This is a genomic window from Celeribacter indicus (assembly GCF_000819565.1).
In the GTDB taxonomy this organism is placed as follows: Bacteria; Pseudomonadota; Alphaproteobacteria; order Rhodobacterales; family Rhodobacteraceae; genus Celeribacter; species Celeribacter indicus.
This window is the reverse complement of the sequence record NZ_CP004393.1, coordinates 1,822,785-1,931,677: the sequence shown is the minus strand read 5'-3', so window position 1 is coordinate 1,931,677 and position 108,893 is coordinate 1,822,785. Positions and strand designations below refer to the sequence as shown.

The window sequence follows — 108,893 nt, the reverse complement described above, 5'->3', positions numbered from 1 at the left end:
TGTCGAGCGATCAGAGCCACAGACGTCGCGGAGGGGGGAGGATCACCCCAGGATCGCTTCCCAAGCCCGGCACCGGCGTCGCAGCCGTCGTCTCGTCGCTGGTCGTAACGGTCGTAATTTCATGCGCTCCGACTGAAATCCCCGGACAGCAATGAGCCATCATGCAACAGCCTGCTGCCGCAGCATCACAGTCGGCGTCCATCTGAACGGTGAGAAAGCTGTGCTGGCCGCGCGGTTTGGCATGAGCCTGGTGAGTATGGGCTTCCGCTTGCGCCGCGTGATCATAGGATAATGGGGAGCCAAAGCTGGCAGGCGGCCAGATGAAGGCGAATGCCAGCGCCAGTACCGCTGCAGTTGCCATGTTCCAAATCAGCGCTGATTTTTTCATCAATGGTTATCCACCAGGGAAGACGCTGCCTCAGCAATTACAACCCGCTTCAAGTCAGCGCGTTCCTCTTGACGCTGCTTCTGACTATTGCCCGAGCGTCATGCCGCAGGGCGAGGCGAGAACCCGGCGTCCTCGAGCACGGACGCAACAGCAGATCGATCGACGCCCGATTCCACGGTCACCCGCTTCTGGGGCAAATCGACGTCGACCTTCGCCTGCGGATCGACCGAATGGATCGCCTTGGTGACGCTCCTGGCGCAGCCGCCGCACGTCATGTTGTCGATCTGGAACTGCATGGCACTCTCCTGAAGGGTTCTGCTTCCTAGGTTCCTACAAGATGGGGCTTCCACTTGGTGGAAGGTCAAGGGGCGATATCAGACGAAATCGGGGGTTGACCTTCCAGTGACTGGAAAGAGCAGAAGAGATCCAACAGCACTCGCCAATGGAGTTGACGATGAACGTCCACGAGATCGCTTCCAACCCGACACCAAGACACGCCACTGTCTCGTTACCGGTCATCGGGATGACCTGTGCTTCCTGCGTCGGGCGAGTCGAGAAGGCCTTGAACCGCGTTGAAGGCGTGGGAAAGGCGACGGTCAACCTCGCCACCGAGCGTGCCGATGTAACCTTGGTCCAGCCTGTCGATCGGGCCAGGCTGGTCCGGGCGATCGAAGACGCAGGCTACGAGGTTCCAGGTCGCGCGATCACGCTCGCCATCGATGGCATGACCTGCGCGTCCTGCGTGGCGCGCGTGGAAAAGGCGCTGCTCGCAGTTCCGGGCGTCGTATCCGCCACCGTGAACCTTGCGACCGAACGTGCTTCGCTTTCGACGTCCGGCACTGTCGCGGATCGCGATCTTGTCGCTGCAGTCGCCTCTGCGGGGTATGAGGCGCGGACGGTAAGTGGAAACGATGACGACGAGACGCAGGCGTCCCGCAAGCAGGCGGAGCAAGCTGCCTTGGGTCGCGACGTCGCCATCGCGGCCATCCTGACGCTGCCGGTGTTCGTGCTGGAGATGGGCTCGCACCTGATCCCGGCCGTCCATGAGCTCGTCATGACCACCATCGGCATGCGCGAAAGCTGGTACCTGCAGTTCGTTCTGACGACAGTGGTGCTGTTCTGGCCGGGCCTGCGGTTTTACCGGATCGGCCTGCCGGCGCTCATCAGGGGCGCCCCGGACATGAATTCGCTGGTCGCGGTCGGCACGCTGGCCGCCTGGACCTACTCGGTCGTCGCGACATTCGCGCCGCAGATTTTGCCCGCAGGAACGGTGAACGTCTACTTCGAGGCGGCTGCCGTCATTGTCACGCTGATCCTTCTCGGCCGCTATCTGGAGGCTCGGGCCAAGGGCAGGACCTCGGAAGCGATCAAGCGCCTTGTCGGTCTCCAGCCGAAGACGGCCCGCGTCCGCCGCGATGACAAGGTTGTCGAGGTGGCGCTTGGCGACGTCGTGACAGGCGACCTTGTCGATGTCCGACCCGGGGAGCGGATCGCCGTGGACGGCGAGGTCGTCGAGGGCGTGTCCTTCGTCGACGAAGCCATGATCACCGGAGAGCCGGTGCCGGTCGAGAAGCAGGCTGGCGCGACCGTGGTGGGTGGAACCGTCAACCAGACCGGCGCACTCACCTTCCGCGCAACCGCGGTCGGCGCCGACACCATGCTCGCGCAGATCATCCGTATGGTCGAGGAGGCTCAGGGCTCCAAGCTTCCCATCCAGGCGCTCGTTGATCGCGTGACGCTGTGGTTCGTGCCTGCCGTCATGGCGGCGGCCGCGCTCACTTTCCTTGTCTGGGCGATCTTCGGGCCGGAGCCTGCGACCACCTTCGCGCTCGTCAATGCCGTCGCCGTGCTGATCATCGCGTGCCCCTGCGCGATGGGACTCGCGACACCCACGTCGATCATGGTCGGAACCGGGCGCGGCGCGGAGATGGGCGTGCTGTTCCGCAAGGGCGAAGCGCTGCAGTCGCTCAAGGACGCCCGCGTCGTCGCGCTCGACAAGACCGGGACGCTAACCGAAGGCAAGCCCACCCTCACCGACCTTGAGACCACCGGCGGTCATGCCCGTAACGATGTTCTGGCACTGGTCGCCTCCGTCGAGGTGAAATCGGAGCATCCGATCGCGCGCGCCATCGTCGAAGCCGCCGAGGCAGACGGGCTGAAGCTGTCCGACTTGTCCCGGTTCGACAGCGTGACGGGCTATGGGGTCAGCGCTGATGTCGGCGGACGCCGCGTCGAGATCGGCGCCGATCGTTTCATGGAGAAGCTCGGGCTCGATGTCGGTGAATTCGCGACAATCGCCGCGCGACTGGCCGACGAGGGCAAGTCGCCGCTCTACGCCGCCGTCGACGGCGAGCTTGCCGCGATCATCGCCGTCGCCGATCCGATCAAGCCATCCACGCCGGAGGCCATCCGAGCCCTGCACGATCTCGGACTGAAGGTGGCGATGATTACTGGTGACAACCGGCGCACGGCGCAAGCCATCGCACGACAGCTCGGGATCGACGAGGTCGTGGCCGAGGTGCTGCCGGACGGCAAGGTGGAGGCCGTCAGGGCGCTGAAGCACCAACATGGTGGGCTTGCCTATGTCGGGGACGGCATCAACGACGCGCCCGCATTGGCCGAGGCGGATGTCGGCATTGCCATCGGCACCGGCACCGACATCGCCATCGAGGCCGCCGACGTGGTCCTGATGTCGGGCAGCCTCAAGGGCGTTCCGAATGCGATCGCGTTGTCAAAGGCGACGATCCGGAACATTCGGCAGAATCTGTTCTGGGCCTTCGCTTACAACACTGCGCTCATCCCGGTTGCAGCCGGGGCGCTCTATCCCGCCTTCGGGTGGCTCCTGTCGCCGGTCCTGGCGGCCGGTGCCATGGCGATGTCGAGTGTGTTCGTGTTGGGCAATGCGCTGAGACTGAAGCGCTTCCGGGCTCCGATGGCTGACGTCGGTCGATGATGAGGAACTGGGAAATGCTGCCGCATGGCACGGATTGGCTGTCTGCGATAGACAGGCAAGAACGTCGGAAACACATGACCCGCAGCGCTGCAGAGAACGTCTGAGAAACGGAGGAAGACATGCAACTGATACTTTCCCGAAGAGGCTTCGTGCTGGGCGCATGCGCTGCCTCGGTTGCCGGTGCTGTCCCCGCAATGGCCATCGCAGGGTCTGCGCTCCATGTCCTCAAGGATCTCAATTGCGGATGTTGCTCGGCCTGGGTCGAGATTGTGCGGGCCGACGGGTTCGATGTGACGGTCGAGGAGAGCATGGGGACGCTGCTCGCCCGCTACAAGCTCGACAACGGCATCCCGCAGGAAATGGCCTCGTGCCACACAGGCAGGATCGCGGGCTACATGATCGAAGGTCATGTTCCGCCCGCCGATATCCGGCCGCTGCTGGAGGAACGCCCGGACGCCATCGGTCTCGCCGTGCCCGGGATGCCCTACGGGTCGCCCGGCATGGGCCCGGAAAGCGAGCGCGAGGCGTACGAGGTGTTCCTGATCCGGCGCAGTGGGTCGACCGAAGTTTTCACAATCTATGCGGCTGCCTGATCCTGGTGCTGCTGTTTGGCGCGTGATCAGGGCCGAAGACACGTACGCGCCTGGTCGCGCATGACAGCGTGGTCGCTCAGCATCTCGCCAACGGCCGGGCCAAGCTGCAACGAAGCCAGTTCCTCGGCAGCCCTGGCCTGAAACTCCCAGCTATATTCGACGACGGGTGGGCAAGTCCCGAACTCGCCCGTCTCAGAACCGACCGTCGCACAGCCGCTCAGCAAGCTCGTTGCGATCGCGAGGGCGGCGAGCGGCGGCTTCCAGCATCCGGCGTTGGACATCATTGGCCTTCTCCCTAGGCTCAGGACCCATTGATTTGTCGGGCTTGTCGTGATTCACGGCTCCGCAAGGAGGCCGATATGACGAGCAACTTGTTCTGGTTGACGGAGGCGCAGATGGAGCGCCTTCGGCCCTTCTTCCCAAAGAGCCATGGGCGCCCTCGCGTTGATGATCGTCGTGTCCTGAGCGGCATTATCTTCATCAATCGCAACGGCTTGAGGTGGTGTGACGCGCCTTCGGAGTATGGGCCTCCAAAGACGCTCTACAACCGCTGGAAGCGATGGAGCGAGCTCGGTGTCTTTGCCAGGATCTTCGAGGGGCTGGCCGCGGAGGCCCCTGAGCCCGAGACCATCATGATCGATGCAACCTACCTGAAGGCGCATCGCACGGCATCCAGCCTGCGAGCAAAAAAGGGGGGCGCGGACGCCTCATCGGCCGAACGAAAGGCGGAATGAACACAAAGCTCCACGCGGTCACTGACGGCGAGGGCCGCCCCCTGCGCTTCTTCATGTCCGCGGGCCAAGTGAGCGACTATACCGGCGCACGGGCGATGCTGCGCGATCTCCCACCTGCGAAGTGGTTTCTCGGCGATCGCGGCTATGATGCCGATTGGCTCAGAGAAAGTCTGCAAGACAAGGGCTTGCGGGTCTGCATCCCGGGCCGAAAGGGACGGAAGACACCAGTCCGATACGATCGGCGACGCTACAAGCGCCGCAACCGGATCGAGATCATGTTCGGCAGACTGAAGGACTGGAGGCGCGTTGCAACCCGCTACGACAGGTGCCCGAAGGTTTTTCTCTCAGCCATCGCCCTCGCCGCAACCGTCCTTTTCTGGCTATGAGATGCTGTAACGGGGCCTGCGTCACGCACGACCGTTGCCACTTGTCAGATCAGCACCGCGCTGTCGCCATTCCCGTATTGAACCCAGATGGAGGATGACGGGATGAAGCTATTTATTGGATTGGATGTGTCGTTGGCGAAGACCGCAGTTTGTGTGGTCAGCGAGCATGGCCAGATCGTCAAAGAGGCGGAGACTGAAAGTGAACCGGAAGCTTTGGCGCATTGGTTGGACGAACTTGACGGCAGTATCGCAGCGATTGGCCTGGAGGCCGGGCCACTGTCGCAATGGCTGCACAGAGGGCTGACCGAAGCTGGACTGGAAGCGGTGCTCATGGAAACGCGCCAGGTGAAAGGAGCGTTGAAGGCGATGCCGATCAAGACGGATCGCCGCGATGCAGAAGGGATTGCACGCCTTCTTCATCTCGGCTGGTTCCGCCCGGTTCACTGTAAATCCGTCTCTGCTCAGGAAACCCGGGCAGTTCTCGGCGCTCGAAAGGCTATCCAGCAGAACATGATCGCTCTGGAAATGTCGGTGCGCGGATTGCTGCGGAACTTTGGCCTCAAGGTCGGTGCGATCTCCCGCGGCAAGTTCGAGACACGCATTCGGGAATTGGCAGATGGCAATCCGATGCTGGAAGCCGCGACTGAACCGATGCTGCGGGCCCGAGCGTCCCTACGACCAGGAACTGGCCGATCTCGAAAAGTGCGTGCGGCGGTTGGCCTGGGATGATCCGGTTTGCCAACGCCTTATGTCGATGCCAGGAATCGGTGTCGTCGTAGCACTGACATTTCGTGCTGCGGTCGATGATCCGGCCCGCTTTCGGTCTTCGAAAAGGGTCGGACCCTGGGTTGGTTTGACGCCTTCACGCAACCAGTCCGGTGAACGGGACGTGTCGGGTGGTATAACCAAAGCTGGCGATGTCAATCTGAGAAGGGCGTTGTGCCAGGCTGCAACTGTCATGATGAACCGTGGCCGATCGACTTGGCTGAGAACGTGGGGAGCCCAACTCGTGCAGCGGCGCGGACGCAAAGTTGCGATGGTCGCCCTCGCACGCCGCATCGCTGTCATACTGCATCGGATTTGGGTCGATGGCACAACCTTCCAATCAGATGCGGCGCCAAACCCTGCCTAACAGGATGACACCCCACCCGTTGCCTGCCTGATCGCAGGCCTTTGAGGTCCCGCAGGGACGTGGTTCCGATGATGCCGTGGTCAGGACTGTCGCTGGTTTTTGCCAAGCACGCCTATGAGATGGGCACATCGGAATTACATCGAACCAGCATCATGTTGGCAGCCATCGCGCTGACCACGAACCGAAGCATGTTCCCCAAGGATCTCAGCTATAGGCCGCGAAGGAAGCCAGGACCGGCACCAAGTATATCAAAGTAACCTCTACGGCGGGTCAATTGTTGTGCGCAAAACCGCTTGACTGGGACGCCCCCGTTACCGAAGTCCTGAGCCTAGTCTCAAGGCGTTCGGCGAGGCGGCCCGTGCGTTCGCCGGACCGCCGAAGCGCTAGCAGGAACAGGATCACGGCGAGCACGACGGCGCAGTAGCGTAGCGCCACCCGCATGCACGGGCTGGCGGCGAAACCGGTCAGGAGCGCAGCGATCATCGCTGTCCTCGTTTCCAGTCATCGAGGCGGGCGTAGATCGTGACCGCGATGCCGCCGAGGGCGACCGCGATGAACACCCAGCGCAGGGTGTCGAGATACGGGACGAGCGGCAGGATCGCGGTCTGGGTTTCGGTGAGCACCTGCTCCGCCACCTCGACTCCGGCTGCTCCGAGCGTCGCGACGCCCGCCGCGCCACCGCCCTTCATGGTCCGACTCTGCGCCAGGACTTCGCGCTGCGGCGGGGTCTCGGCGGCAAAGGGAACGGCACGCGCCGGGAACCGCTCGCCCCACTGCCGTGCCGGCCCGAGATCGACATGGATGAACTCCGAGCGCGGATAGAAGCCGAAGCCGAGGAACCCCACCTCGCGCGCTGCGGCCTCGAAGGCCACCGGGTCGTGGTTCGCCATGGCGATGTCGAAGGCGGCGCCGTCGAGGTGCTTCGATCGGGTCGCGCCGCCCACGGCGCGGTTGTGCTCGGGGCTGCGATAGGCCGAGCGGACGATCAGCGGCTTGCCCAGCCGGTCACGCAGCGCCTGCAGCTTGTCGAGCGCGGGCTCGTTGATGAGCAGCTTGCCGGTGCCCCGGCAGGCGATCTCGGCGGGGGAGAAGTTGGGCCAGCGCCAGGTGCTCTCCGGTACGTCACGCCAGTGGCGGTGGAAGGTCGTGGTCATGGGGTCCTCCGAAACGAGTTTCCGGCCCCTCGCAGGGCTCTGTGCGTTCGCCGCTCGGGAATGTCCACTGGACCTTCCCGTCTGCCTGACAGACAGACCGCGGCTCACCCCGCCACCAGGGCTGGTCACGGTTAGGCTAACGGGGTGGTGAGCGGCTACGGGCTGCCGCCGAAGATCTTGAGCTTGATGGCGATGCCGGCGAGCAGCGCGAGCATGACGGCGGTGGTGATCATGCGGACGGCGGTCTGCATCGCGGTGCGGCGCACCAGCCGGATGCAGTCGACGAGCGAGCGCAGATCGCGGATGTCGAGCGCGGCCTCGTCGCCGTCGAGACCGACATCGGCGAGCGCGCGCTTGGCGCCTCACCGGCACGCGCCTCCTGCGTGAATGGCAGTGGCGCGTGAATTTAGAGAAGGTATTGGCATGAAGGTTCTTGGATTTCGCGGCGACCCGAAGGCCCCCCGCTACGCAGTCGTGTCGGAAGTGGGCGGCGCCTACACGCTGGAGAACGCGGCCAGCGACAACAAGCTGTCCGTCCCTGCCTCGATCGGGGAGGACGCCGATGCCGAGCGGCTGGACTGGCTGTACCGCGAAGTTCTGGCGATCTTCGATGCCCATCCCGGCATCGCAAAAGTGATGATCAAGCAGAACGAATACACGCAGAGCGATACCAAGGCGAAGCGGAAGTCGGCTCATGCCGATGCCGCCGTCGTGCTCGCCTGTGCGCATCGTGGGATCCCTGTCGAGCTGAAGATCTACTCATCCATGCCCACGACGAGCAAGGAGACGAAGCAGCACGCTGACACCCGGGTCGGAAAGACCGACAAATACTGGGACAACAAGATGGCCGACGCCGTGAATGCGGCATGGTGGGGGCTGCGCCGGCCATGAACCAGCTTGTCCTTGTCACCCTCACGCCCGGCATGACCCTCTACAAGTACCGGTTGGTCAGCAAGATCGGCGCAGGCAGCTTCGGAGAGGTCTGGCTGGCGCATGATCTTGCCGTGCAGCGAGAGTACGCGGTCAAGATCCTCCAGCCAGGGGTGTCCGTGGACGAGCGGCTGCGTGAGGCCCAGATCGGCAACCGGCTCGAGCACAACAACCTCGTGTACGTCCACCAGGCCGATGTCGTGCCGGTGTCGGGGGAGCATGCCGTCATCCTCGCCATGGACTACCAGCCGAACGGCTCGGTCGAGACCCTGGCAAATCCGGCGGGCTATCTGCCGCTTCCCGCCGTCCTGCGGATCGCACGAGATATCCTGCAGGGGCTGGAGTATCTCCATGCGCGCAGCTTCTATCACAACGACATCAAGCCGGGGAACATTCTGCTGGGGTCTCAGCAGCAGGCCATGCTGTCGGACTACGGGATTACGGGCGTTTCATCGAACGGTGCCCCGGTAGCGGCCCCGAACGCCTACGTTCTCCACCGTGCACCGGAAGTCCTTACGACGGGCAACATCGGCGTCAGTTCGGACATCTTCCAGGTCGGCATGACCCTCGCACGGTTGCTTATTCACATGGACCATCTGCGGGCAGTTCGCGCCAGCATCGGCACGGCGCAGTACGAACAGGACATAGCGTCTGGGAAGCTGCTTCAGGCGAAGGACTTCGGGTGCCACATCCCAGCAGCAGTTCGTCGCGTCATCCTGAAGGCTGTCCATCCTGATCCGGTCCAGCGGTACACCAGCGCTCTCGAGATGCGGCGAGCGCTTGAAAAGCTGAACTACCCCGGGCACTGGACAGTCGACGCCGCCGGCAGCGAAGTCGGCATATGCAGGACCCACGAGTTCTCGCACTCGGTCTCGCCGGTAGCAGGCGGGAAGTTCGACGTGACCTGCAGCAAGCGCAATGTGGTCTCAGGCAATAATCAGCGCGTCACCCAGTTCTGCAAGCGTGGTGTCACCCAAAAGCAGGCGGAAAAGGTCGTCGCGGACTTCAAGCAATTCGTGGTGACCGGCAAATGACTTTCATCGCCGCTGAGAAACACCAATCCCAGGTCCCGGCACTTCAGCTGCTGGTCGCGCTCGGGTTCACGCCGCTCTCGCAGGAGGAGGCCCTCCGCCTCCGTGGCGGGCGCCTCCGTAACGTCGTGCTGGACGATGTTCTTGCCGAGCAGCTGATGCGCATCAACCGCTTTACCCATCGGGGTCGCGAGTATTCCTTCGCCTTAGAGCGCAGCATCGAGAACCCGCGGATCATCATAGTCACGGACCGCGATGATCTCGACAAGCAGATCAAAGATACCTTCAAGTCCTGTGATCTCGAGCCGATCCGCGCGACGAGCGGGGCTCACCTTCTAGAGCTCGTCCAAAACAAGGCTCCGCTGGTCACCACGATCATCAACAAGTTCGATACGGCGTTGAAGAACAGCAAGCTGGCGGACGAAGATCCGAACATCTTCGTGCTGGTGGACGAGAGCCACAGGACTCAGACGGGGCGCTACGGCGGCCACAGCCAATTCGCCGCCAAGATGCGCCGCCTCCTTCCAAAGGCCTGCTACCTCGGCTTCACCGGTACGCCTCTGCTGAAGAAGGAGAAGAACACGCTGTCGACCTTCGGGCGGTTCATCCACCGCTACGCTATTGACGAGGCGGTCGCCGACGGTGCCGTCGTGCCGCTGCTCTACGAGGGACGGCTCGTTGAGCAGCAGGTCTCGGGCGCAGTTATCGACCGTTGGTTCGACAAGATCAGCGAGGGGCTGACCGAGAACCAGAAGCGTGATCTAAAGCGGAAGTTCTCTCGGATGGACGCCTTGGCCAAGACCGATCAGGCCATTCGAGCCAAGGCGTTCGACATCTCCGAGCACTTTCGCCAGCACTGGCAGGGTACTGGGTTCAAGGCGCAGCTCATCGCCCCGTCGAAAGCGGCGGCCGTCCGCTTCAAGGAGGTCCTCGACGAGATCGGCCACGTGTCGAGTGCGATCGTCATCTCGCCGCCGGACGATAACGAGGGCAACGAGGAGGTCGACCAGGAATCCAAGGACCTCGTGCGGAAATTTTGGTTGTCAATGATGGCGCGGTACAAGACCGAGGAAGAGTACAACCGCCAGATCATCGACGCCTTCAAGGGCTCCGGCGATCCAGAAATCCTGATCATCGTCTCCAAGCTGCTCACCGGCTTCGACGCGCCCCGTAACACGGTCCTTTACGTCTGCAAGTCCCTGAAGGAACATAACCTCCTGCAGGCGATTGCGCGCGTAAACCGCCTCTACGAGGACGGTGGCACGGAGAAGCAGTTCGGCTTCATCATCGACTACGAAGGGTTGCTAGGCGAGCTCGACAGCGCCCTGTGAACCGCTCCGGGTTTGCCGGAGGCTGTTTGGTTTAAGTTATGCGGCTATGGTCTTAGTTACCAGAGCTGCGTAGAAGTTTGCCTCTGCTTCCGCTGGTGGGATGTTCCCGATGGGCTCGAGGAGGCGGCGATTGTTGAACCAGTCGACCCATTCCAGAGTGGCGTATTCCACGGCGTCCAGACTGCGCCACGGGCCACGGCGGTGGATGACCTCCGCCTTGAAGAGACCATTGATTGTCTCGGCCAAAGCGTTGTCATAGCTGTCACCGACGCTGCCGACCGAGGGTTCGATTCCTGCCTCGGCCAAGCGTTCGGTGTATTTTATCGCCAGGTATTGCGATCCGCGGTCTGAGTGATGGATCAGTCCCACACCAGGCTGCCGCTGATGAACAGCCTGTTCCAAAGCGTCGAGAACGAAGCCTGTGTGAGCCGTGCGGCTGACGCGCCACCCAACGATCCGGCGCGCGAACGTGTCGATCACGAATGCCACATAAACGAACCCTTGCCAGGTGGCGACATAGGTGAAATCGCTGACCCAGAGCATGTTCGGTGCCGGCACCCGGAATTGCCGGTTTACCTTGTCCATCGGGCACGGCTGCTTCTTGTCAGGGATCGTCGTTTTATGCGGCTTGCCCCGGATGACGCCCTGCAGGCCCAAATCCTTCATCAACCGGGCTATCGTGCATCGGGCCACATCAAATCCTTCCCGCCGCATCTGGCGCCAGACTTTGCGCACGCCATAGACCTTGTAATTCTCATCGAACACGCGCTCGATCTCGGGGCGAAGCTCGTCGTCGCGCTTGAACCGATCCGAGCGCAGATCAGGGTCGGCCCGTTTGGCCAGATGATCGTAGTATGTGGACGGGGCAATCGGCAGGTGCTTGCAGATCGGCTCGACCCCGAGCTCTCCACGATAATCGTCGATAAAGGCGATCATGACTTCGGTCGGCGGTCGAGCTCCGCCATCGCAAAATACGCCGACGCCTTCCGCAGGATCTCATTCGCCTGCTTGAGTTCGCGGTTCTCGCGCTCCAGCGCCTTCATCTTCTCGGCCATCTCGGTACTGACCCCAGCACGGTCGCCACGATCAATCTCTGCCTTTTTGACCCAGTCATTCAGCGTGTTCGTCGAACAGCCTATCTTCGCCGAGATCGATACGATCGCTTGCCAGCGGCTCTCATGCTGACCGGCGTTGTCCAAAACCATACGAACCGCTCGCTCGCGCACTTCAGGGGAATATTTGTTCGTTGTCTTGCTCATGATGCTCCATCCTACTCAAGAGTTGGAGCCTCCGGCAAACCCGGAGCGGTTCATTCTGCACGAGTTGCCAGTTCGTGTGGGTGCCGCGCTGGAAGCCGATGCCGATGCAGTTCACCACGGCGGACAACGTCAAGGTCGTGGCCAGCGCCGTGGTCGATCCGTAGAGGCCGAAGAAGCCCATACCGGTCGCCTGCAGCGTCACCAGCGAGAGCCGGTTCACGTAGGTGAAGCCGCCCAGCCCATCCGCATTGCCGCGCCAGCAGACCCAGCCGGCCGAACGCTCCTCCGCCGCTGCATCGGCGGTGGCGGCGCTGGTCACGCGCCAGCGGCGCATTGAGGTCGAAAGGTTGGTGGTGGCGAGTGTCGGCGTGGACACGGTGCCGACGGCGGTGCGCGGCATGCCGTTGGTGTTGACGGTCGTACCGGTGGACGGCGCCCAGGTCGCGATGCGGTTCACCCCGAAATGCGGCTGCAGCGGAAAGAACCGCCCCGAGGGGCGCTGGACGTCGAGCCATCCAGCCCCCGCGCGGTCGCGCGCATAAATAGCCAGCTTGCCGGTCGGCGGCGGTGCGGGCACGGCATCGAGCGCCGGGAGCACCAGAGGTTCGGGCATCTCGACCCGGCCGCTGGTGCGGTCGATCCGGATCGCCTCGTAGAAGGCCGAGCCGTCCGGGCTGACCTTGAAGCTGAAATCGTCGCTGCCAAGAAGGCCGATCAGTGCGCGGGCCGACCAGTTGGTCTTGAAAGCGAAACTCGCATCGTTGGCGGCCGCGGCCTTGTTGACCGTCGCCTCGATCCCGGCGCCCGCGTTGTTCAGGAGCACCGCGGGGGTGTTGACCGACAGCCGGTTGTAGCTGTCGGCCGTCGCCCCGCCGAGGCCCAGAAGCTGGGCGGTCAGGTTCGCCTGGGGCATGCCGACCTGGGTCACGGCATTGGCGAAGGTTACAGTCGGCGTGTTGATCACCGTGGTGCCGTTCGCGCCCGAGGTCACGGGGCCGATGTTGACGACCGTGGTCGACCCCGACGCGCCGCCGGTGCCGAGGTTCACGGTCTTGGTAAGGCCGGTGGTCGTCGCCCCGGTGCCCATGCCGTAGGTCGCCGTTCCCGTGGCCGTGCCGATGGTCGCAGTCGCTCCCGAGACCGTGACGGTACCGGAGGCCGTCAGTGTGCCCGAGAAGGTCTTGTTGCCGTTGAAGGTCTGGGTCCCCGCCAGGATCGCCAGTTCCGAGGAGGTGTTGGGCAGCGTGTAGCTGCGGGTCGTGCCGGTGCTGATCCCGGACAGCGAGAAGACCGCCTTCTTTGTGGGATCGGCATCGTTGATCAGGCTGAAGACGGCGTCCGAGATGTCGCTTGGCTCGCCGACGACCTCCCAGGCAGCGCCAGTCCAGACGAGCAGCACGGCCTCGTCCTCGACCCATGTCCGCCAGCCAGTACGCGGTGGCAGGCGCAACCAGGCGCCGTCGGTCCAGAGGGCGATGTTCAGATCCCACCCCGCCCAGTCGCCCGTCGCGCCCGAGCCGACAACGTAGCGGTCGCCATCGGCAGGGCTGACTGGCGGCGTGGTCAGGTCCCGGTCGAGGACGGAGAGCTGGACAAGCCCGTCGAGGATCCGCAGCGCCTCGTTGTGGGTGACATGCTTCTGGGCCTGCGCCGCCAGGATGTATGGCAGCAGGAGATAGGTCGTGGCGTCGGACATGGGGTGGCCTTCAGAACGTGAGCGTGACTGTCTTGGGTGCGCCCCGCCCGACGAGGGCAGAGAGCTGGAAGAGACGAATGTCGAGCGTGTCGCCCGGACCGAGCACCGCGCCCCAGTCGGCGGTCTGGGCGGCGGCGGTGTAGATCGCGCTGGCGGTGGCCGCGCTCAGCACCCGCTTCACCGTGGCGCCGTCGAGGATCTCGACCTCGTAGGCTTCGAGTTCCTCGGCCAGCGGCACCTCGAGCCCGCCCCAGCTGTCGGCGGCGAGTGCGCGGGATCGGCGCGTCCAGCGGATGGTCAGGTCCCCGGCCGTGCGCGGTTCGCGCCAAGGCTGCTCGACATGGGCGACGGAGAACGGCCGCAGCCCCACGCCCGCGGGCGTGAAGGTCTGGGCGACGTAGGTCTCGTCGTTGACCGGGCGGTTTGCCGGGCCAATGCGCCAGTTCCATGGAATGCCGAGCTCGGCCTCGGCGATCGGCAGCGATGTCAACGCTGCGTCGAGTACCACGACCCGCGCACCAGAAGGCGCCGGATTGCCCATGGCGCCCTCGGTGCCGCGCTGGCCGCGCAGGAGTCGGGTCAGGCGATACCGGCCAGGGGCGATCAGTTCGGCCGCGCCCGCCTGCACGACCTCCCAGACGCCGGGCGCGCTCTCGATGGCGATGGCATTGGCGCCGCCGAACAGGGTCAAATCGGTGACGCTTTCCAGCGTGCCGGTCAGCAGATCGACCACCAGCGCGTTGCCGAGATCGAAGCGCGAGGTGGGTCCGGCGTAGAAGTCCGAGACCAGCGTGCCGATCCGGGCGCGTGTGCCAAACGTGGTTAGCAGGTCGAAGCCGTCCGTCGATGGGCTTCGATAAACCGCGATCTCGCCGGGCCAAGGCACCGCATGCGCCGCCGCGAAGGGCCGATGCGCGGCCTGATCATCGGTCAGCTGCGGCAGATCGAGCAGGACCGCCTCGGGCGTGCCGAAGACGACGGCCTGCGACAGCGCCGAGGGTCGCGGCGCGCCGGGCGGCAGGTCGTAGGCCTCCCGATCCTGGCGGACGGCCTCGGTGCCGCGCGCGTCGGCGTCGGCAATCGAGATGAGCCGAAGCGGGATGGACCGGCCGTCATGGGCGAGCATGACGACATCGGCCGGGTCGAGCGCCAGCCGCGAGGGCGGAAGACGGAACGCCGCCGTCTCGCGACCGGTCCAAGCTTCCATCAGCGCGCGGCGGCAACGGCGCTCCGCTTCCTCGGGCGGCACCGCCATCGGGAAGCTCTCGGAGGCGATGCGCGTCGTGTCGACGGTGATGCGCCTGGCCTCGACCTGAGCCGCTTCGTAATCCTCGTCGGCGCGGGCGACCTGCCACTTCAGGGCCTGTGGCAGCTCGGTCTCCTGGCCGCGTGTCAGTTCCAGCACGTCGCCCTCGCGCGCGGCGACCAGATCATCGGGCTCCAGGGTGGCGACGGAGGCCCGGCCGCGCATGATGAAGCGGATCACGCCCTCGGTCTCGACGGCATCGAAGCCGAAGTGGCGCGCCAGCGTGGTGATCGAGGCCCGAGGGCTTTCCAGCGCGCCAATGGCATAGCCCTCGACCGCGCCCCAGAGGCCGGTGACGTCGATGCGATCCTCGGGCAGATCGGCGCGCAGGCAGAGGTGCCGCACGAGGGCCGCCAGCGACACCGCGCCAAGGCGGCCGGTCAGCCAATGGCCGAGCCGCCAGTTCGGTCCGTCGGTCCAGACGTCGGTCAGTTCAGGGAAGAACGGATACGGCCGCGCGTCCCAGGTCCATGCCACGCATTCCGGCACATCGACCATCCGGCCGCCGTAGACCGAGGACACCGGGTTGTTCGCGGCCTCGCCCCAGAACAGGTAGGTCGCCTCGAGATAGGCGCGCTGGATGGTGTCGTCGCGCCAGCCCCGCGAGAAATACGGCGTGAAGCTCTCCGACGACTTCGGGTCGAAGAAGACATTGGGCTGGTTCGTGCCCCGGTCGATGGCCGGGCAGCCGAGTTCGGTGAAGCGGATGGGTTTCGATTGCGGCACCCACGCCGTCGGCGTGCCGCTCTCTACCCCGCCCGGGCGATTGTAATGCGGGTTCGACCACCAGCTGCGCAGATCCTTGTAGCGGAAGACCCACGGCTTGCCGGCGGCGCCATCGGTGATCGGCGTGCGCACTTGCGCCGACCGATCCGCCGCCGATGCGTAGAACCAGTCGAAGCCTTCGCTACCCGCGATGTTCTCCTGCAGATAGGCCCGGTCGTAGATCGCGGGCCAGCCTTCGGCCGCATCCGCATGCCCGAAGCCGTCGCGCCAGTCGGAGAGCGGCATGTAATTGTCGATGCCGACGAAATCGATGTTGGCGTCCGACCAGAGCGGGTCGAGGTGGAAATAGACATCGCCGCTGCCGTCGCCCGGATGATGGCCGAAGTATTCCGACCAGTCGGCCGCATAGCCGATCTCCGTGCCCGCCCCGAGAATGGCGCGCACGTCGGCGGCGAGCGCCTTGAACGCGGTAACAGCGGGATAGCTGCTGGCGCCCGAGCGGATGGTGGTCAGGCCGCGCATTTCAGAGCCGATCAGGAAAGCGTCGACCCCGCCTGCCACCGCGCAGAGATGGGCGTAATGCAGCATCATGCGGCGCAGGCCCCAGTCGCCGGACGGGCCCGTCCAGGAGACGGTCTCGCCTGAGATCGCGAAGTCGGAGGGGCTGACGCTGCCGAAGAAGGCCGCGACCTGGCTGGCGGCAGTAGCCGTCTTGTCTACGCTCCCGGCATAGCCTGCCGCGGGCGAACAGGTGATCCGGCCGCGCCAGGGGAATGTGGGCTGGCCGGTCTCGGCGGCATTGTCGGAATACGGGTTCGGCAGCGTGTTGCCGGGCGGCACATCCATCAGGATGAACGGATAGAAGGTCACACGCAGCCCACGCGCTTTCATCTCCCGGATCGCCTGTACCACGGCAAAATCAGCGGGCGTGCCGCCATAGACAGGGCGGTCTTCAGCGTCGCGGCTGACGAGGATGGCATTGGCGCGGCTGACGCCATTGACCGACCAGCCGACCGGCGCCGTGGATTTCGCCGTGACCTCGACGCCCGGGCGCAGCTTGCAGGAACCCGCGCGCAGGTCGTCGCCGAACCAGGCGACGACGAGGCTGACGCTCTCGACGGCCGGCGCCATGGCCTGCAGGCGGTCGAGCGCGACCACCATGTCGGCGGTGTCGGGTAGCGCGTTCAAGTTTTCGGCCTGCGTCGCGCCGCCGGAGGATTTGCGGATGGCCTGGGTGGCATAGGTGAACTCGCCCGAGGCCGGGATCAGGGTGACAGCGCGGGTCAGCCCCTCGGCTGTGTCGGGGTCGGCGAGCGGTCGGAACACCTCGAAGGACAGCTGCGGCAGGCGGTTGCCGTAGCTCGACAGCGGCAGTTCCTCGAAAACGACATAGGCCGTGCTGCGATAGGCCGGAGTGTTGGCCGCGCCCATCTTCGCCGCGATGAACGGATCGGCCGCCTGCGCCTCGTCGCCGGGATACCAGCGCCAGGTGACGCCCGAGAGGCCCATCGGCTTTCCGTCGGCCCAGATGCGCCCGATCCCGGTGATCGGCCCCTCGCAGAGCGCCACGGCGAAGGAGGCATAGTAGAGATACTCGGTCGTCTTGACCTTGCCGCCTCCACCGCCCTTGCCGCCGCCCTGCGTGGTGGTCTTCGTCTCCTCGCGGAAATCGGTGGCCCAGATGATGTTCCCGCCGATCCGCATTCGGCCGTAGAGGCGCGGGATCACCGCCCCCTCGGTCGAGGACGTGATGCGCAAGCTGTCGAGCCGCGCGCCTTCGATCCGTTGGGTCGGTGCGAGCGAGGACACGATCCAGCTGTCGACGACCGAGCCGATGGTGGAACCGATGAAGCCGCCGATGGTCGCCGCGCTGACGCCGAGGATCGCGCCACCGATCGAGCCGCCGATGGCGGCACCGGCGGCGCCGAGAATGAGGGTGGCCATGTCGGGATCTCAGCTTTGCGGGAAGATGAAAGCGAAGGCGATGCGCCGTCGCCAGGCTTGGGTCAGCGGCTCCTCAATCACGCCAAGCCGCTCATAGGCATGGAGGAATCTGTCGGGGCCGGTCAGGATCCCGACATGCTTGGCGATGGCGCGGGGCATCATCCGGAAGAGGACCAGTGCACCGGGAGTGGCATCGGCCGGGGCGATCTCGGGCATCATGCGGCGCGCGCCTTCTGCCAGCACTTCGTTCGGGCCCGTCTCGCCCCAGTCGCGGCAGTAGGGCGGCATCGGAAACGGCTCGGGACCCACCACTTCGCGCCAGACGCCGCGGGCAAGACCAAGGCAGTCGCAGCCGACGCCCTTGAGGCTTGCCTGGTCGTGATACGGCGTGCCGAGCCAGGACCGCGCGATGGCAATGACGCGGGTGGGATCGGCGGAGGTCACAGCACACCTCCCTCGTGCCCGCCGTCCTTGGTGGCGTAGCGCAGCACCGTGTCCTGGCCGGGGATATGCGGGAAGCCGCGGAAGTTGGCGGTATTGCCGAACTTCGCGCCGCAGGTCTCCAGCCGCTTGTCGCAGCCCGCACGGATGGTGAAGGCGTCGCCCTCGCTGATGGCCCGCACTGGTGCCTCGAGCAGGGTCAGCACAGCGATGCCGTCCGTAAGGTCATGGCCCAGCACCTCGGTGCGCCGCCCAGCGTTCGCGCCGGAGGTCCATTCGATTGTGCCGAAGGTGAACCAGCTCAGCTCGAAGCCGCCGAGACCGGAGGCGGTGAATGCGCGGTCACGCAGAAGGTCGACCACAGCACCTGCGCCCTTGTAGGCCGGGTCCTCCAGATCGACGCCGCAGCGCGCATCGCCGAGCGCCGCATCGCAACTCGCCTGGAAAGTCCGCCCGACCGTCTGGCCCAGCACATGGGCCAGCGAGCGCACCTCCGCGACGAAGGCAAGCCGCCCGCGCCGGATCTGACCGATGGCTCCGCGCCGCATCAGCACGCGCTGTCCGGTGTCGGCCCAGTTCACGCGCCAGACCTCGACCGCTGCATTGTCCCAGCGGCCGTCGAGGATGTCGGTCTCGGTGATGCGGTCGGAGGTCAGCACGCCTTCCGCGTCCTGCGCATCGACCGACAGGTCCGAGCCCGAGCGAACCTCGGACGCCGTCAGCCCGCTCTCGGGTTCGAAGTCCGTGCCATCGAAGCTGAGCGTGCGGTCGTGATCGGTGAAGCCGAAGGTGACGCCGTCGGCCCGGGCGATCCGCCAGCACCAGCCGAGCGTCGTCGTGCCCTCGTCGAGATGGGCCTGAAGCTCGGGCGAGAGGGATTTCATCGGCAGGTTCCTGTCATTCGGTCGTCGAGATCGAGGCACAGGCCACGCAAAACGTTAGACGACAACTATTGGTTGAGGCGGTAACCTGATCCCAAAACCAACTTGGAGGTCGGAATGGGACAGTCTTGGAAGGAAAGCGAATATGCGATCACTGACGCCGCTTATCAGGATGCGGTGGACCGAAAGCAGCGGGGGCTTCGGATTAGCCGGTCCGAAATCGTAGATCAGTGCAGGCGCGGACTGCCGGACCGAGATCCCGCTTCGATCGGGCCGCATCTCGGGAATCTTACGTCGGCGAGGCAAGAACTTGGATTGCCCGTGCTCGAGGAAGTCTCGCCGTTCGCAAATCGCCCGGAAAAGCTGATGAGTTTCCTGAAGGTGAAACATCGCCTGCGGTGATCACTTGTTGCCGCGGAACCCGCGCTCGATCCGGTCACGCAGGCCGATCAGGCCCAGCCCGAGGAACATCAGCCCAGCGGGCGAGGTGTCGCCTGAACCTGCGAGCAGCGCGACGAAGCGTGAGAGTTCCCCGAGCGGCCCGGTGGCGGGCAGTGCGAGCGAGGCAATGCCGGTGAGCATGGCGAAGCACCCCGCCCACCAGGTGAGCGAGGTCAGTCGGATGTAGCGCATAGGGATCAGGCCCTCCGGATCAGGGTGGAAAAGAAGGCGGCCAGCCGTGCGGCCCAGCTGATTGCCGGTTCAGGTGTGGCGGCAGGCACGGATGGTCTCGGTATCGGCACGCTTGCGGGATGCAGCAGCGCCAGCGCCTCGTTCTCGGTCAGACGCCGGATCGGTCGCGAGAAATCGACCTGGCCGTTGCGATCCACCGACCAGACGGGAATGGTGCCGGCGGGATAGCGGCCCTTGACGAAGAGAGCGCGCTCGGCCTCACGGCGCGGGCGGATCGCGGCGGGTTTGAGCCAGCCCATGAAGGCTGCCGCGGCTGCGGCCCGGTCGCCCGTGTTCAGGTGCCGGGTGAGCGCCGCCTTGGAGATGCCGCCGGTGTTGTAGTGAAACGAGACCAGCGCATCGAATTCGTGCGGCTCGAGCGGCACCTTCACGGCGCGCAGGACGGCGGCCTCGTAGCGCGCAAGATCGGCTCGGAAGACCCGGAACGCTTCTCGGATCCCGGCGTCCAGATCGGCGGGCATGCCGCGCGGCATGGTGTCGGGATCGGGTGCCCCGGCGGCAGCCGTGTGGCCGATGCCGAAGGTCCAGACCTGTTTCACATCACGGTAGGGTCCGGGCACGATGCCTTCGTGCCGGACGAGGGCCAATAGGCCGCGATCAGACATTTTCTTGGCAGTCATCTGCATGGAAATCACCCCAGAAGCGAGAGGATCAGGATCAGCGCGGCGATGGCGATGCCGACGCCCAGCCGGTGGCGGAAGGCCTGGCCAGGATCGGTCGGATCGCAGCGCAGGGAACGCGCGAGGCGGAGAAGGTCATGCATCGCCGTCGCCTTTCCCGGCGTGGCGCAGGCGGGCGAGCAGCACCTCGATGAAGGCGGGGCCGAAGACGCCGACCAGATAGGCGGCCGAACCCGCCGCGCCCCCGGCCGGGATCGCCTCGGGCGGCAGGCTGAGCCAAGACGTGATGACGGCCATGGAGAGGCTGCCCATCCCGGCCGCGATCAGACCGCCAAGCAGGATGTGGCGCAGCGCATCGCGCAGCCGCATCTTCGTCGTCAGCGCATTGGTCGCCCCCCCGAGCGCGCCCCAGGCGGCGAGGATCACCGCCGTGGAGGCGAGCAGTTCCTTCAGCGCCGCCGCCAGAAATCCGGTTTCGTCATTCATCGTCGGATCTCCAAGAGCGGGATGGAGGTGATCGAGCCCAGCCGTTCGAGGTCGAGCGTCACGTCGAGAGCGTCAGTGTCGAAGCGGACCGGGACGTCGAATTCGAAGCCAGCGGTGATCGTGACGCCAGCACCCGGCGCGGTGGTGAAGTTGATGACGCCGGTCGTGGTATCGACGGACCAGCCGGACCCTTGCGGCGCGCCATTCAGGGCGATGGTGACCGAGCCCGCGACCGGCTTGGCGATGGTCCGCATCCACGTCTGGCTGCCCGAGGCGTAGCGCTTCACCAGCTGGAAGGCGGTCGTCGTGCCGTCGCCGGTGCCGATCACCTGGTCTGTCGGGGTCGGTGCTCCCGAAGGCGGGCAAGACTTGTAATCGCCCCAGTCCTTGAACCGGAAGCCATGGAGCCGGCCGTTCCGCGCCTCGAAGAAGGCGACCACCGCCGCCAGATCGTCGGCCCGGCGGATGCCGAAGGCCACATCGTAGCGGCGGCGCGAATTGGCCCAACTGGCGTTGCGCTCCTCGTCGCCCGAGGCGAGCTCGACGATCTGGGTGCGCCGTTCCGGCCCGCCGCGCGCGCCGCGGCTGATGTTGTCCGGGAACCGGACCTCATGGAACGCCATCACATGCCCCTCCGCCCGAGCGAAACCGCCCGGGCGATATCCGCCGCGACCTGCGTGCGGGATTGTCGGAAACTCTCGGCGTCCCGCGCCATGATCGTGACGTTGATCCCGCCGCCAGCGCCGTAGCTCTGCGCTTCGCGGCGCGAGAGCACCCGTTCGCCGCGCTGCAGGATTGCCGGAACCTCGTCGTGCCGAAGCCCCACCGCGCCGCCAGAATGCATCCGGGGCGCGGCGGCGAATGCCATGGCTGGGACCATGCGCGAGGGGCCGGACGAGCCGACCATGCCGCCCGCGTGCAGAATGTTGGCGAAGATCCCGCCCGCGCCACCGAGCGCGCCCGAGAGCGCGTTGGCGATGGGACCGAGAATGAACCGCCGCGCCGCCAGTTTCGCCAGATCGGCGATGAGCGAAGTCACCAGATCGCGGAAGTTCAGCTTGCCGGTCTTCACGAACTCCCCGACCGCGTCCTCGGCCGACTGAAACGCGCTGACGAGGCTCTGGCCGATATCTCCGCCGATCTCCCGCGCCCGGCTGGCATAGTCCGAGAGCGCTGCCGTCACGGCCTGCCAGCCGGTCAGGGCACGCTCGGCCCCTTCGCCAGCGGCGGTTCCGGCATTGCGGGCAGCACCTCCGGCGCCATTGGCAGCGGCTGCAGTGTCGTCGAGCCCGGCCGCCAGCGCATCGGCGGAGGTCGCGGCGTCCGTCAGCGCGGTCTCGGCCTCCGTGCCGGACCCGGTCACGGCATCCTTCAGCGCCTGCCAGGCAGCAAGCGGCCGGGTCGCGGCATCGGTCAGCATGCCCGCGGCCTCGCGATAGGCATCGGCGCGGGAACGCGCGTCTTCCGCCATCGCGCCGAGACCGAGATCGGGCGGAGTGATGTAGGTCCGAGAAAGCGCCGCCGAGAACGCATCGGCCGCCGCGGTGCCGGCCGCCGTCGCGGCCCCCTCGAACGGGTTGTCGATCCGGCTCAGGTCCACCGCGTCGAGCGTGCCGATCCGCACGCCGCCTTCGCCGGTCGCCCATTCGGGCAGCAGGGCCAGCGCGGCGTTCAGGGTCTCGATGAAGCTGTTGATGCGGGTGACCACGCCGTTCAGCATCGCCTCGACCCCGCCGATCAGCCCGTTTGCGGCCTGGTAGGCGAAATCGCCGATGGCGCCCGGCAGGCCGCCCCAGATCGCCACCGCGCCATCATAGGCCCCCTGGAAGATCGCGACAGTGCGGTCCCCAAAACCCACGACGCCCGCGACGGTGCCGTCAAGAGCCGAGAGCGCGGCGACCTTCAGCCCCTCCCATCCGGCGGCCATGCGGGCCAGCGCGGCGTCGAGCGCGAGCCCGATGCGCGACCAGACCTCGGAGGCCAGGTCGGAGAGCAGCCGGAAGGCTTCGCCGACCCCGCCCACGCGGGCCACGAATTGGGACAGCTGATATATGAGTTCGCCGACGCCGACGATCAGCGCACCGATGCCTGTGCGGATCAGAGCCCCGCGCAGGACGACGAGCGCGGTGGCGAACCCACGCACCGACAGCGCCGCAGCGGCCAGTCCGGCGACCCAGCGGCCCGCGAGGAAGGTCGTGAAGGTCACGGCATAGGTGGTCAGGCGGCCGATATTGTCGAAAAGGCCGCGAATGGCGATGCCGAGCGGCCCGGTGCGGCTGGCGATGGCCGCCATGGCATTGGCAACCGCTTCCAGCGCGGGGGCCGCAGCGACGGCGAGCTGGTTCGACAAACCGCGCCAGATCAGCCCGAGGCGCGAGACCGCGTCGTTCGTCCGCTCGATCTGGTCGGCATCCTGTTCGGAGACGACGACACCGAAGGCAAGTACGTCCTCGGTCGCCTGGCGCAGCGTCGCGGTGTCGATCCGCGACATGGCGATGGAGCCTTCCTCGCCGAAGAGCTGCCCTGCGACAGCCGCGCGTTCGGCGACAGGCACGAAGTTCTCGATGGCGGCGTTGATCGCGCCGACGCGCTGGTCCAGCGGCAGCGCGATCAGGTCGTTGGCCGAAAGGCCCAGCCGGTCGAGCGCGTCGGCTGCCGGTCCTGTCCCGGCCGCCGCCTGGCTGAGGCGGCGCGTCAGGTCTTTTGTGGCCTGTTCGATGCCGGACATGGATACGCCCGCCAGTTCGCCCGCGCGCTCCAGCGTCTGGATCGAGGCGACGGTGGTGCCGAGGGACTGCGCCAACTTCGCCTGCGCATCGACCGTCTGGAGGCCAGAGCGGATCATCGCCACCCCCGCGGCGACGGCCGCCGCCACAGCGGCGGCGGCGGCCACACGCACCCGGCGCGAGAAGGCCGCTAGCCGAGCGTTCGCCGCGTCCATCTCCCGGCTGAGCCGTCCGAAGCCGCGCGATCCGGCCTCGCCGACACCTTCCAGCTCGGCGCGCACCTGTCGTCCGCCGACCGCCGCGAGGCGGACGGACACACGCTTTTCAGCCATCGGGACGTTCCATCTGTTCGTTGAGTTTCGCGACCATCACCGCTTCGATGACGGGCAGCAGTTCGGCCATGGCGAGCGGCGGCACGCCGAGCGCGTCACCGAGCGCCAGCGCCGCCGACATGTCCCAGCCGATCACCGCTCCCGGCAGCGCCCGCAGCTGGCCGCCGAGGCGGCCGACCAGATCCCAGACCTGCCAGCCCTCCGGAGTTTCTGGACGGTTCAGCCGCGCCGGGCAGTCCGGGCAGGCTTGCGCGCAGGCGTCGCAGTATCGGTCGCCCCCGCCGAAGGACCACTCGGCGAGAGCGCGGAGGCGTTTTTTTTCCTGCTCCAGCAACAGGCCTTTGGAGACGTAGGTCAGCTGGAAGGCCTCGAAAATCGGCCAGACATCGAGCAGTGCGTCGATGGCCTCGGGGCTCGTCTCGATGGGATTGCCGTCCGCATCGCCGATGCCCTCCCAGGCGAGCACCGCCCGCCGCGCCAGCGCCTTGGCGAAGGCGACGGCGCGTTCCTCATCGGAGGCGTCCTCCGGCACGGCTTCCACGGCGGGATCGCTGCGGGTCGCCACCATCAGCGCGGTGGTCAGCGGGCGCAGCTGCACCCGGACGCCGGTGGCGAGGTCGTGCCAGCGCGGCGCATTCGTCAGGTCGAGCGTCAGCATCAATAAGTCTCCACATCGTTCACAAGGGTGGCAGTGCACATCCGGCCGAGCACGCTGTCGCGGGCGGCCTGCCAGTCGAAGGTGGCCTGCACCCCTTGCGGCCCGGAAATCTCGATGCGCGGGCGTGGCAGGTAGACGGCGTGCACGGTGAAGGTGAAGCTCTCGCCCGACGGCAGGACGTAGGCGAACTCGAGCTCGCAGGGATCGCCATTGATCGCCTGCGTCACCAACGTGCTGTCGGCGAAACGGACCTCGATGGAGCCCGTCAGCGCCGCGATGGACGGGTCCGCGCCATCGATGCGGCCGTCCGAACGGATCGTCTCGATGCGGTCGAGGTTGTTGGCATAGGTGATGTCGGCAGAGACCACATTGCCGAGCGCCGAGCCGTTCCGCGTGATCGACCCGTTGAAATGGCCGAAGCGCTTCAGTTCCAACGCGGCGGGTGTCCCGGCGCTGGTCGTTGTGCCCACCGTCTCACCCTGCGCCACCAGCCGGGCGGTCGCGGTCAGCAGGCCAGACCGCTGCATCTGCCAGGTGATCTGGTCGAGGACGCAGCCGGAATACATGGCGTAGCGCGGCACCTCGGGCATGCCGGTCTCGATGGAGAGGCTCGGCAGCGTCCAGGCCCCGGACTGGAACTCGTGCGTCCACGGACCAGTGCCGGTCGTGGTCGGCGCACCGAAGGCCGCCTTCAGCCAGAAACCGAAGGCCTCCGCGTCGAGCGGCACGACGACGTCGCCGTCGGCCGTCACCGCATCCTTGATCGGCGCCAGCGGATCGCGGCCGTAGCCCAACAGCTCCGAGTTCAGCAGCGGCTGCTCCGCCCCGAGCGTGGTGCTGGCAAAGGGCATCTTCGTGAAGCCGCCCACGGGCGGCGTGCCATAGGTCGTCTCGAACGCAAGCGCCATCTGCGCCCGCGCCCCCTGGGCTCGTGCCATGGTGATCTCCTGTTGTCGTTTGGGTCAGGCCAGCGGGTCGGCCGTGGAATAGTGCAGCACCACCGGGATCACGGCGGCCTTCAGGCTGGCCGCTCCCTCGACCGGCAGATCGACCGGCCTCGGCGCTTCCGCCTCGACCCAGTCGCAGAGCCCGCCCAGCGTCCGGTCGGCGGCGAGCGCCGCGCCGATGCTGGCGGTCAACGTGTCGAAGGCGGCGTCACGGGCGGCGCCCTGCACGACCGCCTCGATCTCGACCCGGTGCTGGTAGTGGTAGGCGAGCGGCGAGAGCGTCACCTCGGGCTCGCCCGGCTCGCCGTCGCGCAGGATCAGCAGGCCATTGGCTGGGACGCGCTCGGGCAACACCTCACCGCGCAGGGCGGTCGCGGGCAGCGTTGAGAGCCGCGCGTGCAGCGCGGTGAGGATGGTTTCGCGTTGGGTGGGCATCTTCCAACCGGATGAGGGATTCGTTTCAAATTCTGACAGTCATGCGCCGGATTTGCATTGCGGTGCCGTTCAGCCGCCTACGAATTCGGCGCCGTCAAATAGAGCGGGCCACCGTTATGGCTGATGAAAGGAGAGGCGGCCGCGAAGCGCTCCATTGCCTCACTGTAAGGAAACTGAAGGAGTGCCCCCGGAAAGCGCATCGCGAGGTCGGGTAAAGCGCGGGCAAGAACACCCTTACGGCGAAAGTCGGGTGCGATCCAAATCCAACCGATCATATGAGATACGTCCCGGTAGGGAGTTTCTGTATAGATCCCTGCGCCACCCAATGCACGGCCTTCATCATCTGAGAATATCGCACCAATTGCACCGGCGGGAACTTGATACCCCAATGGAGCCCAGTCAGCTTGATCGTATCCCATCTCACGTTTGAAGCGGCGTGCGATGCCGTAGAGTTTTTCGTGGAGAAAGTTTTGGTCAGATCTCTGAAAGATAATCAGTCCACTTGTGGGGTTCACTAAGCCAGCGAGTCTTGAATCAGGATTTGGGCGATCCGGTGAAGTGACTTCTTCGTGAACTTCGGCATGACGCACAATGTCTTCGGGATGATCCGGGACATACAAGTAACCGCAGTCAGGGCATTTTACAGGCACGATGGGTTCCATTATTGAACTCTTGTTGACCTGCACATCAGATATCGCAGGGTTAAGAACGCGCCCGTTGTGGCGCGGGCAACGCAAAATCTCAAGCTCGCGCATGAGAGCCATCAAGTCAGCTGCCCCTCTACCCAATTCGTCACGATCAGCCCCGGCACGCTGTCCAGCGCCCGGTCTGCATCCCGCGCGAGCTCGAGCCGCTTCGGCAGCTTCACCTGCGGCACCAGCAGGAAGATCGGCGCGGTGACCTTGCCGCGCCCGGTCTTTGATCGCGACACGACCGCTTGGCCTTTGGTGTTCAGCCGTCCTTCGGCCACCAGCAGGCTCGGGCCCGTCCGGCGATAGACGAAGCGCAGGCGCAACCTGCGTCGCCGTTCCCACTCGCCGGGGGTGATCCGGCCGCCGCGCAGGGACTTTCCCGCCGCAGGCAACGGGATCGCCAGCCAGAACCCGTTCTTCGAGCGGATCAGCGGCCCGGTATCGTGGGCGCCGACGATGACCGGCGCTTGCGACCAGACCAGCGCGGCAGCGTCGAGGCTCTCGCAAGACTTCGGAAACGTCTGGCTGCGGATCGTGTTGGCGAGCCGTGTGCCAAGCCCTGCGCCGGTGACCTGCAAGCGCCACGCGGCCTTCAGCCCGGTCCCGGCCTCGCGCATGGCGGCGGTCACGGCACGTTCTCCCGCCGCCACCTCGGCCTGCATCATCGCGACAATGTCGGGATCGATGTCGAGCTTCAGTTTCACGCAGGCCTCAGATCGACGGTCCAGACGAGCTGCTCGCGGTCGCGGACGGGCTCGCCCTGAATGAGGAAGGCATCGCCCTCGATCTCGATCCGGTCGCCGGGGCGCGGGTTCGCCACCTCGGCGACTCGCAGGTCGATCCGCGTGGTCTCGGACCAAAGACGCGCATCGCCGAAGTCGGTGACGGCATCCGCGCGCCGGGCGACGACGCGCACCATAACGGGCGCGCCGCCGTCAGCGATGTAGACCGCATCCCGGCCGATGTTCGGATCGGCAAATAGCGCGCCAACGGCGGCGGCGAAAGCGCTCATCAGAAGCTGCCGTTGAGCCGCACCCGACCGATGGTGTCTCCGGCCCCGCCCGCGACTGCCTCGATGGCGACGCCGATCAGCGTGTTCGAGGTGGCCACGTTGGTGGTGCGCTTGTTGGTGTCGTCCCAGTAGATCTTCGCGCCGGCCGTCCAGGACTGCGAGCCGATCTTGGTGATGTCGAAGATGCCGGTGAGCGCGGTCTCGACGCTCTCGCCGAGGGCGGCGGTGCCTGCGGCCACTCCGAAGATGGAACCGACGAGCAGGCCATCGCCGGAGGCGACGGCATATGGCGCGGTCAGGGTGATGGTGTTGCCGGGCTGGACGAAGTTTTTCATTATGGGGGTCCTCTCGGAAAAACGAAGGGCGGCCCGATTGGACCGCCCGTGTGTCAGGGTTCAGGATGGGTGCGCCTTACGCGCCCGGGTTCTTGTAGAGGCCGCGCCAGTCGATGGCCTTGGCGCCGAAGTCGAGGCGGCACTTAATCTCGACGCCGTCGACGTCAAAGCCGTTGCGCGTCTCGATATAGGCGCCCTGCTGCCCCTCGAGATAGGCGTACTCGATGGTGTCGATCTGGTTCGGGCTGGCCGCGAGATACCAAGCGGTGGCGCTGGCGGCATCGAGGCGCGGCTCGCTGATCGGCGAGAGCGTCCGGATCGACTGCGGCACCACGCTGGAGGTCGCGGCGGGGACGAGGTTCTGCGCGACCAGCTGCTCAGCCTTCAGTTCCAGCGCGGCGGGCACGATCAGGAAGGCAGGACGGATGTTCAGCACCGTCTTCTTGTCGAGCCCGGTCTGCAGCGCCATCGCGGCACGGGCCGCGCCCACCGCATCGACGGCCAGCGCCGCGCCGGTCCCGGCGAGGTTCTTGTGGTTGGCGTGGAACAGCGCCGTCCCGTCGGCCATCGCCGGGTTGGCGGTGATGATGCCCCAGACCACGTCCGACTCCAGCTGGGCGATCGAGTTGCCGTACATCGCCGGGATACGCGTGAAGGCGTCGAGATCGTCGTTGATCAGCACCTGGCGGGTGATCGCGACGACGCGGCCATAGGTCTTGACCTTGTAGCTCTCCTTGCTCTCGCCGAGCGAGCCGCGCTTGAACTCGCCGCTCTCGCCCACTTCCAGAAGCTGCGGCGCCTCGCCGAGCTGGACACGGTGCATCGACTTGAAGTCGGTAGCCAGCACCTGGCGGCAGAAGAGCGAGAAGGTCCGGGGATAGGCGTCATAGGCCTGCCGCAGGGTCTTGTTGGTGACCGCCGAGAGGATCTCGGGGAAGTCCGAGGTCGAGTGCAGCGCGCGCGTTGCCACCTCGTCGCGCGAGAGGCCGCGCGTGTTGACCCCGGAGTTACCGAGGCTTTCGCGGGCGAGTTCCAGCAGCGTCATGCCGCGATATTGGCGGGCCGCATCCTCCAGCGGGAACAGCGTGGGGCTGTAGCGGTGCAGGAGCGCGTTGGCGACCGCATCGCGACGGGTGATGCGCTCGTCGCGGCCGCCGAGGGGCACGGAGACATGCGGGAAGGTCCGGGTCTCGTCGGACTTCGCGGCGACCTGATCGAGGATCAGGCGGCGGGACTCGTCGACGCTGACGCCGCGTTTCACCAGATCCTCGGCGAAGCTGCGCTCGAGGTTCAGCCGCCCGGCCAGATCATAGATCGTGGAAACGCGGTCGCGCTCGGCCTCGCGGGCACGGGTCGCGATGGCTTCGGTATCCGGGGCCTCAGGCTTGGGGGCCTTGGGCTGGCTGCGCGTCTCGGCCGCGCCGGTCTTGTCGTCGGGCATTTTGATCTCCTCGGTCGCTGCCGTGTCGGGGGTGTCGTCGGCCGGGGCGGCCGGGGTCGTCTTGTCGGTCATGGGGGATGCTCCTTCGCTGGTTTCAGCGTCCCGGCGATGGAGGACGCAGTCGTGATGTTCGCCCTTGGCGCGGAAGCCCGCGGCGGGATCGGCGCCGACCGGCACGGCCGAGATCTCGAACGGGGTCCAGTCGACCGCCCGCCAAAGCTCTCGCCCGCCATCGGGTTTCGAGATGTCGAAGCGGTGGACCTGGTAGCCGATCGAGACCGCCCGGATGTGCCCGGCCTGGATGTCGCGCCAGATCGGCTCGACGTCGGCACGCTCGCTGATCCGCACCTGCGCGATGCCGCAACCGTTCTCGATCCGGGCCGAACCGGGCACGACCGAGCCGATGACGGCGTCGAGCGTGTCGATCTCATGGACCTTCAGGAAGGGCGCGCCCGCGTTCAGCCGTTCGAGCCGGACATGGGCGGGATCGAGGCTCAGCTCCTCGTCATAGGGTTCGCCGAAGAAGCTGGCGCGGCGAACGCGGGCGCCTGCCGACCAGATCACCTCGACGGTGCGCGCGTCGTTGTCGACGCTGTTTGGCGCAAGCTCCGCCGACCGGCGCAGGGCCGGCAGTTCGATCATTGTGTCCATGGGGTCAGTCCTGTTGGTCGGCCTGCGCCGGTGTGGTTTCCGGATCGGCGGGTGCTGTCGGGTCGCCCGCCTGCGCGCTGCCGGTCTTGGTAACGCGGCGCGGATCGCTGTCGAGCACGAGCCCGAGGTCGTCGAGCTTCGCGTTGGTCGCGGCGATTTCCGCCAGCACGGCGTCGGGGTTGCGGCCCTGCCGGGCGATGGCCTGTGCCAGCGTCATGGTGCCCGAACGGATCGCCAGAAGGTCCGCCATCGCATCCTTCTGCGGATCGACAGCCTCGAACTTCGGCGGCTGCCATTCGACCGGGACATCGGGTGTCGGGATTTGGCCCGCCGCCCAAGCGGCTTCCGTGAACCAGCGCCAGACCGGCGCGCAGAACATCGGGATGAATAGCTGCCACTGCAAGGCGTCGATCTGGCGGCGGAACTCCACGAGCCCCGCCCGGATCGAGGAGTAGTTGACCTGGGACAGGTCCCCGGTCAGCAACTCATAGGGCACCCGGAACCCGGCCGAGATCGTGTGCAGGCTCGCGCGCTTGTACTCGCCGTATCCGCCGGTGGCCGAGGGCTGGTTGAACCGGATGTCCTTGCCGCCGCGGGCATAGGCGATCAGGCCGGGCTCGAACTGCTCGACCCGGTTCCCGTCGGCATCGACCACCGAGGGCGCGATGCCCTGCTGCGCCTCGTCGTCGCCAAAGACGATGGCGGTGACGCAGGCCTCGGTCTTCTTTCGGACCAGTTCGGCCACTTCATAGTCGTCGAGGTCCCGCAAAGACCGGATCACCGGCGCGCCCCAGGGAACGCCGCGCGCCTGCGTGCGCTGCTTCTCGTAGACATGGGCGATCTCGCTCGCAGGGACCGGGCGGCTCTGCAGACCGTTCTGCAAGGCGCCATAGGCGTCGCCCGGATGCTCAGCGTGCAGCCAGTAGGCCCGACGCTTGCCGACCGGGTCGAACTCGATCCCCTGGACGAGGCGTCCCGCGCCAAGGACGCCGGATTTCGTGGCGTCGAGGAAGTCGGCCTCCAGCACCTGCAATTGCAGCGGCACCGGAAGGCCGTCGCTCGCACGCCGCAGGCGGCGGCGCACCAGCACCTCACCCGCCTCGACCATCTCGCGGCAGATCAGCGTCTGCAGACCGTAGAAGTCGAGCTGACCGTCGGCATCGCAGTCGGCTGTCCAGCGTTCGAACAGCGCATCGACCCTCCGGTCGAGCTTGTCGTCGCCGCTGGCGGCGCGCGGCATGATGCCTGCGCCGATGATGTTGTTCACCAGCACCGCCACGGCCTTGGCCGCATGCGGGTTGTTTCGCACCAGATCGCGCATCCGGTCGCGCAAGAGCGCTCCCGCGACGCCGATCTCGGTATCGGCGGAGGATCCCGGTGCCCGCCAGCCCTCCGTCCGCCTCCCGCGCGCGGCCCCGTCATAGCCCCGTGTGAGGGTATCGAAGGCCTTACGGGCCAGCACGCGCCTCGCGGCGGCCCGAGGGGCGACGGAGGCAATGGCCCAGTCGAACCAGTTGGCCGACATCATCGGTCTCCGCGCGAGAAGCCCGCGAGCCCGGCCACAGGCAGCGGCCGTGCGGTCCCAGCGATGGCGCGTTCGATGGTGCGGACGCGGGCCAGCAGGTCTTCGGCCGAGCCGTAGTCGACTGACTTGCCGTCATAGCTGACCCGGGTCGTGCCGCTGGCATAGGCCCGGCGCAGCGCCGAGAGCTCGGTTTCCGTCCAGTCGGTCATCTTCAAAACCATCCTTCCCGCCGCCCAAGCCAGTCGGAGCGGCGCTTGCCCTGTGGGGCCTGTCCGGGCCGGTGAATTTGACCGGCGGGATCGGTGTCACCGTAAGGCGCAGCCCCGAGCTGATCCTCGAGGTCACGCCATTTCTCGTCGGGCCAGCGGTCCGCGCCCGCGATCCAGGCGGCGGCGCGGGCATAGACCCTGCAATCCAGCGCCTCGTTGCGTTCACGGAGTTTCTGCCATTCGAGTTTCGCGAAGCCGCGCTTGGTGCGGACGGTCACCAGCTGTTCGGCCACGACCTGCTTCAGCCACTCGCTTTCGACCCATGTCGGCAGGTGGATCGTGCCGGGCGGAAAGGCCGCGCCCTCGGCGCGTTCTTCCTCGGTGGGGCGCGCCAGCCGCAGGAAGCGGTAGGTCTCGGCTTTGAAGGTTGAGACAGCCACGGTCCAGAGTCGAGCTCCGCGCCGCAGACGTTTGCCTCCCTCGGTCGCATCGACAAACGTCGGCCCCGCCACCGGGCTCGAGCGGTTGAACCCCTCAACGCCCTTCACGGGTGCGACCTGTGCGAAGCCTTGCGCCCGCGACCAGGAATAGACCGCCGGGGCCTCGTAGCCCGTATCGATGGCGAGCCGGGCGATGCGCAGATGCGCGCCGCGTTCATGTGGCCAAGACTTGTCCAGCAGCGCGGTCAGCTCCGACCATGCGTCATGCCGGTCCGGCCCGCCCTCGATCACGACGTGATCGACGAGCCAGCTTTCCAACCCGCGGCCCCAGGCCCAGACATCGACCTCGATCCGGTCCTTCTGCACATCGGCCCCGGCGGTCAGGAACAGCCCGCCGGCAGGCACCGTGCCCGGTTTCCAAGCCTCGCGCCGGTCGTAGAGCCGCTGCCAGTCGGGGGCTTCCCCGGTCTCGACCCAGGTCTCGCCCAGAGACGTATTAACGAAGGTCTTCATCGTCTCGTCCCCGCCGGAGCGGGCCGAGAGGAAGGCCCGCACCATCGCCTCCAGTCTGACCCAGGGCGAGTAGATCTCGTTCAGGTGGAAGCCCGCCACGCCCGCGAAGGGCTGCTCCGCCACCCAATGTCCTTTTGAGACGGCCGCCCAGCGGGTCTCGTCCCGCCAAGCCGCATCGCAATCGGCGCAGTGGTAGCGCGCCGTTTCGGGCCGGTGGTCGCCCTCGGGCCCCTTGCTCCAGCGCACCTGTGTCCAGGTCAGCAGCTGTTCCGCCCCGCAGTCCGGGCATGGCACCCAGAACCGGCGCTGGTCGCTTTCTTCGAAGGCTGCCTCAATCCGGCTGGTGCCCTTGTTCGTGGGCGTCGAGACCAGCACGATCTTGCGGTTCCAGAAAGTCACCGTGCGTTTCCGGGCGAGGTTGACCGGATCACCCTCGGCGCCCGCGCTGAACGGGTAGCGGTCCACCTCGTCGCAAAGCAGCAGGCGGATCGGGCGGCTGGCCAGACCCGAGGGTGCGTTCGCACCCACGATGGTCAGATGCCCGCCCGGAAAGCGCTTGTGCAGGATCTTGTTGTTGCCGTCGCGCGAGCGCGGATCGGCGATCTTGCCCTGCAAACAGGGCGTGTCGCGGGCCATCGGCGAGAAGCGGTCCTTCGACCAGGTTTCCGCGTCGCGCTCGGTCGGCATCACCACCATGATCGGCGCGGGATCCTGATCGATGTGATAGCCGCAGGCGTTGTTCAGCACCTCGGTCTTGCCGACCTGGGCGGAGGACATGATGACCACCGTCTCGGTCGAGGCGTCCGAGATCGCCTCCATGATCCCGCGCTGATATTCAGCCCGGCTCGTGCGCCATTGCCCGGGTTCGGCGCTGGCCTCAGAGCTCAGCCGTCGGTTCTGGTCCGCCCAATCGCTGATCGTCAGTTCCGGCGGCGGGCGCAGCACCTTCAGCGCCGTCTCCACCGTCCGCTTCAGGATCGGCGAGCCCGTCAATGTCAGCGATGGCTTCGAGTTGGACATCTGGCTGCGCGAGATCATCGAGCACCTCGCGGATGGTCATTCGGATCAGATTCCGGGTGTCTCCGACGGTTGATTGTTCAAAAACCTGCGGCGCCAGCCGGTCCGGCAGCGCGAGCAAGCGGGTGCGCAGAAGTGCCAGAACGGCGATCCAGGCGGCCTCGATCTCTTCTGCCGCGATCAGCGCGCCACGCTTTTCCTCGGCCTCCATCTCGGCAAGATCAGCCCGCGCCCGAATGAAGCGCGCCCGCTCGGCCGCGTAATCCGGCGCACCGGCCTGCGCCTTCGATGCCTGTTCGCGCAGGTAGCGGACATAGCCGCGCACCGAGCCGATCAGGTCATATTGGCCGCGCTCGGCCTTCGGGATCACACCCTCGCGGCTCAGCTGCTGGACCCGGCGCTCGGATAGATCGAGGAGCCGCGCGATCACGCCGATGGGTTGCGTGGCTGACGACATGAGATGATCCGCGCGCTCCGATTAAAGCCATGTAATTGCTGCGATTATACTGGATGGTGAGCCCCGGCAGAGCGAAGCTGATCCTACGAAAACGATGCACCCCACGGAGCCTGCCATGACCCTCGCCGAACGCTACAACCTTGAAGCCGCCCGCCTGCTTCCGCACATGGCCGCCGACCTTCAGGTCGATCCCGCCATCACTCGCGCGACCGAGATCGACGAGATCGTCTTCCGGCGCGGCGAGTTTCTGGGCGGCATGGCCTGCGCGATCCTCGCGATGATCGAGCAGAAGAACTGAGGGGGCAGGATGATGACCGACCGCCACCAACTCCGCGCCGAAAAGGCCCGCCGGAACCAAGAAGTCGCGCTGGCGGCCTTCATTGAAAAGAAGGCCGAGATCGACACGATGCTCGCCCGCCTGCAGAGGCTGAGTGATGACCACTTCGACGCCCTTCCCGACGAGATCAATTGGGGCCACGTCGGCACCCTCGAACACTACGCGAGCCTGTTGAAGCGCATCACCGACAGCGCGTTCGGCGAAGGCGAATTCGCAGACTGACCTCCGGAATCTCCGGACCTCTGCCGCGCGCGGGCGCGGCTTGGGGTCGTAGAAGGATCGCGACGGCCGCGACCCGAATACGGAGACGACCCCATGACCCAGCTTTCCGCCACCCAAGCCATCATCCTCAGCGCCGCCGCCCAGCGGCCCGAGCACATCGCCCTGCCGCTGCCCGAGAGCCTGCGGGGCGGCGCTGCCGCCAAGGTGGTCGGCGCGATGCTTGCGAAGGGTTTGCTCGAAGAGGTCGATGCGAACATGCGCGAGGGCGAACCTGTCTGGCGTCAGACCGGCGACGGCCATGGCACCACGTTGGTTGCCACCGACGCAGGCCTTGCCGCCATCGGCATCGAAGCGAACACCTCCGCCGCCCCCGAACCCGCGCCCAAGACGCGCACGCCGCGCGAGGGCACCAAGCAGGCCACTCTGATCGCCATGCTGCGCGCGCCGAACGGCGCGACCATCGAGGAGATCATGGCCGCGACGGGCTGGCAGTCGCATACGGTGCGCGGCGCGATGGCCGGGGCGCTGAAGAAGAAGCTCGGGCTCGAGGTGACCTCGGAGAAGGTTGAGGGGCGCGGGCGGGTGTACAAGCTCCCCGCCGCCTGACGCGCAGGACCCCGAGAAGTCGATGGCCGCCGTCCCGCCGGGGCGGCGGTCGATCATTTGGCGCTCCGCATCCGGATCGCCTCGAACACCCTACGGAGGGCGAAGGACCGCGCGATGCTGACCACGGTGAAGACCACGCCCATCTTCAGGTTCTGCGCCAGCGTCGTGTGCAACCCGAAGATCGGAAAGATCAGGATCTGCGTCACGACCGCGACGCCGTAGCCGACGATCACGTTGGCGACGGACTCGACCAGCGACATGAAGCGGGTCTGCTTCATGCCGCTGCCTCATTCATCGGCCAGCAGTTCAGCCGCGAGAGTTCGCAGCGCATGCGCTGCAACCAAGGGGACCACGCCGTTGCCACAGAGGCGAAGCCGGTCCACCCGGTGGGCCAGCCCATCAGCGCCTCGACGAACAGCGGGTTCAAGGTCCGGCGCGGCTCGGAGGTATCGCGCCCAGCCATCGGCGTCACCAGGACCTGGCGGCCAAGCAGGCCGTTCACGGGCGTATTCGCCAGCGTCGTCGCACCATCCTTGTGATCCCGCGCCGTCGGCGTCATCCACATCTGACTGGCATGAGTGAGGTCCGCCGTCCGGCGGTTGCCGGCGCTCGGCTTGTTTCCGTCCGTTGCCATCGGCGTCGGCCAATCCCGTGCCATCCGGTCCAGACCTTTCTCGTCGCGCCGCTCGCCGCCCCGGCTCCGAAAGCTGTCGGTCTGCGGTGTCGGCCAGAGCGCGGCCGTCGTCGCGAGGTTCATCCCGTGCTGCCCCGCTGCCTGCGATGGCGTGAGTTTCGTCTGCCGGTTCTCGTTCGCACTGGCCCTCGGCGTCGGCCACAAGCGCAGCAGTTCCGGCCGGTTCCCGCCACTCGACCGGGTCCCAGAGCAGGCGCGCGGGGTCGGCCAGCTCGTCGTCTTCGCGGATGGCGAGGATGAACAGACGCTCGCGCTTGTGGGGCGCGCCGACTTCCGCCGCCGTGAAGAGGCCTGCCGCAAGGCGGTAGCCCATGCCGACCAGTCCGCTGGCGACTTCGGGGAAGCCGAGGCGGAGATGATGGGCGACATTCTCGAGGAAGACGAAGGGCGGTTCGACCTCGCCGATGATGCGGGCGACATGCGGCCAGAGGTGGCGCGGGTCGTCCGCGCCCCGACGCTTGCCCGCGACGGAGAACGGCTGGCACGGATAGCCCGCAGTGACGATGTCCACCGCGCCGCGCCATGGGCGGCCGTCGAAACTGGCAACATCGTCCCAGACAGGCGCGTGATCCAGGGCCGCGTCTTCCATCCGCGCCACGAGAGTGGCTGCGGCGAAGGTTTCCCGTTCGACATGGCCCACAGTTTGATATCCGGACAAGGCGATGGTGAGCCCGAGATCAATGCCACCGGCACCGGAGCAGAGCGATAGGCCGAAGAGGCCTGCGGAAGGTAAAGCCAGGTCATCCATCCCTCAGCGGTCTTTGGTCTTGAGGTCGTCGTAGGGCGTTCCATCCCCGTCGAGGACGGCCTGCTTCCCGGTGAATTTCTGCCAGCGCTGGACGGCTACATCGACGTAAGCCGGGTTCAGTTCGATGCCGAGGCAGACGCGGCCCGTGGTCTCGGCTGCGATCAGCGTGGTGCCTGACCCCATGAAGGGCTCGTAGATCGCCTGACCCGGGCTCGAATTGTTGAGGATCGGCCGGCGCATGCATTCCACGGGCTTCTGGGTGCCGTGGACGGTCTTTTCGTCCTGGTCCTTGCCCGAGATGTGCCAGAGCGTCGTCTGCTTGCGGTCGCCCGCCCAATGGCCCTTGCCGGACTTTCGGACGGCATACCAGGCGGGCTCGTGCTGCCAGTGATAATCGCCCCGGCTCAGAACCAGCCGCTCCTTGGCCCAGATGATCTGGGACCGGATGGTGAAGCCAGCGACTTCGAGGCTTTCCGCCACGGTCGCCGCGTGCAGCGCGCCGTGCCAGACATAGGCGACATCGCCCGGGAACAGTGCCCAGGCATCACGCCAGTCGGCGCGGTCGTCGTTCAACACCTTGCCAGTGCGCTTGGTCTTGGCCGCCCCCACCTGGTTACGCCAGCCCGGGTCGTATTCCACTCCGTAGGGCGGATCGGTGACCATCAGCAACGGCTTCACAGGGCCGAGCAGCCGCTCGACATCCGTGGCGACCGTGCTGTCGCCGCAAAGGAGGCGGTGGTTTCCGAGAAGCCAGAGATCGCCGGGACGGCTGATCGGCTCCTCCGGTGTTTCCGGGATCTCGTCTTCGCCCTCCTGCGGACCGGTGCCCGCATCGAGGCTCGACATCAGCGCGTTCACCTCGTCTTCGGTGAAACCGGTCAGGCCAAGATCGAAATCCGCCTCCAGCAGGTCTGCCAGTTCGAGGTTCAAGAGGTCCTTGTCCCATTCGGCATTCTCGCCGGAACGGTTGTCCATGATCCGGAAGGCGCGGGCCTGGGACACGGTCAGCCCTTTGGCGACATGCACCGGCGCGGTCTTGAAGCCGAGCTTGCGCGCAGCCTCCAGCCGGGTGTGCCCGGCCAGAACGACCATCGCCTCGTCCACTACGATGGGCTGTCGCCAGCCGAACTCCTGGATCGAGGCCGCGACGGTGGCGATGGCCTGCTCGTTGCGCCGGGGGTTGCGCGCATAGGGAATGATCTGCTCGAGCGGCAGGTCGACGACGTCCATGGGGATGTCCTTGGGGAGCCGGGCGGCGAAATGGGGGCGTGAACCGAAATGCCACCGCAGGGCCGTTTCGGTTCAGGCATGGGGTGTCGGGCCGTCAGGCCCTTCGCTCGTTGCCGCGTGGGCCCAAGCGAAACGAAACGGCTATTTTCAGGGGCGTCACTGGAAAACCCTCGCGCTTCGCCCGCCCGCATAGGGTGGACGCCGGGAAGGACCCGCCGATTTCAGGGAAATGCGCATCGCGTCGGCCCTGCTGTTGCCGGTCCGCGCGAATGGAAACGGGGAGAGCCGTCTTCCGACGTACTCTCCCCATCATATCCTTCAGATAGCATGGATATGTTGCAGCTGTCGAAGACCAAAGTGTTGCAACACTTCATGCAGCCGCAGCATTCAGCCGCGCGGCGATCTTGGTGAGTGCGAGCTTGTGCTGCCGCCATGCGGTGCTGCGGTCGACGCCCAGCTCATGGGTGATCTGCTTCCACGGACGACGGGCAGCGCGCCACCAGATCAGGCGGCGTTCACTCTCGCCGAGCCAGAGCACCCAATCGAAGGTCTGTTCGAGCCGCGAGATCGCGGCGGCCGAGGGCCAGACCCGCATCGGTTCGGGCTCCATGGCGAGGATCTCGCGCTCGGTGCGGATGACCTGCGGCCAGGCGTTGAAATAGCCCTGCACCTTCACGGGTGGCAGCTTGCGCAGGGTTCGGAACGCCTCCTCGAAATGATCGGCTACGTCCTCGGCGGTCCAGATGTGCTCAGCCATGGCGCAGATCCTCGACCGGGCGCGGACCATAGAGCCGCGTGCCCAACTGTTCGACGAGTTCGCGCTCGGGCCAGGTCAGGCGCTGGTCATCCACGCTGACGGCCAGCACGCCCTGTTCGCGCCAGCCGTCGCGCTTCACCTCATCGGGCGACCGGCGCTGGCCGCCATAGCCCTTGGGATGGAACCTCATGCCGCACATCCACGGGCGTCGAGGGCCCAGAGCAGGATGGCGATGGCATCGGCCTCGTTGTCGTCTTCGGGGCTGAAACCCTTCGCGCGGGCCGCATCGATCATGGCCTGCTTGGGCGCGTTGCCCTTGCCGGTGGCGTGGCGCTTGATCGTGCCCACCGGCACGCCCTCGTAGGGGATGCCCCGCAGCTCGCCCCAGCTGGTGAGCGAGGCCATCAGCCCGCCATAGACATGGGCCGCGTCGGTTCCGGCATGGCGGCGGACCTCCTCGAACCAGATGGCTGCGATGGGCCCCGACAGTCGGTCCAGCTCGGTCAGCCAGTTGGTGAAGCGCAGATAGCGCATGCCACCGCCGTCATAGCGCCCGGGCCGGAAGCTGGCGGTGCCGCTGGTGATCAGCCCGTCGTGGCTGCGCAGCGCCCAACCGGTCGTGGTGCCGAGATCGAGCGCCAGGATGCAGCGCGGGTGTTCGTTGGATTGGGTCATGAGAGACCTCCTCTTCGCGTTTGTGAGCGAGGCGAGCGGGCTGGCCGGTGAAGGCTGCGGTCTCGCCAGGCCCCGAAGGGTGGTCTGGTCAGTTCATGGGCTGGGCAGCTGGGCCGCCCGGCAAATCCTTCAGAACCTTCAGAGGGGCGTCTTGAAGGATTTCCGCCCCTAAGTGGTTGTCCTGTATATGTAATATATAATCTTTCAATTATTCAATATTTCAATAGGTACCTGTCTCTCTCTTTGAGAACGCGCGTGCACGCGTATAGGGGAAAGGGGTCCTCTTGAAAGATTGAAGGATTTGAAGGATCCGGTTTTTCCTTTTCGTTTCGGCTGCTTGTCGGCATTTCGGCTTCAAGGGCCGTTTCAGGCGGATTGAAGGATCTCCGGTCACCCGCCCCACCGCGCCATCCGGTAGACCATGGCCTGCTTGGTCGAGGAGCCGCGCATGCCGGTGGTGATGTCGCCGCTCTCGATCAGCGTCAGCAAAATTTCGTCGCGGTCGCGCGATTTCAGCCATTGGGAGGCGCGGGTGATGTCGGATTTGGTGATCCCCTTGGGCCCGGCGGCGCGGACGATTTCCTTCAGACGCTTCAGATGCGCCTCGGTTTCGGTATCCGCCACATGGCGCTCGACCGCTTCCATGGTGCGCCGCGCGTAATGGCGCACGAAACCGATGGCCCAGTCCGCAGCGGTAATGTCGATCTCAGGGCGCACCGGATCGCGCCCGACAGCGACGATCAGCGCGAGCTTCAACGCATTCTCTCCGATGCGGGCGAGAATGGCGGTAAAGGCGGTGCCGGCCGCCGCCCGCAGCTCTTCGGTCAGGGCGTCGCTGAGACCGGCAAACCGGACGCGTGCCGCATCCGACATCGGCACGGTCATCGGATTCACGGCGGCGTTATGATCGGCGGTCTTGCCGGTCAGGTTGCCCTTCACGGCCCCGCCGCCTTTGGCGACCAGCTGGAGCGCCTGGATCAGCGCGGGCGGGGCTTGCCGGATGCCGACGGCGAGGTTCTCGTCCGGATAGTCTTCATCCTCGGCAGGATCAGAAAGCGCGCGAGCGAGCCATCGACCACGTTTGCCCCCTGCAGCGCGCCCCAGAAATGCAGCGGCGTCGTGGTGCCATAGACGCAAAGGCAGGGCTGGTTGATGTCGCGCCGCTCATTGGTGCCGTCGCGGTTCGCATATTCCGCCCCGAGGAAGATCCCGCCCGCTGCCGTGAAGAGTTCGGTCATGTTGTCGAGGATCTCGGTGATGTGGCGCGGGCTGCGCTTGCGGTCGGCAGCGGCCGACAGGAACATCCCGAATTCGTCGATCTGGAACAGGATCGCGGGCTGCCGATGAAGCGCAGTCAAGAGCCCGGCGCCGGAGGCGATCTTGTTGCCGCCGAGATGGTGGGCGAGACCCGCCTCGAAGAAGACCTCGTTGATGATCTCTCGGGCGTGGTTCTTGCCCGAGCCGCTGTCAGCAATCCCCACGACATAGAGGTTCGAGCGAAGGTTGCTGGTGGTGCGATACCGCCGCCCCATCAGCGCGCCGATGGCGCAGAGACTGGCCCCGAGCGACAGAAGCGGTTGCGGGCGGCGGGCGGTGGCCAGCATGTAGCCGGTCAGCTCGCCGACAAGACCGTCGGGGATGTCCAGGCTGAAGGTCGGCTTTTCCAGGTCGGCGACGGTGGGCGCGCTTCCCTCCAGCCGGGCCAGCAGATCGGCGGCCGGATGCGGGCCATCCGGATCGAGACTGCCATCGAGGCGCAAGGCGGCATCGGGCTGCCAGCCGCGTTCCATGGCGAGGTGATAAATGGTGCCCGCGCCGATCCGGTCGGGCTTGAAGCTCGCCCAGGCGCGGGCCGTGGTCGCGGGCACATCCTTGGCCGCCTGGGCCGACCAGGTGGCAAAGACCTCGCCGCCCTCATCACCAAGCGCACCTTTCAACGCCATGCCGATGCGCATCCAGCTGTCGTAATCGAGCTCGTCATTCGGCAGCCAGTCGAGTGCCGACCGGATGGCGGGCAATGTGCCGATCTGCCCGTGGTTGCGCAGGAGTGTGGCCAGTGCTGCAGAGCGCAGCCCGCGCTGACGCAAAGCCTCGGGCAGGATCGCATAGGCTTCCTCCAGAAAGGCCGCCGCCGCTTCCTCGGTGATTTCCGGAAGGTCGGTGATATCGAGATCGGCCAGCCCCTCGTCGGGCCAGACATAGGGCGCGCCGGTGTCGGGGTGATCGGCGTAGGCCAGAAACTGCTGCCCGAGGCAGAGCACCTCGAGAGGATGGCGCTTGATGCCCCGAAACGGTGCGGCCGTGCGATAGACCAGCATACGCTTCGGGGCGCGGCCGATGCGCAGCGCGGGCGTGTCGCCGAGGCGCGCCCGGGCCAGCGCCTCGATCTGCAATGCCAGTTCGGCGTCCGCCGCGATGTCGATATCGACCGCCGCTACCGCTCCACCGACGATGCCGATGCCGCAATCGGGCCAGGCAGCCCAGGTCGCGACTTCGACCTCCGTGGTCGGGCGTTCCGCATGGCGGTTCCATTCGGGGTAATCAGCCCAGCCGCCGCGCTGGAACCGGCCGGACTTCTTGGTGCCCGGGCCGATCGGCAGGATGGCATAGCCATTGGTGACGAGCCGCGCGCCGAAGCGCGCCATCCAGGACGTGTCGGCCATCAGAACGGCACCTCCGGCGCCATCGCATCGAGCCGGTTGCGATCCTTCGCCGCCAGCGCGCGCAGGTGGTCGCAATAGCCGGTGACGACCGCGTCGAGAAACCGGGCCCATTCCTCCTCGGACAGGGTCGCAAGGTCGGACTTGCCGATGCTCTCAAGATATTCGCCGCCCATCTGGCCGCCCGTGGCCATGGCCTCGGTCTCGTTCGGGGTCGGATCGATCATGCCCTTCCTCCCATGGCAGAGGTCCTGACAGGCACGGCTGCAGAGTCGCTTGCGGCTGGCGTCACGCCGCGGGTCGGTGCGGCGGAACCCCGGCTCGGACCAGCCAAAGCCGCGAGGTTCCCGGTGGCAGACGGCGCAGAGGCCGGGGTCGGATGGGCGCATGGGGCGAACCTGTAACCGGAGATCTCAAGATAGCGGCCCGAGGGACGGACCGAGATGTCGCTGGGGCGCGCAAGGCGGCTCGTCTGCGCGAGGGCCTCGGCCACGCTCAGCGGCACGGGGCAGCCGGGCGCGCGCTTGCGCCACCACTCGGCCGCCTTCTGGCGGGCATAGCCCTGATGCTCGAGGCAGACCCATTCGCTGTAGGTGGCAAGGCCGCTGCTATAGGTCACCTTGAGCGACGGACGGCCGCCCGCCTTGTCGTGGCGGCTGTAGGAAACGCCCGTGACCGGAAGCCATTGCTGTTTTGGCGAAAGCACCGGCAGGGTGGCGGCCGTGGGCGCGATCTTCACCTCGCGCGCCGGGAAGACATAGCCGCAATCCGGGCATTCCATAGCCGAGAGCGCGATGATACTGTCGCAATCCGGGCAGACCTTGGTCGGCGCCTCACCCCCGCCGCCATCACCGGGGCGCTTGGGCCGCACCAGGTCGATCGGGCCGTGGCGACGGACATTGCCGGCGAAGTCCAGCACCAGGCAGTTTTCCTTGCCCGGCGCGAGGCGGGTACCGCGCCCGACCATCTGTACATAGAGCCCGGCCGATTGCGTGGGACGCAGGAGCGCGATCAGATCGACCCCCGGCGCGTTGAAGCCGGTGGTCAGCACGCCCATCGAGGCCAGCGCCCGGATTTCGCCGCGCTTGAAGGCGGCAAGGATCGCATCGCGCTCGTCCTTCGGCGTGTCACCGAAGATCGTGCGGCAGCTGATGCCCTGGCGGCCGAATTCCTCGGCCACATGGCGCGCATGCTCGACGCCCGAGCAGAAGGCCAGCCAGGACTTCCGGTCGCGGCCATGCTCGATGATCTCGGTAACCGCCGCGCGGGTGATGGCGTCCTGGTCGACCGCCGCCGCCAGATCGCGGGCAATGAAATCGCCTGCGCGGGTGCCCACCTTCGAGACGTCGAGCCGGGTGGCGGGCTGTTTCGAGACCAGGGGGCTCAGATACCCCGCATCTATCAGCTCGCGGACCGGGGCCTCATAGGCGATGTCGGTGAAGAGCGCATTCTGCCCCTCGTGCAGCATCCCGCAATCGAGACGGAACGGCGTGGCGGTCAGCCCGATCACCTTGAGCGCCGGGTTGATCGCCTTCAGCGCGTCGAGGAAGCGCCGATACATCGTGCTCGACTTGCCGGGGATCAGATGCGCCTCGTCGATCAGCACCAGATCGGTATGGCCGATCTCACCCGCGCGGCGGTGGATCGACTGGATACCGGCGAAGAGGATCCGCGCCTGCGCCTCGCGCTTGCCGAGGCCCGCCGAATAGATGCCCGAGGGCGCATCGGGCCAGAGGCCGATCATCTCGGCATGGTTCTGGGCGATCAGCTCGCGGACATGGGTCACGATCAGGATGCGCTGATCGGGCCAGGCCTTCAGCACACTCTCGATGAAGGACGCCATGACCAGCGACTTGCCGCCCGCGGTCGGAATGACCACCAGCGGATTGCCGGTGTGAGTCTGGAAATAGCCGTAGATCGCGGTGATCGCGGCCTGTTGATAGGGGCGCAGGGTCAGCATGGCACGGCCTCCGGGGAACGGGCGTCGTTGGTCCAGGTCGAGCCATCGGCCATGCGGTAGGTGACGACATCGTCGCCCGCATCGATGACCTCGCCCGGGATGAGATCGGGGATGAAGAGATGGCGGCCACAGGCCGTGCGTTGCTCGGCAGGCGACAGCATCCGGTCGTGCCGGGCGCAGTGCCAACCACCCTCAACGGGCGTCGCATGCAGGCAGGACCGGCAGGTCACCGCAGCGCCACCGCCGTCATGGCAGGCCGCATGGTGATCGCAGAACCGGCATTCGAACCAGGCCGGGTCCTCGCTCATCCGCGCGGGCGGATGCTGGGCGAAGATGATGCGCCCGGCCTTTTCCAAGAGGCGCTCGGCCATGGCGCGGTCGGCCTCGATGCGCTCGACATGCAGCGCGTCGGTGTTCTTGCAGACCGCGACGTAGAGGGCGCGCGTGATGCCCGTCAGGTGCATGTAGATCTGCATCTGTGCGGCATGCTGAGGCTTGGCCAGAACAACGCCCTTGGCGGTCAACTCGTTGAAGCTTTTGACCGAGTGGGTCTTGAATTCCAGCACATGCCAGGTCTTGGGCGCCTCCAGGAGCCCGAGAGCCACGCCGTCGAGCGAGCCGCCGAAATGGCCGCCATGGGCTTCGACCCGGAACTGGCGGCCGGTCTCGGGATCGACTTCGAGCACGGTCGCCCCGGTGGCACGCAGGTTGCGCACGAGCCGGTCCTCTTCCAGCTGACCCGTCTCGAAAAGGCGCAGCAGGCGGCCGGAATGACGCGCAGGCGTGATCCAGCGGAAATCATACCAGAGCGCCCGGGTGCAGGATTTGCCGATGATCGACGCTCCGAGGTGATCGCGGAAACCATCGCCCTGGCGGGCCTCGTAATCGGCATAGATCGCCGTCAGCGTCGGCGTGGGGGCATCGGGAAGCTCTGCCATCACAGGCCCTCCCGTTCGGTGCGGGCCTGAGCCTCGGCCAGAATGCCATCCCAGGTCTCGGGGTCATGGCGTTCACGCAGGATGCCGATCAGCGCGTCCTTGAGCTTTTCGCGACGACGGCGGCCGGTGCCTTGGGCCAAGAGTTCCGCCCGCTCGCGGCAGAGGTGGCGCAGGGCCGTACGGGCCCGGTGGAACCAGTCCGGATCGATGGGCTTCTGGCCGCGCTGGCGGGCCAGATCGGCCGTCGCGATCTGCGTGCGGATCTTGGCGATGGCATCGTCGAGCTCGATCAGCCGCCGCTGGTTTTCAGGCAAGCCGGGGTTGTTCACGGCCACGGGGGCCGCGTTGGTCATGTCAGTCATGGGAATTTCCTCAGATGGGGTTGCGCGCTGCCCCGTTAGTCAGGGCGCAGGGCAGCGCGAAGGCTCAGCCCTTCTTGTTCCAGGGCGCGGAGGCCATTTTCGGCGGCAACGAAGAGCCGGCCGGATCGGGCGCGGGCTTTGCCGGGCGGGCGGCCGGGGTCGAACCACGCTCGGGCGGCAGGTAGGCAATCGCGTTGCTCTCGCCGTAGCCGTTCTTCGGCGGCCGGATCTTCACCTGGATCGTCATCGGGATCAGGTGCAGCTCCTCGCTGTCGCTGACGTGCATCCGGCCCGTGGCGTGGCAGATCGCCGAGAGCGTGCGCTGCGCGATTTCCACCGTGGTGGGGTTCGGGTTCACAAGGTTCAGCTGGTCGAAGATCTTCCGGCCCTTTTGCTCGCCCTCGAGGATGTCGAGCATCAGCCAGAGGAACTGGCCCATGCCGTTCTTGGTGACGCGCATCTCGCTCTCGACGATCTGGGCGCGATATTTGCCGGCGGGCAGCAGCTCGTAGGCGGTGGTGGGCTCGACGCTGGTGGCGTCGAAGGACGTGTCGAAACGTGCCATGGTCTTGTCCTTGTTCAGTTCATTGGGATTGGGGCATGGCCGCGAGGAACTCCGACCACATCAGCGGCAGGGTGTCCGGAAGGCCGTACCGGTTCTTGGCGAGGAAGGCGGGGCGCTCTTCGGTGTGCATGACGCGCGCACCGGACCCGAGCGCCCGAGTCACCTTCTTGTTGAAGCCGACGTCGGATTTCGCGACCGAGATCTGATAGTTGGCGAAAAGCACCACGTCCGAATGCTCCTGCAGCAGCGCCGAGGCGCGGGTCTGCAGCTTGATCACATAGCGGTCGTAGGGCTCGTGCTCGGGGCTGTCGAAACGCTTGATGTCGGTATGGGCGATCTGGATGACCACCATGCCTTTGCGGTCGCGCAGCGCGTTGAGCCTGTCGAGATATTCGCGCCAGATGGTCAGCGCCTCGGCATAGCCCTTGCCAAACCCCGGCGCCTCGATCGAGGCCCAGCCGTTGCGCTTGCAGGCCTCGGCCCAGATCAGCGGCTCCAGCCAGTCGACGCTGTCGACGACGACCGTGCCGAAATCGTGGTCCTCGTTCAGCAGCGCATCAAGCGCCTCGGCCACCTCCGCGTAGCTGGTCGCGAGCGGGAAATGCGGGACCTGCAGCTTGCCCAGGCCATCCTCGGTCATGAGGAAGACGGGCCGGTCGGCATCGGCCGCGAAGGTGGATTTTCCCACCCCGGCCACGCCGTGGATCAGGATGCGCGGCGGAGTCAGCACCGAGGTCGTGCGCAGGGACGCGAGCGAAATGGCCATCAGCGCACCTCCTCGTTCAGCACGAGGCGGAACTTGGGCTTGCCGGTGCGGACCGTGCGCGCGGGCTCGAAGCCCTTACGCCAGCTTTCCGGCAAAGCGCCGTATTTGCGCTCGGAGATCGAGAGCTTGGTCTCGATGAATTCCGCCGGGTCCTCGCCCGCCGAGGCGATGTTTTCGGCGATCTGCGCCAGCAACGCCTGATCCCAGTCGATGCGCTTGGGCAGTTCGGCGATCACGGTGACGCCGTCATCCTCGAACCGGATCGTGCCGGTGTCCTTGCCCGCCTCCTGGCGGGCGTCTTGGGCGCGGTCGGCGTATTTGAGCGAGATGGCGCCGTCGAGCCAGTCCGCGACCGACTTCGCCTGCGTCAGCTGCTCATCCGCCGCGCCTTTCAGCAGCGCAAGCTGATTGGCGGGCAGCGCCGCGATCTGGCCCACCGGCATGCGGTGGATATCGGCCAGGGTGATGTGGTTGGAGATCGTCATGTTCCGCCCCCTCACGCCGACATCGGACGATGGGGTTCGTGATCCACGCCGCGGATCTGTTCGGCCTCGAAGGCCTCGACATCCTCGAGCCGGTAGATCACCCGGCCGCCGAGCTTGATGAATTTCGGGCCTTCGCCCGTCCACCGCCAGCGCTCCAGCGTGCGGTGCGAAATGTTCCAGCGAGCCGCCAGCTCGATCTGGGAAAGGTGCCTGGTCGCCATGTGAACCTCCTTGGGATTTCTGCGAACACTTGCGGGTTCAACATGGCGGAGGGGGTGGGAGGCGCCGGGGAGGCGAAAGGGGTACGTTCGGGGAGGAATTGAATTCGTCAGAAAAATCCTCTATGTTTCTGACAAGGAAAGGCCTACGAGGACCGCTCAGATGACTGGTATTTCAGATAGAATCATGAAGCGCCTTCGTTCGAAGGGGCGCGGGAAGTGGGTTTGCACCCCCAAGGACTTCCTCGATCTCGGTAGCCGTGCGGCTATCGATCAGGCGTTGTCGCGCCTGGCAAAGAGTGGTGATCTGCGTCGTGTCGGCCGTGGGCTTTACGATCTTCCCCGCACCAGCGGCGTCCTGAAACGGCCCGCACCGGTCGATATGGACAAGGCGGTTGCAGCCCTCGCGCGGCGCGACAGTGTTCGAATCATGCCCGATGGCATCGCCGCAGCGAACCAGCTGGGCCTGACCAATGCTGTCCCCGCGAAGACGAGCTATGTGACGGATGGGGCGACACGAGACGTGAAAATCGGCAATCGGACCGTGCGGCTGCGGCATGCAGGTCCGAGTGTGATGGCATGGGCGGGAAAAACCTCCGCGCCAGTCGCGCAGGCGCTGCGCTGGCTCGGACCGCAAGCCGCGTTGGACACACGGGTTGCGACCACGCTCAAGCGCAAGCTGCCAGATGCCGTGAAAAAGGATCTCGTTCGTAACAGCGGTAGCCTGCCGAGCTGGGCAGCGCCCATCGCGCATAGCCTTGTCGACCCGCAGATCGCCACACCATGAGCGAGAGCTATACGCGGTTCCTCGCGCTTTCATCTCGCGACCAGAAGGACGTATTCGAGGCGGCTGCTGACCGCCTCGACACGCTTCCGAGCTATGTCGAGAAGGATTTCTGGGTCTGCTTCGTGCTGGACGCGCTCTACAAACGCTTGCCGGACGGCCACCCGCAACTCCTGTTCAAGGGCGGCACGGCGTTATCCAAGGCCTATGGGCTCATCCGCCGCTTTTCGGAGGACATCGATCTTGTCGTTTATCGGGATGGTCTCGGCTTCGCGGCCGAACGCGACCCGACGAACCCCGAAGGTATTTCGAACAAGAAGCGCAAGGCCCTATTCGATGACCTGAAGGACGCCTGCAGCTCCTATATTCGCGGTGATCTGGCAGAAGCGCTGAAGCCGCTGCTCGATGCGCGTTGCAGCATCGCGCCCGACGATGAGGACGGCGATCAGCAAACTCTGCTGATCGAGTACCCGACGCTCTATCCAAGCACCGAGATCTCCTACGTCCTGCCACGCGTGAAACTCGAAGCGGGCGCGCGCTCGGCGCTCGATCCCAACGAGACAGCCAGCGTGACGCCCTATATCGCAGAGGAACTGCCCGACGGATGGTCATTCGCAGTCGACAACGTCCATGTCATCGCCCCGCAGCGCACCTACCTGGAGAAACTTCTGATTTTGCACGGCGCGTTCTGCGGTAATCGTGACGAAGCACGTGTGCCTGCCGACAGCGACAGGATTTCCCGCCACTACTATGACGTCGCCATGATCACCGGCACGCAGATTGGGCGCGCCGCCCTGGCCGACGACGGGCTGCTTGCGGCCGTGCGCGAACACAACCTCATCGCTTTCAGGCAGGCATGGAAGAAATTCGAAGACGCCACGCCAGGCTCGATCTGCGTCGTACCGGCCGCCGAGTTGCGCGCGGCGATCGAGGAGGACTATGCCGCGATGCAGGGCATGATGCTCGGCGAGGCACCGCCTTTCGACTGGATCATGGAACAACTTCGGGTCGCCGAGGACGCAATCAATCGGCGTTAGGACTATCGGCCTCCAGAAGCTCCCTGATGCGCAGCCGACAGGATCCCCCCGTCGTCTCGATCAGATCGCGCCAATCGGGGTGGCCCTTGAAGATATCCCGCATGCGGCTTGAGACATCGTATTCGAGATCGGCAAACATGACTTCTGTGCTGACGCTCTCCTCGCCACCGTCCCATGCGTTGAAGAGGTACTCGACAATTTGCCGCCTCTTGTCGCCGCCAAACTTGAACTCCCGTTCGCCCACCCACAGATGACGGAACCCAGCGGCGTGGCGCACGGGGTCGCCTGCATGGGTCGCCGCGCCGGCTTTCAGCTGGGCGGCTAGATAGGTTGGCTCTATGACCAGCGCCGCACCGCCAGTTTCCAGATCCCCCAATGCAATGAACTGATGCCGGGACAGGTCCGCCTCTGCGAGACCACGGGTCGCCGAGGTGGACACCACCACCCTGAAATCTGCGGGCGGGCGCCCACCGAGGTAGTTGACGACCTGCTGCCAGGTCTCGCGATCCGTCAGCCGTCTCGCATACCAGATTGGGACACGGGCACCGCGCCCGGGCAGTCTGACGTCGCCCAACTCCCATAGATGGCCCGGAATGCGTTCTGCCGGACGGGCGGAGCGCGGCAAGTCAAGGCGAGATGTCAGCCGACCAAGGAACGCGTTGGCATCGAAGCGGAATACCTGAAGGCGTTCGCTGTCGACGGTTACCCATCCCGCTGCCGGGCTGAAATACCCGTAGGCGCGCTGCTCTGGCGACCATTCCAGATTTACTGGCTCGTCCTCATGGTCAACCAGAGAGGTGGCAACTGGAACCGGAGCGTCCGGCACCAAGAGACCAGCGCCGATCAAAGGAGTGGCGCTGGCCGCGTGATAGTCGTGAAGGACGGCCCCGGCGATGCGCGCGCTTTTCGTCTCTACGATGCTGACGAAAAGCCGGGCAGACCGTTCGTCAATCGTCGATGAGGATCGGGTCATCGACCACAACTCCCCACCGGCGCAGATACTTCTCGCCGATCAGCTGCTCCTCTTCCGTCTGATCCTTGAGATTGCAGCCATGCGGCATGGTGATGGTGAGGGGCAGCGTGCGACCACGCCGAGCCCCGGGCTTGGGCTGGAACTTGATCACGAGCTTCGCCTGCGTCGCCACCCAGCCGCCGGTGAGGGGGTTGTCGGGGCCAAGCCGAGCCTCCGCCATTGCCCAGATGTCGCGTTCCGCCTTGCTCATCGCCTCCAAGGTCACGCGCTCGCCAACGGCATCTATCGGCATCAGCCTGAGCTGCCGGACTTCCACCCGCTCGATCCCGTCCTCGATGTCAGTCGGGAAAGTATGGGGCGCAAGCAACACCGTAAGATCATAGCGCCGCATCGGCACCTTCTCGTCCCGGAATTCCACGCCGAGCAGGTCGCGGGCCAGATACTGCGCCATCTCCGCGCGGCTCTCCCGATCATTGGCAACGACTTCGATGACCCCGGAGGCGGGCTCATAGGTCATCGCGGCCTCGAAGACGGGCCGATAAGCGCGGCGCACCAATTCGCCCTCGTCGAAAGCGAACTGATCGTCTGGCAGGCCCTCGCGGTAAACCGTGATCTGGATCAGATCGCAGTCCTCACCTTCGAAGGTCGGACGGACGCGCTCGAAAATGTCGACATGAACATTCCGCGATGCAAACCTCTGGCACAGGGCCGCCTTGAACGCGTTGAGCGCGAGCTCGTCGCGGCGGAGGTTCAGGTTCGCTTCGCAGATGAAGCCGTCCCAGCTCCGCCCGCGGCGGCGCTCATCGGTGAAACGGACCTCTTCCGCATGGCGAAACCGGTTCAGATCGTTGATGAACAGCCACATGGCGCGGGCATGGCCATTTTCGAGCTCGTCGAGGACCTCCCGGTCATCGACAACACTGTAGAGCGCCGTATGACCCGCGACATCTGCCATGGCGCCTACGCGCTCACCATCGTTGATGACGCGGCCGCGCGCTTCGTCGTCCATCTGATCGACCGCCTGAAGCAGCGGCCGAACGACCTCCGGCTCAGGCGCATCCCAGTTGACGGGCGTCGGAAACTCGATCCCGGCCGCAGTGAAATAGTCGCGCAGCGACGCGAGCGGGGTATTGCGGATGAAGTTGGTCACCGACGCCATGTCTTACATCTCCTCAGCCCTTGATGTTGCGGGGGTCGTTGCCGTGCGAATCCGACTGCGCGATCCGTCCGTCACGATTGTGGATCTTCAGTTCGGTATCCGCATTGCGGCTGATTTCGCGCGCACGCTGGACGGCGTCCTGCTTGGTATCAAAGTGCCCGCTCGAGCGCGCCGCACCACCGCGGCGGACATCCCAGCCGCCTTCTGCATTCGGCACGACGTGATGCGTGCCCGGGTTCTTTCCAACAGCCATTCTGGCCTCCAGGTCTTGTTTCAACGGGAATCAAAGTTCGTTGTAGCGAACCTGCGCAGAAGATAGGGATTGCGCGTATGGCGTGTCAAGGACTAGAAGTTCGTAAAAACGAACCACCAACGAAAAGGGTATTGCCGTGCCAACACCACTAGGGGAGCGCGTTCGCGAGCAGAGGCGAAAGCGCGGATTGACCCTGGAGGGACTCGCCGAGCGGGTCGGCTCCAGCAAGAGCTACATGTGGGAAATAGAGAACAAGGAAGTCGTTCGTCCCTCGGCCGAGAAGCTGGCCATGATCGCCACCGCGCTCGACACCACAGTCGAGTACTTATTGGCCGGTGACGGTGAAAAAGAAGAGGAAAACGCCGAGGACATAGCTTTCTTCAGAAAATACAAGAAGATGGCGGCGCCGGAGAAAGAACGCCTGCGACGCATCCTGGATGCTTTGGACGACGATTGATGACGAGCGGAAAGCAGAAATCTCCCCAGCAAGAGGCAAACCGGCTCTCGATCATGCTCCGGCATGTTCTGGGCGAAGACCGCTTTCCGGTCGACGTCGAAGCCTTGGCGCGAGAAGTCTCCCGCAACAACGCGGACCCGATCGGGAAAATCGTGGGTGGCGAGCTCCCGGGTTTCGAGGGAATGCTCCGGCCGCACCGAAAGCGCCCGGAATGGCACATCGTCTATAACGACGACCCCCGGTATCGCGGCCGCGTTCGCTTCACCATCGCGCATGAGTTCGGTCACTACCAACTTCATCGCCCCATCCTGTCCGATCGGGATTACAAGAGCGGAACCCTCCAGCGCGATTGCGATTTTCAATGCAAACCGCTGCTGCCGAATGCCTGGCAGGAGGCAGAACGACAACGCGAGGAAGAGGCGGACACTTTCGCCTCCTACCTGCTGATGCCGCTCGATGACTACCGTGAGCAGGTGAACGGCGAAGAAATGACCGTCGACCTTCTGAACCACATCACTGATCGCTATGGCGTTTCGCTGCTGGCCGCCTGCCGGAAGTGGATCGATTTCACGGACCGGCGGGCCGTCATGATCGTCGCGCGTGACGGTTTCGCAAGGTGGGGGCGTGCCAGCAAGTCTGCTCTCAAGAGCGGGATCTTCGTGCGATCGGGCATGCAGATCCCTGACGATGCGCTGGCTGCCCTCGGCGCCGACGAGAGGGGATTTGTCTCGGACCGGCCGGTCCAGCGACCGGCTGGCGTCTGGAACTTCAGTCGCGGGTCCGAGCCAGTGCGGGAACTGGCATTGGTGTCCGAGTTTCTGGACTTGTCCCTGACCATCTTGCAGTTCGACGACGCCGTCTATGGTCGGGACTTCGAGGAGGAGCCGATCCTCGACAGCTACGACAAGTTCATGGACGGGTGGACGAGTTGATTCGGCGCATCCGCCCGACAGAAAGGTCGGCGTGGGGACATATCAGCTACGCAGATTTTCGCCACGGTGCGCAGCGACCGCATAAGTCCGTAATGAGCTGATTTACTTGATATTTTTCTGATTTCGTGACACATCTTGCCTATCACAACAGTCGCGAAAACCCGCCATGTCCATTCCCTCCGAAGACCCGGTTTCCGGGCCCAATCCTCTATGCCCTGAACGCATGTCCCCTGATGCCCGGCTTGCCGAGTTGGGCCGCATTCTCGCCGCGGGCGTCGTTCGCCTGAATGCCGGGAAGTCCAGTTCTTTATCGCCCGCCGACGGAGACAGTTCCGTGGACTACCCGCCCCGAAAGAGCGGTGGTCGTCGCAGGAAACGCATCCGCATCGGAGGAATTGATGAATCATCACAGTAAGATAACGCCGCCCAAGCCCGGGCAGGACGCGCGCCTGGACCAGAGCGTCCTGTCGCGCATCGCCGCGCTCAAGACCATGTCGGTGAAAGAGCTGAAGACCGAATGGGAACGGCTCCTCGGTAGCGCCGCGCCGAACAACAGCCGCGCCTTTCTCGAGGCCCGCATCGCCTATCGTCTCCAGGAACTGACCTATGGCGGCCCTGATCACGAGACCCGCCGCATGCTGGACCTGCTTGCCGATGAGGTCGAGGGCGTCTCCCGCCGCAAGAACCAGATCGCGGATCCCCGCAATCCGGTGGCTGGCACGCGGCTGATCCGGGAATGGAACGGGGTCGAGCACACCATCACCGTGCTGAAGGACGGTTTTGAGTGGCAGGGCCGCAAATACAAATCGCTCTCCGGCATCGCGCGGGAAATCACCGACGTGCGCTGGAACGGCTATCGCTTCTTCGGGCTGCAGGTCCGATCGCGGGAGATTTGATCATGGACATGAACATACGCCCCGGCCGCCGCCTGCGCTGCGCCATCTACACTCGCAAGTCGAGCGAGGAAGGGCTCGACATGGAGTTCAACAGCCTCGACGCCCAGCGGGAGGCCTGCGAGGCCTATATCGCCAGCCAGAAGTCCGAAGGCTGGGTTGCTACCCGCGACCGCTATGACGACGGAGGATTCTCGGGCGGCAATCTGGACCGGCCGGGGCTGAAGCAGCTGCTGGCCGACATCGACGACGGGCTGATCGACGTGGTCGTGGTCTACAAGATCGACCGGCTCAGCCGCGCCCTGATGGATTTCTCGAAGCTGGTCGAGGTGTTCGACCGCAACGGCGTCACCTTCGTCTCGGTCACGCAGTCCTTCAACACGACCACATCGATGGGGCGGCTGACGCTGAACATCCTGCTCAGCTTCGCCCAGTTCGAGCGCGAGGTCATCGGCGAACGCATCCGCGACAAGGTCGCCGCCTCGCGCAAGCGCGGGATCTGGATGGGCGGCTATGTGCCGCTCGGCTACGATGTGCAGGACCGCAAGCTGGTGATCAACGAGGCTGAGGCCGCCTCGGTGCGTCGGATCTTCGAGCGCTTCGTCGAACTCGGCTCGGCCACGATGCTGGCGAAGGAACTGCGGCGCGAGGAGTTTCGCAGCAAGCAGGGCACGCTGATCGACAAGGGCTACCTCTATCGGGTGCTCCGCAATCGCGTCTATCGTGGCGAGGCCGTCCACAAGGGCAAGGCCTATCCGGGCGAGCACGAGGCCATCGTCACCGACAAGGTCTGGGATCAGGTCGATGCGATCCTGCAGGGCAACCGCCACGCGCGGTCCAGCAACAGCCGCATGCAGACGCCCGCGCCGCTGAAGGGGCTGATCTTCACCGATACCGGCGCGGCCATGACCCCGACCGCGACCAAGAAACGCGGCAAGCTCTACCGCTATTACGTGTCGATGGACGTGATCAAGAACCGCACGACGGAGGACGAGAGCGGCGGCGAACTTGCGCCGACCCGCCTGCCTGCGGGCATGGTCGAGGACGCCATCGTCACCGAGGTGCGGCGCATCCTGCAGACGCCCGAGGTGGTCACGCAGGTGCTGGCGGCGCTGAAGCGCGATCAGGTGTCCGAGGCCGAGGCCATCGCGGCGCTGCATGATTTCAACACCCTCTGGGCGCAGCTGTTTCCGCTCGAACAGGCGCGGATCATCCAGCTTCTGGTCCGGCGCGTCACCGTCACCGCCGCCGGGCTCGAGGTCGACATCCGGCGCGAAGGCGTCGCAGGCGTCATCCGCGAGATGATCGCCCCACGCGACATGGAGGTCGCCGAATGACCCGAAGCAATGACACGATCCGCGTGCTGATCCCCCTGAAGCTGCGCAAGAAGAACGGGCGGCCCAAGATCATGCCGCCCACCGACTACAGCCCGAGCGAGGATCAGACGCAGGACCCGCACATCCTGCGCGCCATCGGCCGGGCATGGGGCTGGCGGCGGCGCATGGAGGCAGGCGAGTTCGCCACGATCCAGGAACTGGCTGAAGCCGTCGGTCTGGCCGAACGCCATGTCAGCCGCCAGCTGCGCCTCGCCTATCTGGCGCCGGAGGTGCTGAAGCGCCTGACCTGCGGCCGCGAGGCATCGGCGGTCAGCCTCTATGACCTGTGCTTTCTGGCGGGGGAGACATGGCAGGAGCAGGCTGAGCGGGCGTTTCACGATATTTCAGCGGAGCTTTGACTGGACAAATTGCATGGTCAACGTGATCGGCGCATCCTGATCCTGACTACCTTGCGCTGCCTACAAGAAATGAATTCCACCCGGAACGCGTTTGGCTTTTCGTCGTCTTTGCGAAGCAAGAAGGAAGGCGTGTCCCAGAAATCTTCAATGCTGAGCCCCCCTTTTTTCATGGCCTTCTTTGTGAGCGCCAAGTCGAGGCGGGCACGGGTGCGATGGTTTTGGAAAGTGAATATGTATTGGTCTGCCGCGTCTTGCAGATCGTCGAGGTCGTAAATGTCCAGCGTTTTTCCGCTGCGATCCTTTATGACTATTGGGCCACGCACGACAGGCGGGGACTTCAGGGTTTGACTACCATTATCGGCGCAAGGGTGCTTCGGCCAAGGCCAACCAAGATCATCAAAGAAAACCCGGCCGCCGTAACGGCTCTGGTAGTAAAACACCTTTTCCCCGCATACCGGACAATAGGCATTGGGGTTCACATAGGATTCAACGGTCCGGAAAAGAGCGTTAGACGGGGAGCTAGAAGATGTGGCAGCGCACCAGCCACCGTTTAGGTGGATTGGTTTCAGCACGCCATCAACGTGCCGAAAAACGATCGGCTCACCACAGGTCCAACAAGTTGCCAAAGCTAACCCAGAAATTCATCGCAATTTTCAAACGTTAATCTCGACATTCGATGGATGTCTACATTGTCGTCGACAAGGTAGCTGGCAGAGGTCAGTGAAAGCTCGCCTGAAAGGACGTCGCGGTCAGCGAGACATGCGCGTCCAGCGGCGGGTGCAGCTCGAACGCCTTCGGCTCGCGGGCGAAGTTCCACAGGCGGAACAGGGACCATTCCGAGCGCCGCTCCTCGGCCACGGCCAGCTCGTTGCGGCTGATATGAAAAGGCGTACGCTCCCAGCCATTCGTCGTCTTCACCTCAATCAGGCGCGGACGGCCATCCGGCGCGAAGCTGGCGATATCGTAGCCGGCACCATCGCCATCCTCCTCCGACACCCACCGGACCTTGCGCGCAAGATCGTCGCGGCCCGCTGATTTCAGGGAGGCTCGTTCGTGCGCCAGGACGCGCTCCTCACCGGCACGGCCAAGGCCGCGGTTTCGCTCGTCTCTCGCCGCGACATCGAATTTGCGGGCGATGTGCAGCATCTGCTCCAGCTCCTGCGGGGGCGGCTGGTTCGACAACGTGGGCGGCGGCCCGATCCAGATCGGCCGCGCCTCCGCGAGGCCGGTCGTCACTCTGGTACCTGAATGGCGGCCGAGCCATGCCGGGTTCAGCGCCAGCCAACGCGCCACGGCATCCACCAGCGTCATCTGGAAATTGAAGGCGGGCTTATAGCCCGGGATCCAGTCCTCACCCAGCCCCTTCAGCACGGCGCTGATGTTCTGGTGCTTGAACTCGACCGATCCCTCGGACCGATCATTCAACAGCGGCAGAAGCCCGCGCCGGTGCTCGACCTTGTTGTAGGGGCGACCACAGACGTCGTCGGCCAGCATCGCGAAGTAATCCGCGACGATCAGGTCGTTCTCTTGATCTGTCCAGGCCCCGTTTGACATCGAGCCAGGCTAAGGGCGGAAACTGCGTTTGTCATCAGAGACTTCGCGCAAGACTCCCAAGAAATACCAACCACCACGCCGCCCGTGTCGCGCCTCCGTCCGCTTTGAAACAAGCCGGAACCAGCGAAACACGGGCGCAACGCGATCCCGCCAGTTCCTTGAAATGCATGGAGGTTTTGAAAGCGTCTCGCCGAAAGCGAAGGGCGGGTGGAAAGAGACGGTGGGCGTTCAGAGACCGATCTCGCGCGGTTGGCCAGTCTCCGAAGGGCGGGTGGTCCTTGCAAACCCCTTTGGCACATAAAGAAAAAGGCCCCGCGAGGGACCTGTTTTCGGGTTTGCAATGTGCAAGTGGCGGGGCATGCGGGATAGCGATGAGAACTATGTCTACGCTATAGCCCTCTAACTAGACTTATGCGATCCAGATTGGCGAAACTTCCGTCACCATCAGGCTGCCGCCGCTTCCTCGACAGCCTCAATGAACTGGGCAAGACCGTTTGCGCGAAGGCAGGCGCGAGCGGTAGACGCATACGCTGCCCTAGGGCCAGCCGCCGCACTCAACTTCCCAATCAAGCGCTCAACTCGTTGATGATCTTGGAGTGTGCACGCTTCATATGTATCGGGACAGGCTAGGCGATACTCCTCGATCAAATCTGAGATCTCCCGCCATTTCTTTTTTCTAGCGGACACGAGGCGGGGGCTATCAAGATAGAGAAAATGAACTGTCGTTTCGACGCGCCTCTTTACAATCGCGTTGGTCGGGTCGACCGGGATGGGTAGGCCCTCCTCGTCGAAGGTCATCAGCTTTGGATCAGTCTTGCTAGCAGGATCTAGCAACAGAACCGTCTCGTTTGCCGTACTTCTCTGATCCCAAGTTGCTCTAATCGACCCAGCCGACAGTGGGAAATAATCCCACTTTCCTCTAGTGGTGCCATGACCATCAGTATGCGGAGAATTGGGATAGCTACCCGCGATCCGATAGTTCTTCCAGTCGAACGCTAGCCACGGGTAACCATCGTGAGCTGTGCGATCTTCATCCAGCGCCCTTAACTTTGGTCTAAAGTGATCGACATGCCAATCTGACACGGCATCCGGCGCCTCGGAGTACCAGCACTTATTATGCGACATCTGAAGAAGAGCATCTTTGACTTCGCCCCATATTGCTCCCTTACTGTCAATGTACGCCTTTCGCTTAGCCGTCGTGTCGAGCTGATCAAGAGCATCTTGCAAAGCAGCAACTTTTGCCAACCAACCCGCCGGAAGCTTTGTTTCATCTTGAAATACGTAGATCATGTACGCTGGCCCTTTGAGGCCATGATCTCAGCCAGGATCCTCTTTGCGACCTGATTACGTTGCGCGATCGTTTCCGGTGACAGTGCTGCACGGCCTTCTTGCTTCAACTCCTCTAGAGCCCGCAAAAACTGTTCATATTCCGGCTCCCGATCTTCCAAAACAAACCCTAATCTTCTAAGCCGTTCGCTCAGTTCCAGCAGCCGATGTTCTTGGGGAGTGGTACGTTGATCCAAGCGAAGAAGCTTGTTCCGCTCATCGAGTTCTTGCTGAGTATCCGGATCCAACGTGGTCGGAAGGCCAAATATCTGAGTCAGAATACTGGTAAAGCCGAGCCCCCGGGGATCAACTTCTGGCGGGGACACAATAACGCCGCCGGACTTGGAACGTGCCATCACTTGGACTTGGGACGCTTTCAGGCTACCAATCGTCAAAGGATCGTGAGTCGTCAGAATAATGTGACTCTCGCCGCGCTGCGCCACATCTTTTACTAGATGAAGATAATCCCATTTCCAATTTGGGTTAAGATGTGTGTCCGGTTCATCGAGTAGAAACAGACTTTCGTCTTGGCTCGTAAAGCGCATAAGTCCAAGAACGCTTAGAAGCTGCTTCTCGCCGTCGCTGATCTCATGAAAGGGAATTTCCCCTAGAACATCCTCCTTATTAACCCAAATGCGCACCTCGCGGATCAAATCGGAGATATCCAAGGTCTCAAGAAGTGCGAAGAATGTCCTCTCGTCCTCGAACGACCGGGCTACGTCGTTGAGCGTTTCTAGGTCTTTCAGAAAGATATATATCTGTTCTTCGTTACTCGGCTTTGCCCTGTAGTCGTCTTGCTCCCGAGCGCGATCAGCTATCGGCGCTAGTGCTTGGGCCCAAAGCTTATCAAGGAGTGTTCGAACCAGACCAGATGAATTCCAAAAAGTTTGATCGCTCGCCTTTGCGCGGGCAACTGACGAACGACTATCAGCCCAACGAGGCTTACGGAGAACAAGGAGGGCACTGTCGAATTCCGTGATGCCCATATGCTTTTTCAAGAATGTTTTCGCCGAGTCGGATCCAAAGGCGAAATAACTCAGCAATGCCAACTGCCCGTATGATGGTCGACAGTAAAATAGCCTACGAAGATCCAGATTTTGGATGTCTGCAGCTGTAGATCTAGGAGAGATTACCCTTTTGTAGTAGCGGAGTTGATGTTTATCAAATAGCAATTCCAAACGCCTGCTCGATCCAGAATAATAGCCGAAGACATTCGCGGGAAGGTAAGTTGACTTCTTCGCCTTAAAAGCAGATCGAGTTTTTGGTTTCCCGTCAACCGTAACAGAAAACGCACTTCCATCGGTCGAGTTATCGATCTCAATCCGGTGCCCGTGGCAGTTATATGCTAAAGCGTATGCGAATGATGTCTGCTCTCCAAGGTCCAAGTCACGAAATATAGTAACCAATGCCTCTATTACGTTCGACTTACCGGTGCCGTTTTCTCCAACGATGACGGTCGATAGCTCGCCTTCATCGAAGTTTATTTCGATGTCAATGAGGTTCTTAAATTGACCAATCTTCAGCCAATCAAGCCGCATCTTGGGCTACCAATTCGTCTTCGGTGCGCCCGATAGCTACGTCTCCCCGCCCCATCTCAGAACGCAACTGCTTATAGAACTCGTCGATCACCATTTCGCTTTTGCGCCAAAGCTCCTTCGCTGAAGCCGCGCCCCCCATGTCCACAAGGGTAAGTTTGAGATAGTCGGGTGCGACGTCTGCTCTCCTTTTCTCAGCCATAAGAGGTCCTCTTTTGGTCATGCGCGTTGTGGTCTCCGGCGCTAAGGCACGCCGATGGCGCGGTGAAGTCTTGGAGTTTTGAGCTTGTTTAATCCGCTCAAGCAGAATGTCCGCAGGCTCGTCGTTCGGTGAGGGTCGCGCGAGTTCGCCACGAAATGCTTTAGCCAGAATAGCCTTTTCAAGATGTTCCAATGCCTCAAGGGCCTCGTTCACCGTCTGTCGCAGAGCGTCGATCAAAGCAAATTCTCGGTCGATGAAGTCTGCAACTCTTTGAAAATCCCGAGCTGGGGGGATTGGGATAGGCAATCTGCGAAGAACTTTGCCGCTTATCTTGGGCATGTTTCCGGCAGTGCCGGTGGCGTGTTCACGGATATAGCGACGCGCGGTAGCGCCGTTGAGGTAGCGCCAAAGATATCGGCGCTGAGCCGGGTCGGTTACCCGCAAACGCATCATGAGATCTGGGTAGATATAGGTCAGTTCTGGGCCGTCAAAAATCGCAGCGGCACCCAGATGCTCAAGGGCATTTGCACGCTGAACCAAAAGATCACCGGGTTTCAACCAATATCGCGAGTCGTCGGTGGGTCGCTCATAAACGCGCTTCACTGCGGCCTCGTCGAGCCTGAGATATCCCGATGTCGTCGCGGTAAGTCGCAGAGCTAGAGGTCCAGCGGCGTCAGGGCCGGTTTTAGGAGACCAGCCGTTCGTAGGGCCTTCGTCCACGAGGTCGATCAATTGCATGTAATCCGGACTTCGTCCGCCGTGGCGGGGGTTTTCCTCGAACGCCCTTCTGAGAACAGCCTCCTTGTATTCATCACTCGCCGCGAGCGCGTCCCGAATGCTGGTCCGAGCTATCAGGGCCTTCTCTTGGGAGGCCTCAATCGCTGCTGCAATTCGACGCTGTTCATTCGTAGGGGGAAGGCTGACCCTCGTCTTCTGAAAAGTACCTTTCGTGACGTGCTTGAGACCAACACCGCCATGAGCTTGGCCGATAAGCTCGTCCAACGTTTCGTTGATTGCATGCTTGAAAAATATAGGGTCGATGAGATTTCGATCGAAGTCCATCCGAAAGATATGCTGATTCAACACGGCGGGACCGCCGTCCCACAAGTGGGCTCCGAACGACGTCCCTGGGGTTCCCGACCATGCAAACAAGAGGTCGCCATTGTTGACAGAGTGCCGGTCTTCAATAGATCCGTCGAAATAATTGAAAGCCGCAGTGGCCTTATTGAGATTCTGAATTCGTACGATGGGTAGCCCCGTCTCGGACCATTCCGACGGCTTGAAGGCGCGCCCATTTATGAGTTCGCAAATGTCGCCGATTGGCACGGTTGCCCAATGTTGTGGTAGCGACGCCATCAAACTTCACTTCCATCAGGAAATAGCTCGTCATTCAGGAGGTCAACCTGCTCAATGGCGACACGGAGTAGCTGTGAGATTCGGGCGGCAAGCTCCTCGGGTTCGGCTGCCGTATCAGGGTTTTCCTGATCGGTGTGTAGCCAAGCGATATCCAAGTTGTCGTCACGGGCGGCTATCTGCTTACGCGTGAAGCGCCGGAACCGCCCTTGTGCGCCGAGATCCTTGCGCGTACTTGTCCCGAGAGGGTCTGGACCAAAACATGCCTCGAACTCTGTGAAATGCGACGGTGCGAGCGGCTGCTTCTTGCTAAATGACGGCATGCCGGCGCGCATGTCGTAAATCCATGTTTCTTCGGTATTCCCGCGAGTTTTTTCTCCCCGCGAAAAGAACAGCACGTTTGTCATTACGCCTTGGGCATAGAAGATCCCGGTTGGAAGACGAACGATCGTGTGCAGGTTGCACTTGTCGAGTATGTCTTGGCGGACTTTTCTCCCGACGCCGTCTTCGAAGAGCACGTTGTCTGGCAAGACAACGGCCGCCCGCCCCCCCGGTTTGAGGGCAAGGTAGATGTGCTGTAGAAATGCGAGTTGCTTGTTAGCAGTGGGAAATGGAATGTCGCTGCGCTGTCGCCGAGCGCCGCCAGCGCGGGCACCAAAGGGTGGGTTAGCTAGAATGACGTCTGGCGCTGTCAATTCCGCAGAGTCGTCGGTCAATGCATCGCCCATAATCAGCCGCAGATCTAGGCCATGTAAAAATGCATTCATCAGGCAAATTCGGTATGTGCCCTTCTCGATCTCCATTCCCTCAAAACGAGGCGCTTGTTGTTTACGGGCATTTGGCTTGGTTTGTTCAAGGACGAAGTTGTTAGCAGATACAAGAAATCCGCCGCTTCCCGCCGCAGGATCTTGAATCAGCTCCCCGCTCTTAGGTTGAACAAGGCGAACAATAGAATCGATAAGCGCTCGGGGAGTGAAATACTGCCCGGCTCCAGATCGTGCATCTTGGGAATTCTTTGCGATCAGACCTTCGTAGATATCGCCCATCATGTCGGTCGAGATTGACCGCCAGTCGAGCTTATCTATCCCGTCAATGACGGCCCGAAGGTTCTCACTATGCGAAAACACAGTGGTCGGAAACGCATAGATTTTTCGGACGCGATCGTCCTCAGCGTGTCCACCGAGAAATGTCAGGACATCTCTATAATGGGTAAGAAGGTCACCCCCGGTGAAGTTCACGATATCATCCCAGCGGTATCCGTCTGGAATGAGTTTTTCAGTATCGTTTTCAGCGGCAATCTTTAGAAATAGAAGGTACGTTAGCTCAGAGATATACTCATGGTAACTAATGCCATCCCCCCTCAGGACGTGACACAAGTTCCAAATCTTCTGAACAATATCGTCGTGCAGCAAATGTGTCGCCCCTGAGGTGTTATCGAATTACTGCCGAGGATGCAGGTCTTCCGCGCCGCGCCGGGGCGGGGTTTCCTACACCACGATCATCTGCGCGGTCGCCAAGGCTCTGAAGCCGGAGCAGCGGGCGGGCCGGCAACTTCACAGTGAGTTCGAGCTTTCCACCAATCGCTTCGACGTAGCTTCGCAGCGTCGACAAATGCATGTCGGCCTGGCTCTCGATCTTCGAAACCGAAGGTTGTTTGATGTTGAGCGCAGTCGCAATGTCAGCCTGAGCCTTCCCAGCGATCTGGCGTAATTCCCGAAGGCCTTCGACTTCCTGCTTCAATTCCTGGTTCCACGCTTCAGCTGTGCTCTCCGTCACATATAGCCTCCAAGCTATATTGGGTCAATTGGAACAAGTAGAACAGGACAGATGCGTGCGAGGATGCTGCGGGAGTTTCACTCAGCGCGATGCGTATTCGCACATCCAAACGATCTAACTCAATCGAAAACTATAATGATCAGGATGGCGCGACTGCCGCCATTCGATCCCCGTATCCTGATCCGATCCATATGCCCGGCCTTCGCTTCGCTCTGGCCGGGCCGATTGCTTGGGGGCGCTGCCCCCTGGCGCGGCACAAGGGCGGCCGGGCGGTATCCCCAGCCTTCCGCGCGGATACATGCTGCGCATCTTCGTCATGACGTCGATCCGCTTGTGCAGGCCGGGTGATCCCCCTCCGCCCGTCCGCCCTTGCACCTTGCACCCCCCGGTCTCGCCGACGGGCAGGGTTGCAGCGCAGCGCTGCGCTCCAACCCAAGCCCATGAAAGGAAAGACCATGACGACGAAGACACAGACCCCAACCGTTCCCGAACATGGCGAAACGGTTTTCATCCCGCTCAACAAGCTCAAGAAGCACCCGCAGAACGCCCGGAAGACCCCGCACGGCGAGGCGTCCATCGAGGCGAAGGCGGCGAGCATCGCCGCCAAGGGCATCCTGCAAAATCTGGTAGTGGAGCCGGAACTTGACGCGGAAGGCGAGCCGACCGGCTGCTATCTGGTGAGCGTCGGAGAAGGCCGCAGGCTGGCGCAGTTGCTGCGCGCCAAGCGCAAGGAGATCAAGCGGACCGAGCCGGTCCGCTGCGTCATCGACACGGCGAACGATCCCGCCGAGATCAGCCTTGACGAGAACGTGACCCGCGAAGACCTGCACCCCGCCGACCAGTTCGAGCGCTTCCGCGAGCTTGCCGAAACGCGCGGATGGGGCGCTGAGGAAATCGCCGCCCGCTTCGGCGTCACCGCGCACGTGGTGAAACAGCGGCTTCGGCTCGGCGCGGTTAGCCCGAAGCTGATGCAGATTTACCGTGATGGTGATCTGACCTTGGATCAGTTGATGGCCTTCGCCATCACCGAGGACCATGCCCGGCAGGAACAGGTTTACGAAAACCTGTCCTACAACCGCGAGCCGTGGATTATCCGCCGCGACCTGACCGCCAGCAACGTAGCGGCAACCGACCGGCGCGCAATCCTTGTCGGGATGGAAGCCTATACGGAGGCAGGCGGCACCATCATCCGCGATTTGTTCACGGAGGATCGCGGTGGCTTCTATGAAGATGCCGCGTTGCTCGACCGGCTGGCCCTCGACAAGCTGGAAGGCATCGCGGCGCAGGTGCAGGAGGCCGAGGGATGGAAATGGGTTTCGGCCCATATCGACTGGCCCCATGCCCATGGCCTGCGCCGCACCTATCCGCAGCCGGTGGAGCTTTCGGAGGCAGACGAAACCGCCTACGACGCCGCGCAAGAGAAACTTGAACGCCTCTCGGCGGAATGGGAGGACGCGGACGTGGACCTGCCGCCGGAAGTGGATCAGCGCTTTGCGGAGCTTGAAGCCGAGATCGAGCGCATCGACGCCAAGCGTTATGCCTATGAGGCCGACGAGATCGCGCGCGGTGGCGTGTTCGTGGTTCTGAACCATGACGGGGAAGCCCGGATCGAGCGCGGGTTCATCCGCCCCGAGGACGAAGCCCCGGAGCCGGAGGACCCCGAAACGGAGGACGGCAGCACCGTTATCGACGGGGTGCGCGTCAATGCCGATGGCGAAGTCATGGACGGCGATGGTCTTCCAGCTTCCGGCCATGAGCCGGAGGACGAGGACGCGGAAGAAGACGGCAAGCCGCTGTCGGACTCGCTCATCCGCGACCTGACCGCGCATCGCACCCTTGCCCTGCGTCTCGCCCTTGGCGAGCAGCCGGACATGGCCCTGATCGCCGTCACCCATGCGCTTGCCGCGCAGACCTTCTATCGTGGCGGCGGGGACGCCCATTGCCTCGAAATCCGCCCGACGAGCGGCTATCTCGCCAGTCACGCGGACGGGATCGAGGACACGGCGGCGGCGAAGGCGTTGGAAGATCGCCATGCCGGATGGGCGGCGGACATGCCGCGCGACGTGGCGGAGCTTTGGGGCTTCATCGCCGGACTGGATCATGCCAGCGTCATGGCCCTGTTCGCCCATTGCGCTTCGCTGACCGTCAATGCCGTCAAGCAGCCGTGGGAGGCCCACAAGCGCCATGCCCTTGCCACCGCCGACAAGCTGGCGACGGCGGTGGCGCTCGACATGACGGCGCACTGGACGCCCACGGTTCGCGCCTATCTAGGGCGCGTCATCAAGGCGCAAATCCTCGCCGCCGTGCGCGATGCCCTTGGCGGTGCAGATCGCGGACAGGAAGAAGCCGGACATGGCGGAAGCCGCCGAGCAGCTTCTCGCCGGAACCGGCTGGCTGCCGCCCGTGCTACGCACCGAACGGCCCGCATGGCTGGCCGAAGAGCAGCCGGAAGCTTTCGCCATGGCTGAGGACATGCCGGGAGCCGAGAACACCGACGCCAAGGAGGACGAGGCTTTCCCCGTCGCGGCGGAATGAATGGCGGGCCGGGATCGCGCGAGCGGTCCCGGTCTTCCACCGAAAAAATCGCGGCCGCGCGGTTTCCCCGCGCGGCCGGATGACCTCGACGGATCGGAGCGATAACGGCACCATAAATATGTGCAGCGACAGTGTTGACGACTGCACGAAAGGCGGTGCCGCAAAGTCAAAGGAACAAGATCATGGTCGCCGTCATGTTCATGGGTGTTGCGTTGATCGCGCTTCTCTGCGTCCTCGCCTATACGCTCGCCATCTACGCACTGCCCTTTTTCGTCGGGCTGGCCGCCGCGCAATTCGCCTATCAGACCGGCTCGGGGCTGGTCGGCGCGGGGCTGGTCGGGCTGTTCTCGGCTGGCGTCGCCTTCGGCGTCCTGGCCGTGTTGTTCGAGACGATCCGCACACCCGTCATCCGCCTGATCGTGGCGCTTGTCTTCGCTGCGCCCGCCGCCGTCGCGGGCTATGCACTGGTCCATGGGATCACCAAGGAGGCGGTGCCGTCCGAAATCTGGCGGCAAATCTTCTGCATCGCCGGGGGCGGATGCGTCGGCATCGCGGCATGGATGCGGTTGGCGGTGGGCGTCGGCCAACCCGCCAGATAGACGGTCGCACCTTGCCAAATGATAGCATGACCCCTATATTGCCATCACAGATATCACTTGGCCGGAGACGCCATCAGATGCCCGCCGTCACCATTCGCAACCTCTCCGACGAGACCCATCGCGCCCTCAAGTTGCGCGCGGCCCATCACGGCCGCAGCACCGAGGCCGAAATGCGCGACATTCTGGAATCGGCGGTGCGTCCCGCCGAGCGCCTGCGCCTCGGCTCCGCCCTGTCGGCGTTGAGCCGCAAGGCCGGGCTGACCAATGCCGATTTTGAGGCGTTGGAACAGGCCCGCGACAAGACGCCCGCCACGCCGATGAGCTTTGAATGATCGTTCTGGATACGAATGTCGTCTCCGAGGCGATGAAGCCGGAACCGGACCCCGCCGTGCGCGACTGGCTGGACGAGCAGGCTGCCGAAACCCTTTACATCTCCAGCGTCACCGTCGCGGAACTCCTGTTCGGCATCGGCGCGCTGCCGAATGGACGGCGCAAGCAGAAGCTCGCTGCCACGCTCGACGGGCTGCTGCCCCTGTTCGAGGGCAGAATCCTCGCCTTCGATACCGACGCCGCCCGCCACTATGCCGACCTTGCCGTTGCGGCCCGCAAGGCGGGCAAGGGCTTTCCCACGCCGGACGGCTATATCGCCGCCATCGCAACCGCCCACGGTTTCACGATTGCGACCCGTGATGCCAGCGCCTTCGACGCGGCAGGCATTCCGGTCATCGACCCTTGGATGGCACAGCACTGAACGTCAGGATGCTTCGCGCTTTGAAAGGTATTGGGGGACGATGGCGTTGCCCTTCGGGCCGGGCTTTTGGCTGCGCCGGAACCACGCCCATGGCGCGTTTCCGCCATTCGGCTTCAATCCCTAACGCAAGCGGGCGGCGGCAGCCATTTCGCGGCAGGCCCACGCGGATAAACGGGAGCAATCCGGGGCGTCGATCCCGGTTACCACGGCAGGCGCATGAGATTGGGCTTTCCGTCCCCTTCAACTGGCGAGCAGATCGGTGCCGGGAGCCCCGGACCCGTCTGCTTGGCCGAGGCATGGCGCAACGCCCCGCAAGCGATCCGGCCACACCGAACATGGCAGCACCCGTGAGGGTCGGACGAGACCACACCCGCAGGTCCCCGCTGACGACAGGGCGAACTTACCGTGTTGGTCGGATCAAGGAGAACCGCAGCCAATGAACCCGCGCAGAGTCCCCGATCCCGACGCGGCGCAGGACGGCCACCATTGCCGTATTCCACACGATTTCCTGTTATGGGCGCTCCATCCGCGTCCTCGATCTGGCAAGGTCTGACCGCAGACCGGCTTCGCCTCGCTCGTCTTCCCGCAACACCCGTCGCCAGCTTTTTTCCGCCGCCTTCGGCTTTGCATCGCGAAGCAAAAATGCCGTCGCCGGCCGCCTTCCACGTTGTTTCAGCCCTGAAGGGTGCGGGGCCGATCGTCCCCGGTCTCACGACCGCCATCGAGGTCGCAATGGTGCGGCCCGACAGGAAAAGGAATACGACAATGGCAACCATCGGCACCTTCACCCAGAACGAGGACGGCGCGGGCTTCAGCGGCGCGGTCAAGACCCTGACCCTCAACGTCAAAGCCGTTAAACTCGTCCCGACCGAGGGCGACAGCGAGCGCGGCCCCGACTTCCGCATCTTCGCAGGCGCCACCGAGTTCGGCGCAGCCTGGAAGAAGATCGCCCGCGAGACGCAGCGCGAATACCTCTCCGTCAAGCTGGACGATCCGAGCTTCCCCGCACCGATCTACGCCAGCCTGGTCGAAGCCGAGGACGGGAGGTCCCACAACCTCATCTGGTCCCGCCGCAACGGCGACTGAGACCCAAGCCCGAGATCGCCCCGCTCATCTGAGCGGGGCTTCTTTTTGCTCATGGCCGCCGCCTCTCAAGGAACAAGGAGATCGGGACACACGGCTTTCCGCTTTTCAGGCTTTGCGTATCCCGATCAGATCTTTTCCCCCGGCCGTCGCTTCGCTTTGACCGGGCCGGTTGCTTGGGGGCGCTGCCCCCTGGCGCGGCACAAGGGCGGCCGGGCGGTATCCCCAGCCTTCCGCGCGGATACATGCTGCGCATCTTCGTCATGACGTCGATCCGCTTGTGCAGGCCGGGTGATCCCCCTCCGCCCGTCCGCCCTTGCACCTTGCACCCCCCGGTCTCGCCGACGGGCAGGGTTGCAGCGCAGCGCTGCGCTCCAACCCAAGCCTATGAAAGGAAAGACCATGAACACCATGACCCTGAACCATCACCAGCAGCCCGTTTCCAAGGGCTTCCATGTGGACATTTCGCGCGGCGAGACTATCGGCCGGGTTTCGTCCGAGTGGTTTTCGCGCCCGGATGATGAACGCTATTTGTCGCTGACCGAGCTTTATGACGCCGTGAAGGGGCGAGCGGATCGCGCCAAGGCCCGCACCGTGGAAAGCCGCGCCGTGCGCGTGGAAGCCAGCCGCGACGATGCGGAACGGCTGTCGCTTATCGTCCCCGGACAGGAGCAGCCTATCACCCCGACGCATTGGAGTTTCGGCCAGCTTTGCAGCCTTGTCGGCGCACCGGCCCGCTACCTGCGCGACCTTCCCGCGCCGCTGGCGGGCATCAATCTGCAACATGGCCTTGTCAGCCATCGCGTCGAATTGGTGAAGACGCTGGAAACCGAGGACGGGCGCGTTGAGCTTCGCGCCGTCACCGGTCCGGATTATGGCCGCATCTGGGATCACGAGCTTGTCGCCGCCGTCATGAAGATCGCGGGCAATGGCGTCGGCGATACCATGTGGAAGGTGCCGGGCGTTCTGGATTGGGCGACCATGACGCACAATCCATTCGTGGACGTGACCAAGGACACGACCACGCTTTACGCCAGTGACCGCGACGTGTTCCTGTTTCTGGTGGACGATACGCACCCCATTGAAGCCGGACGCCTGCCGAACGGCGACCCCGACCTTTATTTTCGGGGGTTCTATTGCTGGAACAGCGAAGTCGGATCGAAGACCCTCGGCATCGCTTCCTTCTATCTCCGGGCGGTCTGCATGAACCGCAACCTTTGGGGCGTGGAAGGGTTCGAGGAAATCAGCATCCGGCACAGCAAGTTCGCCGCGCAGCGTTTCGCCCATGAAGCTGCCCCGGCACTGACCAGCTTCGCCAACTCCAGCCCCGCGCCCTTCGTGGCAGGGATCAGGGCAGCGCGGGAGCGGATCGTTGCCCGCACCGATGACGACCGCGAAACCTTCCTGCGCAAGCGTGGGTTCAGCAAGGCGGAGACCGGCAAGATCATCGAAACCGTGTTGCAGGAGGAAGGCCGCCCGCCGGAAAGCATCTTCGATTTCGTGCAGGGCATGACGGCCCATGCCCGCAGCAAGGCCCATCAGGACAGCCGCCTTGAACTGGAGGCGAAGGCCAAGACCTTGCTAGAGAAGGCCGCCTAATCAGCAGAGCCGCGCAGCCGGAAACCCGGTTGCGCGGCTTTCCGCTTTTCAGGCTTTCATGGTTCCCAAATTTTCCGCCGATCCGGCGACGCGGATCGGCGTTGTGGCCATGCCCAGAAAACATGGCCACGCTCGCCGGGCTGCGCCCGGCTCGCAAAAGCACGCAAACACTGTTAAGAATAAAATAACTATAAGTGTTCTGGATATACGAACAACATTTCAGATCATACAGACTATTTCCCGCATAGGTGGAGTCCGAAACTCTTTATTCCGGGTGTCTTTCCAAGAACCCACGAGTAAGAGAGGGTGCGCCATGCTGAAAATCGATTGGCGGGCGCCGGCGGCCTACAAGCACACGCGAACGATCCCTGCCGCCGGTTTCGCCTGGGAATATCTGCGTCGCAACGACGATTACCGAGAGGATTTCCAGCTTCTCGTCCGTGCGAAACGCCCGGATGCAACCGAGTTGGAAGCCTTCGCCCGACGCTGGGGTTTGCGATTTCCCGCACGATCCCGACGCCGCGCCTGACCGCGACCCGCTGTTCTGGTCACCCCGGTTTCAGCCGCAAGCCGTCAAACTCGTGCCAACCGAACCGGATGAGACGACAAGCCAGCCGACCGTCGTTCTCGCCCATATCGACGGCCTCGACTTGCGCCGCGCCGCCGATGGCTGGCACGGCATCTGGCAGGCGGATGGCGTCGAGCACCAATTCTGGCTGTCCCAATCCGTGCCGGATGCGGCGGCGTTCTACGCCGTCGAACTGCCTCTGGACGACTTCATGGAGCTTCGCGCCCATGCGGCCCGGCGCTTCTGGCGATCCCTCAAAGGCCGAACACCTGGCCCTGACTTCCGCAGCTTGCCCGCCCAGCTCCGGCAATGGCATATCCTGTCCCTGCGCGCCCTCGACGCCCGGCTGCGCGGCGAGAGCTATCGCACCATTGCCGAAGTCCTGCTTGGCTTTCGGGGCACGAAGGAAGATTTCGAGAGCGATCCGAGCAAGAACAAGGCGCGTCGCCTCGTCGCCCACGGCATCAGGATGATGCGCGGCGGCTACCGGCTCCTGCTGCACTATCCCATCAAAGTTCAAACAAAGTAAGGTATCATGCCGTCAGCGCGATCTGCCATCAAAGTTCAAACAAAGTAAGGTATCATGCCGTCAGCGCGATCTGATCGGTAGCGGCAACAATTGCCGACCTTCACGCGATGCGCGGCAAATGGCTCCTTCGGGCCCTTAGTCACGGATGCTGCAGTAGGCACGAATGGCGGCTATGCGCGAGGTGGAAATACTGTGCCAGTCTCTATACACTCAAGAAGGATATCGAAAAATTTTTGAGCGACAGAATGAGGCTGGACGATGTGCCTCCGCCGTTGTGAAGGTTTCCAATGCGACAAACACCCTATGCAGCGCCTGACAGTTTTGATCCTCCCGCTGAGAACCGTCTCTATCCCAAGCTATTCGAAATTCATCGCGAGGTTCACGGGTTATCTCAGGACTTGGACAACCTCTCACGACTTCTTGAGATTCAGAGGCGGTTAATTGATGCGATTTCGGAGGCAGAAAGGGAAATTAGAGGAGCCAAGAGAGACAATGGGGATCCTCGGGAATGGCAATACGTCCGATACAATTTTCTGTGCCTTGGGGATTGCTTGGCGTTTCTCTACGTGGACAGGTTTGCATTGAAGCAGACCTTTTTCGATGTGGATACTGTGAACCCCAAGCAATCTGGTGGTTTCATCATAGACAAGGCCGGCGCCGCTGCAGAGGTATCTCTTTTGGAAACTGCTATCTCGCATAAGATTCCAGCCGTACTATGTGACATCACAAACGTGCTGCGCTACGGCGATATTTGCCTGTTGGGAGACAGTGATCCTGTTCCTATTGAGGTTAAATCATCCACGACGAAAGACAGCCGAAGCAAACGCCAAAAACAGAAGTTAAAATCTCTTTTTACATTTCTTGCGCTGGATCGCAGTGATGGTTTTCGAGGTCTTCCAGGTACAACTTTCAGGGCGGAGTTTGCAGTTCCTCCAAAATCATACTCTGGACAACTACAAGCGGCCATCCAACAAGCAAGCGGGGTTGGCTCCACGAGCTTTGAGGTTGATGGGTGCCTGAAGGTTGTCGTCATTATAGAGGATACCCCAGACTACGATGTGCTCTTCAGTGGCTTTGGTTCATCAAGGGTTCTGGTGAATGCTGTCAATCAGATCAAAACCAACAAGATTTGGGGTTGTTATTACCCGTATCCTTTAACTCTTTCAGAGCCCGCGCATTATGAAGGATTTGTTAAGGGGAAAATTCACATCTTCACATTTCTCGACATGGCGGCCTTTGAGGATAATTTGGCACTTGAGGGCACAAGGCTGTCCGTCGAGGCAGACGAAAATGACATTCAGTGCCAAATTCATTTTTCGAATTTGTTCGCGGACGACAAAGAAGCTTACTTCATTATTGGGGAGCATATGATGTGCCTGATCCGGTTTGCCAACGCCTTATGTCGATGCCAGGAATCGGTGTCGTCGTAGCACTGACATTTCGTGCTGCGGTCGATGATCCGGCCCGCTTTCGGTCTTCGAAAAGGGTCGGACCCTGGGTTGGTTTGACGCCTTCACGCAACCAGTCCGGTGAACGGGACGTGTCGGGTGGTATAACCAAAGCTGGCGCGTGGCCGATCGACTTGGCTGAGAACGTGGGGAGCCCAACTCGTGCAGCGGCGCGGACGCAAAGTTGCGATGGTCGCCCTCGCACGCCGCATCGCTGTCATACTGCATCGGATTTGGGTCGATGGCACAACCTTCCAATCAGATGCGGCGCCAAACCCTGCCTAACAGGATGACACCCCACCCGTTGCCTGCCTGATCGCAGGCCTTTGAGGTCCCGCAGGGACGTGGTTCCGATGATGCCGTGGTCAGGACTGTCGCTGGTTTTTGCCAAGCACGCCTATGAGATGGGCACATCGGAATTACATCGAACCAGCATCATGTTGGCAGCCATCGCGCTGACCACGAACCGAAGCATGTTCCCCAAGGATCTCAGCTATAGGCCGCGAAGGAAGCCAGGACCGGCACCAAGTATATCAAAGTAACCTCTACGGCGGGTCAATTGTTGTGCGCAAAACCGCTTGACTGGGACGCCCCCGTTACCGAAGTCCTGAGCCTAGTCTCAAGGCGTTCGGCGAGGCGGCCCGTGCGTTCGCCGGACCGCCGAAGCGCTAGCAGGAACAGGATCACGGCGAGCACGACGGCGCAGTAGCGTAGCGCCACCCGCATGCACGGGCTGGCGGCGAAACCGGTCAGGAGCGCAGCGATCATCGCTGTCCTCGTTTCCAGTCATCGAGGCGGGCGTAGATCGTGACCGCGATGCCGCCGAGGGCGACCGCGATGAACACCCAGCGCAGGGTGTCGAGATACGGGACGAGCGGCAGGATCGCGGTCTGGGTTTCGGTGAGCACCTGCTCCGCCACCTCGACTCCGGCTGCTCCGAGCGTCGCGACGCCCGCCGCGCCACCGCCCTTCATGGTCCGACTCTGCGCCAGGACTTCGCGCTGCGGCGGGGTCTCGGCGGCAAAGGGAACGGCACGCGCCGGGAACCGCTCGCCCCACTGCCGTGCCGGCCCGAGATCGACATGGATGAACTCCGAGCGCGGATAGAAGCCGAAGCCGAGGAACCCCACCTCGCGCGCTGCGGCCTCGAAGGCCACCGGGTCGTGGTTCGCCATGGCGATGTCGAAGGCGGCGCCGTCGAGGTGCTTCGATCGGGTCGCGCCGCCCACGGCGCGGTTGTGCTCGGGGCTGCGATAGGCCGAGCGGACGATCAGCGGCTTGCCCAGCCGGTCACGCAGCGCCTGCAGCTTGTCGAGCGCGGGCTCGTTGATGAGCAGCTTGCCGGTGCCCCGGCAGGCGATCTCGGCGGGGGAGAAGTTGGGCCAGCGCCAGGTGCTCTCCGGTACGTCACGCCAGTGGCGGTGGAAGGTCGTGGTCATGGGGTCCTCCGAAACGAGTTTCCGGCCCCTCGCAGGGCTCTGTGCGTTCGCCGCTCGGGAATGTCCACTGGACCTTCCCGTCTGCCTGACAGACAGACCGCGGCTCACCCCGCCACCAGGGCTGGTCACGGTTAGGCTAACGGGGTGGTGAGCGGCTACGGGCTGCCGCCGAAGATCTTGAGCTTGATGGCGATGCCGGCGAGCAGCGCGAGCATGACGGCGGTGGTGATCATGCGGACGGCGGTCTGCATCGCGGTGCGGCGCACCAGCCGGATGCAGTCGACGAGCGAGCGCAGATCGCGGATGTCGAGCGCGGCCTCGTCGCCGTCGAGACCGACATCGGCGAGCGCGCGCTTGGCGCCTCACCGGCACGCGCCTCCTGCGTGAATGGCAGTGGCGCGTGAATTTAGAGAAGGTATTGGCATGAAGGTTCTTGGATTTCGCGGCGACCCGAAGGCCCCCCGCTACGCAGTCGTGTCGGAAGTGGGCGGCGCCTACACGCTGGAGAACGCGGCCAGCGACAACAAGCTGTCCGTCCCTGCCTCGATCGGGGAGGACGCCGATGCCGAGCGGCTGGACTGGCTGTACCGCGAAGTTCTGGCGATCTTCGATGCCCATCCCGGCATCGCAAAAGTGATGATCAAGCAGAACGAATACACGCAGAGCGATACCAAGGCGAAGCGGAAGTCGGCTCATGCCGATGCCGCCGTCGTGCTCGCCTGTGCGCATCGTGGGATCCCTGTCGAGCTGAAGATCTACTCATCCATGCCCACGACGAGCAAGGAGACGAAGCAGCACGCTGACACCCGGGTCGGAAAGACCGACAAATACTGGGACAACAAGATGGCCGACGCCGTGAATGCGGCATGGTGGGGGCTGCGCCGGCCATGAACCAGCTTGTCCTTGTCACCCTCACGCCCGGCATGACCCTCTACAAGTACCGGTTGGTCAGCAAGATCGGCGCAGGCAGCTTCGGAGAGGTCTGGCTGGCGCATGATCTTGCCGTGCAGCGAGAGTACGCGGTCAAGATCCTCCAGCCAGGGGTGTCCGTGGACGAGCGGCTGCGTGAGGCCCAGATCGGCAACCGGCTCGAGCACAACAACCTCGTGTACGTCCACCAGGCCGATGTCGTGCCGGTGTCGGGGGAGCATGCCGTCATCCTCGCCATGGACTACCAGCCGAACGGCTCGGTCGAGACCCTGGCAAATCCGGCGGGCTATCTGCCGCTTCCCGCCGTCCTGCGGATCGCACGAGATATCCTGCAGGGGCTGGAGTATCTCCATGCGCGCAGCTTCTATCACAACGACATCAAGCCGGGGAACATTCTGCTGGGGTCTCAGCAGCAGGCCATGCTGTCGGACTACGGGATTACGGGCGTTTCATCGAACGGTGCCCCGGTAGCGGCCCCGAACGCCTACGTTCTCCACCGTGCACCGGAAGTCCTTACGACGGGCAACATCGGCGTCAGTTCGGACATCTTCCAGGTCGGCATGACCCTCGCACGGTTGCTTATTCACATGGACCATCTGCGGGCAGTTCGCGCCAGCATCGGCACGGCGCAGTACGAACAGGACATAGCGTCTGGGAAGCTGCTTCAGGCGAAGGACTTCGGGTGCCACATCCCAGCAGCAGTTCGTCGCGTCATCCTGAAGGCTGTCCATCCTGATCCGGTCCAGCGGTACACCAGCGCTCTCGAGATGCGGCGAGCGCTTGAAAAGCTGAACTACCCCGGGCACTGGACAGTCGACGCCGCCGGCAGCGAAGTCGGCATATGCAGGACCCACGAGTTCTCGCACTCGGTCTCGCCGGTAGCAGGCGGGAAGTTCGACGTGACCTGCAGCAAGCGCAATGTGGTCTCAGGCAATAATCAGCGCGTCACCCAGTTCTGCAAGCGTGGTGTCACCCAAAAGCAGGCGGAAAAGGTCGTCGCGGACTTCAAGCAATTCGTGGTGACCGGCAAATGACTTTCATCGCCGCTGAGAAACACCAATCCCAGGTCCCGGCACTTCAGCTGCTGGTCGCGCTCGGGTTCACGCCGCTCTCGCAGGAGGAGGCCCTCCGCCTCCGTGGCGGGCGCCTCCGTAACGTCGTGCTGGACGATGTTCTTGCCGAGCAGCTGATGCGCATCAACCGCTTTACCCATCGGGGTCGCGAGTATTCCTTCGCCTTAGAGCGCAGCATCGAGAACCCGCGGATCATCATAGTCACGGACCGCGATGATCTCGACAAGCAGATCAAAGATACCTTCAAGTCCTGTGATCTCGAGCCGATCCGCGCGACGAGCGGGGCTCACCTTCTAGAGCTCGTCCAAAACAAGGCTCCGCTGGTCACCACGATCATCAACAAGTTCGATACGGCGTTGAAGAACAGCAAGCTGGCGGACGAAGATCCGAACATCTTCGTGCTGGTGGACGAGAGCCACAGGACTCAGACGGGGCGCTACGGCGGCCACAGCCAATTCGCCGCCAAGATGCGCCGCCTCCTTCCAAAGGCCTGCTACCTCGGCTTCACCGGTACGCCTCTGCTGAAGAAGGAGAAGAACACGCTGTCGACCTTCGGGCGGTTCATCCACCGCTACGCTATTGACGAGGCGGTCGCCGACGGTGCCGTCGTGCCGCTGCTCTACGAGGGACGGCTCGTTGAGCAGCAGGTCTCGGGCGCAGTTATCGACCGTTGGTTCGACAAGATCAGCGAGGGGCTGACCGAGAACCAGAAGCGTGATCTAAAGCGGAAGTTCTCTCGGATGGACGCCTTGGCCAAGACCGATCAGGCCATTCGAGCCAAGGCGTTCGACATCTCCGAGCACTTTCGCCAGCACTGGCAGGGTACTGGGTTCAAGGCGCAGCTCATCGCCCCGTCGAAAGCGGCGGCCGTCCGCTTCAAGGAGGTCCTCGACGAGATCGGCCACGTGTCGAGTGCGATCGTCATCTCGCCGCCGGACGATAACGAGGGCAACGAGGAGGTCGACCAGGAATCCAAGGACCTCGTGCGGAAATTTTGGTTGTCAATGATGGCGCGGTACAAGACCGAGGAAGAGTACAACCGCCAGATCATCGACGCCTTCAAGGGCTCCGGCGATCCAGAAATCCTGATCATCGTCTCCAAGCTGCTCACCGGCTTCGACGCGCCCCGTAACACGGTCCTTTACGTCTGCAAGTCCCTGAAGGAACATAACCTCCTGCAGGCGATTGCGCGCGTAAACCGCCTCTACGAGGACGGTGGCACGGAGAAGCAGTTCGGCTTCATCATCGACTACGAAGGGTTGCTAGGCGAGCTCGACAGCGCCCTGTGAACCGCTCCGGGTTTGCCGGAGGCTGTTTGGTTTAAGTTATGCGGCTATGGTCTTAGTTACCAGAGCTGCGTAGAAGTTTGCCTCTGCTTCCGCTGGTGGGATGTTCCCGATGGGCTCGAGGAGGCGGCGATTGTTGAACCAGTCGACCCATTCCAGAGTGGCGTATTCCACGGCGTCCAGACTGCGCCACGGGCCACGGCGGTGGATGACCTCCGCCTTGAAGAGACCATTGATTGTCTCGGCCAAAGCGTTGTCATAGCTGTCACCGACGCTGCCGACCGAGGGTTCGATTCCTGCCTCGGCCAAGCGTTCGGTGTATTTTATCGCCAGGTATTGCGATCCGCGGTCTGAGTGATGGATCAGTCCCACACCAGGCTGCCGCTGATGAACAGCCTGTTCCAAAGCGTCGAGAACGAAGCCTGTGTGAGCCGTGCGGCTGACGCGCCACCCAACGATCCGGCGCGCGAACGTGTCGATCACGAATGCCACATAAACGAACCCTTGCCAGGTGGCGACATAGGTGAAATCGCTGACCCAGAGCATGTTCGGTGCCGGCACCCGGAATTGCCGGTTTACCTTGTCCATCGGGCACGGCTGCTTCTTGTCAGGGATCGTCGTTTTATGCGGCTTGCCCCGGATGACGCCCTGCAGGCCCAAATCCTTCATCAACCGGGCTATCGTGCATCGGGCCACATCAAATCCTTCCCGCCGCATCTGGCGCCAGACTTTGCGCACGCCATAGACCTTGTAATTCTCATCGAACACGCGCTCGATCTCGGGGCGAAGCTCGTCGTCGCGCTTGAACCGATCCGAGCGCAGATCAGGGTCGGCCCGTTTGGCCAGATGATCGTAGTATGTGGACGGGGCAATCGGCAGGTGCTTGCAGATCGGCTCGACCCCGAGCTCTCCACGATAATCGTCGATAAAGGCGATCATGACTTCGGTCGGCGGTCGAGCTCCGCCATCGCAAAATACGCCGACGCCTTCCGCAGGATCTCATTCGCCTGCTTGAGTTCGCGGTTCTCGCGCTCCAGCGCCTTCATCTTCTCGGCCATCTCGGTACTGACCCCAGCACGGTCGCCACGATCAATCTCTGCCTTTTTGACCCAGTCATTCAGCGTGTTCGTCGAACAGCCTATCTTCGCCGAGATCGATACGATCGCTTGCCAGCGGCTCTCATGCTGACCGGCGTTGTCCAAAACCATACGAACCGCTCGCTCGCGCACTTCAGGGGAATATTTGTTCGTTGTCTTGCTCATGATGCTCCATCCTACTCAAGAGTTGGAGCCTCCGGCAAACCCGGAGCGGTTCATTCTGCACGAGTTGCCAGTTCGTGTGGGTGCCGCGCTGGAAGCCGATGCCGATGCAGTTCACCACGGCGGACAACGTCAAGGTCGTGGCCAGCGCCGTGGTCGATCCGTAGAGGCCGAAGAAGCCCATACCGGTCGCCTGCAGCGTCACCAGCGAGAGCCGGTTCACGTAGGTGAAGCCGCCCAGCCCATCCGCATTGCCGCGCCAGCAGACCCAGCCGGCCGAACGCTCCTCCGCCGCTGCATCGGCGGTGGCGGCGCTGGTCACGCGCCAGCGGCGCATTGAGGTCGAAAGGTTGGTGGTGGCGAGTGTCGGCGTGGACACGGTGCCGACGGCGGTGCGCGGCATGCCGTTGGTGTTGACGGTCGTACCGGTGGACGGCGCCCAGGTCGCGATGCGGTTCACCCCGAAATGCGGCTGCAGCGGAAAGAACCGCCCCGAGGGGCGCTGGACGTCGAGCCATCCAGCCCCCGCGCGGTCGCGCGCATAAATAGCCAGCTTGCCGGTCGGCGGCGGTGCGGGCACGGCATCGAGCGCCGGGAGCACCAGAGGTTCGGGCATCTCGACCCGGCCGCTGGTGCGGTCGATCCGGATCGCCTCGTAGAAGGCCGAGCCGTCCGGGCTGACCTTGAAGCTGAAATCGTCGCTGCCAAGAAGGCCGATCAGTGCGCGGGCCGACCAGTTGGTCTTGAAAGCGAAACTCGCATCGTTGGCGGCCGCGGCCTTGTTGACCGTCGCCTCGATCCCGGCGCCCGCGTTGTTCAGGAGCACCGCGGGGGTGTTGACCGACAGCCGGTTGTAGCTGTCGGCCGTCGCCCCGCCGAGGCCCAGAAGCTGGGCGGTCAGGTTCGCCTGGGGCATGCCGACCTGGGTCACGGCATTGGCGAAGGTTACAGTCGGCGTGTTGATCACCGTGGTGCCGTTCGCGCCCGAGGTCACGGGGCCGATGTTGACGACCGTGGTCGACCCCGACGCGCCGCCGGTGCCGAGGTTCACGGTCTTGGTAAGGCCGGTGGTCGTCGCCCCGGTGCCCATGCCGTAGGTCGCCGTTCCCGTGGCCGTGCCGATGGTCGCAGTCGCTCCCGAGACCGTGACGGTACCGGAGGCCGTCAGTGTGCCCGAGAAGGTCTTGTTGCCGTTGAAGGTCTGGGTCCCCGCCAGGATCGCCAGTTCCGAGGAGGTGTTGGGCAGCGTGTAGCTGCGGGTCGTGCCGGTGCTGATCCCGGACAGCGAGAAGACCGCCTTCTTTGTGGGATCGGCATCGTTGATCAGGCTGAAGACGGCGTCCGAGATGTCGCTTGGCTCGCCGACGACCTCCCAGGCAGCGCCAGTCCAGACGAGCAGCACGGCCTCGTCCTCGACCCATGTCCGCCAGCCAGTACGCGGTGGCAGGCGCAACCAGGCGCCGTCGGTCCAGAGGGCGATGTTCAGATCCCACCCCGCCCAGTCGCCCGTCGCGCCCGAGCCGACAACGTAGCGGTCGCCATCGGCAGGGCTGACTGGCGGCGTGGTCAGGTCCCGGTCGAGGACGGAGAGCTGGACAAGCCCGTCGAGGATCCGCAGCGCCTCGTTGTGGGTGACATGCTTCTGGGCCTGCGCCGCCAGGATGTATGGCAGCAGGAGATAGGTCGTGGCGTCGGACATGGGGTGGCCTTCAGAACGTGAGCGTGACTGTCTTGGGTGCGCCCCGCCCGACGAGGGCAGAGAGCTGGAAGAGACGAATGTCGAGCGTGTCGCCCGGACCGAGCACCGCGCCCCAGTCGGCGGTCTGGGCGGCGGCGGTGTAGATCGCGCTGGCGGTGGCCGCGCTCAGCACCCGCTTCACCGTGGCGCCGTCGAGGATCTCGACCTCGTAGGCTTCGAGTTCCTCGGCCAGCGGCACCTCGAGCCCGCCCCAGCTGTCGGCGGCGAGTGCGCGGGATCGGCGCGTCCAGCGGATGGTCAGGTCCCCGGCCGTGCGCGGTTCGCGCCAAGGCTGCTCGACATGGGCGACGGAGAACGGCCGCAGCCCCACGCCCGCGGGCGTGAAGGTCTGGGCGACGTAGGTCTCGTCGTTGACCGGGCGGTTTGCCGGGCCAATGCGCCAGTTCCATGGAATGCCGAGCTCGGCCTCGGCGATCGGCAGCGATGTCAACGCTGCGTCGAGTACCACGACCCGCGCACCAGAAGGCGCCGGATTGCCCATGGCGCCCTCGGTGCCGCGCTGGCCGCGCAGGAGTCGGGTCAGGCGATACCGGCCAGGGGCGATCAGTTCGGCCGCGCCCGCCTGCACGACCTCCCAGACGCCGGGCGCGCTCTCGATGGCGATGGCATTGGCGCCGCCGAACAGGGTCAAATCGGTGACGCTTTCCAGCGTGCCGGTCAGCAGATCGACCACCAGCGCGTTGCCGAGATCGAAGCGCGAGGTGGGTCCGGCGTAGAAGTCCGAGACCAGCGTGCCGATCCGGGCGCGTGTGCCAAACGTGGTTAGCAGGTCGAAGCCGTCCGTCGATGGGCTTCGATAAACCGCGATCTCGCCGGGCCAAGGCACCGCATGCGCCGCCGCGAAGGGCCGATGCGCGGCCTGATCATCGGTCAGCTGCGGCAGATCGAGCAGGACCGCCTCGGGCGTGCCGAAGACGACGGCCTGCGACAGCGCCGAGGGTCGCGGCGCGCCGGGCGGCAGGTCGTAGGCCTCCCGATCCTGGCGGACGGCCTCGGTGCCGCGCGCGTCGGCGTCGGCAATCGAGATGAGCCGAAGCGGGATGGACCGGCCGTCATGGGCGAGCATGACGACATCGGCCGGGTCGAGCGCCAGCCGCGAGGGCGGAAGACGGAACGCCGCCGTCTCGCGACCGGTCCAAGCTTCCATCAGCGCGCGGCGGCAACGGCGCTCCGCTTCCTCGGGCGGCACCGCCATCGGGAAGCTCTCGGAGGCGATGCGCGTCGTGTCGACGGTGATGCGCCTGGCCTCGACCTGAGCCGCTTCGTAATCCTCGTCGGCGCGGGCGACCTGCCACTTCAGGGCCTGTGGCAGCTCGGTCTCCTGGCCGCGTGTCAGTTCCAGCACGTCGCCCTCGCGCGCGGCGACCAGATCATCGGGCTCCAGGGTGGCGACGGAGGCCCGGCCGCGCATGATGAAGCGGATCACGCCCTCGGTCTCGACGGCATCGAAGCCGAAGTGGCGCGCCAGCGTGGTGATCGAGGCCCGAGGGCTTTCCAGCGCGCCAATGGCATAGCCCTCGACCGCGCCCCAGAGGCCGGTGACGTCGATGCGATCCTCGGGCAGATCGGCGCGCAGGCAGAGGTGCCGCACGAGGGCCGCCAGCGACACCGCGCCAAGGCGGCCGGTCAGCCAATGGCCGAGCCGCCAGTTCGGTCCGTCGGTCCAGACGTCGGTCAGTTCAGGGAAGAACGGATACGGCCGCGCGTCCCAGGTCCATGCCACGCATTCCGGCACATCGACCATCCGGCCGCCGTAGACCGAGGACACCGGGTTGTTCGCGGCCTCGCCCCAGAACAGGTAGGTCGCCTCGAGATAGGCGCGCTGGATGGTGTCGTCGCGCCAGCCCCGCGAGAAATACGGCGTGAAGCTCTCCGACGACTTCGGGTCGAAGAAGACATTGGGCTGGTTCGTGCCCCGGTCGATGGCCGGGCAGCCGAGTTCGGTGAAGCGGATGGGTTTCGATTGCGGCACCCACGCCGTCGGCGTGCCGCTCTCTACCCCGCCCGGGCGATTGTAATGCGGGTTCGACCACCAGCTGCGCAGATCCTTGTAGCGGAAGACCCACGGCTTGCCGGCGGCGCCATCGGTGATCGGCGTGCGCACTTGCGCCGACCGATCCGCCGCCGATGCGTAGAACCAGTCGAAGCCTTCGCTACCCGCGATGTTCTCCTGCAGATAGGCCCGGTCGTAGATCGCGGGCCAGCCTTCGGCCGCATCCGCATGCCCGAAGCCGTCGCGCCAGTCGGAGAGCGGCATGTAATTGTCGATGCCGACGAAATCGATGTTGGCGTCCGACCAGAGCGGGTCGAGGTGGAAATAGACATCGCCGCTGCCGTCGCCCGGATGATGGCCGAAGTATTCCGACCAGTCGGCCGCATAGCCGATCTCCGTGCCCGCCCCGAGAATGGCGCGCACGTCGGCGGCGAGCGCCTTGAACGCGGTAACAGCGGGATAGCTGCTGGCGCCCGAGCGGATGGTGGTCAGGCCGCGCATTTCAGAGCCGATCAGGAAAGCGTCGACCCCGCCTGCCACCGCGCAGAGATGGGCGTAATGCAGCATCATGCGGCGCAGGCCCCAGTCGCCGGACGGGCCCGTCCAGGAGACGGTCTCGCCTGAGATCGCGAAGTCGGAGGGGCTGACGCTGCCGAAGAAGGCCGCGACCTGGCTGGCGGCAGTAGCCGTCTTGTCTACGCTCCCGGCATAGCCTGCCGCGGGCGAACAGGTGATCCGGCCGCGCCAGGGGAATGTGGGCTGGCCGGTCTCGGCGGCATTGTCGGAATACGGGTTCGGCAGCGTGTTGCCGGGCGGCACATCCATCAGGATGAACGGATAGAAGGTCACACGCAGCCCACGCGCTTTCATCTCCCGGATCGCCTGTACCACGGCAAAATCAGCGGGCGTGCCGCCATAGACAGGGCGGTCTTCAGCGTCGCGGCTGACGAGGATGGCATTGGCGCGGCTGACGCCATTGACCGACCAGCCGACCGGCGCCGTGGATTTCGCCGTGACCTCGACGCCCGGGCGCAGCTTGCAGGAACCCGCGCGCAGGTCGTCGCCGAACCAGGCGACGACGAGGCTGACGCTCTCGACGGCCGGCGCCATGGCCTGCAGGCGGTCGAGCGCGACCACCATGTCGGCGGTGTCGGGTAGCGCGTTCAAGTTTTCGGCCTGCGTCGCGCCGCCGGAGGATTTGCGGATGGCCTGGGTGGCATAGGTGAACTCGCCCGAGGCCGGGATCAGGGTGACAGCGCGGGTCAGCCCCTCGGCTGTGTCGGGGTCGGCGAGCGGTCGGAACACCTCGAAGGACAGCTGCGGCAGGCGGTTGCCGTAGCTCGACAGCGGCAGTTCCTCGAAAACGACATAGGCCGTGCTGCGATAGGCCGGAGTGTTGGCCGCGCCCATCTTCGCCGCGATGAACGGATCGGCCGCCTGCGCCTCGTCGCCGGGATACCAGCGCCAGGTGACGCCCGAGAGGCCCATCGGCTTTCCGTCGGCCCAGATGCGCCCGATCCCGGTGATCGGCCCCTCGCAGAGCGCCACGGCGAAGGAGGCATAGTAGAGATACTCGGTCGTCTTGACCTTGCCGCCTCCACCGCCCTTGCCGCCGCCCTGCGTGGTGGTCTTCGTCTCCTCGCGGAAATCGGTGGCCCAGATGATGTTCCCGCCGATCCGCATTCGGCCGTAGAGGCGCGGGATCACCGCCCCCTCGGTCGAGGACGTGATGCGCAAGCTGTCGAGCCGCGCGCCTTCGATCCGTTGGGTCGGTGCGAGCGAGGACACGATCCAGCTGTCGACGACCGAGCCGATGGTGGAACCGATGAAGCCGCCGATGGTCGCCGCGCTGACGCCGAGGATCGCGCCACCGATCGAGCCGCCGATGGCGGCACCGGCGGCGCCGAGAATGAGGGTGGCCATGTCGGGATCTCAGCTTTGCGGGAAGATGAAAGCGAAGGCGATGCGCCGTCGCCAGGCTTGGGTCAGCGGCTCCTCAATCACGCCAAGCCGCTCATAGGCATGGAGGAATCTGTCGGGGCCGGTCAGGATCCCGACATGCTTGGCGATGGCGCGGGGCATCATCCGGAAGAGGACCAGTGCACCGGGAGTGGCATCGGCCGGGGCGATCTCGGGCATCATGCGGCGCGCGCCTTCTGCCAGCACTTCGTTCGGGCCCGTCTCGCCCCAGTCGCGGCAGTAGGGCGGCATCGGAAACGGCTCGGGACCCACCACTTCGCGCCAGACGCCGCGGGCAAGACCAAGGCAGTCGCAGCCGACGCCCTTGAGGCTTGCCTGGTCGTGATACGGCGTGCCGAGCCAGGACCGCGCGATGGCAATGACGCGGGTGGGATCGGCGGAGGTCACAGCACACCTCCCTCGTGCCCGCCGTCCTTGGTGGCGTAGCGCAGCACCGTGTCCTGGCCGGGGATATGCGGGAAGCCGCGGAAGTTGGCGGTATTGCCGAACTTCGCGCCGCAGGTCTCCAGCCGCTTGTCGCAGCCCGCACGGATGGTGAAGGCGTCGCCCTCGCTGATGGCCCGCACTGGTGCCTCGAGCAGGGTCAGCACAGCGATGCCGTCCGTAAGGTCATGGCCCAGCACCTCGGTGCGCCGCCCAGCGTTCGCGCCGGAGGTCCATTCGATTGTGCCGAAGGTGAACCAGCTCAGCTCGAAGCCGCCGAGACCGGAGGCGGTGAATGCGCGGTCACGCAGAAGGTCGACCACAGCACCTGCGCCCTTGTAGGCCGGGTCCTCCAGATCGACGCCGCAGCGCGCATCGCCGAGCGCCGCATCGCAACTCGCCTGGAAAGTCCGCCCGACCGTCTGGCCCAGCACATGGGCCAGCGAGCGCACCTCCGCGACGAAGGCAAGCCGCCCGCGCCGGATCTGACCGATGGCTCCGCGCCGCATCAGCACGCGCTGTCCGGTGTCGGCCCAGTTCACGCGCCAGACCTCGACCGCTGCATTGTCCCAGCGGCCGTCGAGGATGTCGGTCTCGGTGATGCGGTCGGAGGTCAGCACGCCTTCCGCGTCCTGCGCATCGACCGACAGGTCCGAGCCCGAGCGAACCTCGGACGCCGTCAGCCCGCTCTCGGGTTCGAAGTCCGTGCCATCGAAGCTGAGCGTGCGGTCGTGATCGGTGAAGCCGAAGGTGACGCCGTCGGCCCGGGCGATCCGCCAGCACCAGCCGAGCGTCGTCGTGCCCTCGTCGAGATGGGCCTGAAGCTCGGGCGAGAGGGATTTCATCGGCAGGTTCCTGTCATTCGGTCGTCGAGATCGAGGCACAGGCCACGCAAAACGTTAGACGACAACTATTGGTTGAGGCGGTAACCTGATCCCAAAACCAACTTGGAGGTCGGAATGGGACAGTCTTGGAAGGAAAGCGAATATGCGATCACTGACGCCGCTTATCAGGATGCGGTGGACCGAAAGCAGCGGGGGCTTCGGATTAGCCGGTCCGAAATCGTAGATCAGTGCAGGCGCGGACTGCCGGACCGAGATCCCGCTTCGATCGGGCCGCATCTCGGGAATCTTACGTCGGCGAGGCAAGAACTTGGATTGCCCGTGCTCGAGGAAGTCTCGCCGTTCGCAAATCGCCCGGAAAAGCTGATGAGTTTCCTGAAGGTGAAACATCGCCTGCGGTGATCACTTGTTGCCGCGGAACCCGCGCTCGATCCGGTCACGCAGGCCGATCAGGCCCAGCCCGAGGAACATCAGCCCAGCGGGCGAGGTGTCGCCTGAACCTGCGAGCAGCGCGACGAAGCGTGAGAGTTCCCCGAGCGGCCCGGTGGCGGGCAGTGCGAGCGAGGCAATGCCGGTGAGCATGGCGAAGCACCCCGCCCACCAGGTGAGCGAGGTCAGTCGGATGTAGCGCATAGGGATCAGGCCCTCCGGATCAGGGTGGAAAAGAAGGCGGCCAGCCGTGCGGCCCAGCTGATTGCCGGTTCAGGTGTGGCGGCAGGCACGGATGGTCTCGGTATCGGCACGCTTGCGGGATGCAGCAGCGCCAGCGCCTCGTTCTCGGTCAGACGCCGGATCGGTCGCGAGAAATCGACCTGGCCGTTGCGATCCACCGACCAGACGGGAATGGTGCCGGCGGGATAGCGGCCCTTGACGAAGAGAGCGCGCTCGGCCTCACGGCGCGGGCGGATCGCGGCGGGTTTGAGCCAGCCCATGAAGGCTGCCGCGGCTGCGGCCCGGTCGCCCGTGTTCAGGTGCCGGGTGAGCGCCGCCTTGGAGATGCCGCCGGTGTTGTAGTGAAACGAGACCAGCGCATCGAATTCGTGCGGCTCGAGCGGCACCTTCACGGCGCGCAGGACGGCGGCCTCGTAGCGCGCAAGATCGGCTCGGAAGACCCGGAACGCTTCTCGGATCCCGGCGTCCAGATCGGCGGGCATGCCGCGCGGCATGGTGTCGGGATCGGGTGCCCCGGCGGCAGCCGTGTGGCCGATGCCGAAGGTCCAGACCTGTTTCACATCACGGTAGGGTCCGGGCACGATGCCTTCGTGCCGGACGAGGGCCAATAGGCCGCGATCAGACATTTTCTTGGCAGTCATCTGCATGGAAATCACCCCAGAAGCGAGAGGATCAGGATCAGCGCGGCGATGGCGATGCCGACGCCCAGCCGGTGGCGGAAGGCCTGGCCAGGATCGGTCGGATCGCAGCGCAGGGAACGCGCGAGGCGGAGAAGGTCATGCATCGCCGTCGCCTTTCCCGGCGTGGCGCAGGCGGGCGAGCAGCACCTCGATGAAGGCGGGGCCGAAGACGCCGACCAGATAGGCGGCCGAACCCGCCGCGCCCCCGGCCGGGATCGCCTCGGGCGGCAGGCTGAGCCAAGACGTGATGACGGCCATGGAGAGGCTGCCCATCCCGGCCGCGATCAGACCGCCAAGCAGGATGTGGCGCAGCGCATCGCGCAGCCGCATCTTCGTCGTCAGCGCATTGGTCGCCCCCCCGAGCGCGCCCCAGGCGGCGAGGATCACCGCCGTGGAGGCGAGCAGTTCCTTCAGCGCCGCCGCCAGAAATCCGGTTTCGTCATTCATCGTCGGATCTCCAAGAGCGGGATGGAGGTGATCGAGCCCAGCCGTTCGAGGTCGAGCGTCACGTCGAGAGCGTCAGTGTCGAAGCGGACCGGGACGTCGAATTCGAAGCCAGCGGTGATCGTGACGCCAGCACCCGGCGCGGTGGTGAAGTTGATGACGCCGGTCGTGGTATCGACGGACCAGCCGGACCCTTGCGGCGCGCCATTCAGGGCGATGGTGACCGAGCCCGCGACCGGCTTGGCGATGGTCCGCATCCACGTCTGGCTGCCCGAGGCGTAGCGCTTCACCAGCTGGAAGGCGGTCGTCGTGCCGTCGCCGGTGCCGATCACCTGGTCTGTCGGGGTCGGTGCTCCCGAAGGCGGGCAAGACTTGTAATCGCCCCAGTCCTTGAACCGGAAGCCATGGAGCCGGCCGTTCCGCGCCTCGAAGAAGGCGACCACCGCCGCCAGATCGTCGGCCCGGCGGATGCCGAAGGCCACATCGTAGCGGCGGCGCGAATTGGCCCAACTGGCGTTGCGCTCCTCGTCGCCCGAGGCGAGCTCGACGATCTGGGTGCGCCGTTCCGGCCCGCCGCGCGCGCCGCGGCTGATGTTGTCCGGGAACCGGACCTCATGGAACGCCATCACATGCCCCTCCGCCCGAGCGAAACCGCCCGGGCGATATCCGCCGCGACCTGCGTGCGGGATTGTCGGAAACTCTCGGCGTCCCGCGCCATGATCGTGACGTTGATCCCGCCGCCAGCGCCGTAGCTCTGCGCTTCGCGGCGCGAGAGCACCCGTTCGCCGCGCTGCAGGATTGCCGGAACCTCGTCGTGCCGAAGCCCCACCGCGCCGCCAGAATGCATCCGGGGCGCGGCGGCGAATGCCATGGCTGGGACCATGCGCGAGGGGCCGGACGAGCCGACCATGCCGCCCGCGTGCAGAATGTTGGCGAAGATCCCGCCCGCGCCACCGAGCGCGCCCGAGAGCGCGTTGGCGATGGGACCGAGAATGAACCGCCGCGCCGCCAGTTTCGCCAGATCGGCGATGAGCGAAGTCACCAGATCGCGGAAGTTCAGCTTGCCGGTCTTCACGAACTCCCCGACCGCGTCCTCGGCCGACTGAAACGCGCTGACGAGGCTCTGGCCGATATCTCCGCCGATCTCCCGCGCCCGGCTGGCATAGTCCGAGAGCGCTGCCGTCACGGCCTGCCAGCCGGTCAGGGCACGCTCGGCCCCTTCGCCAGCGGCGGTTCCGGCATTGCGGGCAGCACCTCCGGCGCCATTGGCAGCGGCTGCAGTGTCGTCGAGCCCGGCCGCCAGCGCATCGGCGGAGGTCGCGGCGTCCGTCAGCGCGGTCTCGGCCTCCGTGCCGGACCCGGTCACGGCATCCTTCAGCGCCTGCCAGGCAGCAAGCGGCCGGGTCGCGGCATCGGTCAGCATGCCCGCGGCCTCGCGATAGGCATCGGCGCGGGAACGCGCGTCTTCCGCCATCGCGCCGAGACCGAGATCGGGCGGAGTGATGTAGGTCCGAGAAAGCGCCGCCGAGAACGCATCGGCCGCCGCGGTGCCGGCCGCCGTCGCGGCCCCCTCGAACGGGTTGTCGATCCGGCTCAGGTCCACCGCGTCGAGCGTGCCGATCCGCACGCCGCCTTCGCCGGTCGCCCATTCGGGCAGCAGGGCCAGCGCGGCGTTCAGGGTCTCGATGAAGCTGTTGATGCGGGTGACCACGCCGTTCAGCATCGCCTCGACCCCGCCGATCAGCCCGTTTGCGGCCTGGTAGGCGAAATCGCCGATGGCGCCCGGCAGGCCGCCCCAGATCGCCACCGCGCCATCATAGGCCCCCTGGAAGATCGCGACAGTGCGGTCCCCAAAACCCACGACGCCCGCGACGGTGCCGTCAAGAGCCGAGAGCGCGGCGACCTTCAGCCCCTCCCATCCGGCGGCCATGCGGGCCAGCGCGGCGTCGAGCGCGAGCCCGATGCGCGACCAGACCTCGGAGGCCAGGTCGGAGAGCAGCCGGAAGGCTTCGCCGACCCCGCCCACGCGGGCCACGAATTGGGACAGCTGATATATGAGTTCGCCGACGCCGACGATCAGCGCACCGATGCCTGTGCGGATCAGAGCCCCGCGCAGGACGACGAGCGCGGTGGCGAACCCACGCACCGACAGCGCCGCAGCGGCCAGTCCGGCGACCCAGCGGCCCGCGAGGAAGGTCGTGAAGGTCACGGCATAGGTGGTCAGGCGGCCGATATTGTCGAAAAGGCCGCGAATGGCGATGCCGAGCGGCCCGGTGCGGCTGGCGATGGCCGCCATGGCATTGGCAACCGCTTCCAGCGCGGGGGCCGCAGCGACGGCGAGCTGGTTCGACAAACCGCGCCAGATCAGCCCGAGGCGCGAGACCGCGTCGTTCGTCCGCTCGATCTGGTCGGCATCCTGTTCGGAGACGACGACACCGAAGGCAAGTACGTCCTCGGTCGCCTGGCGCAGCGTCGCGGTGTCGATCCGCGACATGGCGATGGAGCCTTCCTCGCCGAAGAGCTGCCCTGCGACAGCCGCGCGTTCGGCGACAGGCACGAAGTTCTCGATGGCGGCGTTGATCGCGCCGACGCGCTGGTCCAGCGGCAGCGCGATCAGGTCGTTGGCCGAAAGGCCCAGCCGGTCGAGCGCGTCGGCTGCCGGTCCTGTCCCGGCCGCCGCCTGGCTGAGGCGGCGCGTCAGGTCTTTTGTGGCCTGTTCGATGCCGGACATGGATACGCCCGCCAGTTCGCCCGCGCGCTCCAGCGTCTGGATCGAGGCGACGGTGGTGCCGAGGGACTGCGCCAACTTCGCCTGCGCATCGACCGTCTGGAGGCCAGAGCGGATCATCGCCACCCCCGCGGCGACGGCCGCCGCCACAGCGGCGGCGGCGGCCACACGCACCCGGCGCGAGAAGGCCGCTAGCCGAGCGTTCGCCGCGTCCATCTCCCGGCTGAGCCGTCCGAAGCCGCGCGATCCGGCCTCGCCGACACCTTCCAGCTCGGCGCGCACCTGTCGTCCGCCGACCGCCGCGAGGCGGACGGACACACGCTTTTCAGCCATCGGGACGTTCCATCTGTTCGTTGAGTTTCGCGACCATCACCGCTTCGATGACGGGCAGCAGTTCGGCCATGGCGAGCGGCGGCACGCCGAGCGCGTCACCGAGCGCCAGCGCCGCCGACATGTCCCAGCCGATCACCGCTCCCGGCAGCGCCCGCAGCTGGCCGCCGAGGCGGCCGACCAGATCCCAGACCTGCCAGCCCTCCGGAGTTTCTGGACGGTTCAGCCGCGCCGGGCAGTCCGGGCAGGCTTGCGCGCAGGCGTCGCAGTATCGGTCGCCCCCGCCGAAGGACCACTCGGCGAGAGCGCGGAGGCGTTTTTTTTCCTGCTCCAGCAACAGGCCTTTGGAGACGTAGGTCAGCTGGAAGGCCTCGAAAATCGGCCAGACATCGAGCAGTGCGTCGATGGCCTCGGGGCTCGTCTCGATGGGATTGCCGTCCGCATCGCCGATGCCCTCCCAGGCGAGCACCGCCCGCCGCGCCAGCGCCTTGGCGAAGGCGACGGCGCGTTCCTCATCGGAGGCGTCCTCCGGCACGGCTTCCACGGCGGGATCGCTGCGGGTCGCCACCATCAGCGCGGTGGTCAGCGGGCGCAGCTGCACCCGGACGCCGGTGGCGAGGTCGTGCCAGCGCGGCGCATTCGTCAGGTCGAGCGTCAGCATCAATAAGTCTCCACATCGTTCACAAGGGTGGCAGTGCACATCCGGCCGAGCACGCTGTCGCGGGCGGCCTGCCAGTCGAAGGTGGCCTGCACCCCTTGCGGCCCGGAAATCTCGATGCGCGGGCGTGGCAGGTAGACGGCGTGCACGGTGAAGGTGAAGCTCTCGCCCGACGGCAGGACGTAGGCGAACTCGAGCTCGCAGGGATCGCCATTGATCGCCTGCGTCACCAACGTGCTGTCGGCGAAACGGACCTCGATGGAGCCCGTCAGCGCCGCGATGGACGGGTCCGCGCCATCGATGCGGCCGTCCGAACGGATCGTCTCGATGCGGTCGAGGTTGTTGGCATAGGTGATGTCGGCAGAGACCACATTGCCGAGCGCCGAGCCGTTCCGCGTGATCGACCCGTTGAAATGGCCGAAGCGCTTCAGTTCCAACGCGGCGGGTGTCCCGGCGCTGGTCGTTGTGCCCACCGTCTCACCCTGCGCCACCAGCCGGGCGGTCGCGGTCAGCAGGCCAGACCGCTGCATCTGCCAGGTGATCTGGTCGAGGACGCAGCCGGAATACATGGCGTAGCGCGGCACCTCGGGCATGCCGGTCTCGATGGAGAGGCTCGGCAGCGTCCAGGCCCCGGACTGGAACTCGTGCGTCCACGGACCAGTGCCGGTCGTGGTCGGCGCACCGAAGGCCGCCTTCAGCCAGAAACCGAAGGCCTCCGCGTCGAGCGGCACGACGACGTCGCCGTCGGCCGTCACCGCATCCTTGATCGGCGCCAGCGGATCGCGGCCGTAGCCCAACAGCTCCGAGTTCAGCAGCGGCTGCTCCGCCCCGAGCGTGGTGCTGGCAAAGGGCATCTTCGTGAAGCCGCCCACGGGCGGCGTGCCATAGGTCGTCTCGAACGCAAGCGCCATCTGCGCCCGCGCCCCCTGGGCTCGTGCCATGGTGATCTCCTGTTGTCGTTTGGGTCAGGCCAGCGGGTCGGCCGTGGAATAGTGCAGCACCACCGGGATCACGGCGGCCTTCAGGCTGGCCGCTCCCTCGACCGGCAGATCGACCGGCCTCGGCGCTTCCGCCTCGACCCAGTCGCAGAGCCCGCCCAGCGTCCGGTCGGCGGCGAGCGCCGCGCCGATGCTGGCGGTCAACGTGTCGAAGGCGGCGTCACGGGCGGCGCCCTGCACGACCGCCTCGATCTCGACCCGGTGCTGGTAGTGGTAGGCGAGCGGCGAGAGCGTCACCTCGGGCTCGCCCGGCTCGCCGTCGCGCAGGATCAGCAGGCCATTGGCTGGGACGCGCTCGGGCAACACCTCACCGCGCAGGGCGGTCGCGGGCAGCGTTGAGAGCCGCGCGTGCAGCGCGGTGAGGATGGTTTCGCGTTGGGTGGGCATCTTCCAACCGGATGAGGGATTCGTTTCAAATTCTGACAGTCATGCGCCGGATTTGCATTGCGGTGCCGTTCAGCCGCCTACGAATTCGGCGCCGTCAAATAGAGCGGGCCACCGTTATGGCTGATGAAAGGAGAGGCGGCCGCGAAGCGCTCCATTGCCTCACTGTAAGGAAACTGAAGGAGTGCCCCCGGAAAGCGCATCGCGAGGTCGGGTAAAGCGCGGGCAAGAACACCCTTACGGCGAAAGTCGGGTGCGATCCAAATCCAACCGATCATATGAGATACGTCCCGGTAGGGAGTTTCTGTATAGATCCCTGCGCCACCCAATGCACGGCCTTCATCATCTGAGAATATCGCACCAATTGCACCGGCGGGAACTTGATACCCCAATGGAGCCCAGTCAGCTTGATCGTATCCCATCTCACGTTTGAAGCGGCGTGCGATGCCGTAGAGTTTTTCGTGGAGAAAGTTTTGGTCAGATCTCTGAAAGATAATCAGTCCACTTGTGGGGTTCACTAAGCCAGCGAGTCTTGAATCAGGATTTGGGCGATCCGGTGAAGTGACTTCTTCGTGAACTTCGGCATGACGCACAATGTCTTCGGGATGATCCGGGACATACAAGTAACCGCAGTCAGGGCATTTTACAGGCACGATGGGTTCCATTATTGAACTCTTGTTGACCTGCACATCAGATATCGCAGGGTTAAGAACGCGCCCGTTGTGGCGCGGGCAACGCAAAATCTCAAGCTCGCGCATGAGAGCCATCAAGTCAGCTGCCCCTCTACCCAATTCGTCACGATCAGCCCCGGCACGCTGTCCAGCGCCCGGTCTGCATCCCGCGCGAGCTCGAGCCGCTTCGGCAGCTTCACCTGCGGCACCAGCAGGAAGATCGGCGCGGTGACCTTGCCGCGCCCGGTCTTTGATCGCGACACGACCGCTTGGCCTTTGGTGTTCAGCCGTCCTTCGGCCACCAGCAGGCTCGGGCCCGTCCGGCGATAGACGAAGCGCAGGCGCAACCTGCGTCGCCGTTCCCACTCGCCGGGGGTGATCCGGCCGCCGCGCAGGGACTTTCCCGCCGCAGGCAACGGGATCGCCAGCCAGAACCCGTTCTTCGAGCGGATCAGCGGCCCGGTATCGTGGGCGCCGACGATGACCGGCGCTTGCGACCAGACCAGCGCGGCAGCGTCGAGGCTCTCGCAAGACTTCGGAAACGTCTGGCTGCGGATCGTGTTGGCGAGCCGTGTGCCAAGCCCTGCGCCGGTGACCTGCAAGCGCCACGCGGCCTTCAGCCCGGTCCCGGCCTCGCGCATGGCGGCGGTCACGGCACGTTCTCCCGCCGCCACCTCGGCCTGCATCATCGCGACAATGTCGGGATCGATGTCGAGCTTCAGTTTCACGCAGGCCTCAGATCGACGGTCCAGACGAGCTGCTCGCGGTCGCGGACGGGCTCGCCCTGAATGAGGAAGGCATCGCCCTCGATCTCGATCCGGTCGCCGGGGCGCGGGTTCGCCACCTCGGCGACTCGCAGGTCGATCCGCGTGGTCTCGGACCAAAGACGCGCATCGCCGAAGTCGGTGACGGCATCCGCGCGCCGGGCGACGACGCGCACCATAACGGGCGCGCCGCCGTCAGCGATGTAGACCGCATCCCGGCCGATGTTCGGATCGGCAAATAGCGCGCCAACGGCGGCGGCGAAAGCGCTCATCAGAAGCTGCCGTTGAGCCGCACCCGACCGATGGTGTCTCCGGCCCCGCCCGCGACTGCCTCGATGGCGACGCCGATCAGCGTGTTCGAGGTGGCCACGTTGGTGGTGCGCTTGTTGGTGTCGTCCCAGTAGATCTTCGCGCCGGCCGTCCAGGACTGCGAGCCGATCTTGGTGATGTCGAAGATGCCGGTGAGCGCGGTCTCGACGCTCTCGCCGAGGGCGGCGGTGCCTGCGGCCACTCCGAAGATGGAACCGACGAGCAGGCCATCGCCGGAGGCGACGGCATATGGCGCGGTCAGGGTGATGGTGTTGCCGGGCTGGACGAAGTTTTTCATTATGGGGGTCCTCTCGGAAAAACGAAGGGCGGCCCGATTGGACCGCCCGTGTGTCAGGGTTCAGGATGGGTGCGCCTTACGCGCCCGGGTTCTTGTAGAGGCCGCGCCAGTCGATGGCCTTGGCGCCGAAGTCGAGGCGGCACTTAATCTCGACGCCGTCGACGTCAAAGCCGTTGCGCGTCTCGATATAGGCGCCCTGCTGCCCCTCGAGATAGGCGTACTCGATGGTGTCGATCTGGTTCGGGCTGGCCGCGAGATACCAAGCGGTGGCGCTGGCGGCATCGAGGCGCGGCTCGCTGATCGGCGAGAGCGTCCGGATCGACTGCGGCACCACGCTGGAGGTCGCGGCGGGGACGAGGTTCTGCGCGACCAGCTGCTCAGCCTTCAGTTCCAGCGCGGCGGGCACGATCAGGAAGGCAGGACGGATGTTCAGCACCGTCTTCTTGTCGAGCCCGGTCTGCAGCGCCATCGCGGCACGGGCCGCGCCCACCGCATCGACGGCCAGCGCCGCGCCGGTCCCGGCGAGGTTCTTGTGGTTGGCGTGGAACAGCGCCGTCCCGTCGGCCATCGCCGGGTTGGCGGTGATGATGCCCCAGACCACGTCCGACTCCAGCTGGGCGATCGAGTTGCCGTACATCGCCGGGATACGCGTGAAGGCGTCGAGATCGTCGTTGATCAGCACCTGGCGGGTGATCGCGACGACGCGGCCATAGGTCTTGACCTTGTAGCTCTCCTTGCTCTCGCCGAGCGAGCCGCGCTTGAACTCGCCGCTCTCGCCCACTTCCAGAAGCTGCGGCGCCTCGCCGAGCTGGACACGGTGCATCGACTTGAAGTCGGTAGCCAGCACCTGGCGGCAGAAGAGCGAGAAGGTCCGGGGATAGGCGTCATAGGCCTGCCGCAGGGTCTTGTTGGTGACCGCCGAGAGGATCTCGGGGAAGTCCGAGGTCGAGTGCAGCGCGCGCGTTGCCACCTCGTCGCGCGAGAGGCCGCGCGTGTTGACCCCGGAGTTACCGAGGCTTTCGCGGGCGAGTTCCAGCAGCGTCATGCCGCGATATTGGCGGGCCGCATCCTCCAGCGGGAACAGCGTGGGGCTGTAGCGGTGCAGGAGCGCGTTGGCGACCGCATCGCGACGGGTGATGCGCTCGTCGCGGCCGCCGAGGGGCACGGAGACATGCGGGAAGGTCCGGGTCTCGTCGGACTTCGCGGCGACCTGATCGAGGATCAGGCGGCGGGACTCGTCGACGCTGACGCCGCGTTTCACCAGATCCTCGGCGAAGCTGCGCTCGAGGTTCAGCCGCCCGGCCAGATCATAGATCGTGGAAACGCGGTCGCGCTCGGCCTCGCGGGCACGGGTCGCGATGGCTTCGGTATCCGGGGCCTCAGGCTTGGGGGCCTTGGGCTGGCTGCGCGTCTCGGCCGCGCCGGTCTTGTCGTCGGGCATTTTGATCTCCTCGGTCGCTGCCGTGTCGGGGGTGTCGTCGGCCGGGGCGGCCGGGGTCGTCTTGTCGGTCATGGGGGATGCTCCTTCGCTGGTTTCAGCGTCCCGGCGATGGAGGACGCAGTCGTGATGTTCGCCCTTGGCGCGGAAGCCCGCGGCGGGATCGGCGCCGACCGGCACGGCCGAGATCTCGAACGGGGTCCAGTCGACCGCCCGCCAAAGCTCTCGCCCGCCATCGGGTTTCGAGATGTCGAAGCGGTGGACCTGGTAGCCGATCGAGACCGCCCGGATGTGCCCGGCCTGGATGTCGCGCCAGATCGGCTCGACGTCGGCACGCTCGCTGATCCGCACCTGCGCGATGCCGCAACCGTTCTCGATCCGGGCCGAACCGGGCACGACCGAGCCGATGACGGCGTCGAGCGTGTCGATCTCATGGACCTTCAGGAAGGGCGCGCCCGCGTTCAGCCGTTCGAGCCGGACATGGGCGGGATCGAGGCTCAGCTCCTCGTCATAGGGTTCGCCGAAGAAGCTGGCGCGGCGAACGCGGGCGCCTGCCGACCAGATCACCTCGACGGTGCGCGCGTCGTTGTCGACGCTGTTTGGCGCAAGCTCCGCCGACCGGCGCAGGGCCGGCAGTTCGATCATTGTGTCCATGGGGTCAGTCCTGTTGGTCGGCCTGCGCCGGTGTGGTTTCCGGATCGGCGGGTGCTGTCGGGTCGCCCGCCTGCGCGCTGCCGGTCTTGGTAACGCGGCGCGGATCGCTGTCGAGCACGAGCCCGAGGTCGTCGAGCTTCGCGTTGGTCGCGGCGATTTCCGCCAGCACGGCGTCGGGGTTGCGGCCCTGCCGGGCGATGGCCTGTGCCAGCGTCATGGTGCCCGAACGGATCGCCAGAAGGTCCGCCATCGCATCCTTCTGCGGATCGACAGCCTCGAACTTCGGCGGCTGCCATTCGACCGGGACATCGGGTGTCGGGATTTGGCCCGCCGCCCAAGCGGCTTCCGTGAACCAGCGCCAGACCGGCGCGCAGAACATCGGGATGAATAGCTGCCACTGCAAGGCGTCGATCTGGCGGCGGAACTCCACGAGCCCCGCCCGGATCGAGGAGTAGTTGACCTGGGACAGGTCCCCGGTCAGCAACTCATAGGGCACCCGGAACCCGGCCGAGATCGTGTGCAGGCTCGCGCGCTTGTACTCGCCGTATCCGCCGGTGGCCGAGGGCTGGTTGAACCGGATGTCCTTGCCGCCGCGGGCATAGGCGATCAGGCCGGGCTCGAACTGCTCGACCCGGTTCCCGTCGGCATCGACCACCGAGGGCGCGATGCCCTGCTGCGCCTCGTCGTCGCCAAAGACGATGGCGGTGACGCAGGCCTCGGTCTTCTTTCGGACCAGTTCGGCCACTTCATAGTCGTCGAGGTCCCGCAAAGACCGGATCACCGGCGCGCCCCAGGGAACGCCGCGCGCCTGCGTGCGCTGCTTCTCGTAGACATGGGCGATCTCGCTCGCAGGGACCGGGCGGCTCTGCAGACCGTTCTGCAAGGCGCCATAGGCGTCGCCCGGATGCTCAGCGTGCAGCCAGTAGGCCCGACGCTTGCCGACCGGGTCGAACTCGATCCCCTGGACGAGGCGTCCCGCGCCAAGGACGCCGGATTTCGTGGCGTCGAGGAAGTCGGCCTCCAGCACCTGCAATTGCAGCGGCACCGGAAGGCCGTCGCTCGCACGCCGCAGGCGGCGGCGCACCAGCACCTCACCCGCCTCGACCATCTCGCGGCAGATCAGCGTCTGCAGACCGTAGAAGTCGAGCTGACCGTCGGCATCGCAGTCGGCTGTCCAGCGTTCGAACAGCGCATCGACCCTCCGGTCGAGCTTGTCGTCGCCGCTGGCGGCGCGCGGCATGATGCCTGCGCCGATGATGTTGTTCACCAGCACCGCCACGGCCTTGGCCGCATGCGGGTTGTTTCGCACCAGATCGCGCATCCGGTCGCGCAAGAGCGCTCCCGCGACGCCGATCTCGGTATCGGCGGAGGATCCCGGTGCCCGCCAGCCCTCCGTCCGCCTCCCGCGCGCGGCCCCGTCATAGCCCCGTGTGAGGGTATCGAAGGCCTTACGGGCCAGCACGCGCCTCGCGGCGGCCCGAGGGGCGACGGAGGCAATGGCCCAGTCGAACCAGTTGGCCGACATCATCGGTCTCCGCGCGAGAAGCCCGCGAGCCCGGCCACAGGCAGCGGCCGTGCGGTCCCAGCGATGGCGCGTTCGATGGTGCGGACGCGGGCCAGCAGGTCTTCGGCCGAGCCGTAGTCGACTGACTTGCCGTCATAGCTGACCCGGGTCGTGCCGCTGGCATAGGCCCGGCGCAGCGCCGAGAGCTCGGTTTCCGTCCAGTCGGTCATCTTCAAAACCATCCTTCCCGCCGCCCAAGCCAGTCGGAGCGGCGCTTGCCCTGTGGGGCCTGTCCGGGCCGGTGAATTTGACCGGCGGGATCGGTGTCACCGTAAGGCGCAGCCCCGAGCTGATCCTCGAGGTCACGCCATTTCTCGTCGGGCCAGCGGTCCGCGCCCGCGATCCAGGCGGCGGCGCGGGCATAGACCCTGCAATCCAGCGCCTCGTTGCGTTCACGGAGTTTCTGCCATTCGAGTTTCGCGAAGCCGCGCTTGGTGCGGACGGTCACCAGCTGTTCGGCCACGACCTGCTTCAGCCACTCGCTTTCGACCCATGTCGGCAGGTGGATCGTGCCGGGCGGAAAGGCCGCGCCCTCGGCGCGTTCTTCCTCGGTGGGGCGCGCCAGCCGCAGGAAGCGGTAGGTCTCGGCTTTGAAGGTTGAGACAGCCACGGTCCAGAGTCGAGCTCCGCGCCGCAGACGTTTGCCTCCCTCGGTCGCATCGACAAACGTCGGCCCCGCCACCGGGCTCGAGCGGTTGAACCCCTCAACGCCCTTCACGGGTGCGACCTGTGCGAAGCCTTGCGCCCGCGACCAGGAATAGACCGCCGGGGCCTCGTAGCCCGTATCGATGGCGAGCCGGGCGATGCGCAGATGCGCGCCGCGTTCATGTGGCCAAGACTTGTCCAGCAGCGCGGTCAGCTCCGACCATGCGTCATGCCGGTCCGGCCCGCCCTCGATCACGACGTGATCGACGAGCCAGCTTTCCAACCCGCGGCCCCAGGCCCAGACATCGACCTCGATCCGGTCCTTCTGCACATCGGCCCCGGCGGTCAGGAACAGCCCGCCGGCAGGCACCGTGCCCGGTTTCCAAGCCTCGCGCCGGTCGTAGAGCCGCTGCCAGTCGGGGGCTTCCCCGGTCTCGACCCAGGTCTCGCCCAGAGACGTATTAACGAAGGTCTTCATCGTCTCGTCCCCGCCGGAGCGGGCCGAGAGGAAGGCCCGCACCATCGCCTCCAGTCTGACCCAGGGCGAGTAGATCTCGTTCAGGTGGAAGCCCGCCACGCCCGCGAAGGGCTGCTCCGCCACCCAATGTCCTTTTGAGACGGCCGCCCAGCGGGTCTCGTCCCGCCAAGCCGCATCGCAATCGGCGCAGTGGTAGCGCGCCGTTTCGGGCCGGTGGTCGCCCTCGGGCCCCTTGCTCCAGCGCACCTGTGTCCAGGTCAGCAGCTGTTCCGCCCCGCAGTCCGGGCATGGCACCCAGAACCGGCGCTGGTCGCTTTCTTCGAAGGCTGCCTCAATCCGGCTGGTGCCCTTGTTCGTGGGCGTCGAGACCAGCACGATCTTGCGGTTCCAGAAAGTCACCGTGCGTTTCCGGGCGAGGTTGACCGGATCACCCTCGGCGCCCGCGCTGAACGGGTAGCGGTCCACCTCGTCGCAAAGCAGCAGGCGGATCGGGCGGCTGGCCAGACCCGAGGGTGCGTTCGCACCCACGATGGTCAGATGCCCGCCCGGAAAGCGCTTGTGCAGGATCTTGTTGTTGCCGTCGCGCGAGCGCGGATCGGCGATCTTGCCCTGCAAACAGGGCGTGTCGCGGGCCATCGGCGAGAAGCGGTCCTTCGACCAGGTTTCCGCGTCGCGCTCGGTCGGCATCACCACCATGATCGGCGCGGGATCCTGATCGATGTGATAGCCGCAGGCGTTGTTCAGCACCTCGGTCTTGCCGACCTGGGCGGAGGACATGATGACCACCGTCTCGGTCGAGGCGTCCGAGATCGCCTCCATGATCCCGCGCTGATATTCAGCCCGGCTCGTGCGCCATTGCCCGGGTTCGGCGCTGGCCTCAGAGCTCAGCCGTCGGTTCTGGTCCGCCCAATCGCTGATCGTCAGTTCCGGCGGCGGGCGCAGCACCTTCAGCGCCGTCTCCACCGTCCGCTTCAGGATCGGCGAGCCCGTCAATGTCAGCGATGGCTTCGAGTTGGACATCTGGCTGCGCGAGATCATCGAGCACCTCGCGGATGGTCATTCGGATCAGATTCCGGGTGTCTCCGACGGTTGATTGTTCAAAAACCTGCGGCGCCAGCCGGTCCGGCAGCGCGAGCAAGCGGGTGCGCAGAAGTGCCAGAACGGCGATCCAGGCGGCCTCGATCTCTTCTGCCGCGATCAGCGCGCCACGCTTTTCCTCGGCCTCCATCTCGGCAAGATCAGCCCGCGCCCGAATGAAGCGCGCCCGCTCGGCCGCGTAATCCGGCGCACCGGCCTGCGCCTTCGATGCCTGTTCGCGCAGGTAGCGGACATAGCCGCGCACCGAGCCGATCAGGTCATATTGGCCGCGCTCGGCCTTCGGGATCACACCCTCGCGGCTCAGCTGCTGGACCCGGCGCTCGGATAGATCGAGGAGCCGCGCGATCACGCCGATGGGTTGCGTGGCTGACGACATGAGATGATCCGCGCGCTCCGATTAAAGCCATGTAATTGCTGCGATTATACTGGATGGTGAGCCCCGGCAGAGCGAAGCTGATCCTACGAAAACGATGCACCCCACGGAGCCTGCCATGACCCTCGCCGAACGCTACAACCTTGAAGCCGCCCGCCTGCTTCCGCACATGGCCGCCGACCTTCAGGTCGATCCCGCCATCACTCGCGCGACCGAGATCGACGAGATCGTCTTCCGGCGCGGCGAGTTTCTGGGCGGCATGGCCTGCGCGATCCTCGCGATGATCGAGCAGAAGAACTGAGGGGGCAGGATGATGACCGACCGCCACCAACTCCGCGCCGAAAAGGCCCGCCGGAACCAAGAAGTCGCGCTGGCGGCCTTCATTGAAAAGAAGGCCGAGATCGACACGATGCTCGCCCGCCTGCAGAGGCTGAGTGATGACCACTTCGACGCCCTTCCCGACGAGATCAATTGGGGCCACGTCGGCACCCTCGAACACTACGCGAGCCTGTTGAAGCGCATCACCGACAGCGCGTTCGGCGAAGGCGAATTCGCAGACTGACCTCCGGAATCTCCGGACCTCTGCCGCGCGCGGGCGCGGCTTGGGGTCGTAGAAGGATCGCGACGGCCGCGACCCGAATACGGAGACGACCCCATGACCCAGCTTTCCGCCACCCAAGCCATCATCCTCAGCGCCGCCGCCCAGCGGCCCGAGCACATCGCCCTGCCGCTGCCCGAGAGCCTGCGGGGCGGCGCTGCCGCCAAGGTGGTCGGCGCGATGCTTGCGAAGGGTTTGCTCGAAGAGGTCGATGCGAACATGCGCGAGGGCGAACCTGTCTGGCGTCAGACCGGCGACGGCCATGGCACCACGTTGGTTGCCACCGACGCAGGCCTTGCCGCCATCGGCATCGAAGCGAACACCTCCGCCGCCCCCGAACCCGCGCCCAAGACGCGCACGCCGCGCGAGGGCACCAAGCAGGCCACTCTGATCGCCATGCTGCGCGCGCCGAACGGCGCGACCATCGAGGAGATCATGGCCGCGACGGGCTGGCAGTCGCATACGGTGCGCGGCGCGATGGCCGGGGCGCTGAAGAAGAAGCTCGGGCTCGAGGTGACCTCGGAGAAGGTTGAGGGGCGCGGGCGGGTGTACAAGCTCCCCGCCGCCTGACGCGCAGGACCCCGAGAAGTCGATGGCCGCCGTCCCGCCGGGGCGGCGGTCGATCATTTGGCGCTCCGCATCCGGATCGCCTCGAACACCCTACGGAGGGCGAAGGACCGCGCGATGCTGACCACGGTGAAGACCACGCCCATCTTCAGGTTCTGCGCCAGCGTCGTGTGCAACCCGAAGATCGGAAAGATCAGGATCTGCGTCACGACCGCGACGCCGTAGCCGACGATCACGTTGGCGACGGACTCGACCAGCGACATGAAGCGGGTCTGCTTCATGCCGCTGCCTCATTCATCGGCCAGCAGTTCAGCCGCGAGAGTTCGCAGCGCATGCGCTGCAACCAAGGGGACCACGCCGTTGCCACAGAGGCGAAGCCGGTCCACCCGGTGGGCCAGCCCATCAGCGCCTCGACGAACAGCGGGTTCAAGGTCCGGCGCGGCTCGGAGGTATCGCGCCCAGCCATCGGCGTCACCAGGACCTGGCGGCCAAGCAGGCCGTTCACGGGCGTATTCGCCAGCGTCGTCGCACCATCCTTGTGATCCCGCGCCGTCGGCGTCATCCACATCTGACTGGCATGAGTGAGGTCCGCCGTCCGGCGGTTGCCGGCGCTCGGCTTGTTTCCGTCCGTTGCCATCGGCGTCGGCCAATCCCGTGCCATCCGGTCCAGACCTTTCTCGTCGCGCCGCTCGCCGCCCCGGCTCCGAAAGCTGTCGGTCTGCGGTGTCGGCCAGAGCGCGGCCGTCGTCGCGAGGTTCATCCCGTGCTGCCCCGCTGCCTGCGATGGCGTGAGTTTCGTCTGCCGGTTCTCGTTCGCACTGGCCCTCGGCGTCGGCCACAAGCGCAGCAGTTCCGGCCGGTTCCCGCCACTCGACCGGGTCCCAGAGCAGGCGCGCGGGGTCGGCCAGCTCGTCGTCTTCGCGGATGGCGAGGATGAACAGACGCTCGCGCTTGTGGGGCGCGCCGACTTCCGCCGCCGTGAAGAGGCCTGCCGCAAGGCGGTAGCCCATGCCGACCAGTCCGCTGGCGACTTCGGGGAAGCCGAGGCGGAGATGATGGGCGACATTCTCGAGGAAGACGAAGGGCGGTTCGACCTCGCCGATGATGCGGGCGACATGCGGCCAGAGGTGGCGCGGGTCGTCCGCGCCCCGACGCTTGCCCGCGACGGAGAACGGCTGGCACGGATAGCCCGCAGTGACGATGTCCACCGCGCCGCGCCATGGGCGGCCGTCGAAACTGGCAACATCGTCCCAGACAGGCGCGTGATCCAGGGCCGCGTCTTCCATCCGCGCCACGAGAGTGGCTGCGGCGAAGGTTTCCCGTTCGACATGGCCCACAGTTTGATATCCGGACAAGGCGATGGTGAGCCCGAGATCAATGCCACCGGCACCGGAGCAGAGCGATAGGCCGAAGAGGCCTGCGGAAGGTAAAGCCAGGTCATCCATCCCTCAGCGGTCTTTGGTCTTGAGGTCGTCGTAGGGCGTTCCATCCCCGTCGAGGACGGCCTGCTTCCCGGTGAATTTCTGCCAGCGCTGGACGGCTACATCGACGTAAGCCGGGTTCAGTTCGATGCCGAGGCAGACGCGGCCCGTGGTCTCGGCTGCGATCAGCGTGGTGCCTGACCCCATGAAGGGCTCGTAGATCGCCTGACCCGGGCTCGAATTGTTGAGGATCGGCCGGCGCATGCATTCCACGGGCTTCTGGGTGCCGTGGACGGTCTTTTCGTCCTGGTCCTTGCCCGAGATGTGCCAGAGCGTCGTCTGCTTGCGGTCGCCCGCCCAATGGCCCTTGCCGGACTTTCGGACGGCATACCAGGCGGGCTCGTGCTGCCAGTGATAATCGCCCCGGCTCAGAACCAGCCGCTCCTTGGCCCAGATGATCTGGGACCGGATGGTGAAGCCAGCGACTTCGAGGCTTTCCGCCACGGTCGCCGCGTGCAGCGCGCCGTGCCAGACATAGGCGACATCGCCCGGGAACAGTGCCCAGGCATCACGCCAGTCGGCGCGGTCGTCGTTCAACACCTTGCCAGTGCGCTTGGTCTTGGCCGCCCCCACCTGGTTACGCCAGCCCGGGTCGTATTCCACTCCGTAGGGCGGATCGGTGACCATCAGCAACGGCTTCACAGGGCCGAGCAGCCGCTCGACATCCGTGGCGACCGTGCTGTCGCCGCAAAGGAGGCGGTGGTTTCCGAGAAGCCAGAGATCGCCGGGACGGCTGATCGGCTCCTCCGGTGTTTCCGGGATCTCGTCTTCGCCCTCCTGCGGACCGGTGCCCGCATCGAGGCTCGACATCAGCGCGTTCACCTCGTCTTCGGTGAAACCGGTCAGGCCAAGATCGAAATCCGCCTCCAGCAGGTCTGCCAGTTCGAGGTTCAAGAGGTCCTTGTCCCATTCGGCATTCTCGCCGGAACGGTTGTCCATGATCCGGAAGGCGCGGGCCTGGGACACGGTCAGCCCTTTGGCGACATGCACCGGCGCGGTCTTGAAGCCGAGCTTGCGCGCAGCCTCCAGCCGGGTGTGCCCGGCCAGAACGACCATCGCCTCGTCCACTACGATGGGCTGTCGCCAGCCGAACTCCTGGATCGAGGCCGCGACGGTGGCGATGGCCTGCTCGTTGCGCCGGGGGTTGCGCGCATAGGGAATGATCTGCTCGAGCGGCAGGTCGACGACGTCCATGGGGATGTCCTTGGGGAGCCGGGCGGCGAAATGGGGGCGTGAACCGAAATGCCACCGCAGGGCCGTTTCGGTTCAGGCATGGGGTGTCGGGCCGTCAGGCCCTTCGCTCGTTGCCGCGTGGGCCCAAGCGAAACGAAACGGCTATTTTCAGGGGCGTCACTGGAAAACCCTCGCGCTTCGCCCGCCCGCATAGGGTGGACGCCGGGAAGGACCCGCCGATTTCAGGGAAATGCGCATCGCGTCGGCCCTGCTGTTGCCGGTCCGCGCGAATGGAAACGGGGAGAGCCGTCTTCCGACGTACTCTCCCCATCATATCCTTCAGATAGCATGGATATGTTGCAGCTGTCGAAGACCAAAGTGTTGCAACACTTCATGCAGCCGCAGCATTCAGCCGCGCGGCGATCTTGGTGAGTGCGAGCTTGTGCTGCCGCCATGCGGTGCTGCGGTCGACGCCCAGCTCATGGGTGATCTGCTTCCACGGACGACGGGCAGCGCGCCACCAGATCAGGCGGCGTTCACTCTCGCCGAGCCAGAGCACCCAATCGAAGGTCTGTTCGAGCCGCGAGATCGCGGCGGCCGAGGGCCAGACCCGCATCGGTTCGGGCTCCATGGCGAGGATCTCGCGCTCGGTGCGGATGACCTGCGGCCAGGCGTTGAAATAGCCCTGCACCTTCACGGGTGGCAGCTTGCGCAGGGTTCGGAACGCCTCCTCGAAATGATCGGCTACGTCCTCGGCGGTCCAGATGTGCTCAGCCATGGCGCAGATCCTCGACCGGGCGCGGACCATAGAGCCGCGTGCCCAACTGTTCGACGAGTTCGCGCTCGGGCCAGGTCAGGCGCTGGTCATCCACGCTGACGGCCAGCACGCCCTGTTCGCGCCAGCCGTCGCGCTTCACCTCATCGGGCGACCGGCGCTGGCCGCCATAGCCCTTGGGATGGAACCTCATGCCGCACATCCACGGGCGTCGAGGGCCCAGAGCAGGATGGCGATGGCATCGGCCTCGTTGTCGTCTTCGGGGCTGAAACCCTTCGCGCGGGCCGCATCGATCATGGCCTGCTTGGGCGCGTTGCCCTTGCCGGTGGCGTGGCGCTTGATCGTGCCCACCGGCACGCCCTCGTAGGGGATGCCCCGCAGCTCGCCCCAGCTGGTGAGCGAGGCCATCAGCCCGCCATAGACATGGGCCGCGTCGGTTCCGGCATGGCGGCGGACCTCCTCGAACCAGATGGCTGCGATGGGCCCCGACAGTCGGTCCAGCTCGGTCAGCCAGTTGGTGAAGCGCAGATAGCGCATGCCACCGCCGTCATAGCGCCCGGGCCGGAAGCTGGCGGTGCCGCTGGTGATCAGCCCGTCGTGGCTGCGCAGCGCCCAACCGGTCGTGGTGCCGAGATCGAGCGCCAGGATGCAGCGCGGGTGTTCGTTGGATTGGGTCATGAGAGACCTCCTCTTCGCGTTTGTGAGCGAGGCGAGCGGGCTGGCCGGTGAAGGCTGCGGTCTCGCCAGGCCCCGAAGGGTGGTCTGGTCAGTTCATGGGCTGGGCAGCTGGGCCGCCCGGCAAATCCTTCAGAACCTTCAGAGGGGCGTCTTGAAGGATTTCCGCCCCTAAGTGGTTGTCCTGTATATGTAATATATAATCTTTCAATTATTCAATATTTCAATAGGTACCTGTCTCTCTCTTTGAGAACGCGCGTGCACGCGTATAGGGGAAAGGGGTCCTCTTGAAAGATTGAAGGATTTGAAGGATCCGGTTTTTCCTTTTCGTTTCGGCTGCTTGTCGGCATTTCGGCTTCAAGGGCCGTTTCAGGCGGATTGAAGGATCTCCGGTCACCCGCCCCACCGCGCCATCCGGTAGACCATGGCCTGCTTGGTCGAGGAGCCGCGCATGCCGGTGGTGATGTCGCCGCTCTCGATCAGCGTCAGCAAAATTTCGTCGCGGTCGCGCGATTTCAGCCATTGGGAGGCGCGGGTGATGTCGGATTTGGTGATCCCCTTGGGCCCGGCGGCGCGGACGATTTCCTTCAGACGCTTCAGATGCGCCTCGGTTTCGGTATCCGCCACATGGCGCTCGACCGCTTCCATGGTGCGCCGCGCGTAATGGCGCACGAAACCGATGGCCCAGTCCGCAGCGGTAATGTCGATCTCAGGGCGCACCGGATCGCGCCCGACAGCGACGATCAGCGCGAGCTTCAACGCATTCTCTCCGATGCGGGCGAGAATGGCGGTAAAGGCGGTGCCGGCCGCCGCCCGCAGCTCTTCGGTCAGGGCGTCGCTGAGACCGGCAAACCGGACGCGTGCCGCATCCGACATCGGCACGGTCATCGGATTCACGGCGGCGTTATGATCGGCGGTCTTGCCGGTCAGGTTGCCCTTCACGGCCCCGCCGCCTTTGGCGACCAGCTGGAGCGCCTGGATCAGCGCGGGCGGGGCTTGCCGGATGCCGACGGCGAGGTTCTCGTCCGGATAGTCTTCATCCTCGGCAGGATCAGAAAGCGCGCGAGCGAGCCATCGACCACGTTTGCCCCCTGCAGCGCGCCCCAGAAATGCAGCGGCGTCGTGGTGCCATAGACGCAAAGGCAGGGCTGGTTGATGTCGCGCCGCTCATTGGTGCCGTCGCGGTTCGCATATTCCGCCCCGAGGAAGATCCCGCCCGCTGCCGTGAAGAGTTCGGTCATGTTGTCGAGGATCTCGGTGATGTGGCGCGGGCTGCGCTTGCGGTCGGCAGCGGCCGACAGGAACATCCCGAATTCGTCGATCTGGAACAGGATCGCGGGCTGCCGATGAAGCGCAGTCAAGAGCCCGGCGCCGGAGGCGATCTTGTTGCCGCCGAGATGGTGGGCGAGACCCGCCTCGAAGAAGACCTCGTTGATGATCTCTCGGGCGTGGTTCTTGCCCGAGCCGCTGTCAGCAATCCCCACGACATAGAGGTTCGAGCGAAGGTTGCTGGTGGTGCGATACCGCCGCCCCATCAGCGCGCCGATGGCGCAGAGACTGGCCCCGAGCGACAGAAGCGGTTGCGGGCGGCGGGCGGTGGCCAGCATGTAGCCGGTCAGCTCGCCGACAAGACCGTCGGGGATGTCCAGGCTGAAGGTCGGCTTTTCCAGGTCGGCGACGGTGGGCGCGCTTCCCTCCAGCCGGGCCAGCAGATCGGCGGCCGGATGCGGGCCATCCGGATCGAGACTGCCATCGAGGCGCAAGGCGGCATCGGGCTGCCAGCCGCGTTCCATGGCGAGGTGATAAATGGTGCCCGCGCCGATCCGGTCGGGCTTGAAGCTCGCCCAGGCGCGGGCCGTGGTCGCGGGCACATCCTTGGCCGCCTGGGCCGACCAGGTGGCAAAGACCTCGCCGCCCTCATCACCAAGCGCACCTTTCAACGCCATGCCGATGCGCATCCAGCTGTCGTAATCGAGCTCGTCATTCGGCAGCCAGTCGAGTGCCGACCGGATGGCGGGCAATGTGCCGATCTGCCCGTGGTTGCGCAGGAGTGTGGCCAGTGCTGCAGAGCGCAGCCCGCGCTGACGCAAAGCCTCGGGCAGGATCGCATAGGCTTCCTCCAGAAAGGCCGCCGCCGCTTCCTCGGTGATTTCCGGAAGGTCGGTGATATCGAGATCGGCCAGCCCCTCGTCGGGCCAGACATAGGGCGCGCCGGTGTCGGGGTGATCGGCGTAGGCCAGAAACTGCTGCCCGAGGCAGAGCACCTCGAGAGGATGGCGCTTGATGCCCCGAAACGGTGCGGCCGTGCGATAGACCAGCATACGCTTCGGGGCGCGGCCGATGCGCAGCGCGGGCGTGTCGCCGAGGCGCGCCCGGGCCAGCGCCTCGATCTGCAATGCCAGTTCGGCGTCCGCCGCGATGTCGATATCGACCGCCGCTACCGCTCCACCGACGATGCCGATGCCGCAATCGGGCCAGGCAGCCCAGGTCGCGACTTCGACCTCCGTGGTCGGGCGTTCCGCATGGCGGTTCCATTCGGGGTAATCAGCCCAGCCGCCGCGCTGGAACCGGCCGGACTTCTTGGTGCCCGGGCCGATCGGCAGGATGGCATAGCCATTGGTGACGAGCCGCGCGCCGAAGCGCGCCATCCAGGACGTGTCGGCCATCAGAACGGCACCTCCGGCGCCATCGCATCGAGCCGGTTGCGATCCTTCGCCGCCAGCGCGCGCAGGTGGTCGCAATAGCCGGTGACGACCGCGTCGAGAAACCGGGCCCATTCCTCCTCGGACAGGGTCGCAAGGTCGGACTTGCCGATGCTCTCAAGATATTCGCCGCCCATCTGGCCGCCCGTGGCCATGGCCTCGGTCTCGTTCGGGGTCGGATCGATCATGCCCTTCCTCCCATGGCAGAGGTCCTGACAGGCACGGCTGCAGAGTCGCTTGCGGCTGGCGTCACGCCGCGGGTCGGTGCGGCGGAACCCCGGCTCGGACCAGCCAAAGCCGCGAGGTTCCCGGTGGCAGACGGCGCAGAGGCCGGGGTCGGATGGGCGCATGGGGCGAACCTGTAACCGGAGATC

At 65.0% G+C, this 108,893-nt stretch carries 120 protein-coding genes, 6 pseudogenes and 2 other annotated features (1 of these 128 only partly in view); of the genes and pseudogenes, 35 read left to right on the top strand and 91 right to left on the bottom strand.

The window, feature by feature from the left end:
- Window positions 1-10 precede the first annotated feature (10 nt).
- Together P73_RS25600 and P73_RS09800 are read right to left on the bottom strand one after the other, a co-directional pair.
- A complete protein-coding gene (locus tag P73_RS25600; protein WP_139267224.1) occupies window positions 11-388 on the bottom strand; it encodes a hypothetical protein in 378 nt (125 codons plus the stop codon).
- Between the two features lie 98 nt (window positions 389-486).
- Window positions 487-684 (bottom strand): heavy-metal-associated domain-containing protein, encoded by a 198-nt coding sequence (locus P73_RS09800; RefSeq protein ID WP_043869428.1) that lies wholly within the window; start codon window positions 682-684, stop codon window positions 487-489.
- 158 nt (window positions 685-842) lie between these two features.
- Here P73_RS09800 and P73_RS09795 point away from each other — a divergent pair, with 158 nt between their 5' ends.
- Together P73_RS09795 and P73_RS09790 are read left to right on the top strand one after the other, a co-directional pair.
- Window positions 843-3,341, top strand: a complete 2,499-nt coding sequence (locus P73_RS09795; RefSeq protein WP_043871553.1) for a heavy metal translocating P-type ATPase — start codon at window positions 843-845, stop codon at window positions 3,339-3,341.
- A gap of 119 nt (window positions 3,342-3,460) precedes the next feature.
- Window positions 3,461-3,934, top strand: a complete 474-nt coding sequence (locus P73_RS09790; protein ID WP_043869427.1) for a DUF411 domain-containing protein — start codon at window positions 3,461-3,463, stop codon at window positions 3,932-3,934.
- A gap of 26 nt (window positions 3,935-3,960) precedes the next feature.
- Here P73_RS09790 and P73_RS09785 read toward each other — a convergent pair whose 3' ends face one another.
- Window positions 3,961-4,218 (bottom strand): hypothetical protein, encoded by a 258-nt coding sequence (locus P73_RS09785; protein ID WP_043869426.1) that lies wholly within the window; start codon window positions 4,216-4,218, stop codon window positions 3,961-3,963.
- A 75-nt stretch (window positions 4,219-4,293) separates the two neighbouring features.
- On the opposite strand from P73_RS09785, the gene P73_RS24905 reads away from it, so the two are divergent.
- Together P73_RS24905 and P73_RS09770 are read left to right on the top strand one after the other, a co-directional pair.
- Window positions 4,294-5,054, top strand: a protein-coding gene (locus P73_RS24905) for an IS5 family transposase (RefSeq protein ID WP_139267087.1) whose coding sequence is annotated in 2 segments (ribosomal slippage) — window positions 4,294-4,618 and window positions 4,618-5,054 — 762 coding nt in all. Because the reading frame shifts where the segments join, the coding sequence is not laid out codon by codon here.
- 102 nt (window positions 5,055-5,156) lie between these two features.
- Window positions 5,157-6,186, top strand: a pseudogene (locus P73_RS09770) (IS110 family RNA-guided transposase).
- Between the two features lie 479 nt (window positions 6,187-6,665).
- Here the strand turns inward: P73_RS09770 and P73_RS09760 are convergent.
- Window positions 6,666-7,340: a YcbK family protein gene (locus tag P73_RS09760; protein ID WP_043869421.1), complete on the bottom strand. Its 675-nt coding sequence runs from the start codon at window positions 7,338-7,340 to the stop codon at window positions 6,666-6,668.
- Between the two features lie 423 nt (window positions 7,341-7,763).
- Here P73_RS09760 and P73_RS09750 point away from each other — a divergent pair, with 423 nt between their 5' ends.
- From P73_RS09750 to P73_RS09740, 3 genes are read left to right on the top strand one after another with little or no spacing between them, the layout of a single operon-like run.
- Window positions 7,764-8,231 carry a hypothetical protein gene (locus tag P73_RS09750; RefSeq protein ID WP_043869420.1) on the top strand — a complete coding sequence of 156 codons (468 nt, stop codon included), beginning with the start codon at window positions 7,764-7,766 and terminating at the stop codon, window positions 8,229-8,231.
- On the top strand, window positions 8,228-9,304 hold the full coding sequence (locus P73_RS09745) for a serine/threonine-protein kinase (RefSeq protein WP_158401927.1): 1,077 nt from the start codon (window positions 8,228-8,230) through the stop codon (window positions 9,302-9,304). The genes P73_RS09750 and P73_RS09745 overlap by 4 nt, the downstream gene beginning before the upstream one ends.
- Window positions 9,301-10,632, top strand: coding sequence for a type I restriction enzyme subunit R domain-containing protein (locus P73_RS09740; protein ID WP_043871549.1), 1,332 nt, complete (start codon window positions 9,301-9,303; stop codon window positions 10,630-10,632). The genes P73_RS09745 and P73_RS09740 overlap by 4 nt, the downstream gene beginning before the upstream one ends.
- A 36-nt stretch (window positions 10,633-10,668) precedes the next feature.
- Here the strand turns inward: P73_RS09740 and P73_RS09735 are convergent.
- The 5 genes from P73_RS09735 to P73_RS09710 form a co-directional block, all read right to left on the bottom strand.
- Window positions 10,669-11,891, bottom strand: a protein-coding gene (locus tag P73_RS09735; protein ID WP_420836116.1) for an IS3 family transposase whose coding sequence is annotated in 2 segments (ribosomal slippage) — window positions 10,669-11,603 and window positions 11,603-11,891 — 1,224 coding nt in all. Because the reading frame shifts where the segments join, the coding sequence is not laid out codon by codon here.
- Window positions 11,494-11,610, bottom strand: a sequence feature (AL1L pseudoknot). (Overlaps the previous gene by 117 nt.)
- Window positions 11,860-13,587 carry a DUF2793 domain-containing protein gene (locus P73_RS26110; protein WP_245629259.1) on the bottom strand — a complete coding sequence of 576 codons (1,728 nt, stop codon included), beginning with the start codon at window positions 13,585-13,587 and terminating at the stop codon, window positions 11,860-11,862. The genes P73_RS09735 and P73_RS26110 overlap by 32 nt, the downstream gene beginning before the upstream one ends.
- A 10-nt stretch (window positions 13,588-13,597) precedes the next feature.
- Entirely contained in the window at window positions 13,598-17,563 is a 3,966-nt protein-coding gene (locus P73_RS09720; protein WP_043869418.1) for a baseplate multidomain protein megatron, read from the bottom strand.
- 9 nt (window positions 17,564-17,572) lie between these two features.
- Complete coding sequence (locus P73_RS09715; RefSeq protein WP_043869417.1) at window positions 17,573-18,007, bottom strand: NlpC/P60 family protein; 435 nt, start codon at window positions 18,005-18,007, stop codon at window positions 17,573-17,575.
- Window positions 18,004-18,888 (bottom strand): DUF2163 domain-containing protein, encoded by an 885-nt coding sequence (locus tag P73_RS09710; protein ID WP_043869416.1) that lies wholly within the window; start codon window positions 18,886-18,888, stop codon window positions 18,004-18,006. Before P73_RS09710 ends, P73_RS09715 begins: the two co-directional genes overlap by 4 nt.
- Window positions 18,889-19,002: 114 nt before the next feature.
- Between P73_RS09710 and P73_RS25585 the strand changes: the two genes are divergently transcribed.
- Window positions 19,003-19,287 carry a hypothetical protein gene (locus P73_RS25585; protein WP_139267201.1) on the top strand — a complete coding sequence of 95 codons (285 nt, stop codon included), beginning with the start codon at window positions 19,003-19,005 and terminating at the stop codon, window positions 19,285-19,287.
- Here the strand turns inward: P73_RS25585 and P73_RS09705 are convergent, their stop codons facing one another.
- The 19 genes and pseudogenes from P73_RS09705 to P73_RS26700 all read right to left on the bottom strand — a co-directional run bounded on the left by P73_RS09705 (window position 19,288) and on the right by P73_RS26700 (window position 34,074).
- Window positions 19,288-19,518 carry a hypothetical protein gene (locus P73_RS09705; RefSeq protein WP_043869415.1) on the bottom strand — a complete coding sequence of 77 codons (231 nt, stop codon included), beginning with the start codon at window positions 19,516-19,518 and terminating at the stop codon, window positions 19,288-19,290.
- Window positions 19,519-19,523: 5 nt separating this feature from the next.
- Window positions 19,524-20,204 (bottom strand): lysozyme, encoded by a 681-nt coding sequence (locus P73_RS09700; RefSeq protein ID WP_245629258.1) that lies wholly within the window; start codon window positions 20,202-20,204, stop codon window positions 19,524-19,526.
- Window positions 20,205-20,209: 5 nt separating this feature from the next.
- Window positions 20,210-20,341: a hypothetical protein gene (locus tag P73_RS26640; RefSeq protein ID WP_275451666.1), complete on the bottom strand. Its 132-nt coding sequence runs from the start codon at window positions 20,339-20,341 to the stop codon at window positions 20,210-20,212.
- Window positions 20,334-20,684 (bottom strand): hypothetical protein, encoded by a 351-nt coding sequence (locus tag P73_RS09695; RefSeq protein ID WP_043869414.1) that lies wholly within the window; start codon window positions 20,682-20,684, stop codon window positions 20,334-20,336. Before P73_RS09695 ends, P73_RS26640 begins: the two co-directional genes overlap by 8 nt.
- Window positions 20,681-21,307: a DUF2460 domain-containing protein gene (locus P73_RS09690; RefSeq protein WP_043869413.1), complete on the bottom strand. Its 627-nt coding sequence runs from the start codon at window positions 21,305-21,307 to the stop codon at window positions 20,681-20,683. Before P73_RS09690 ends, P73_RS09695 begins: the two co-directional genes overlap by 4 nt.
- A complete protein-coding gene (locus tag P73_RS09685; protein WP_043869412.1) occupies window positions 21,307-23,742 on the bottom strand; it encodes a phage tail tape measure C-terminal domain-containing protein in 2,436 nt (811 codons plus the stop codon). Before P73_RS09685 ends, P73_RS09690 begins: the two co-directional genes overlap by 1 nt.
- Window positions 23,735-23,863: a DUF7697 family protein gene (locus P73_RS26435; RefSeq protein ID WP_281244920.1), complete on the bottom strand. Its 129-nt coding sequence runs from the start codon at window positions 23,861-23,863 to the stop codon at window positions 23,735-23,737. The genes P73_RS09685 and P73_RS26435 overlap by 8 nt, the downstream gene beginning before the upstream one ends.
- Before the next feature lie 98 nt (window positions 23,864-23,961).
- Window positions 23,962-24,400 (bottom strand): annotated as a pseudogene (locus P73_RS09680) (hypothetical protein).
- Window positions 24,400-25,338: a phage tail tube protein gene (locus P73_RS09675; protein WP_043869411.1), complete on the bottom strand. Its 939-nt coding sequence runs from the start codon at window positions 25,336-25,338 to the stop codon at window positions 24,400-24,402. Before P73_RS09675 ends, P73_RS09680 begins: the two are co-directional and overlap by 1 nt.
- A gap of 24 nt (window positions 25,339-25,362) precedes the next feature.
- Window positions 25,363-25,782 (bottom strand): hypothetical protein, encoded by a 420-nt coding sequence (locus P73_RS09670; protein ID WP_043869410.1) that lies wholly within the window; start codon window positions 25,780-25,782, stop codon window positions 25,363-25,365.
- 77 nt (window positions 25,783-25,859) lie between these two features.
- Window positions 25,860-26,537, bottom strand: coding sequence for a hypothetical protein (locus tag P73_RS25580; protein WP_158401926.1), 678 nt, complete (start codon window positions 26,535-26,537; stop codon window positions 25,860-25,862).
- A gap of 8 nt (window positions 26,538-26,545) precedes the next feature.
- Window positions 26,546-27,178: a DUF6441 family protein gene (locus tag P73_RS09665; RefSeq protein WP_043869409.1), complete on the bottom strand. Its 633-nt coding sequence runs from the start codon at window positions 27,176-27,178 to the stop codon at window positions 26,546-26,548.
- The gene (locus P73_RS09660) at window positions 27,175-27,486 is read right to left on the bottom strand and encodes a head-tail joining protein (protein WP_043869408.1); all 312 of its coding nucleotides are present in this window, start codon (window positions 27,484-27,486) and stop codon (window positions 27,175-27,177) included. Before P73_RS09660 ends, P73_RS09665 begins: the two co-directional genes overlap by 4 nt.
- The gene (locus tag P73_RS09655; RefSeq protein ID WP_043869407.1) at window positions 27,486-27,821 is read right to left on the bottom strand and encodes a DUF2190 family protein; all 336 of its coding nucleotides are present in this window, start codon (window positions 27,819-27,821) and stop codon (window positions 27,486-27,488) included. Before P73_RS09655 ends, P73_RS09660 begins: the two co-directional genes overlap by 1 nt.
- A 76-nt stretch (window positions 27,822-27,897) precedes the next feature.
- Window positions 27,898-29,913, bottom strand: a complete 2,016-nt coding sequence (locus tag P73_RS09650) for a prohead protease/major capsid protein fusion protein (protein WP_043869406.1) — start codon at window positions 29,911-29,913, stop codon at window positions 27,898-27,900.
- Window positions 29,914-29,917: 4 nt separating this feature from the next.
- The gene (locus P73_RS09645; protein WP_245629256.1) at window positions 29,918-31,441 is read right to left on the bottom strand and encodes a phage portal protein; all 1,524 of its coding nucleotides are present in this window, start codon (window positions 31,439-31,441) and stop codon (window positions 29,918-29,920) included.
- Window positions 31,438-31,659 (bottom strand): phage head-tail joining protein, encoded by a 222-nt coding sequence (locus tag P73_RS09640; protein ID WP_245629255.1) that lies wholly within the window; start codon window positions 31,657-31,659, stop codon window positions 31,438-31,440. Before P73_RS09640 ends, P73_RS09645 begins: the two co-directional genes overlap by 4 nt.
- Window positions 31,650-33,545 carry a phage terminase large subunit family protein gene (locus tag P73_RS09635; protein ID WP_338032922.1) on the bottom strand — a complete coding sequence of 632 codons (1,896 nt, stop codon included), beginning with the start codon at window positions 33,543-33,545 and terminating at the stop codon, window positions 31,650-31,652. The genes P73_RS09640 and P73_RS09635 overlap by 10 nt, the downstream gene beginning before the upstream one ends.
- Window positions 33,478-34,074, bottom strand: a complete 597-nt coding sequence (locus tag P73_RS26700; RefSeq protein ID WP_043869403.1) for a terminase small subunit, Nu1 — start codon at window positions 34,072-34,074, stop codon at window positions 33,478-33,480. The genes P73_RS09635 and P73_RS26700 overlap by 68 nt, the downstream gene beginning before the upstream one ends.
- A gap of 115 nt (window positions 34,075-34,189) precedes the next feature.
- Between P73_RS26700 and P73_RS25950 the strand changes: the two genes are divergently transcribed.
- The 3 genes from P73_RS25950 (at window position 34,190) to P73_RS09615 (ending at window position 35,239) form a co-directional block, all read left to right on the top strand.
- The gene (locus P73_RS25950; protein ID WP_043869402.1) at window positions 34,190-34,372 is read left to right on the top strand and encodes a hypothetical protein; all 183 of its coding nucleotides are present in this window, start codon (window positions 34,190-34,192) and stop codon (window positions 34,370-34,372) included.
- A 9-nt stretch (window positions 34,373-34,381) separates the two neighbouring features.
- Window positions 34,382-34,633: a hypothetical protein gene (locus P73_RS09620; RefSeq protein ID WP_043869401.1), complete on the top strand. Its 252-nt coding sequence runs from the start codon at window positions 34,382-34,384 to the stop codon at window positions 34,631-34,633.
- 93 nt (window positions 34,634-34,726) lie between these two features.
- Complete coding sequence (locus P73_RS09615; RefSeq protein WP_043869400.1) at window positions 34,727-35,239, top strand: DUF3489 domain-containing protein; 513 nt, start codon at window positions 34,727-34,729, stop codon at window positions 35,237-35,239.
- A gap of 53 nt (window positions 35,240-35,292) precedes the next feature.
- Here P73_RS09615 and P73_RS09610 read toward each other — a convergent pair whose 3' ends face one another.
- The 17 genes and pseudogenes from P73_RS09610 to P73_RS09530 form a co-directional block, all read right to left on the bottom strand.
- On the bottom strand, window positions 35,293-35,517 hold the full coding sequence (locus tag P73_RS09610) for a DUF7220 family protein (RefSeq protein WP_043869399.1): 225 nt from the start codon (window positions 35,515-35,517) through the stop codon (window positions 35,293-35,295).
- Window positions 35,514-35,996, bottom strand: a complete 483-nt coding sequence (locus P73_RS26430) for a hypothetical protein (RefSeq protein ID WP_043869425.1) — start codon at window positions 35,994-35,996, stop codon at window positions 35,514-35,516. Before P73_RS26430 ends, P73_RS09610 begins: the two co-directional genes overlap by 4 nt.
- Window positions 35,997-36,201: 205 nt before the next feature.
- A pseudogene (locus tag P73_RS26425) lies at window positions 36,202-36,681 on the bottom strand (DNA cytosine methyltransferase); the annotation flags it as partial.
- A gap of 3 nt (window positions 36,682-36,684) precedes the next feature.
- Window positions 36,685-37,911, bottom strand: a complete 1,227-nt coding sequence (locus tag P73_RS09595; RefSeq protein WP_043869398.1) for a DNA modification methylase — start codon at window positions 37,909-37,911, stop codon at window positions 36,685-36,687.
- A 370-nt stretch (window positions 37,912-38,281) separates the two neighbouring features.
- Window positions 38,282-38,668: a DUF6362 family protein gene (locus P73_RS09590; RefSeq protein WP_043869397.1), complete on the bottom strand. Its 387-nt coding sequence runs from the start codon at window positions 38,666-38,668 to the stop codon at window positions 38,282-38,284.
- Complete coding sequence (locus P73_RS09585; RefSeq protein ID WP_043869396.1) at window positions 38,661-38,858, bottom strand: hypothetical protein; 198 nt, start codon at window positions 38,856-38,858, stop codon at window positions 38,661-38,663. The genes P73_RS09590 and P73_RS09585 overlap by 8 nt, the downstream gene beginning before the upstream one ends.
- The gene (locus P73_RS09580) at window positions 38,855-39,343 is read right to left on the bottom strand and encodes a crossover junction endodeoxyribonuclease RuvC (RefSeq protein WP_043869395.1); all 489 of its coding nucleotides are present in this window, start codon (window positions 39,341-39,343) and stop codon (window positions 38,855-38,857) included. The genes P73_RS09585 and P73_RS09580 overlap by 4 nt, the downstream gene beginning before the upstream one ends.
- A 390-nt stretch (window positions 39,344-39,733) precedes the next feature.
- On the bottom strand, window positions 39,734-40,282 hold the full coding sequence (locus tag P73_RS09575; protein ID WP_043869394.1) for a YfjI family protein: 549 nt from the start codon (window positions 40,280-40,282) through the stop codon (window positions 39,734-39,736).
- Between the two features lie 38 nt (window positions 40,283-40,320).
- Entirely contained in the window at window positions 40,321-42,006 is a 1,686-nt protein-coding gene (locus tag P73_RS09570; protein WP_043869393.1) for a PriCT-2 domain-containing protein, read from the bottom strand.
- Window positions 42,006-42,230 carry a DUF6511 domain-containing protein gene (locus P73_RS09565; RefSeq protein ID WP_043869392.1) on the bottom strand — a complete coding sequence of 75 codons (225 nt, stop codon included), beginning with the start codon at window positions 42,228-42,230 and terminating at the stop codon, window positions 42,006-42,008. Before P73_RS09565 ends, P73_RS09570 begins: the two co-directional genes overlap by 1 nt.
- Entirely contained in the window at window positions 42,227-43,963 is a 1,737-nt protein-coding gene (locus tag P73_RS09560; protein WP_074743387.1) for a DEAD/DEAH box helicase, read from the bottom strand. The genes P73_RS09565 and P73_RS09560 overlap by 4 nt, the downstream gene beginning before the upstream one ends.
- Complete coding sequence (locus P73_RS09555) at window positions 43,957-44,901, bottom strand: PD-(D/E)XK nuclease family protein (protein WP_043869391.1); 945 nt, start codon at window positions 44,899-44,901, stop codon at window positions 43,957-43,959. Before P73_RS09555 ends, P73_RS09560 begins: the two co-directional genes overlap by 7 nt.
- Entirely contained in the window at window positions 44,901-45,263 is a 363-nt protein-coding gene (locus P73_RS09550) for a hypothetical protein (protein WP_052453134.1), read from the bottom strand. Before P73_RS09550 ends, P73_RS09555 begins: the two co-directional genes overlap by 1 nt.
- A gap of 64 nt (window positions 45,264-45,327) precedes the next feature.
- Window positions 45,328-45,828, bottom strand: a complete 501-nt coding sequence (locus tag P73_RS09545) for a DUF669 domain-containing protein (RefSeq protein WP_043869390.1) — start codon at window positions 45,826-45,828, stop codon at window positions 45,328-45,330.
- 19 nt (window positions 45,829-45,847) lie between these two features.
- Window positions 45,848-46,594: an ATP-binding protein gene (locus P73_RS09540; RefSeq protein WP_043869389.1), complete on the bottom strand. Its 747-nt coding sequence runs from the start codon at window positions 46,592-46,594 to the stop codon at window positions 45,848-45,850.
- On the bottom strand, window positions 46,594-47,079 hold the full coding sequence (locus P73_RS09535) for a hypothetical protein (protein ID WP_043869388.1): 486 nt from the start codon (window positions 47,077-47,079) through the stop codon (window positions 46,594-46,596). Before P73_RS09535 ends, P73_RS09540 begins: the two co-directional genes overlap by 1 nt.
- Window positions 47,080-47,090: 11 nt before the next feature.
- Window positions 47,091-47,300, bottom strand: a complete 210-nt coding sequence (locus P73_RS09530; RefSeq protein ID WP_043869387.1) for a helix-turn-helix transcriptional regulator — start codon at window positions 47,298-47,300, stop codon at window positions 47,091-47,093.
- A 160-nt stretch (window positions 47,301-47,460) separates the two neighbouring features.
- Between P73_RS09530 and P73_RS09525 the strand changes: the two genes are divergently transcribed.
- Window positions 47,461-48,084 carry a DUF6088 family protein gene (locus P73_RS09525; RefSeq protein WP_043869386.1) on the top strand — a complete coding sequence of 208 codons (624 nt, stop codon included), beginning with the start codon at window positions 47,461-47,463 and terminating at the stop codon, window positions 48,082-48,084.
- The gene (locus P73_RS09520) at window positions 48,081-49,118 is read left to right on the top strand and encodes a nucleotidyl transferase AbiEii/AbiGii toxin family protein (protein WP_043869385.1); all 1,038 of its coding nucleotides are present in this window, start codon (window positions 48,081-48,083) and stop codon (window positions 49,116-49,118) included. The genes P73_RS09525 and P73_RS09520 overlap by 4 nt, the downstream gene beginning before the upstream one ends.
- Here the strand turns inward: P73_RS09520 and P73_RS09515 are convergent.
- From P73_RS09515 to P73_RS09505, 3 genes are read right to left on the bottom strand one after another with little or no spacing between them, the layout of a single operon-like run.
- Complete coding sequence (locus tag P73_RS09515; RefSeq protein ID WP_052453133.1) at window positions 49,105-50,091, bottom strand: hypothetical protein; 987 nt, start codon at window positions 50,089-50,091, stop codon at window positions 49,105-49,107. The two genes, P73_RS09520 and P73_RS09515, sit on opposite strands and share 14 nt — an antisense overlap.
- Window positions 50,066-51,250, bottom strand: coding sequence for a hypothetical protein (locus P73_RS09510; RefSeq protein ID WP_043869384.1), 1,185 nt, complete (start codon window positions 51,248-51,250; stop codon window positions 50,066-50,068). Before P73_RS09510 ends, P73_RS09515 begins: the two co-directional genes overlap by 26 nt.
- Window positions 51,251-51,263: 13 nt before the next feature.
- Window positions 51,264-51,503, bottom strand: a complete 240-nt coding sequence (locus P73_RS09505; protein ID WP_043869383.1) for a DUF2188 domain-containing protein — start codon at window positions 51,501-51,503, stop codon at window positions 51,264-51,266.
- A gap of 187 nt (window positions 51,504-51,690) precedes the next feature.
- On the opposite strand from P73_RS09505, the gene P73_RS09500 reads away from it, so the two are divergent.
- From P73_RS09500 to P73_RS09480, 5 genes are all read left to right on the top strand, one after another.
- Window positions 51,691-51,960, top strand: coding sequence for a helix-turn-helix domain-containing protein (locus P73_RS09500; protein ID WP_052453132.1), 270 nt, complete (start codon window positions 51,691-51,693; stop codon window positions 51,958-51,960).
- Entirely contained in the window at window positions 51,960-52,892 is a 933-nt protein-coding gene (locus tag P73_RS09495) for an ImmA/IrrE family metallo-endopeptidase (protein ID WP_043869381.1), read from the top strand. Before P73_RS09500 ends, P73_RS09495 begins: the two co-directional genes overlap by 1 nt.
- 491 nt (window positions 52,893-53,383) lie before the next feature.
- Window positions 53,384-53,788, top strand: coding sequence for a DUF2924 domain-containing protein (locus P73_RS09490; RefSeq protein WP_052453555.1), 405 nt, complete (start codon window positions 53,384-53,386; stop codon window positions 53,786-53,788).
- A 2-nt stretch (window positions 53,789-53,790) separates the two neighbouring features.
- The gene (locus P73_RS09485; RefSeq protein ID WP_043869380.1) at window positions 53,791-55,122 is read left to right on the top strand and encodes a recombinase family protein; all 1,332 of its coding nucleotides are present in this window, start codon (window positions 53,791-53,793) and stop codon (window positions 55,120-55,122) included.
- Window positions 55,119-55,520 carry a hypothetical protein gene (locus P73_RS09480; protein WP_043869379.1) on the top strand — a complete coding sequence of 134 codons (402 nt, stop codon included), beginning with the start codon at window positions 55,119-55,121 and terminating at the stop codon, window positions 55,518-55,520. Before P73_RS09485 ends, P73_RS09480 begins: the two co-directional genes overlap by 4 nt.
- A gap of 17 nt (window positions 55,521-55,537) precedes the next feature.
- Here P73_RS09480 and P73_RS09475 read toward each other — a convergent pair whose 3' ends face one another.
- From P73_RS09475 to P73_RS24890, 7 genes are all read right to left on the bottom strand, one after another.
- On the bottom strand, window positions 55,538-55,960 hold the full coding sequence (locus P73_RS09475; RefSeq protein WP_139267204.1) for a hypothetical protein: 423 nt from the start codon (window positions 55,958-55,960) through the stop codon (window positions 55,538-55,540).
- A 277-nt stretch (window positions 55,961-56,237) separates the two neighbouring features.
- Window positions 56,238-57,074: a protein NO VEIN domain-containing protein gene (locus tag P73_RS09470; RefSeq protein WP_043869377.1), complete on the bottom strand. Its 837-nt coding sequence runs from the start codon at window positions 57,072-57,074 to the stop codon at window positions 56,238-56,240.
- A gap of 444 nt (window positions 57,075-57,518) precedes the next feature.
- Entirely contained in the window at window positions 57,519-58,364 is an 846-nt protein-coding gene (locus P73_RS25570; RefSeq protein WP_139267205.1) for an HNH endonuclease family protein, read from the bottom strand.
- A complete protein-coding gene (locus P73_RS09460; protein ID WP_043869375.1) occupies window positions 58,361-59,938 on the bottom strand; it encodes an AAA family ATPase in 1,578 nt (525 codons plus the stop codon). Before P73_RS09460 ends, P73_RS25570 begins: the two co-directional genes overlap by 4 nt.
- Window positions 59,928-61,493 (bottom strand): restriction endonuclease subunit S, encoded by a 1,566-nt coding sequence (locus tag P73_RS24340; protein ID WP_052453130.1) that lies wholly within the window; start codon window positions 61,491-61,493, stop codon window positions 59,928-59,930. The genes P73_RS09460 and P73_RS24340 overlap by 11 nt, the downstream gene beginning before the upstream one ends.
- Window positions 61,493-62,902, bottom strand: a complete 1,410-nt coding sequence (locus P73_RS09450; RefSeq protein WP_043869374.1) for a class I SAM-dependent DNA methyltransferase — start codon at window positions 62,900-62,902, stop codon at window positions 61,493-61,495. Before P73_RS09450 ends, P73_RS24340 begins: the two co-directional genes overlap by 1 nt.
- 19 nt (window positions 62,903-62,921) lie before the next feature.
- Entirely contained in the window at window positions 62,922-63,266 is a 345-nt protein-coding gene (locus tag P73_RS24890) for an XRE family transcriptional regulator (protein ID WP_074743397.1), read from the bottom strand.
- A 455-nt stretch (window positions 63,267-63,721) separates the two neighbouring features.
- Here P73_RS24890 and P73_RS09445 point away from each other — a divergent pair, with 455 nt between their 5' ends.
- The 10 genes and pseudogenes from P73_RS09445 to P73_RS24885 all read left to right on the top strand — a co-directional run.
- A complete protein-coding gene (locus P73_RS09445) occupies window positions 63,722-65,734 on the top strand; it encodes a ParB/RepB/Spo0J family partition protein (RefSeq protein WP_202966944.1) in 2,013 nt (670 codons plus the stop codon).
- A gap of 249 nt (window positions 65,735-65,983) precedes the next feature.
- Window positions 65,984-66,400 (top strand): hypothetical protein, encoded by a 417-nt coding sequence (locus P73_RS09440; RefSeq protein WP_043869373.1) that lies wholly within the window; start codon window positions 65,984-65,986, stop codon window positions 66,398-66,400.
- A gap of 77 nt (window positions 66,401-66,477) precedes the next feature.
- Complete coding sequence (locus tag P73_RS09435) at window positions 66,478-66,732, top strand: FitA-like ribbon-helix-helix domain-containing protein (protein WP_043869372.1); 255 nt, start codon at window positions 66,478-66,480, stop codon at window positions 66,730-66,732.
- Window positions 66,729-67,151 (top strand): type II toxin-antitoxin system VapC family toxin, encoded by a 423-nt coding sequence (locus P73_RS09430; RefSeq protein ID WP_043869371.1) that lies wholly within the window; start codon window positions 66,729-66,731, stop codon window positions 67,149-67,151. Before P73_RS09435 ends, P73_RS09430 begins: the two co-directional genes overlap by 4 nt.
- A gap of 765 nt (window positions 67,152-67,916) precedes the next feature.
- The gene (locus P73_RS09425) at window positions 67,917-68,237 is read left to right on the top strand and encodes a DUF736 domain-containing protein (protein ID WP_043869370.1); all 321 of its coding nucleotides are present in this window, start codon (window positions 67,917-67,919) and stop codon (window positions 68,235-68,237) included.
- A 399-nt stretch (window positions 68,238-68,636) separates the two neighbouring features.
- Window positions 68,637-69,833 carry a hypothetical protein gene (locus P73_RS09420; protein WP_043869369.1) on the top strand — a complete coding sequence of 399 codons (1,197 nt, stop codon included), beginning with the start codon at window positions 68,637-68,639 and terminating at the stop codon, window positions 69,831-69,833.
- A gap of 313 nt (window positions 69,834-70,146) precedes the next feature.
- On the top strand, window positions 70,147-70,362 hold the full coding sequence (locus P73_RS09415; protein ID WP_043869368.1) for a transcriptional regulator domain-containing protein: 216 nt from the start codon (window positions 70,147-70,149) through the stop codon (window positions 70,360-70,362).
- A 52-nt stretch (window positions 70,363-70,414) separates the two neighbouring features.
- Entirely contained in the window at window positions 70,415-70,930 is a 516-nt protein-coding gene (locus P73_RS09410; protein ID WP_043869367.1) for a DUF2285 domain-containing protein, read from the top strand.
- Between the two features lie 287 nt (window positions 70,931-71,217).
- The gene (locus P73_RS25565; RefSeq protein ID WP_144401206.1) at window positions 71,218-72,360 is read left to right on the top strand and encodes a hypothetical protein; all 1,143 of its coding nucleotides are present in this window, start codon (window positions 71,218-71,220) and stop codon (window positions 72,358-72,360) included.
- Window positions 72,309-72,663 (top strand): annotated as a pseudogene (locus tag P73_RS24885) (transposase); the annotation flags it as partial. The gene P73_RS25565 and the pseudogene P73_RS24885, both read left to right, overlap by 52 nt.
- Before the next feature lie 479 nt (window positions 72,664-73,142).
- On the opposite strand, the gene P73_RS09395 reads toward P73_RS24885, so the two are convergent.
- Window positions 73,143-73,817: a YcbK family protein gene (locus P73_RS09395; protein WP_043869421.1), complete on the bottom strand. Its 675-nt coding sequence runs from the start codon at window positions 73,815-73,817 to the stop codon at window positions 73,143-73,145.
- 423 nt (window positions 73,818-74,240) lie between these two features.
- Here P73_RS09395 and P73_RS09385 point away from each other — a divergent pair, with 423 nt between their 5' ends.
- The 3 genes from P73_RS09385 to P73_RS09375 are packed head-to-tail and all read left to right on the top strand — an operon-like array spanning window position 74,241 to window position 77,109.
- Window positions 74,241-74,708, top strand: a complete 468-nt coding sequence (locus P73_RS09385; RefSeq protein WP_043869420.1) for a hypothetical protein — start codon at window positions 74,241-74,243, stop codon at window positions 74,706-74,708.
- A complete protein-coding gene (locus P73_RS09380; RefSeq protein WP_158401927.1) occupies window positions 74,705-75,781 on the top strand; it encodes a serine/threonine-protein kinase in 1,077 nt (358 codons plus the stop codon). The genes P73_RS09385 and P73_RS09380 overlap by 4 nt, the downstream gene beginning before the upstream one ends.
- Window positions 75,778-77,109 carry a type I restriction enzyme subunit R domain-containing protein gene (locus P73_RS09375; RefSeq protein ID WP_043871549.1) on the top strand — a complete coding sequence of 444 codons (1,332 nt, stop codon included), beginning with the start codon at window positions 75,778-75,780 and terminating at the stop codon, window positions 77,107-77,109. Before P73_RS09380 ends, P73_RS09375 begins: the two co-directional genes overlap by 4 nt.
- 36 nt (window positions 77,110-77,145) lie before the next feature.
- On the opposite strand, the gene P73_RS09370 is transcribed toward P73_RS09375, so the two are convergent.
- The 5 genes from P73_RS09370 to P73_RS09345 all read right to left on the bottom strand — a co-directional run bounded on the left by P73_RS09370 (window position 77,146) and on the right by P73_RS09345 (window position 85,365).
- Window positions 77,146-78,368, bottom strand: a protein-coding gene (locus P73_RS09370) for an IS3 family transposase (protein ID WP_420836116.1) whose coding sequence is annotated in 2 segments (ribosomal slippage) — window positions 77,146-78,080 and window positions 78,080-78,368 — 1,224 coding nt in all. Because the reading frame shifts where the segments join, the coding sequence is not laid out codon by codon here.
- Window positions 77,971-78,087 (bottom strand) — a sequence feature (AL1L pseudoknot). (Overlaps the previous gene by 117 nt.)
- Window positions 78,337-80,064, bottom strand: a complete 1,728-nt coding sequence (locus P73_RS26105; protein WP_245629259.1) for a DUF2793 domain-containing protein — start codon at window positions 80,062-80,064, stop codon at window positions 78,337-78,339. Before P73_RS26105 ends, P73_RS09370 begins: the two co-directional genes overlap by 32 nt.
- A 10-nt stretch (window positions 80,065-80,074) precedes the next feature.
- Complete coding sequence (locus tag P73_RS09355; protein WP_043869418.1) at window positions 80,075-84,040, bottom strand: baseplate multidomain protein megatron; 3,966 nt, start codon at window positions 84,038-84,040, stop codon at window positions 80,075-80,077.
- A gap of 9 nt (window positions 84,041-84,049) precedes the next feature.
- Entirely contained in the window at window positions 84,050-84,484 is a 435-nt protein-coding gene (locus P73_RS09350) for an NlpC/P60 family protein (RefSeq protein ID WP_043869417.1), read from the bottom strand.
- On the bottom strand, window positions 84,481-85,365 hold the full coding sequence (locus tag P73_RS09345; RefSeq protein ID WP_043869416.1) for a DUF2163 domain-containing protein: 885 nt from the start codon (window positions 85,363-85,365) through the stop codon (window positions 84,481-84,483). The genes P73_RS09350 and P73_RS09345 overlap by 4 nt, the downstream gene beginning before the upstream one ends.
- Before the next feature lie 114 nt (window positions 85,366-85,479).
- Here P73_RS09345 and P73_RS25550 point away from each other — a divergent pair, with 114 nt between their 5' ends.
- Complete coding sequence (locus P73_RS25550) at window positions 85,480-85,764, top strand: hypothetical protein (protein ID WP_139267201.1); 285 nt, start codon at window positions 85,480-85,482, stop codon at window positions 85,762-85,764.
- On the opposite strand, the gene P73_RS09340 is transcribed toward P73_RS25550, so the two are convergent.
- The 19 genes and pseudogenes from P73_RS09340 to P73_RS26695 form a co-directional block, all read right to left on the bottom strand.
- The gene (locus P73_RS09340; protein ID WP_043869415.1) at window positions 85,765-85,995 is read right to left on the bottom strand and encodes a hypothetical protein; all 231 of its coding nucleotides are present in this window, start codon (window positions 85,993-85,995) and stop codon (window positions 85,765-85,767) included.
- A gap of 5 nt (window positions 85,996-86,000) precedes the next feature.
- Window positions 86,001-86,681 carry a lysozyme gene (locus P73_RS09335; protein WP_245629258.1) on the bottom strand — a complete coding sequence of 227 codons (681 nt, stop codon included), beginning with the start codon at window positions 86,679-86,681 and terminating at the stop codon, window positions 86,001-86,003.
- Between the two features lie 5 nt (window positions 86,682-86,686).
- Window positions 86,687-86,818 carry a hypothetical protein gene (locus P73_RS26635; RefSeq protein WP_275451666.1) on the bottom strand — a complete coding sequence of 44 codons (132 nt, stop codon included), beginning with the start codon at window positions 86,816-86,818 and terminating at the stop codon, window positions 86,687-86,689.
- A complete protein-coding gene (locus P73_RS09330) occupies window positions 86,811-87,161 on the bottom strand; it encodes a hypothetical protein (RefSeq protein ID WP_043869414.1) in 351 nt (116 codons plus the stop codon). Before P73_RS09330 ends, P73_RS26635 begins: the two co-directional genes overlap by 8 nt.
- Window positions 87,158-87,784 carry a DUF2460 domain-containing protein gene (locus tag P73_RS09325; protein WP_043869413.1) on the bottom strand — a complete coding sequence of 209 codons (627 nt, stop codon included), beginning with the start codon at window positions 87,782-87,784 and terminating at the stop codon, window positions 87,158-87,160. Before P73_RS09325 ends, P73_RS09330 begins: the two co-directional genes overlap by 4 nt.
- Window positions 87,784-90,219 (bottom strand): phage tail tape measure C-terminal domain-containing protein, encoded by a 2,436-nt coding sequence (locus P73_RS09320; RefSeq protein ID WP_043869412.1) that lies wholly within the window; start codon window positions 90,217-90,219, stop codon window positions 87,784-87,786. The genes P73_RS09325 and P73_RS09320 overlap by 1 nt, the downstream gene beginning before the upstream one ends.
- Window positions 90,212-90,340 (bottom strand): DUF7697 family protein, encoded by a 129-nt coding sequence (locus tag P73_RS26415; protein WP_281244920.1) that lies wholly within the window; start codon window positions 90,338-90,340, stop codon window positions 90,212-90,214. The genes P73_RS09320 and P73_RS26415 overlap by 8 nt, the downstream gene beginning before the upstream one ends.
- 98 nt (window positions 90,341-90,438) lie before the next feature.
- Window positions 90,439-90,877, bottom strand: a pseudogene (locus P73_RS09315) (hypothetical protein).
- Window positions 90,877-91,815, bottom strand: a complete 939-nt coding sequence (locus P73_RS09310; RefSeq protein ID WP_043869411.1) for a phage tail tube protein — start codon at window positions 91,813-91,815, stop codon at window positions 90,877-90,879. The pseudogene P73_RS09315 and the gene P73_RS09310 overlap by 1 nt, the downstream one beginning before the upstream one ends.
- Window positions 91,816-91,839: 24 nt before the next feature.
- Window positions 91,840-92,259, bottom strand: coding sequence for a hypothetical protein (locus P73_RS09305; protein WP_043869410.1), 420 nt, complete (start codon window positions 92,257-92,259; stop codon window positions 91,840-91,842).
- Between the two features lie 77 nt (window positions 92,260-92,336).
- Window positions 92,337-93,014 (bottom strand): hypothetical protein, encoded by a 678-nt coding sequence (locus P73_RS25545; protein ID WP_158401926.1) that lies wholly within the window; start codon window positions 93,012-93,014, stop codon window positions 92,337-92,339.
- An 8-nt stretch (window positions 93,015-93,022) separates the two neighbouring features.
- The gene (locus P73_RS09300; RefSeq protein WP_043869409.1) at window positions 93,023-93,655 is read right to left on the bottom strand and encodes a DUF6441 family protein; all 633 of its coding nucleotides are present in this window, start codon (window positions 93,653-93,655) and stop codon (window positions 93,023-93,025) included.
- Window positions 93,652-93,963, bottom strand: coding sequence for a head-tail joining protein (locus P73_RS09295; protein WP_043869408.1), 312 nt, complete (start codon window positions 93,961-93,963; stop codon window positions 93,652-93,654). Before P73_RS09295 ends, P73_RS09300 begins: the two co-directional genes overlap by 4 nt.
- On the bottom strand, window positions 93,963-94,298 hold the full coding sequence (locus tag P73_RS09290; RefSeq protein ID WP_043869407.1) for a DUF2190 family protein: 336 nt from the start codon (window positions 94,296-94,298) through the stop codon (window positions 93,963-93,965). Before P73_RS09290 ends, P73_RS09295 begins: the two co-directional genes overlap by 1 nt.
- A 76-nt stretch (window positions 94,299-94,374) precedes the next feature.
- A complete protein-coding gene (locus tag P73_RS09285; RefSeq protein ID WP_043869406.1) occupies window positions 94,375-96,390 on the bottom strand; it encodes a prohead protease/major capsid protein fusion protein in 2,016 nt (671 codons plus the stop codon).
- 4 nt (window positions 96,391-96,394) lie between these two features.
- On the bottom strand, window positions 96,395-97,918 hold the full coding sequence (locus tag P73_RS09280) for a phage portal protein (RefSeq protein WP_245629256.1): 1,524 nt from the start codon (window positions 97,916-97,918) through the stop codon (window positions 96,395-96,397).
- A complete protein-coding gene (locus P73_RS09275) occupies window positions 97,915-98,136 on the bottom strand; it encodes a phage head-tail joining protein (protein WP_245629255.1) in 222 nt (73 codons plus the stop codon). The genes P73_RS09280 and P73_RS09275 overlap by 4 nt, the downstream gene beginning before the upstream one ends.
- Complete coding sequence (locus P73_RS09270) at window positions 98,127-100,022, bottom strand: phage terminase large subunit family protein (RefSeq protein WP_338032922.1); 1,896 nt, start codon at window positions 100,020-100,022, stop codon at window positions 98,127-98,129. Before P73_RS09270 ends, P73_RS09275 begins: the two co-directional genes overlap by 10 nt.
- A complete protein-coding gene (locus P73_RS26695; RefSeq protein ID WP_043869403.1) occupies window positions 99,955-100,551 on the bottom strand; it encodes a terminase small subunit, Nu1 in 597 nt (198 codons plus the stop codon). Before P73_RS26695 ends, P73_RS09270 begins: the two co-directional genes overlap by 68 nt.
- Window positions 100,552-100,666: 115 nt before the next feature.
- Here P73_RS26695 and P73_RS25945 point away from each other — a divergent pair, with 115 nt between their 5' ends.
- The 3 genes from P73_RS25945 to P73_RS09250 all read left to right on the top strand — a co-directional run bounded on the left by P73_RS25945 (window position 100,667) and on the right by P73_RS09250 (window position 101,716).
- Entirely contained in the window at window positions 100,667-100,849 is a 183-nt protein-coding gene (locus tag P73_RS25945; RefSeq protein ID WP_043869402.1) for a hypothetical protein, read from the top strand.
- 9 nt (window positions 100,850-100,858) lie between these two features.
- Window positions 100,859-101,110, top strand: coding sequence for a hypothetical protein (locus P73_RS09255; protein ID WP_043869401.1), 252 nt, complete (start codon window positions 100,859-100,861; stop codon window positions 101,108-101,110).
- Window positions 101,111-101,203: 93 nt separating this feature from the next.
- Window positions 101,204-101,716, top strand: a complete 513-nt coding sequence (locus tag P73_RS09250) for a DUF3489 domain-containing protein (protein WP_043869400.1) — start codon at window positions 101,204-101,206, stop codon at window positions 101,714-101,716.
- Between the two features lie 53 nt (window positions 101,717-101,769).
- Here the strand turns inward: P73_RS09250 and P73_RS09245 are convergent, their stop codons facing one another.
- The 11 genes and pseudogenes from P73_RS09245 to P73_RS09200 all read right to left on the bottom strand — a co-directional run.
- Complete coding sequence (locus P73_RS09245; protein WP_043869399.1) at window positions 101,770-101,994, bottom strand: DUF7220 family protein; 225 nt, start codon at window positions 101,992-101,994, stop codon at window positions 101,770-101,772.
- Window positions 101,991-102,473, bottom strand: a complete 483-nt coding sequence (locus tag P73_RS26410) for a hypothetical protein (protein WP_043869425.1) — start codon at window positions 102,471-102,473, stop codon at window positions 101,991-101,993. The genes P73_RS09245 and P73_RS26410 overlap by 4 nt, the downstream gene beginning before the upstream one ends.
- A 205-nt stretch (window positions 102,474-102,678) precedes the next feature.
- Window positions 102,679-103,158 (bottom strand): annotated as a pseudogene (locus P73_RS26405) (DNA cytosine methyltransferase); the annotation flags it as partial.
- A gap of 3 nt (window positions 103,159-103,161) precedes the next feature.
- Entirely contained in the window at window positions 103,162-104,388 is a 1,227-nt protein-coding gene (locus P73_RS09235) for a DNA modification methylase (protein WP_043869398.1), read from the bottom strand.
- 370 nt (window positions 104,389-104,758) lie between these two features.
- A complete protein-coding gene (locus tag P73_RS09230) occupies window positions 104,759-105,145 on the bottom strand; it encodes a DUF6362 family protein (RefSeq protein ID WP_043869397.1) in 387 nt (128 codons plus the stop codon).
- Window positions 105,138-105,335: a hypothetical protein gene (locus P73_RS09225; RefSeq protein ID WP_043869396.1), complete on the bottom strand. Its 198-nt coding sequence runs from the start codon at window positions 105,333-105,335 to the stop codon at window positions 105,138-105,140. The genes P73_RS09230 and P73_RS09225 overlap by 8 nt, the downstream gene beginning before the upstream one ends.
- Complete coding sequence (locus P73_RS09220; protein WP_043869395.1) at window positions 105,332-105,820, bottom strand: crossover junction endodeoxyribonuclease RuvC; 489 nt, start codon at window positions 105,818-105,820, stop codon at window positions 105,332-105,334. The genes P73_RS09225 and P73_RS09220 overlap by 4 nt, the downstream gene beginning before the upstream one ends.
- Window positions 105,821-106,210: 390 nt before the next feature.
- Window positions 106,211-106,759 carry a YfjI family protein gene (locus P73_RS09215; protein WP_043869394.1) on the bottom strand — a complete coding sequence of 183 codons (549 nt, stop codon included), beginning with the start codon at window positions 106,757-106,759 and terminating at the stop codon, window positions 106,211-106,213.
- 38 nt (window positions 106,760-106,797) lie between these two features.
- The gene (locus tag P73_RS09210) at window positions 106,798-108,483 is read right to left on the bottom strand and encodes a PriCT-2 domain-containing protein (RefSeq protein ID WP_043869393.1); all 1,686 of its coding nucleotides are present in this window, start codon (window positions 108,481-108,483) and stop codon (window positions 106,798-106,800) included.
- Window positions 108,483-108,707 carry a DUF6511 domain-containing protein gene (locus tag P73_RS09205; protein WP_043869392.1) on the bottom strand — a complete coding sequence of 75 codons (225 nt, stop codon included), beginning with the start codon at window positions 108,705-108,707 and terminating at the stop codon, window positions 108,483-108,485. Before P73_RS09205 ends, P73_RS09210 begins: the two co-directional genes overlap by 1 nt.
- A protein-coding gene (locus P73_RS09200) for a DEAD/DEAH box helicase (RefSeq protein ID WP_074743387.1) crosses the window boundary here: on the bottom strand, window positions 108,704-108,893 show its end. It continues 1,547 nt past the right edge of the window; the window shows 190 of its 1,737 coding nt (coding positions 1,548-1,737); its start codon lies off the right edge, out of view — the gene reads right to left on this strand; the stop codon is at window positions 108,704-108,706. The genes P73_RS09205 and P73_RS09200 overlap by 4 nt, the downstream gene beginning before the upstream one ends.

Excerpts from the sequence above, each read along its gene's own strand:
- P73_RS26435 (WP_281244920.1), bottom strand. The coding sequence starts at position 23,863 with ATGTCGGCGGCGCTGGCGCTCGGTGACGCGCTCGGCGTGCCGCCGCTC.
- P73_RS09565 (WP_043869392.1), bottom strand. The coding sequence starts at position 42,230 with ATGATCGATCCGACCCCGAACGAGACCGAGGCCATGGCCACGGGCGGC.
- P73_RS24340 (WP_052453130.1), bottom strand. The coding sequence starts at position 61,493 with ATGGCGTCGCTACCACAACATTGGGCAACCGTGCCAATCGGCGACATT.
- P73_RS09485 (WP_043869380.1), top strand. The coding sequence starts at position 53,791 with ATGGACATGAACATACGCCCCGGCCGCCGCCTGCGCTGCGCCATCTAC.
- P73_RS09695 (WP_043869414.1), bottom strand. The coding sequence starts at position 20,684 with ATGAATGACGAAACCGGATTTCTGGCGGCGGCGCTGAAGGAACTGCTC.
- P73_RS09525 (WP_043869386.1), top strand. The coding sequence starts at position 47,461 with ATGACTGGTATTTCAGATAGAATCATGAAGCGCCTTCGTTCGAAGGGG.
- P73_RS09790 (WP_043869427.1), top strand. The coding sequence starts at position 3,461 with ATGCAACTGATACTTTCCCGAAGAGGCTTCGTGCTGGGCGCATGCGCT.
- P73_RS25950 (WP_043869402.1), top strand. The coding sequence starts at position 34,190 with ATGACCCTCGCCGAACGCTACAACCTTGAAGCCGCCCGCCTGCTTCCG.
- P73_RS09710 (WP_043869416.1), bottom strand. The coding sequence starts at position 18,888 with ATGAAATCCCTCTCGCCCGAGCTTCAGGCCCATCTCGACGAGGGCACG.
- P73_RS09305 (WP_043869410.1), bottom strand. The coding sequence starts at position 92,259 with ATGCCCACCCAACGCGAAACCATCCTCACCGCGCTGCACGCGCGGCTC.
- P73_RS09510 (WP_043869384.1), bottom strand. The coding sequence starts at position 51,250 with ATGGCGTCGGTGACCAACTTCATCCGCAATACCCCGCTCGCGTCGCTG.
- P73_RS25945 (WP_043869402.1), top strand. The coding sequence starts at position 100,667 with ATGACCCTCGCCGAACGCTACAACCTTGAAGCCGCCCGCCTGCTTCCG.
- P73_RS09660 (WP_043869408.1), bottom strand. The coding sequence starts at position 27,486 with ATGAGCGCTTTCGCCGCCGCCGTTGGCGCGCTATTTGCCGATCCGAAC.
- P73_RS09430 (WP_043869371.1), top strand. The coding sequence starts at position 66,729 with ATGATCGTTCTGGATACGAATGTCGTCTCCGAGGCGATGAAGCCGGAA.
- P73_RS09530 (WP_043869387.1), bottom strand. The coding sequence starts at position 47,300 with ATGGCGACCAGGCACCTTTCCCAGATCGAGCTGGCGGCTCGCTGGAAC.
- P73_RS09285 (WP_043869406.1), bottom strand. The coding sequence starts at position 96,390 with ATGGACACAATGATCGAACTGCCGGCCCTGCGCCGGTCGGCGGAGCTT.
- P73_RS09250 (WP_043869400.1), top strand. The coding sequence starts at position 101,204 with ATGACCCAGCTTTCCGCCACCCAAGCCATCATCCTCAGCGCCGCCGCC.
- P73_RS09385 (WP_043869420.1), top strand. The coding sequence starts at position 74,241 with ATGAAGGTTCTTGGATTTCGCGGCGACCCGAAGGCCCCCCGCTACGCA.
- P73_RS09550 (WP_052453134.1), bottom strand. The coding sequence starts at position 45,263 with ATGACTGACATGACCAACGCGGCCCCCGTGGCCGTGAACAACCCCGGC.
- P73_RS09335 (WP_245629258.1), bottom strand. The coding sequence starts at position 86,681 with ATGCAGATGACTGCCAAGAAAATGTCTGATCGCGGCCTATTGGCCCTC.
- P73_RS25565 (WP_144401206.1), top strand. The coding sequence starts at position 71,218 with ATGCGACAAACACCCTATGCAGCGCCTGACAGTTTTGATCCTCCCGCT.
- P73_RS09210 (WP_043869393.1), bottom strand. The coding sequence starts at position 108,483 with ATGGCCGACACGTCCTGGATGGCGCGCTTCGGCGCGCGGCTCGTCACC.
- P73_RS09205 (WP_043869392.1), bottom strand. The coding sequence starts at position 108,707 with ATGATCGATCCGACCCCGAACGAGACCGAGGCCATGGCCACGGGCGGC.
- P73_RS09290 (WP_043869407.1), bottom strand. The coding sequence starts at position 94,298 with ATGAAAAACTTCGTCCAGCCCGGCAACACCATCACCCTGACCGCGCCA.
- P73_RS09670 (WP_043869410.1), bottom strand. The coding sequence starts at position 25,782 with ATGCCCACCCAACGCGAAACCATCCTCACCGCGCTGCACGCGCGGCTC.
- P73_RS09275 (WP_245629255.1), bottom strand. The coding sequence starts at position 98,136 with ATGGTTTTGAAGATGACCGACTGGACGGAAACCGAGCTCTCGGCGCTG.
- P73_RS26415 (WP_281244920.1), bottom strand. The coding sequence starts at position 90,340 with ATGTCGGCGGCGCTGGCGCTCGGTGACGCGCTCGGCGTGCCGCCGCTC.
- P73_RS09425 (WP_043869370.1), top strand. The coding sequence starts at position 67,917 with ATGGCAACCATCGGCACCTTCACCCAGAACGAGGACGGCGCGGGCTTC.
- P73_RS09595 (WP_043869398.1), bottom strand. The coding sequence starts at position 37,911 with ATGGACGTCGTCGACCTGCCGCTCGAGCAGATCATTCCCTATGCGCGC.
- P73_RS09445 (WP_202966944.1), top strand. The coding sequence starts at position 63,722 with ATGACGACGAAGACACAGACCCCAACCGTTCCCGAACATGGCGAAACG.
- P73_RS09415 (WP_043869368.1), top strand. The coding sequence starts at position 70,147 with ATGCTGAAAATCGATTGGCGGGCGCCGGCGGCCTACAAGCACACGCGA.
- P73_RS09505 (WP_043869383.1), bottom strand. The coding sequence starts at position 51,503 with ATGGCTGTTGGAAAGAACCCGGGCACGCATCACGTCGTGCCGAATGCA.
- P73_RS09690 (WP_043869413.1), bottom strand. The coding sequence starts at position 21,307 with ATGGCGTTCCATGAGGTCCGGTTCCCGGACAACATCAGCCGCGGCGCG.
- P73_RS26430 (WP_043869425.1), bottom strand. The coding sequence starts at position 35,996 with ATGAACCTCGCGACGACGGCCGCGCTCTGGCCGACACCGCAGACCGAC.
- P73_RS09675 (WP_043869411.1), bottom strand. The coding sequence starts at position 25,338 with ATGGCACGAGCCCAGGGGGCGCGGGCGCAGATGGCGCTTGCGTTCGAG.
- P73_RS09255 (WP_043869401.1), top strand. The coding sequence starts at position 100,859 with ATGATGACCGACCGCCACCAACTCCGCGCCGAAAAGGCCCGCCGGAAC.
- P73_RS09340 (WP_043869415.1), bottom strand. The coding sequence starts at position 85,995 with ATGCGCTACATCCGACTGACCTCGCTCACCTGGTGGGCGGGGTGCTTC.
- P73_RS09470 (WP_043869377.1), bottom strand. The coding sequence starts at position 57,074 with ATGTCAAACGGGGCCTGGACAGATCAAGAGAACGACCTGATCGTCGCG.
- P73_RS09555 (WP_043869391.1), bottom strand. The coding sequence starts at position 44,901 with ATGGCAGAGCTTCCCGATGCCCCCACGCCGACGCTGACGGCGATCTAT.
- P73_RS09355 (WP_043869418.1), bottom strand. The coding sequence starts at position 84,040 with ATGGCCACCCTCATTCTCGGCGCCGCCGGTGCCGCCATCGGCGGCTCG.
- P73_RS09230 (WP_043869397.1), bottom strand. The coding sequence starts at position 105,145 with ATGGCTGAGCACATCTGGACCGCCGAGGACGTAGCCGATCATTTCGAG.
- P73_RS09570 (WP_043869393.1), bottom strand. The coding sequence starts at position 42,006 with ATGGCCGACACGTCCTGGATGGCGCGCTTCGGCGCGCGGCTCGTCACC.
- P73_RS25550 (WP_139267201.1), top strand. The coding sequence starts at position 85,480 with ATGGGACAGTCTTGGAAGGAAAGCGAATATGCGATCACTGACGCCGCT.
- P73_RS09295 (WP_043869408.1), bottom strand. The coding sequence starts at position 93,963 with ATGAGCGCTTTCGCCGCCGCCGTTGGCGCGCTATTTGCCGATCCGAAC.
- P73_RS09545 (WP_043869390.1), bottom strand. The coding sequence starts at position 45,828 with ATGGCACGTTTCGACACGTCCTTCGACGCCACCAGCGTCGAGCCCACC.
- P73_RS09380 (WP_158401927.1), top strand. The coding sequence starts at position 74,705 with ATGAACCAGCTTGTCCTTGTCACCCTCACGCCCGGCATGACCCTCTAC.
- P73_RS09615 (WP_043869400.1), top strand. The coding sequence starts at position 34,727 with ATGACCCAGCTTTCCGCCACCCAAGCCATCATCCTCAGCGCCGCCGCC.
- P73_RS09540 (WP_043869389.1), bottom strand. The coding sequence starts at position 46,594 with ATGGCCATTTCGCTCGCGTCCCTGCGCACGACCTCGGTGCTGACTCCG.
- P73_RS09580 (WP_043869395.1), bottom strand. The coding sequence starts at position 39,343 with ATGACCCAATCCAACGAACACCCGCGCTGCATCCTGGCGCTCGATCTC.
- P73_RS25545 (WP_158401926.1), bottom strand. The coding sequence starts at position 93,014 with ATGCGCGAGCTTGAGATTTTGCGTTGCCCGCGCCACAACGGGCGCGTT.
- P73_RS09480 (WP_043869379.1), top strand. The coding sequence starts at position 55,119 with ATGACCCGAAGCAATGACACGATCCGCGTGCTGATCCCCCTGAAGCTG.
- P73_RS09220 (WP_043869395.1), bottom strand. The coding sequence starts at position 105,820 with ATGACCCAATCCAACGAACACCCGCGCTGCATCCTGGCGCTCGATCTC.
- P73_RS09590 (WP_043869397.1), bottom strand. The coding sequence starts at position 38,668 with ATGGCTGAGCACATCTGGACCGCCGAGGACGTAGCCGATCATTTCGAG.
- P73_RS09345 (WP_043869416.1), bottom strand. The coding sequence starts at position 85,365 with ATGAAATCCCTCTCGCCCGAGCTTCAGGCCCATCTCGACGAGGGCACG.
- P73_RS26700 (WP_043869403.1), bottom strand. The coding sequence starts at position 34,074 with ATGTCGTCAGCCACGCAACCCATCGGCGTGATCGCGCGGCTCCTCGAT.
- P73_RS09650 (WP_043869406.1), bottom strand. The coding sequence starts at position 29,913 with ATGGACACAATGATCGAACTGCCGGCCCTGCGCCGGTCGGCGGAGCTT.
- P73_RS09435 (WP_043869372.1), top strand. The coding sequence starts at position 66,478 with ATGCCCGCCGTCACCATTCGCAACCTCTCCGACGAGACCCATCGCGCC.
- P73_RS09225 (WP_043869396.1), bottom strand. The coding sequence starts at position 105,335 with ATGAGGTTCCATCCCAAGGGCTATGGCGGCCAGCGCCGGTCGCCCGAT.
- P73_RS09705 (WP_043869415.1), bottom strand. The coding sequence starts at position 19,518 with ATGCGCTACATCCGACTGACCTCGCTCACCTGGTGGGCGGGGTGCTTC.
- P73_RS09235 (WP_043869398.1), bottom strand. The coding sequence starts at position 104,388 with ATGGACGTCGTCGACCTGCCGCTCGAGCAGATCATTCCCTATGCGCGC.
- P73_RS09740 (WP_043871549.1), top strand. The coding sequence starts at position 9,301 with ATGACTTTCATCGCCGCTGAGAAACACCAATCCCAGGTCCCGGCACTT.
- P73_RS09460 (WP_043869375.1), bottom strand. The coding sequence starts at position 59,938 with ATGCGGCTTGATTGGCTGAAGATTGGTCAATTTAAGAACCTCATTGAC.
- P73_RS09745 (WP_158401927.1), top strand. The coding sequence starts at position 8,228 with ATGAACCAGCTTGTCCTTGTCACCCTCACGCCCGGCATGACCCTCTAC.
- P73_RS09325 (WP_043869413.1), bottom strand. The coding sequence starts at position 87,784 with ATGGCGTTCCATGAGGTCCGGTTCCCGGACAACATCAGCCGCGGCGCG.
- P73_RS25585 (WP_139267201.1), top strand. The coding sequence starts at position 19,003 with ATGGGACAGTCTTGGAAGGAAAGCGAATATGCGATCACTGACGCCGCT.
- P73_RS09750 (WP_043869420.1), top strand. The coding sequence starts at position 7,764 with ATGAAGGTTCTTGGATTTCGCGGCGACCCGAAGGCCCCCCGCTACGCA.
- P73_RS09800 (WP_043869428.1), bottom strand. The coding sequence starts at position 684 with ATGCAGTTCCAGATCGACAACATGACGTGCGGCGGCTGCGCCAGGAGC.
- P73_RS09440 (WP_043869373.1), top strand. The coding sequence starts at position 65,984 with ATGGTCGCCGTCATGTTCATGGGTGTTGCGTTGATCGCGCTTCTCTGC.
- P73_RS26110 (WP_245629259.1), bottom strand. The coding sequence starts at position 13,587 with ATGTCCGACGCCACGACCTATCTCCTGCTGCCATACATCCTGGCGGCG.
- P73_RS09655 (WP_043869407.1), bottom strand. The coding sequence starts at position 27,821 with ATGAAAAACTTCGTCCAGCCCGGCAACACCATCACCCTGACCGCGCCA.
- P73_RS25600 (WP_139267224.1), bottom strand. The coding sequence starts at position 388 with ATGAAAAAATCAGCGCTGATTTGGAACATGGCAACTGCAGCGGTACTG.
- P73_RS09495 (WP_043869381.1), top strand. The coding sequence starts at position 51,960 with ATGACGAGCGGAAAGCAGAAATCTCCCCAGCAAGAGGCAAACCGGCTC.
- P73_RS25570 (WP_139267205.1), bottom strand. The coding sequence starts at position 58,364 with ATGATCTACGTATTTCAAGATGAAACAAAGCTTCCGGCGGGTTGGTTG.
- P73_RS09535 (WP_043869388.1), bottom strand. The coding sequence starts at position 47,079 with ATGACGATCTCCAACCACATCACCCTGGCCGATATCCACCGCATGCCG.
- P73_RS09375 (WP_043871549.1), top strand. The coding sequence starts at position 75,778 with ATGACTTTCATCGCCGCTGAGAAACACCAATCCCAGGTCCCGGCACTT.
- P73_RS09515 (WP_052453133.1), bottom strand. The coding sequence starts at position 50,091 with ATGACCCGATCCTCATCGACGATTGACGAACGGTCTGCCCGGCTTTTC.
- P73_RS26695 (WP_043869403.1), bottom strand. The coding sequence starts at position 100,551 with ATGTCGTCAGCCACGCAACCCATCGGCGTGATCGCGCGGCTCCTCGAT.
- P73_RS09330 (WP_043869414.1), bottom strand. The coding sequence starts at position 87,161 with ATGAATGACGAAACCGGATTTCTGGCGGCGGCGCTGAAGGAACTGCTC.
- P73_RS09395 (WP_043869421.1), bottom strand. The coding sequence starts at position 73,817 with ATGACCACGACCTTCCACCGCCACTGGCGTGACGTACCGGAGAGCACC.
- P73_RS09310 (WP_043869411.1), bottom strand. The coding sequence starts at position 91,815 with ATGGCACGAGCCCAGGGGGCGCGGGCGCAGATGGCGCTTGCGTTCGAG.
- P73_RS09795 (WP_043871553.1), top strand. The coding sequence starts at position 843 with ATGAACGTCCACGAGATCGCTTCCAACCCGACACCAAGACACGCCACT.
- P73_RS09320 (WP_043869412.1), bottom strand. The coding sequence starts at position 90,219 with ATGGCTGAAAAGCGTGTGTCCGTCCGCCTCGCGGCGGTCGGCGGACGA.
- P73_RS26635 (WP_275451666.1), bottom strand. The coding sequence starts at position 86,818 with ATGCATGACCTTCTCCGCCTCGCGCGTTCCCTGCGCTGCGATCCGACC.
- P73_RS09280 (WP_245629256.1), bottom strand. The coding sequence starts at position 97,918 with ATGATGTCGGCCAACTGGTTCGACTGGGCCATTGCCTCCGTCGCCCCT.
- P73_RS09420 (WP_043869369.1), top strand. The coding sequence starts at position 68,637 with ATGAACACCATGACCCTGAACCATCACCAGCAGCCCGTTTCCAAGGGC.
- P73_RS09560 (WP_074743387.1), bottom strand. The coding sequence starts at position 43,963 with ATGCTGACCCTGCGCCCCTATCAACAGGCCGCGATCACCGCGATCTAC.
- P73_RS09245 (WP_043869399.1), bottom strand. The coding sequence starts at position 101,994 with ATGAAGCAGACCCGCTTCATGTCGCTGGTCGAGTCCGTCGCCAACGTG.
- P73_RS26105 (WP_245629259.1), bottom strand. The coding sequence starts at position 80,064 with ATGTCCGACGCCACGACCTATCTCCTGCTGCCATACATCCTGGCGGCG.
- P73_RS26410 (WP_043869425.1), bottom strand. The coding sequence starts at position 102,473 with ATGAACCTCGCGACGACGGCCGCGCTCTGGCCGACACCGCAGACCGAC.
- P73_RS09720 (WP_043869418.1), bottom strand. The coding sequence starts at position 17,563 with ATGGCCACCCTCATTCTCGGCGCCGCCGGTGCCGCCATCGGCGGCTCG.
- P73_RS09645 (WP_245629256.1), bottom strand. The coding sequence starts at position 31,441 with ATGATGTCGGCCAACTGGTTCGACTGGGCCATTGCCTCCGTCGCCCCT.
- P73_RS09520 (WP_043869385.1), top strand. The coding sequence starts at position 48,081 with ATGAGCGAGAGCTATACGCGGTTCCTCGCGCTTTCATCTCGCGACCAG.
- P73_RS09700 (WP_245629258.1), bottom strand. The coding sequence starts at position 20,204 with ATGCAGATGACTGCCAAGAAAATGTCTGATCGCGGCCTATTGGCCCTC.
- P73_RS09685 (WP_043869412.1), bottom strand. The coding sequence starts at position 23,742 with ATGGCTGAAAAGCGTGTGTCCGTCCGCCTCGCGGCGGTCGGCGGACGA.
- P73_RS09785 (WP_043869426.1), bottom strand. The coding sequence starts at position 4,218 with ATGATGTCCAACGCCGGATGCTGGAAGCCGCCGCTCGCCGCCCTCGCG.
- P73_RS26640 (WP_275451666.1), bottom strand. The coding sequence starts at position 20,341 with ATGCATGACCTTCTCCGCCTCGCGCGTTCCCTGCGCTGCGATCCGACC.
- P73_RS09620 (WP_043869401.1), top strand. The coding sequence starts at position 34,382 with ATGATGACCGACCGCCACCAACTCCGCGCCGAAAAGGCCCGCCGGAAC.
- P73_RS09760 (WP_043869421.1), bottom strand. The coding sequence starts at position 7,340 with ATGACCACGACCTTCCACCGCCACTGGCGTGACGTACCGGAGAGCACC.
- P73_RS09640 (WP_245629255.1), bottom strand. The coding sequence starts at position 31,659 with ATGGTTTTGAAGATGACCGACTGGACGGAAACCGAGCTCTCGGCGCTG.
- P73_RS09490 (WP_052453555.1), top strand. The coding sequence starts at position 53,384 with ATGTCGGTGAAAGAGCTGAAGACCGAATGGGAACGGCTCCTCGGTAGC.
- P73_RS09585 (WP_043869396.1), bottom strand. The coding sequence starts at position 38,858 with ATGAGGTTCCATCCCAAGGGCTATGGCGGCCAGCGCCGGTCGCCCGAT.
- P73_RS09610 (WP_043869399.1), bottom strand. The coding sequence starts at position 35,517 with ATGAAGCAGACCCGCTTCATGTCGCTGGTCGAGTCCGTCGCCAACGTG.
- P73_RS25580 (WP_158401926.1), bottom strand. The coding sequence starts at position 26,537 with ATGCGCGAGCTTGAGATTTTGCGTTGCCCGCGCCACAACGGGCGCGTT.